110 protein-coding genes, 3 tRNA genes and 1 other RNA gene (2 of these 114 cut by a window edge) are annotated in these 110,897 nt (G+C 71.3%); 40 read left to right on the top strand and 74 right to left on the bottom strand.

Annotated features, from left to right (window positions below; translation table 11 throughout):
- The 5 genes in view from ACOJV9_RS08340 to argC are tightly spaced (at most 11 nt apart) and all read right to left on the bottom strand, a layout consistent with a single transcriptional unit that may run on beyond the window.
- Window positions 1-584: the beginning of an acetylornithine transaminase gene (locus ACOJV9_RS08340; protein WP_420184725.1), read on the bottom strand. Its footprint begins 628 nt before the window's first position; only the first 584 of its 1,212 coding nucleotides appear in the window; the start codon lies at window positions 582-584; its stop codon lies off the left edge, out of view.
- Window positions 581-1,465: an acetylglutamate kinase gene (gene argB, locus ACOJV9_RS08335; RefSeq protein WP_420184724.1), complete on the bottom strand. Its 885-nt coding sequence runs from the start codon at window positions 1,463-1,465 to the stop codon at window positions 581-583. Before argB ends, ACOJV9_RS08340 begins: the two co-directional genes overlap by 4 nt.
- Window positions 1,466-1,476: 11 nt before the next feature.
- The gene (argJ, locus tag ACOJV9_RS08330) at window positions 1,477-2,628 is read right to left on the bottom strand and encodes a bifunctional glutamate N-acetyltransferase/amino-acid acetyltransferase ArgJ (RefSeq protein ID WP_420184723.1); all 1,152 of its coding nucleotides are present in this window, start codon (window positions 2,626-2,628) and stop codon (window positions 1,477-1,479) included.
- Window positions 2,625-3,032, bottom strand: a complete 408-nt coding sequence (locus tag ACOJV9_RS08325; protein WP_420184742.1) for an ACT domain-containing protein — start codon at window positions 3,030-3,032, stop codon at window positions 2,625-2,627. The genes argJ and ACOJV9_RS08325 overlap by 4 nt, the downstream gene beginning before the upstream one ends.
- Before the next feature lie 5 nt (window positions 3,033-3,037).
- The gene (gene argC, locus ACOJV9_RS08320; protein ID WP_420184722.1) at window positions 3,038-4,081 is read right to left on the bottom strand and encodes an N-acetyl-gamma-glutamyl-phosphate reductase; all 1,044 of its coding nucleotides are present in this window, start codon (window positions 4,079-4,081) and stop codon (window positions 3,038-3,040) included.
- A 128-nt stretch (window positions 4,082-4,209) separates the two neighbouring features.
- On the opposite strand from argC, the gene ACOJV9_RS08315 reads away from it, so the two are divergent.
- The 3 genes from ACOJV9_RS08315 to ACOJV9_RS08305 are packed head-to-tail and all read left to right on the top strand — an operon-like array spanning window position 4,210 to window position 6,419.
- Window positions 4,210-5,016: a hypothetical protein gene (locus tag ACOJV9_RS08315; RefSeq protein WP_420184721.1), complete on the top strand. Its 807-nt coding sequence runs from the start codon at window positions 4,210-4,212 to the stop codon at window positions 5,014-5,016.
- A 28-nt stretch (window positions 5,017-5,044) separates the two neighbouring features.
- Window positions 5,045-5,782 (top strand): hypothetical protein, encoded by a 738-nt coding sequence (locus tag ACOJV9_RS08310; protein ID WP_420184720.1) that lies wholly within the window; start codon window positions 5,045-5,047, stop codon window positions 5,780-5,782.
- Window position 5,783: 1 nt separating this feature from the next.
- Complete coding sequence (locus ACOJV9_RS08305) at window positions 5,784-6,419, top strand: hypothetical protein (RefSeq protein ID WP_420184719.1); 636 nt, start codon at window positions 5,784-5,786, stop codon at window positions 6,417-6,419.
- A 28-nt stretch (window positions 6,420-6,447) separates the two neighbouring features.
- Here the strand turns inward: ACOJV9_RS08305 and ACOJV9_RS08300 are convergent, their stop codons facing one another.
- The 19 genes from ACOJV9_RS08300 to ACOJV9_RS08210 all read right to left on the bottom strand — a co-directional run bounded on the left by ACOJV9_RS08300 (window position 6,448) and on the right by ACOJV9_RS08210 (window position 28,839).
- Window positions 6,448-7,176 carry an SDR family NAD(P)-dependent oxidoreductase gene (locus ACOJV9_RS08300; RefSeq protein WP_420184718.1) on the bottom strand — a complete coding sequence of 243 codons (729 nt, stop codon included), beginning with the start codon at window positions 7,174-7,176 and terminating at the stop codon, window positions 6,448-6,450.
- Complete coding sequence (pheT, locus tag ACOJV9_RS08295; RefSeq protein WP_420184717.1) at window positions 7,173-9,719, bottom strand: phenylalanine--tRNA ligase subunit beta; 2,547 nt, start codon at window positions 9,717-9,719, stop codon at window positions 7,173-7,175. Before pheT ends, ACOJV9_RS08300 begins: the two co-directional genes overlap by 4 nt.
- Window positions 9,719-10,813 (bottom strand): phenylalanine--tRNA ligase subunit alpha, encoded by a 1,095-nt coding sequence (gene pheS / locus ACOJV9_RS08290; protein ID WP_420184716.1) that lies wholly within the window; start codon window positions 10,811-10,813, stop codon window positions 9,719-9,721. Before pheS ends, pheT begins: the two co-directional genes overlap by 1 nt.
- A gap of 215 nt (window positions 10,814-11,028) precedes the next feature.
- Complete coding sequence (locus ACOJV9_RS08285; protein ID WP_420184741.1) at window positions 11,029-12,210, bottom strand: MFS transporter; 1,182 nt, start codon at window positions 12,208-12,210, stop codon at window positions 11,029-11,031.
- Between the two features lie 107 nt (window positions 12,211-12,317).
- Window positions 12,318-13,406 (bottom strand): PAS domain-containing sensor histidine kinase, encoded by a 1,089-nt coding sequence (locus ACOJV9_RS08280; protein ID WP_420184715.1) that lies wholly within the window; start codon window positions 13,404-13,406, stop codon window positions 12,318-12,320.
- A 32-nt stretch (window positions 13,407-13,438) separates the two neighbouring features.
- The gene (locus ACOJV9_RS08275; protein ID WP_420184714.1) at window positions 13,439-14,233 is read right to left on the bottom strand and encodes a TrmH family RNA methyltransferase; all 795 of its coding nucleotides are present in this window, start codon (window positions 14,231-14,233) and stop codon (window positions 13,439-13,441) included.
- Between the two features lie 49 nt (window positions 14,234-14,282).
- Window positions 14,283-14,672: a 50S ribosomal protein L20 gene (rplT, locus tag ACOJV9_RS08270; RefSeq protein ID WP_420184713.1), complete on the bottom strand. Its 390-nt coding sequence runs from the start codon at window positions 14,670-14,672 to the stop codon at window positions 14,283-14,285.
- A gap of 42 nt (window positions 14,673-14,714) precedes the next feature.
- The gene (gene rpmI / locus ACOJV9_RS08265) at window positions 14,715-14,909 is read right to left on the bottom strand and encodes a 50S ribosomal protein L35 (protein WP_009775194.1); all 195 of its coding nucleotides are present in this window, start codon (window positions 14,907-14,909) and stop codon (window positions 14,715-14,717) included.
- A gap of 62 nt (window positions 14,910-14,971) precedes the next feature.
- Window positions 14,972-15,655 carry a translation initiation factor IF-3 gene (gene infC, locus ACOJV9_RS08260; protein WP_420184712.1) on the bottom strand — a complete coding sequence of 228 codons (684 nt, stop codon included), beginning with the start codon at window positions 15,653-15,655 and terminating at the stop codon, window positions 14,972-14,974.
- A 464-nt stretch (window positions 15,656-16,119) separates the two neighbouring features.
- Window positions 16,120-16,806, bottom strand: coding sequence for an SseB family protein (locus ACOJV9_RS08255; RefSeq protein ID WP_420184711.1), 687 nt, complete (start codon window positions 16,804-16,806; stop codon window positions 16,120-16,122).
- Entirely contained in the window at window positions 16,803-17,537 is a 735-nt protein-coding gene (priA, locus tag ACOJV9_RS08250; protein WP_420184710.1) for a bifunctional 1-(5-phosphoribosyl)-5-((5-phosphoribosylamino)methylideneamino)imidazole-4-carboxamide isomerase/phosphoribosylanthranilate isomerase PriA, read from the bottom strand. The genes ACOJV9_RS08255 and priA overlap by 4 nt, the downstream gene beginning before the upstream one ends.
- A gap of 53 nt (window positions 17,538-17,590) precedes the next feature.
- On the bottom strand, window positions 17,591-18,235 hold the full coding sequence (gene hisH, locus ACOJV9_RS08245; protein ID WP_420184709.1) for an imidazole glycerol phosphate synthase subunit HisH: 645 nt from the start codon (window positions 18,233-18,235) through the stop codon (window positions 17,591-17,593).
- Window positions 18,232-18,858: a hypothetical protein gene (locus ACOJV9_RS08240; protein ID WP_420184708.1), complete on the bottom strand. Its 627-nt coding sequence runs from the start codon at window positions 18,856-18,858 to the stop codon at window positions 18,232-18,234. Before ACOJV9_RS08240 ends, hisH begins: the two co-directional genes overlap by 4 nt.
- A 3-nt stretch (window positions 18,859-18,861) precedes the next feature.
- The gene (gene hisB / locus ACOJV9_RS08235) at window positions 18,862-19,467 is read right to left on the bottom strand and encodes an imidazoleglycerol-phosphate dehydratase HisB (RefSeq protein WP_420184707.1); all 606 of its coding nucleotides are present in this window, start codon (window positions 19,465-19,467) and stop codon (window positions 18,862-18,864) included.
- Entirely contained in the window at window positions 19,464-20,597 is a 1,134-nt protein-coding gene (locus ACOJV9_RS08230) for a histidinol-phosphate transaminase (protein ID WP_420184706.1), read from the bottom strand. The genes hisB and ACOJV9_RS08230 overlap by 4 nt, the downstream gene beginning before the upstream one ends.
- The gene (gene hisD, locus ACOJV9_RS08225) at window positions 20,594-21,901 is read right to left on the bottom strand and encodes a histidinol dehydrogenase (RefSeq protein WP_420184705.1); all 1,308 of its coding nucleotides are present in this window, start codon (window positions 21,899-21,901) and stop codon (window positions 20,594-20,596) included. The genes ACOJV9_RS08230 and hisD overlap by 4 nt, the downstream gene beginning before the upstream one ends.
- 204 nt (window positions 21,902-22,105) lie before the next feature.
- Window positions 22,106-25,108 (bottom strand): bifunctional [glutamine synthetase] adenylyltransferase/[glutamine synthetase]-adenylyl-L-tyrosine phosphorylase, encoded by a 3,003-nt coding sequence (locus ACOJV9_RS08220; RefSeq protein ID WP_420184704.1) that lies wholly within the window; start codon window positions 25,106-25,108, stop codon window positions 22,106-22,108.
- A 10-nt stretch (window positions 25,109-25,118) separates the two neighbouring features.
- Window positions 25,119-26,456 carry a type I glutamate--ammonia ligase gene (gene glnA, locus ACOJV9_RS08215; RefSeq protein ID WP_420184703.1) on the bottom strand — a complete coding sequence of 446 codons (1,338 nt, stop codon included), beginning with the start codon at window positions 26,454-26,456 and terminating at the stop codon, window positions 25,119-25,121.
- A gap of 94 nt (window positions 26,457-26,550) precedes the next feature.
- Window positions 26,551-28,839: an immune inhibitor A domain-containing protein gene (locus ACOJV9_RS08210; RefSeq protein WP_420184702.1), complete on the bottom strand. Its 2,289-nt coding sequence runs from the start codon at window positions 28,837-28,839 to the stop codon at window positions 26,551-26,553.
- Window positions 28,840-28,997: 158 nt separating this feature from the next.
- Here ACOJV9_RS08210 and panB point away from each other — a divergent pair, with 158 nt between their 5' ends.
- Window positions 28,998-29,867 carry a 3-methyl-2-oxobutanoate hydroxymethyltransferase gene (panB, locus tag ACOJV9_RS08205; RefSeq protein WP_420184701.1) on the top strand — a complete coding sequence of 290 codons (870 nt, stop codon included), beginning with the start codon at window positions 28,998-29,000 and terminating at the stop codon, window positions 29,865-29,867.
- Between the two features lie 12 nt (window positions 29,868-29,879).
- Here panB and ACOJV9_RS08200 read toward each other — a convergent pair whose 3' ends face one another.
- Window positions 29,880-30,071 (bottom strand): methionine aminopeptidase, encoded by a 192-nt coding sequence (locus ACOJV9_RS08200; RefSeq protein ID WP_420184700.1) that lies wholly within the window; start codon window positions 30,069-30,071, stop codon window positions 29,880-29,882.
- Between the two features lie 48 nt (window positions 30,072-30,119).
- On the opposite strand from ACOJV9_RS08200, the gene map reads away from it, so the two are divergent.
- Window positions 30,120-30,983, top strand: coding sequence for a type I methionyl aminopeptidase (gene map / locus ACOJV9_RS08195; protein WP_420184699.1), 864 nt, complete (start codon window positions 30,120-30,122; stop codon window positions 30,981-30,983).
- A 22-nt stretch (window positions 30,984-31,005) separates the two neighbouring features.
- A complete protein-coding gene (gene ppgK / locus ACOJV9_RS08190) occupies window positions 31,006-31,776 on the top strand; it encodes a polyphosphate--glucose phosphotransferase (protein WP_420184698.1) in 771 nt (256 codons plus the stop codon).
- An 8-nt stretch (window positions 31,777-31,784) separates the two neighbouring features.
- On the opposite strand, the gene ACOJV9_RS08185 is transcribed toward ppgK, so the two are convergent.
- From ACOJV9_RS08185 to ACOJV9_RS08175, 3 genes are all read right to left on the bottom strand, one after another.
- Window positions 31,785-32,435 (bottom strand): MBL fold metallo-hydrolase, encoded by a 651-nt coding sequence (locus ACOJV9_RS08185; protein ID WP_420184697.1) that lies wholly within the window; start codon window positions 32,433-32,435, stop codon window positions 31,785-31,787.
- A gap of 32 nt (window positions 32,436-32,467) precedes the next feature.
- Window positions 32,468-32,851, bottom strand: an RNA gene (gene rnpB / locus ACOJV9_RS08180) — RNase P RNA component class A.
- A 30-nt stretch (window positions 32,852-32,881) separates the two neighbouring features.
- Window positions 32,882-34,327 (bottom strand): RNB domain-containing ribonuclease, encoded by a 1,446-nt coding sequence (locus ACOJV9_RS08175; RefSeq protein ID WP_420184696.1) that lies wholly within the window; start codon window positions 34,325-34,327, stop codon window positions 32,882-32,884.
- A 41-nt stretch (window positions 34,328-34,368) separates the two neighbouring features.
- On the opposite strand from ACOJV9_RS08175, the gene ACOJV9_RS08170 reads away from it, so the two are divergent.
- Window positions 34,369-35,121, top strand: a complete 753-nt coding sequence (locus ACOJV9_RS08170; RefSeq protein WP_420184695.1) for a YaaA family protein — start codon at window positions 34,369-34,371, stop codon at window positions 35,119-35,121.
- On the opposite strand, the gene ACOJV9_RS08165 is transcribed toward ACOJV9_RS08170, so the two are convergent.
- The 9 genes from ACOJV9_RS08165 to ACOJV9_RS08125 all read right to left on the bottom strand — a co-directional run bounded on the left by ACOJV9_RS08165 (window position 35,112) and on the right by ACOJV9_RS08125 (window position 41,511).
- Entirely contained in the window at window positions 35,112-36,317 is a 1,206-nt protein-coding gene (locus tag ACOJV9_RS08165) for an O-succinylhomoserine sulfhydrylase (RefSeq protein ID WP_420184694.1), read from the bottom strand. The two genes, ACOJV9_RS08170 and ACOJV9_RS08165, sit on opposite strands and share 10 nt — an antisense overlap.
- A complete protein-coding gene (locus tag ACOJV9_RS08160; RefSeq protein ID WP_420184693.1) occupies window positions 36,314-36,724 on the bottom strand; it encodes a rhodanese-like domain-containing protein in 411 nt (136 codons plus the stop codon). The genes ACOJV9_RS08165 and ACOJV9_RS08160 overlap by 4 nt, the downstream gene beginning before the upstream one ends.
- 42 nt (window positions 36,725-36,766) lie before the next feature.
- Window positions 36,767-37,504 (bottom strand): zinc ribbon domain-containing protein, encoded by a 738-nt coding sequence (locus tag ACOJV9_RS08155; RefSeq protein ID WP_420184692.1) that lies wholly within the window; start codon window positions 37,502-37,504, stop codon window positions 36,767-36,769.
- The gene (locus tag ACOJV9_RS08150) at window positions 37,501-38,328 is read right to left on the bottom strand and encodes a Nif3-like dinuclear metal center hexameric protein (RefSeq protein WP_420184691.1); all 828 of its coding nucleotides are present in this window, start codon (window positions 38,326-38,328) and stop codon (window positions 37,501-37,503) included. Before ACOJV9_RS08150 ends, ACOJV9_RS08155 begins: the two co-directional genes overlap by 4 nt.
- 1 nt (window position 38,329) lies before the next feature.
- A tRNA-Val gene (locus ACOJV9_RS08145) sits at window positions 38,330-38,402 on the bottom strand.
- A gap of 47 nt (window positions 38,403-38,449) precedes the next feature.
- Complete coding sequence (locus ACOJV9_RS08140) at window positions 38,450-38,923, bottom strand: peroxiredoxin (protein WP_420184690.1); 474 nt, start codon at window positions 38,921-38,923, stop codon at window positions 38,450-38,452.
- Window positions 38,924-38,949: 26 nt separating this feature from the next.
- Complete coding sequence (locus ACOJV9_RS08135) at window positions 38,950-39,390, bottom strand: DUF3052 domain-containing protein (RefSeq protein ID WP_420184689.1); 441 nt, start codon at window positions 39,388-39,390, stop codon at window positions 38,950-38,952.
- 7 nt (window positions 39,391-39,397) lie between these two features.
- Window positions 39,398-40,990 carry a PH domain-containing protein gene (locus ACOJV9_RS08130; RefSeq protein ID WP_420184688.1) on the bottom strand — a complete coding sequence of 531 codons (1,593 nt, stop codon included), beginning with the start codon at window positions 40,988-40,990 and terminating at the stop codon, window positions 39,398-39,400.
- Window positions 40,987-41,511 carry a PH domain-containing protein gene (locus tag ACOJV9_RS08125; RefSeq protein WP_420184687.1) on the bottom strand — a complete coding sequence of 175 codons (525 nt, stop codon included), beginning with the start codon at window positions 41,509-41,511 and terminating at the stop codon, window positions 40,987-40,989. Before ACOJV9_RS08125 ends, ACOJV9_RS08130 begins: the two co-directional genes overlap by 4 nt.
- Window positions 41,512-41,618: 107 nt before the next feature.
- On the opposite strand from ACOJV9_RS08125, the gene aceE reads away from it, so the two are divergent.
- Entirely contained in the window at window positions 41,619-44,384 is a 2,766-nt protein-coding gene (gene aceE / locus ACOJV9_RS08120; RefSeq protein ID WP_420184686.1) for a pyruvate dehydrogenase (acetyl-transferring), homodimeric type, read from the top strand.
- A 78-nt stretch (window positions 44,385-44,462) separates the two neighbouring features.
- Here aceE and ACOJV9_RS08115 read toward each other — a convergent pair whose 3' ends face one another.
- The 6 genes from ACOJV9_RS08115 to ACOJV9_RS08090 all read right to left on the bottom strand — a co-directional run bounded on the left by ACOJV9_RS08115 (window position 44,463) and on the right by ACOJV9_RS08090 (window position 50,275).
- Window positions 44,463-45,494, bottom strand: coding sequence for a methyltransferase (locus tag ACOJV9_RS08115; protein WP_420184685.1), 1,032 nt, complete (start codon window positions 45,492-45,494; stop codon window positions 44,463-44,465).
- Between the two features lie 113 nt (window positions 45,495-45,607).
- The gene (locus ACOJV9_RS08110; protein WP_420184684.1) at window positions 45,608-46,213 is read right to left on the bottom strand and encodes a response regulator transcription factor; all 606 of its coding nucleotides are present in this window, start codon (window positions 46,211-46,213) and stop codon (window positions 45,608-45,610) included.
- On the bottom strand, window positions 46,210-47,298 hold the full coding sequence (locus ACOJV9_RS08105; protein WP_420184683.1) for a sensor histidine kinase: 1,089 nt from the start codon (window positions 47,296-47,298) through the stop codon (window positions 46,210-46,212). Before ACOJV9_RS08105 ends, ACOJV9_RS08110 begins: the two co-directional genes overlap by 4 nt.
- Complete coding sequence (locus tag ACOJV9_RS08100; protein ID WP_420184682.1) at window positions 47,295-48,119, bottom strand: ABC transporter permease; 825 nt, start codon at window positions 48,117-48,119, stop codon at window positions 47,295-47,297. The genes ACOJV9_RS08105 and ACOJV9_RS08100 overlap by 4 nt, the downstream gene beginning before the upstream one ends.
- Window positions 48,116-49,051, bottom strand: coding sequence for an ABC transporter ATP-binding protein (locus tag ACOJV9_RS08095; protein WP_420184681.1), 936 nt, complete (start codon window positions 49,049-49,051; stop codon window positions 48,116-48,118). The genes ACOJV9_RS08100 and ACOJV9_RS08095 overlap by 4 nt, the downstream gene beginning before the upstream one ends.
- Before the next feature lie 96 nt (window positions 49,052-49,147).
- The gene (locus ACOJV9_RS08090) at window positions 49,148-50,275 is read right to left on the bottom strand and encodes a glycerophosphodiester phosphodiesterase family protein (RefSeq protein ID WP_420184680.1); all 1,128 of its coding nucleotides are present in this window, start codon (window positions 50,273-50,275) and stop codon (window positions 49,148-49,150) included.
- A 134-nt stretch (window positions 50,276-50,409) separates the two neighbouring features.
- Here ACOJV9_RS08090 and argG point away from each other — a divergent pair, with 134 nt between their 5' ends.
- The 8 genes from argG to ACOJV9_RS08050 all read left to right on the top strand — a co-directional run bounded on the left by argG (window position 50,410) and on the right by ACOJV9_RS08050 (window position 58,815).
- Window positions 50,410-51,837 (top strand): argininosuccinate synthase, encoded by a 1,428-nt coding sequence (gene argG, locus ACOJV9_RS08085; RefSeq protein WP_420184679.1) that lies wholly within the window; start codon window positions 50,410-50,412, stop codon window positions 51,835-51,837.
- A 32-nt stretch (window positions 51,838-51,869) separates the two neighbouring features.
- Window positions 51,870-52,139, top strand: coding sequence for a hypothetical protein (locus ACOJV9_RS08080; protein WP_420184678.1), 270 nt, complete (start codon window positions 51,870-51,872; stop codon window positions 52,137-52,139).
- A gap of 73 nt (window positions 52,140-52,212) precedes the next feature.
- Complete coding sequence (locus ACOJV9_RS08075) at window positions 52,213-53,418, top strand: PucR family transcriptional regulator (protein ID WP_420184677.1); 1,206 nt, start codon at window positions 52,213-52,215, stop codon at window positions 53,416-53,418.
- A 78-nt stretch (window positions 53,419-53,496) separates the two neighbouring features.
- On the top strand, window positions 53,497-54,675 hold the full coding sequence (locus ACOJV9_RS08070) for an acyltransferase domain-containing protein (RefSeq protein ID WP_420184676.1): 1,179 nt from the start codon (window positions 53,497-53,499) through the stop codon (window positions 54,673-54,675).
- Window positions 54,676-54,680: 5 nt separating this feature from the next.
- The gene (locus ACOJV9_RS08065; RefSeq protein ID WP_420184675.1) at window positions 54,681-55,682 is read left to right on the top strand and encodes a beta-ketoacyl-ACP synthase III; all 1,002 of its coding nucleotides are present in this window, start codon (window positions 54,681-54,683) and stop codon (window positions 55,680-55,682) included.
- Between the two features lie 89 nt (window positions 55,683-55,771).
- A complete protein-coding gene (locus ACOJV9_RS08060; RefSeq protein ID WP_420184674.1) occupies window positions 55,772-56,020 on the top strand; it encodes an acyl carrier protein in 249 nt (82 codons plus the stop codon).
- A gap of 102 nt (window positions 56,021-56,122) precedes the next feature.
- The gene (gene fabF / locus ACOJV9_RS08055) at window positions 56,123-57,367 is read left to right on the top strand and encodes a beta-ketoacyl-ACP synthase II (RefSeq protein WP_420184673.1); all 1,245 of its coding nucleotides are present in this window, start codon (window positions 56,123-56,125) and stop codon (window positions 57,365-57,367) included.
- Window positions 57,367-58,815 carry an acyl-CoA carboxylase subunit beta gene (locus ACOJV9_RS08050; protein ID WP_420184672.1) on the top strand — a complete coding sequence of 483 codons (1,449 nt, stop codon included), beginning with the start codon at window positions 57,367-57,369 and terminating at the stop codon, window positions 58,813-58,815. The genes fabF and ACOJV9_RS08050 overlap by 1 nt, the downstream gene beginning before the upstream one ends.
- Before the next feature lie 78 nt (window positions 58,816-58,893).
- On the opposite strand, the gene ACOJV9_RS08045 is transcribed toward ACOJV9_RS08050, so the two are convergent.
- Window positions 58,894-59,409 (bottom strand): DUF3145 domain-containing protein, encoded by a 516-nt coding sequence (locus ACOJV9_RS08045; protein WP_420184671.1) that lies wholly within the window; start codon window positions 59,407-59,409, stop codon window positions 58,894-58,896.
- A 365-nt stretch (window positions 59,410-59,774) separates the two neighbouring features.
- Between ACOJV9_RS08045 and ACOJV9_RS08040 the strand changes: the two genes are divergently transcribed.
- Window positions 59,775-60,932 carry a beta propeller repeat protein gene (locus tag ACOJV9_RS08040; protein ID WP_420184670.1) on the top strand — a complete coding sequence of 386 codons (1,158 nt, stop codon included), beginning with the start codon at window positions 59,775-59,777 and terminating at the stop codon, window positions 60,930-60,932.
- Between the two features lie 280 nt (window positions 60,933-61,212).
- Here the strand turns inward: ACOJV9_RS08040 and ACOJV9_RS08035 are convergent.
- Window positions 61,213-61,286 (bottom strand) — tRNA-Ile (locus tag ACOJV9_RS08035).
- A 123-nt stretch (window positions 61,287-61,409) separates the two neighbouring features.
- On the opposite strand from ACOJV9_RS08035, the gene ACOJV9_RS08030 reads away from it, so the two are divergent.
- From ACOJV9_RS08030 to ACOJV9_RS08015, 4 genes are all read left to right on the top strand, one after another.
- On the top strand, window positions 61,410-62,150 hold the full coding sequence (locus ACOJV9_RS08030) for an amino acid ABC transporter ATP-binding protein (RefSeq protein ID WP_420184669.1): 741 nt from the start codon (window positions 61,410-61,412) through the stop codon (window positions 62,148-62,150).
- A gap of 66 nt (window positions 62,151-62,216) precedes the next feature.
- Window positions 62,217-63,071: a glutamate ABC transporter substrate-binding protein gene (locus ACOJV9_RS08025; protein ID WP_420184668.1), complete on the top strand. Its 855-nt coding sequence runs from the start codon at window positions 62,217-62,219 to the stop codon at window positions 63,069-63,071.
- Between the two features lie 92 nt (window positions 63,072-63,163).
- A complete protein-coding gene (locus tag ACOJV9_RS08020) occupies window positions 63,164-63,841 on the top strand; it encodes an amino acid ABC transporter permease (protein ID WP_420184667.1) in 678 nt (225 codons plus the stop codon).
- The gene (locus ACOJV9_RS08015; RefSeq protein WP_420184666.1) at window positions 63,838-64,713 is read left to right on the top strand and encodes an amino acid ABC transporter permease; all 876 of its coding nucleotides are present in this window, start codon (window positions 63,838-63,840) and stop codon (window positions 64,711-64,713) included. The genes ACOJV9_RS08020 and ACOJV9_RS08015 overlap by 4 nt, the downstream gene beginning before the upstream one ends.
- A 149-nt stretch (window positions 64,714-64,862) precedes the next feature.
- On the opposite strand, the gene ACOJV9_RS08010 is transcribed toward ACOJV9_RS08015, so the two are convergent.
- The 4 genes from ACOJV9_RS08010 to ACOJV9_RS07995 form a co-directional block, all read right to left on the bottom strand.
- Window positions 64,863-64,935: transfer RNA gene (locus ACOJV9_RS08010), tRNA-Asn, on the bottom strand.
- 268 nt (window positions 64,936-65,203) lie between these two features.
- The gene (locus ACOJV9_RS08005; RefSeq protein WP_420184665.1) at window positions 65,204-65,740 is read right to left on the bottom strand and encodes a hypothetical protein; all 537 of its coding nucleotides are present in this window, start codon (window positions 65,738-65,740) and stop codon (window positions 65,204-65,206) included.
- Window positions 65,737-67,686: a DNA primase gene (gene dnaG, locus ACOJV9_RS08000; RefSeq protein WP_420184664.1), complete on the bottom strand. Its 1,950-nt coding sequence runs from the start codon at window positions 67,684-67,686 to the stop codon at window positions 65,737-65,739. Before dnaG ends, ACOJV9_RS08005 begins: the two co-directional genes overlap by 4 nt.
- A 104-nt stretch (window positions 67,687-67,790) precedes the next feature.
- Window positions 67,791-69,017, bottom strand: coding sequence for a deoxyguanosinetriphosphate triphosphohydrolase (locus ACOJV9_RS07995; RefSeq protein ID WP_420184663.1), 1,227 nt, complete (start codon window positions 69,015-69,017; stop codon window positions 67,791-67,793).
- 105 nt (window positions 69,018-69,122) lie between these two features.
- On the opposite strand from ACOJV9_RS07995, the gene ACOJV9_RS07990 reads away from it, so the two are divergent.
- A complete protein-coding gene (locus ACOJV9_RS07990; RefSeq protein ID WP_420184662.1) occupies window positions 69,123-69,836 on the top strand; it encodes a hypothetical protein in 714 nt (237 codons plus the stop codon).
- On the opposite strand, the gene ACOJV9_RS07985 is transcribed toward ACOJV9_RS07990, so the two are convergent.
- Window positions 69,833-70,519, bottom strand: a complete 687-nt coding sequence (locus ACOJV9_RS07985; protein ID WP_420184661.1) for a YdeI/OmpD-associated family protein — start codon at window positions 70,517-70,519, stop codon at window positions 69,833-69,835. The genes ACOJV9_RS07990 and ACOJV9_RS07985 overlap by 4 nt on opposite strands.
- 134 nt (window positions 70,520-70,653) lie before the next feature.
- Here ACOJV9_RS07985 and ACOJV9_RS07980 point away from each other — a divergent pair, with 134 nt between their 5' ends.
- A complete protein-coding gene (locus ACOJV9_RS07980) occupies window positions 70,654-71,487 on the top strand; it encodes a glycosyltransferase family protein (protein ID WP_420184660.1) in 834 nt (277 codons plus the stop codon).
- A gap of 33 nt (window positions 71,488-71,520) precedes the next feature.
- On the opposite strand, the gene dusB is transcribed toward ACOJV9_RS07980, so the two are convergent.
- Window positions 71,521-72,732, bottom strand: a complete 1,212-nt coding sequence (gene dusB, locus ACOJV9_RS07975; RefSeq protein ID WP_420184659.1) for a tRNA dihydrouridine synthase DusB — start codon at window positions 72,730-72,732, stop codon at window positions 71,521-71,523.
- Window positions 72,733-72,766: 34 nt separating this feature from the next.
- Here dusB and ACOJV9_RS07970 point away from each other — a divergent pair, with 34 nt between their 5' ends.
- From ACOJV9_RS07970 to ACOJV9_RS07960, 3 genes are all read left to right on the top strand, one after another.
- Window positions 72,767-73,582: a sulfurtransferase gene (locus ACOJV9_RS07970; protein ID WP_420184658.1), complete on the top strand. Its 816-nt coding sequence runs from the start codon at window positions 72,767-72,769 to the stop codon at window positions 73,580-73,582.
- Between the two features lie 99 nt (window positions 73,583-73,681).
- Window positions 73,682-73,942, top strand: coding sequence for a hypothetical protein (locus tag ACOJV9_RS07965; RefSeq protein ID WP_420184657.1), 261 nt, complete (start codon window positions 73,682-73,684; stop codon window positions 73,940-73,942).
- Between the two features lie 100 nt (window positions 73,943-74,042).
- Window positions 74,043-76,763 carry an AAA family ATPase gene (locus tag ACOJV9_RS07960; RefSeq protein ID WP_420184656.1) on the top strand — a complete coding sequence of 907 codons (2,721 nt, stop codon included), beginning with the start codon at window positions 74,043-74,045 and terminating at the stop codon, window positions 76,761-76,763.
- 30 nt (window positions 76,764-76,793) lie between these two features.
- On the opposite strand, the gene ACOJV9_RS07955 is transcribed toward ACOJV9_RS07960, so the two are convergent.
- The 7 genes from ACOJV9_RS07955 to ACOJV9_RS07925 form a co-directional block, all read right to left on the bottom strand.
- Entirely contained in the window at window positions 76,794-78,554 is a 1,761-nt protein-coding gene (locus ACOJV9_RS07955) for a sigma factor-like helix-turn-helix DNA-binding protein (protein WP_420184655.1), read from the bottom strand.
- A 129-nt stretch (window positions 78,555-78,683) separates the two neighbouring features.
- On the bottom strand, window positions 78,684-78,887 hold the full coding sequence (locus ACOJV9_RS07950; RefSeq protein WP_035934215.1) for a cold-shock protein: 204 nt from the start codon (window positions 78,885-78,887) through the stop codon (window positions 78,684-78,686).
- A gap of 152 nt (window positions 78,888-79,039) precedes the next feature.
- Window positions 79,040-79,294, bottom strand: a complete 255-nt coding sequence (locus ACOJV9_RS07945; protein WP_420184654.1) for a hypothetical protein — start codon at window positions 79,292-79,294, stop codon at window positions 79,040-79,042.
- Between the two features lie 296 nt (window positions 79,295-79,590).
- A complete protein-coding gene (locus tag ACOJV9_RS07940; RefSeq protein ID WP_420184653.1) occupies window positions 79,591-80,250 on the bottom strand; it encodes an FMN reductase in 660 nt (219 codons plus the stop codon).
- A 1-nt stretch (window position 80,251) separates the two neighbouring features.
- A complete protein-coding gene (locus tag ACOJV9_RS07935) occupies window positions 80,252-81,343 on the bottom strand; it encodes an LLM class flavin-dependent oxidoreductase (RefSeq protein WP_420184652.1) in 1,092 nt (363 codons plus the stop codon).
- Between the two features lie 131 nt (window positions 81,344-81,474).
- Window positions 81,475-82,362, bottom strand: a complete 888-nt coding sequence (locus tag ACOJV9_RS07930; RefSeq protein ID WP_420184651.1) for a hypothetical protein — start codon at window positions 82,360-82,362, stop codon at window positions 81,475-81,477.
- Between the two features lie 20 nt (window positions 82,363-82,382).
- Entirely contained in the window at window positions 82,383-83,798 is a 1,416-nt protein-coding gene (locus tag ACOJV9_RS07925) for a glycine--tRNA ligase (protein WP_420184650.1), read from the bottom strand.
- A 66-nt stretch (window positions 83,799-83,864) separates the two neighbouring features.
- Between ACOJV9_RS07925 and ACOJV9_RS07920 the strand changes: the two genes are divergently transcribed.
- The 6 genes from ACOJV9_RS07920 to ACOJV9_RS07895 are packed head-to-tail and all read left to right on the top strand — an operon-like array spanning window position 83,865 to window position 87,799.
- Window positions 83,865-84,146, top strand: a complete 282-nt coding sequence (locus tag ACOJV9_RS07920) for a DUF6703 family protein (protein WP_420184649.1) — start codon at window positions 83,865-83,867, stop codon at window positions 84,144-84,146.
- A gap of 53 nt (window positions 84,147-84,199) precedes the next feature.
- Entirely contained in the window at window positions 84,200-85,126 is a 927-nt protein-coding gene (locus ACOJV9_RS07915) for a metal ABC transporter substrate-binding protein (protein ID WP_420184648.1), read from the top strand.
- Window positions 85,123-85,941 carry a metal ABC transporter ATP-binding protein gene (locus tag ACOJV9_RS07910; RefSeq protein WP_420184647.1) on the top strand — a complete coding sequence of 273 codons (819 nt, stop codon included), beginning with the start codon at window positions 85,123-85,125 and terminating at the stop codon, window positions 85,939-85,941. The genes ACOJV9_RS07915 and ACOJV9_RS07910 overlap by 4 nt, the downstream gene beginning before the upstream one ends.
- Window positions 85,934-86,938: a metal ABC transporter permease gene (locus tag ACOJV9_RS07905; protein ID WP_420184646.1), complete on the top strand. Its 1,005-nt coding sequence runs from the start codon at window positions 85,934-85,936 to the stop codon at window positions 86,936-86,938. Before ACOJV9_RS07910 ends, ACOJV9_RS07905 begins: the two co-directional genes overlap by 8 nt.
- Complete coding sequence (locus ACOJV9_RS07900) at window positions 86,935-87,378, top strand: Fur family transcriptional regulator (protein WP_420184645.1); 444 nt, start codon at window positions 86,935-86,937, stop codon at window positions 87,376-87,378. Before ACOJV9_RS07905 ends, ACOJV9_RS07900 begins: the two co-directional genes overlap by 4 nt.
- Window positions 87,379-87,394: 16 nt before the next feature.
- Entirely contained in the window at window positions 87,395-87,799 is a 405-nt protein-coding gene (locus ACOJV9_RS07895; RefSeq protein ID WP_420184644.1) for a hypothetical protein, read from the top strand.
- On the opposite strand, the gene ACOJV9_RS07890 is transcribed toward ACOJV9_RS07895, so the two are convergent.
- Both ACOJV9_RS07890 and recO read right to left on the bottom strand, forming a co-directional pair.
- A complete protein-coding gene (locus ACOJV9_RS07890) occupies window positions 87,774-88,589 on the bottom strand; it encodes an isoprenyl transferase (protein ID WP_420184643.1) in 816 nt (271 codons plus the stop codon). The two genes, ACOJV9_RS07895 and ACOJV9_RS07890, sit on opposite strands and share 26 nt — an antisense overlap.
- Window positions 88,586-89,311, bottom strand: coding sequence for a DNA repair protein RecO (recO, locus tag ACOJV9_RS07885; protein WP_420184642.1), 726 nt, complete (start codon window positions 89,309-89,311; stop codon window positions 88,586-88,588). Before recO ends, ACOJV9_RS07890 begins: the two co-directional genes overlap by 4 nt.
- Window positions 89,312-89,383: 72 nt before the next feature.
- Here recO and ACOJV9_RS07880 point away from each other — a divergent pair, with 72 nt between their 5' ends.
- Window positions 89,384-89,977 carry a hypothetical protein gene (locus ACOJV9_RS07880; protein ID WP_420184641.1) on the top strand — a complete coding sequence of 198 codons (594 nt, stop codon included), beginning with the start codon at window positions 89,384-89,386 and terminating at the stop codon, window positions 89,975-89,977.
- A 625-nt stretch (window positions 89,978-90,602) separates the two neighbouring features.
- On the opposite strand, the gene ACOJV9_RS07875 is transcribed toward ACOJV9_RS07880, so the two are convergent.
- Window positions 90,603-90,923 (bottom strand): hypothetical protein, encoded by a 321-nt coding sequence (locus ACOJV9_RS07875; protein ID WP_420184640.1) that lies wholly within the window; start codon window positions 90,921-90,923, stop codon window positions 90,603-90,605.
- Window positions 90,924-93,054: 2,131 nt separating this feature from the next.
- On the opposite strand from ACOJV9_RS07875, the gene ACOJV9_RS07870 reads away from it, so the two are divergent.
- From ACOJV9_RS07870 to ACOJV9_RS07860, 3 genes are all read left to right on the top strand, one after another.
- Window positions 93,055-93,756, top strand: coding sequence for a hypothetical protein (locus ACOJV9_RS07870; RefSeq protein WP_420184639.1), 702 nt, complete (start codon window positions 93,055-93,057; stop codon window positions 93,754-93,756).
- A 332-nt stretch (window positions 93,757-94,088) separates the two neighbouring features.
- The gene (locus ACOJV9_RS07865) at window positions 94,089-95,000 is read left to right on the top strand and encodes a GNAT family N-acetyltransferase (RefSeq protein ID WP_420184638.1); all 912 of its coding nucleotides are present in this window, start codon (window positions 94,089-94,091) and stop codon (window positions 94,998-95,000) included.
- Window positions 95,001-95,056: 56 nt separating this feature from the next.
- Window positions 95,057-95,680 (top strand): alpha-ketoglutarate-dependent dioxygenase AlkB, encoded by a 624-nt coding sequence (locus tag ACOJV9_RS07860; protein WP_420184637.1) that lies wholly within the window; start codon window positions 95,057-95,059, stop codon window positions 95,678-95,680.
- Between the two features lie 11 nt (window positions 95,681-95,691).
- Here the strand turns inward: ACOJV9_RS07860 and ACOJV9_RS07855 are convergent, their stop codons facing one another.
- Entirely contained in the window at window positions 95,692-96,048 is a 357-nt protein-coding gene (locus ACOJV9_RS07855) for a hypothetical protein (protein WP_420184743.1), read from the bottom strand.
- Between ACOJV9_RS07855 and ACOJV9_RS07850 the strand changes: the two genes are divergently transcribed.
- Both ACOJV9_RS07850 and ACOJV9_RS07845 read left to right on the top strand, forming a co-directional pair.
- Window positions 95,974-96,540, top strand: coding sequence for a MerR family transcriptional regulator (locus tag ACOJV9_RS07850; protein WP_420184740.1), 567 nt, complete (start codon window positions 95,974-95,976; stop codon window positions 96,538-96,540). The genes ACOJV9_RS07855 and ACOJV9_RS07850 overlap by 75 nt on opposite strands.
- Window positions 96,422-96,871: a GyrI-like domain-containing protein gene (locus ACOJV9_RS07845; protein ID WP_420184636.1), complete on the top strand. Its 450-nt coding sequence runs from the start codon at window positions 96,422-96,424 to the stop codon at window positions 96,869-96,871. The genes ACOJV9_RS07850 and ACOJV9_RS07845 overlap by 119 nt, the downstream gene beginning before the upstream one ends.
- On the opposite strand, the gene leuA is transcribed toward ACOJV9_RS07845, so the two are convergent.
- The 11 genes from leuA to ACOJV9_RS07790 form a co-directional block, all read right to left on the bottom strand.
- Window positions 96,864-98,633, bottom strand: coding sequence for a 2-isopropylmalate synthase (gene leuA / locus ACOJV9_RS07840; protein WP_420184635.1), 1,770 nt, complete (start codon window positions 98,631-98,633; stop codon window positions 96,864-96,866). The two genes, ACOJV9_RS07845 and leuA, sit on opposite strands and share 8 nt — an antisense overlap.
- A gap of 189 nt (window positions 98,634-98,822) precedes the next feature.
- The gene (locus ACOJV9_RS07835; RefSeq protein WP_420184634.1) at window positions 98,823-99,842 is read right to left on the bottom strand and encodes a 1-aminocyclopropane-1-carboxylate deaminase; all 1,020 of its coding nucleotides are present in this window, start codon (window positions 99,840-99,842) and stop codon (window positions 98,823-98,825) included.
- A 30-nt stretch (window positions 99,843-99,872) separates the two neighbouring features.
- Window positions 99,873-100,640 carry a dimethylargininase gene (gene ddaH, locus ACOJV9_RS07830; protein WP_420184633.1) on the bottom strand — a complete coding sequence of 256 codons (768 nt, stop codon included), beginning with the start codon at window positions 100,638-100,640 and terminating at the stop codon, window positions 99,873-99,875.
- A 30-nt stretch (window positions 100,641-100,670) separates the two neighbouring features.
- Entirely contained in the window at window positions 100,671-101,414 is a 744-nt protein-coding gene (locus ACOJV9_RS07825) for a hypothetical protein (RefSeq protein ID WP_420184632.1), read from the bottom strand.
- Between the two features lie 56 nt (window positions 101,415-101,470).
- Window positions 101,471-102,505: an aspartate-semialdehyde dehydrogenase gene (locus ACOJV9_RS07820; protein ID WP_420184631.1), complete on the bottom strand. Its 1,035-nt coding sequence runs from the start codon at window positions 102,503-102,505 to the stop codon at window positions 101,471-101,473.
- A gap of 42 nt (window positions 102,506-102,547) precedes the next feature.
- Entirely contained in the window at window positions 102,548-104,398 is a 1,851-nt protein-coding gene (locus tag ACOJV9_RS07815; protein WP_420184739.1) for a BCCT family transporter, read from the bottom strand.
- Window positions 104,399-104,590: 192 nt separating this feature from the next.
- A complete protein-coding gene (gene era, locus ACOJV9_RS07810; RefSeq protein WP_420184630.1) occupies window positions 104,591-105,553 on the bottom strand; it encodes a GTPase Era in 963 nt (320 codons plus the stop codon).
- Entirely contained in the window at window positions 105,546-106,847 is a 1,302-nt protein-coding gene (locus ACOJV9_RS07805) for a hemolysin family protein (RefSeq protein ID WP_420184629.1), read from the bottom strand. The genes era and ACOJV9_RS07805 overlap by 8 nt, the downstream gene beginning before the upstream one ends.
- Before the next feature lie 51 nt (window positions 106,848-106,898).
- Window positions 106,899-107,366, bottom strand: coding sequence for an rRNA maturation RNase YbeY (gene ybeY / locus ACOJV9_RS07800; RefSeq protein WP_420184628.1), 468 nt, complete (start codon window positions 107,364-107,366; stop codon window positions 106,899-106,901).
- Window positions 107,363-108,481 (bottom strand): PhoH family protein, encoded by a 1,119-nt coding sequence (locus ACOJV9_RS07795; RefSeq protein WP_420184627.1) that lies wholly within the window; start codon window positions 108,479-108,481, stop codon window positions 107,363-107,365. Before ACOJV9_RS07795 ends, ybeY begins: the two co-directional genes overlap by 4 nt.
- A gap of 25 nt (window positions 108,482-108,506) precedes the next feature.
- Window positions 108,507-108,854 (bottom strand): HIT domain-containing protein, encoded by a 348-nt coding sequence (locus ACOJV9_RS07790; RefSeq protein WP_420184626.1) that lies wholly within the window; start codon window positions 108,852-108,854, stop codon window positions 108,507-108,509.
- A gap of 60 nt (window positions 108,855-108,914) precedes the next feature.
- Here ACOJV9_RS07790 and ACOJV9_RS07785 point away from each other — a divergent pair, with 60 nt between their 5' ends.
- Window positions 108,915-109,445, top strand: a complete 531-nt coding sequence (locus tag ACOJV9_RS07785; protein WP_420184625.1) for a SigE family RNA polymerase sigma factor — start codon at window positions 108,915-108,917, stop codon at window positions 109,443-109,445.
- Window positions 109,442-110,488 (top strand): Gmad2 immunoglobulin-like domain-containing protein, encoded by a 1,047-nt coding sequence (locus ACOJV9_RS07780; protein WP_420184624.1) that lies wholly within the window; start codon window positions 109,442-109,444, stop codon window positions 110,486-110,488. Before ACOJV9_RS07785 ends, ACOJV9_RS07780 begins: the two co-directional genes overlap by 4 nt.
- Here ACOJV9_RS07780 and ACOJV9_RS07775 read toward each other — a convergent pair whose 3' ends face one another.
- Window positions 110,489-110,897, bottom strand: the 3' portion of a protein-coding gene (locus tag ACOJV9_RS07775) for a 16S rRNA (uracil(1498)-N(3))-methyltransferase (protein ID WP_420184623.1). The gene runs 335 nt beyond the window's last position; only the last 409 of its 744 coding nucleotides appear in the window; its start codon lies off the right edge, out of view — the gene reads right to left on this strand; the stop codon is at window positions 110,489-110,491. It abuts the gene before it with no gap.

The following is a 110,897-nucleotide window of genomic DNA, read 5'->3' as shown; positions in this document are numbered from 1 at the left end:
TGGACCGGCTCGAGGACGACCGCGGCGGTCGAGCTGCCCACGGCGGCGCGCAGGGCCTCGATGTCGTTGAACGGCACGTGGCTCACGCCGTCGAGGAGCGGCGCGAAGGGCTCGCGGTAGGCGGCCTTGTGGGTCAGGGCCAGGGCGCCGGTGGTGCGCCCGTGGAAGGCGCCCTCGGCCGCGACGATGCCGGTCCGACCGGTGCGGCGCGACAGCTTGATCGCGGCCTCGATCGCCTCGGCCCCGGAGTTGGCGAAGAAGACCCCGGACCCTTCCGGAGCCGCGGCGATCGCGAGGATTCGCTCGGCCAGCTCGACCTGCACCCGGGAGGTGAAGAAGTTGGAGATGTGCGCCATCTCGCCCACCTGCTTCGAGACGGCTGCGACGAGGGCCGGGTGGTTGTGGCCGAGGGCGTTGACGGCGATGCCGCCGACGAGGTCGAGGTAGCGCCGGCCGTCGACGTCCCAGACCCAGGCACCCTCCCCCCGCTCGAGGACGAGCTGCGGGGTCCCGAAGACGGGAATGAGGGAGCGTTCGTAGCGGTCCAGCAGGTCCTGCGACGGCGACGTGGCGTGGGTGCTCATGCGTCCTCCTCGATCAGCGTGCCAATGCCTTCGGAGGTGAAGACCTCGAGCAGCAGGGCGTGGGGTTCGCGGCCGTCGATGACGTGCGCCTGGGGCACACCTCCCTCGACGGCCCGGATGCAGGCCTCGAGCTTGGGGATCATCCCGCTGTCCACCGTGCGGAGCAGCTCGCGCGCCCGGCTGAGCGGCAGGGTCGAGAGCAGCGACGACCGGTCCGGCCACGCGGCATACACACCCTCGACGTCGGTGAGGACGACGAGCTTGCGGGCGCCGAGCGCGGACGCGAGGGCTGCGGCGGCGGTGTCGGCGTTGACGTTGAGGACCTGGCCCTCGTGGTCGAGGTCGGGGGCGACGGTGGAGACCACGGGGATGCGGCCCACATCGAGGAGGTCCTGGACCGACTGCGTGTTCACCGCGACGACGTCCCCCACGAGCCCGAGGTCCTCCTCGACGCCGTCGACGACGACGCCCCGACGACGGGCACCGAAGAGGGCGCCGTCCTCGCCCGAGAGGCCGACCGCGATGGGGCCGTGCTGGTTGAGCAGCCCGACGAGCTCACGGCCGACCTGTCCGGTCAGCACCATGCGGACGACGTCCATCACCTCGGGGGTGGTGACGCGCAGCCCACCCCTGAACTCGCTCTCGAGCCCCAGCCGGTCGAGCATCGCCTGGATCTGCGGACCGCCGCCGTGCACGACGACGGGCCGCAGGCCGGCATACCGGAGGAAGGCGACGTCCTGGGCGAAGGCGAGCTTGAGGTCGTCGTCGACCATCGCGTTGCCGCCGTACTTGACGACGACGAGCGCGCCGCGGAACCGCTCGAGCCAGGGCAGTGCCTCGACCAGCGTGCTGGCCTTGGCCCTCGTGGACTCGTCGCTCATGGCCGGCTGCCTCACGAGCTGTACGCCGAGTTCTCGTGGACGTAGTCGTGGGTGAGGTCGTTGGTCCACACGGTGGCGGTGGCCTCGCCGGCGTGGAGGTCGACGACGACGCGCACCTCACGGGGGGCGAGGTCGACGAGCGAGCGGCCCTCGCCGACGGTCGCGCCCCGGCACACCTCGACGCCGTTGATGGCGACGTCCAGCAGCGTGGGGTCGAACGCCGCGCCGGTCGTGCCGACGGCGGCGAGGACCCGGCCCCAGTTGGGGTCCCGCCCGAAGATGGCCGCCTTGAAGAGGTTGCTGCGGGTGACCGACCGCGCCACCTCGACGGCGTCCGCCTCGGTCGCCGCGGACCGCACCTCCACCGCGATCTCGTGGCTCGCACCCTCGGCATCGGCGACGAGCTGGCGGGCGAGGTCGTCACAGACGCCGGCCACGGCGGCGGTGAGGCCGGGCAGGTCCACGGCCACCCCCGAGGCACCTGAGGCCAGCAGCACCACGGTGTCGTTGGTCGACATGCACCCGTCGGAGTCGACCCGGTCGAAGGTGCGCGCCGTGGCGGCCCGAAGAGCCGTGTCGAGGTCTGCCGGCTCGACGACCGCGTCCGTCGTCAGGACGCAGAGCATCGTCGCGAGGCCGGGAGCGAGCATGCCGGCGCCCTTGGCCATCCCGCCGACGGTCCAGCCGTCACCCGCGAGCACGGCCTGCTTGGGCACGGAGTCGGTCGTCATGATGGCGCTCGCGGCGGTCGGCCCGCCGTCGTCGGCCAGGGCGTCGGCGGTGAGCCGGACCCCGGTCTCGATCCGGTCCATGGGCAGGAACTCGCCGATGAGGCCGGTCGAGCAGACGACGACGTCGGTCGCGCTCGCACCGAGCGCCTCGGCCACGAGCTCGGCCGTGCGGTGGGCGTCCTGGAAGCCACGCGCTCCGGTGCAGGCGTTGGCACCGCCGGAGTTGAGGAAGACCGCGTCCGCGCGTGCGTCGGAGACGACCTGGCGTGACCACGTGACCGGCGCCGCCTCGACCCGGTTGCTCGTGAAGACCGCGGCGACGTGGTGGTCGGGACCGTCGTTGACGACGAGGGCGACGTCACTCACTCCGGAGCTCTTGAGGCCCGCAGTCGCGCCCGCGGCGCGGAATCCCTGTGCCGAGGTGACGCTCATGATCCGCTCCGTCCCGTCAGGATCGTCGGGGTGATGATGAGGCCGGCCTTGCGCCACACCGACTCGGCGACCGTGATCTCATCCTGGGGGACGAGGACCCAGTCGGTGTCGTAGGTCGAGAGGGCCAGGACGCTGATCCCGGCGGGGACGAGTGGGGTGAGGATCTCGGCCATGACGCCGACCGCGTCGAAGGCGAGCGGTCCGGCCACCTCGACCGCGCGGAACGGTCCCTCGGTGAGGGTGCCGGAGGGGACGACCTCCTCGAGGCAGACCACGGAGGTCTCCTGCGGCGAGCGGCTCAGTGACGAGAACGGCCCGGGTGTCCAGTCCCACGGGGGCTCCACGCCGGCGTCGAGGCGCGCGATGACGAGGGCCTCCGGATGGGTCATGAGGTGCAGCCGCATGGCGCTCACGGCGCCACCCCCGATCCGAGCAGGCCGGTCGGCTCGGGCAGGCCGACGGCGAGGTTGAGGCACTGGACGGCTGCGCCGGCCGTCCCCTTGGCGAGGTTGTCGACGGCGGCCACGGCCACCACGCGACCGACCCGCTCGTCGAGGGCGACCTGGACCTCGACGTGGTTGCTGCCGATCACGTGCGCGGTGGCCGGCCAGGTGCCGGGCTCGAGCAGGTGCACGAACGGCTCGTCGGCGTATGCCGTGTGCCACGCCTCCCGGACGTCGGCGGCCGTCGTGCCGGGCGCGACCCGTGCGGTGGTCGTGGCGAGGATGCCCCGAGGCATCGGGGCGAGCGTGGGTGTGAACGACACCCGGACCGGGGCGCCCGACGCGGCCGACAGGTTCTGCTCGATCTCGGGGGTGTGCCGATGGGTGCCGCCGACGCCGTAGGGCGACATCGACCCCATGACCTCGGAGCCGAGCAGGTGCGGCTTGAGCGCCTTGCCCGCCCCCGAGGTGCCGGAGGCGGCGACGACGACCACGTCGTCGCCCTCGACGACACCGGCGGCGAGGCCGGGTGCCAGGGCGAGGCTCACGGCGGTGGGATAGCACCCCGGGACCGCGATGCGCTGCGTCCCATGGAGCTGGTCGCGTCCGCGCCCACCTCCGGCCAGCGGCAGCTCGGGCAGGCCGTACGCCCACGACCCGGCATACGGGGTGTCGTAGAAGGTTGTCCACGCGGACTCGCTGCGCAGCCGGAAGTCGGCGCCGCAGTCGATGACGACCGTGTCAGCATCGAGCGACTCCGTGACGGCCGCGGAGTGCCCGTGCGGCAGGGCGAGGATGACGGCATCGTGGCCGGAAAGGGTCTCGGGCGTGGTGTCGAGGAGGACCCGGTCGGCGAGGGCACGCAGGTGGGGGTGGACCGCGCCCAGCCTCGTCCCTGCGCTCCCACCAGCCGTCACGGCACCGATCTCCACCTCGGGGTGCTCGAGCAGCCAGCGCAGGGCCTCGCCCCCGGCGTAGCCGCTGGCACCGGCAACAGCGACTCTCAGCATGTGCATATTCTTGCACAGCGCGGCAACTCTATGCAATCTCGGAGGAGAGGTATCAGGCCCGCTCCCCGGGTGCTCCTCCACGTAGCGACCTCGCACAGGGCAGGGGTCTCGAGCGAGGGAGAACCATCATGTCCGGTGTCAACGAAGCCATGGCGGCCGCGACGCGGCTCAACGAGATCGGCTTCGTCGAGTTCACGACGAAGCTCGTCAGCGACGTGTTCGACACGCTGGTCGCGTCGAACCTGCGTCAGCAGCAGGCGTTCATCGAGCTGCTCCAGGCGACCAGCAGGTCGCTCAAGGACTACGTGAACGAGACCAAGGACGACATCGGGCCGGGCGAGATCATGCAGCTCCTCACGGCACTCGCCCCCCGCAACGCCGACACGCCCGACACGAGCGAGAGCCCGACCGCCGTCATCGAGGGCGGCAAGCTCACCGCGCAACAGATCGAAGCCGTCAACACGTCGGTGGCCGTCACGGACCCGAGCACCGGTGCCGTCATCTCCGACCCGAAGCCGGCCAAGGCCGCCGCGCTGAAGCCCGAGGACATCGACGCCATCCGGGACGCCGTCGCCACGCGCATCGCGGCGAACAAGTACACGCTGCTCAAGGAGATGGTCAAGCTCGGCATGCTTCGCCTCGTCGTCACCGACGGCACGATCGAGAGCGGCCTGAACTTCCACTCCTACGGGTCGGACTTCCTGCGCAACAACTCCAGCCGCTACTCGAGCCAGCAGTTCCAGCTCAAGGCCAACGCGCAGACGGGGAGCATCCTCTCCGCCTGGGTCAAGGCCTCGGCGAGCACGGCCTACACGTCGGTCAACGTCAGCACGAGCAACACCGCCAGCGGGTCCAGCTCCGGGGTCGACGTCACCATCACCGGCGGGGTGAAGATCAACTTCAAGACGGACTACCTGCCGCTCGAGACCCCCTGACCGCCTGCGCCGGAAGGAGTTCCGAGTCATGCCTGACAGCACAGTGTCCGACGTCGGGTTCGCGGAGTTCGTGGCGGTCCTCCTCGTCGAGACCCTCGACTCGATCGTGGCGTCCCACGCCAGCCAGGAGGACCGGCTGCGCGCCCTCGAAGCGGCAGCCGACTTCACCCCGGAGCAGGTCGCCGTCACCTCCATCACCGCCGGCATGGTCGACCTCACCCTCGTCGAGCTCTTCCCGGACGGGCAGGGAGGGACGACCGTGGTCGTCGGCGGCGCGATCCCGTCGGAGGACGTGCTCGCCGAGCTCGAGGCCACTGTTCCCCGGCGTGACGGCGGGCTCACGAGCGGGGACGTCGGGACGATCCGCAACGCCGTCGCGCTCCTGCTCGCCCGTCGCCACCTCGAGTCCGTGCAGCAGGTCCGTCGACGGGGCGTCCCGCGCGTCGTCGTCGACGGTGGCGTCCTGCGGGCCAAGCTCGCCTTCACCACCACTCGTCGAGCGGACACCACGCCGGTCCCCACGCCACGGGCCGGCTCCGCGCTGACGCCGGCGGTGACACGGGACGTGCTCAGCTCCCTCCCGGTCAGCCGCATCACCGACCTCCTCGGTCCTCGCGCCCAGGTGCTGCGCCCGGAGGTGCTCGACGGCATCCGCGACCTGCGCCTGCGGGTCCGCCCGCCGGAGACCGACCCGGAGCCGGGGACGCCCGCCGAGAAGGCCGACGTCTTCGGCGAGATCGAGATCCGCTTCCGGACGGAGCCGTGACGTGGGACCGCAGGAGCTGGCGGCCCTCGTCGCCCGGGAGGCCGACGCGGGTGTCGCCGGAGCCCTGCGGGCCTTCGACTCCGCCGGGGCACTGACCGTCGAGAGGGTCATCGGCCGGATCGGGTCGCGACCCAGCGAGCTCAGCACCGCGTGGGAGGACGTGGTCTGGCAGGCCGAGGTCGTCATGCGCCCCAGCGGGACGGTGCGCGACGCAGCGTCCGGGACCGCGGAGCCCGCCGTGGCGGACGTCCCCGACCTCGTGGGAAGGCTGGCCGTCTCTGCGCTGCGGGGCGTCGGCGAGCGGTGGGCGACACGGCTGGAGGCCCGGGGGGTGCGCACGATCGGGGACCTCGCGTCGACGTCGCCGGCGGCGGTGGCTGCATGGGCTCGCGAGGAGGGCGGGGGGTATGCCGTGCAGCTCGTCGCGAGGGCGCGCGAGTGTGCCGTCGCGTGGCCGCACGTCGACCCGACGGACACCCGGTCGGTGCTGGCGGTCTCGCAGTCCGACCCGGGCGATGCCGCGGGCTGGCCGCCGGGGAGCAGGGCGGGGGCCCTCGCCCTCTGGGCCGCGTGCCTGACGCTCCGCGCCGCCATCGACGACGACGTCCTCGACCGCCTCCCGGTCGTCGTCGACTGAGGGCCGCCCCCACTGGCGCGGGCTCAGCTCAGGTCAGCGGGTCGTCGTCGCCCCAGCACATCAGCCCGAGGGTGCGGTCGAGGTCCCCCAGACCTTGCTGAGCCCGCAGCAGTAGGGACTCAGGCGTGTCGACTCCGGCCCGGACGAGTCGCCCGCTCCACGCATCGAGCCTGCCCGAGGCGAGCGCCAGCAGCAGCGTGGTGACCTCGACCGGTGAGGTCCACTCGGTGCGACCACGGTGCATGACCATCGCCTCGGTCATGTCGGTGCGGACGACTCCGGGTGCGAGGTCGAAGACGAGGGCCGACCGGTCCTCGCCCAGCCCGAGCTGCGACGTGAGCCGCGCCAGGGCGCCCTTGCTGACGTTGTATGCCGTCGCGACGCCCGCGTTGCGGTAGGCGGCGCCGGAGTTGATGTTGACGATCCGACCCGTGCCCGGCGTGAGATGGGGCAGGACCGACCGCGTCATGAGGTAGGGACCGCGCACGTTGACCTCGACCGTCTCCCACCACTCGTCGGGGTCGCTGTCGGCGAGCGGAACCTCCGCGTCGATGACGCCCGCGTTGTTGACGAGCAGGTCGACGTGGCCGTGCCGTGCGACGACGTCCTCCACCCAGGACTCCACCGCCGTGCGGTCGGTCACCGGCGCGACGGATCGCGAACCGCGCTCGACGGCATACCCGGCCTGCTCCAACGCGGCGGCGACGTGCGCGCCGATGCCGCGAGACGCCCCGGTGACGATCGCGACCCGGCTCACCGCTGCACCGCGCCCGTACGACGGGCGGCCGAGGCCACCGCGGAGTCGCGCAGGCCGGACACCTCCTCGGTGGTGAGCGTGCGGTCCGCCCGGAAGGTCAGGTGGTAGGCGAGCGACTTCTGCCCCGGCTGCAGCTGGTCCCCGCGGTAGACGTCGAAGAGCGAGACCGCCTCGAGCGACTCCCCCGCTCCCTCTCGCAGGGCGCCCTCGACCTCGGCGACCGTCACGGAGTCGTCCACGACGAGGGCGACGTCGCTCTGCGCCATCGGGAAGGTCACGAGCGTCGACGCCTGGACGGTCCGCTCGGCCGCACGGATGAGGACGTCGAGGTCCAGCTCACCCGCGACCGAGCGGGCGGGCAGCCCGAGGGCCGTGACCACCTTGGGGTGCAGCTCGCCGACGTGGCCGACCACCGTGCCGTCGGCCAGCTCGACCCGGGCGCAGCGGCCCGGGTGGTACGGCGCGACGGTGTCGGCCACGACGGTCACCCCCACCGAGAGCGCCTCGCCGAGGATCCGGACGAGGTCCACGGCGTCGGTGACGTCCACAGGGCGACCGGGTCCCCACCAGCCGCGACGGTCGCGGTCGCCGGCGAGGGCGAACGCCACGTGCCGCGGCTGCGCGGGGACGGCTGCGCGGATCGCGGCCAGCGTGTCATCGGAGGGGCGCACTCCGACGTCCTCGGTCGGCGCCGGTCGCTGATACCCCCGGCGGTCGACGACGAGTCCGGTCTCGAAGATCCCGACGTCGCGCGCGCCGCGGGCGACGTTGCGACGCAGGGCGTCGACGAGGGTGGCGAGCAGGCGCGTGCGCATGAGCGGCTGCTCGTCGGACAACGGGTTGGCCAGTCGCACCGAGCGTGCGAGCTCGGCATCGAGGTCGAGCCCGAGGGCGGTGTAGCGGTCAGCGCCGACGAAGGGCGCGCTCCAGACCTCGAAGAGCCCCTGGACCGCCAGCACGTCGGCGACGGTGCGGCGCACCCGTTGCGCGTGGGTGAGGCCGGTCCCACCGGGCGGGGTCGGCAGGACCGAGGGGATCCGGTCGTAGCCGTGGATGCGGGCGACCTCCTCGACGAGGTCCGCGGCCGTGGTGAGGTCGGGGCGCCAGGTCGGCGGGACGACCCTGACGACGTCCCCCTCGCGAGCCACGGCGCAGCCGATGGACTCGAGGATCGAGGTGACCTCGTCGGGGGTGTAGTCGACACCGACGATCCGGGAGGGGAAGTCGAGCGGCATCGAGACCGCGTCCGGCACGGCAGGGCCGCCCACGTCGGTGACGTCGGGGTCGGCCACTCCGCCGCCGTGCTCGACGAGCAGGTCGACGGCGAGCTGGGCGGCCGCAGCAGCCAGGGCCGGGTCCACCCCACGTTCGAAGCGTCGCGAGGCCTCCGACGGCAGCCTGTGTCGGCGGGCCGAGCGGGCGATCGTCACCGGCTCGAAGTGGGCAGCCTCGACGAGGACGTCGCGGGTGCCCTCGCCCACCTCGGTCTCCGCCCCACCCATGACACCGGCGATCGCGACGGCTCGCTCCCCGCCCCGGTCGGTGATGAGCAGGTCGCCGGCGTCGAGGGCGCGGTCGGTGCCGTCGAGGGTCGTCAGGCGCTCACCCGCGCGCGCCCGGCGGACGACGACCGGCTCCTCCAGCGTGGCCAGGTCGAAGGCGTGCAGCGGCTGACCGAGCCCGAGCATGACGTAGTTGGTGACGTCGACCGGCAGGGAGATCGGCCGCATGCCCGCTTCGGTCAGGCGAGCGGCCATCCATGACGGGGTCGGCGCCGCGACGTCGATCCCGCGGACCACCCTGGCGACGTAGCGGTCGCAGCCGGGGTTGCCCCTGACCGGGTCGTCGTCGGCCAGCCGGACCGAGAACCCGCCGTCGGTGGGAGCGGGAGCGGCGGCGTCGAGCGCCAGCGCGGGGTCGGTGAAGTCCGCCCCCGTGGCGTGGGAGTACTCCCGTGCCACACCGCGCACGGAGAAGCAGTAGCCACGGTCTGGCGTGACGTTGACCTCGACCGTCTCACGGTCCAGGCCCAGCAGCGGGATGGCGTCCGCTCCCGGCACGAGGGCGTCGAGGACGTCGCCCTGTCCAACGAACTTCCGGCCGAGGACGAGGATCCCGTCGTGGTCGTCACCGATGCCGAGCTCGCGTTCGGAGCAGATCATCCCGGCCGAGACGTGACCGTAGGTCTTGCGGGCGCTGACCTCGAGGCGTCCCTGGGGCGTGGTCAGCACACCGCCGGGCAGGATGACGGCGACGAGGTCGCCGGGTGCGAAGTTGTGGGCTCCGCAGACGACGCCCTGTGGCTCGCCGGTCCCGTTGGCGTCACCGACGTCGACGGTGCACCAGTTGATCGTCTTGCCGTTCTTCTGCGGCTCGGGCTCCATGGTGAGCACGCGGCCCACGACGAGCGGTCCGGTGACCCCACCGGTGTGGAGGCCCTCCTCCTCGAGCCCCACGCGCACGAGGTCTGCTGCGATCTGCTCGCCGGTGGCGTCGTGCGGCACTGCGACGTACTCGCGCAGCCAGTCGATGGGAACGCGCATCAGATCTCCATCCCGAACTGTGCGTCGAAGCGCACGTCACCTTCGATCATGTCCCGCATGTCGCTGACGCCCGTGCGGAACATCAGCGAACGGTCGATCCCCATCCCGAACGCGAACCCCGTGTAGCGCTCGGGGTCGACCCCGCACGCCGTGAGCACGTTGCGGTTGACCATGCCGCAGCCTCCCCACTCGATCCATCCGGTCCCCTTGCAGGTCCGGCAGTCCGGGTCGGCGCCGGCACAGACGAAGCAGCGCAGGTCTACCTCGGCACTCGGCTCGGTGAAGGGGAAGAACGACGGCCGCAGCCGCGTCGTGATGCCGTCACCGAAGAGTTCGGACGCCAGCCGGTCGAGCGTGCCCTTGAGGTGGGCCATGGTGATGCCCTCGTCGACGGCGAGGCCCTCGACCTGGTGGAAGGCGGGCATGTGCGTCGCGTCGAGCTCGTCGGTGCGGAAGACCCGTCCGATGGCCGCGACGTAGACCGGCACGCCCCGGTCGAGGAGCGTGCGCGCCTGCACCGGCGAGGTGTGGGTCCGAAGGACCAGGCCGTCCTCGGGCGGGTCGACGTAGAAGGTGTCCTGCATCTGCCGGGCCGGGTGGTCGGCGTCGAAGTTGAGCGCGTCGAAGTTGAACCACTCCGCCTCGATCTCGGGGCCCTCGGCGATCTCCCAGCCCATCCCGACGAAGAGGTCGGCGATGCGCTGCGACATGAGCTCGATCGGATGACGCCGCCCGAGGGGGCGACGGCCGGTGGGCAGGGTGACGTCGACGGCCTCCTCGGTGAGGATCCGCTCGTCCCGCTCGGTCTCGAGCTCGGCCTGGCGGGCGGCGAACCCCTGGTTCACCCGGCCCCGGGCCTGGCCGACACGCTTGCCGGCCTCCGCCTTGGCGGTCGGAGGCAGGGCGCCGATCTCGCGGTTGGCCAGCGCCAGCGGTGACCGGTCACCGGCGTGCGTCGAGCGCACCGCCTTGAGCTCGTCGAACGACCCGGCCGCGGCGATGTCGGCCAGCGCGGCCGCGACCGCGGCGTCGATGGCCTCCGGGTCGAGCACGGCGACCTCCACGGGGTCGAAGTTCGTGTTCGGTCCTGACATGGTTCTTCACTCTCGTCGCGGGCGCGATTCCGTCGCGCTGCGGGCCTGGGGCGTCGGTGGATTCGTCATGACGCGCCCCCGGGCGAAGCATGGACGTCGGGCGTCCGATCCGTGCGAGGGATCAGGCCTGCCACGTCACCGCACCCGAGGGCACCGTAAATCGGCGCACGGCACGGGGAGTGCGGGGGTCGGAGACGGGCGACATGCGGCCCAGCCTAGCGGGCGGGGGCGCGACGCCGCCGTCGGGTTTGCACGGCGACGGCACCGAGGACGGCCACCGCCAGCCCGACGAGCGCGGGGGCGACGAAGCCCCCACCCGGGCCGACCTCGTCGATGGCCAGCCCGGCGAACGGCGCACCGAGCGCCCCGCCGAGCGTGAGCGCGGACCCGTGCCACCCCATGGCCTCCCCGCGCGCCGACGCCGGGACGATCCGGCTCGCCTGGTCCACGCTCGCGGTGATGGTCGGGGCGCACAGGAGGCCGGCGACGAACCCGAGCGCCGCCAGCGAGATCGTGCCGTGGGCCAGCGCCATGGGCAGCGTGACGAGCGCCAGCGCGCCGAGCAGCCAGAACGTCGAGATGGACCGGCTCAGGCCGCCGTAGACCAGCGCCCCGACGAGCGAGCCCAGCCCCCAGAGCGCGAGCACCACCCCGATCGCGGTCGGCTCGCCGAGCTCACGCATCCGGGCCACGATGCCGAGGTCGGTGCCGGAGAGGACGAAGGTCGCGCTGGCCGCGGCGAGGCAGACCGCGACGAACGGCAACCCGAACCAGTCCGAGACGCCGGGGCGCGGCACATCGTCCTCGGCCTCAACCTCGGAGCGGAGCACGGGGTTCGCCACCCAGAGGGCCGCACCGCCGACCACACCGAGCATCTGCACGGCGAAGAGGACCCACCTCGTGTCCCAGCGCGAGGCCGCCCAGATGGCGGTGGCCGGCCCCACGATGAAGGACAGCTCCACGGCGACGGCGTCCAGAGAGATCGCCGTGCGCCGCTCCGTCGACGGAACGGCGGCGATGACGGCCTGTCGGATGATCGAGAACGTGGGCACGACGAAGAGCCCGGCGACCCCCGCGAGGACGAGCAGCGGGAGGTAGCCCACGAACGGCGCCACGGACCAGCAGAGCAGCGCGACGAGGGTCGAGGGCAGCACCACACGGCGCAGCCCGATCCGGTCGAGCAGGCGCCCGCGCCACGGCCCGCTGACCGCGATGGCCACGGTGGCGACGGCAGCGAGGAGCCCGGCCGCGGCATACGTCCCGCCGAGCGTCGTGACGACGTGCACGGTGAGCAGGACGCCCGCCGAGAAGACGGGGATCCGGACCAGGGTCCCGAGCAGCAGGGCCGACCTGAGGCCGGGGGCGGCGAGGACCACGCGGTAGGGCGCGAGCGACATCGCGGGCACGCAGCACCATCCTCCTCGTCTCCCCCGGGCAGCCCGGTTCCGTCCGAGCGCCCGTGCAGGCTACGCGGCGCCGGCCCGGCGGCCCAACCAGTCCGCCGCTAGGCCGGCTCTCCCGGGAAGAAGACGCGCACGACCGCGCCTCCCGCGGGGGCGTCGTCGATCTCGGCCCAGCCCCCGTGGGCCTCGACGATTCCTTTGACGATGTAGAGGCCGAGGCCGGTGCCACTGCCGCTCGGCCCGTGCCAGAAGCGGCTGAAGACGGCGCGCCGCTGCTCCGCGGGGATGCCGGCACCGTCGTCGCGCACGCTGATGAGCACCCCGCGGCCGGTCGGTCCCTCGTGGATGCTCGCGGAGAGGTCGACCTTGCCGCTGCCGTGTCGCACGGCGTTGTCGACGAGGTTGGCAAGCACCTGGTCGAGACGGTCGGCGTCGGCATAGATCTCGTCGGCGTCGTCGTCGACGGCGATGGTGAAGTCGCCCTCGTCGCGGTCGGAGGCCACGGCGCGGTCGACGTGGCGCCGCAGGATCTCCCGCACCGAGAGCGGAACCTCGTGGATCCGCAGCCGTCCCGCGTCGATGCGCGAGACGTCGAGCAGGTCGGTGATGAGACGGGTCAACCGGTCGGCGTCCGCGTCGACGGCGGCGAGCATGGTGAGCCGCTGCTCCTCGGTGAAGAGGTCCCAGCGTCGCAGCAGCGTCGACGAGAAGCCCTTGATCCCGGTGAGCGGTGAGCGCAGCTCGTGGGCGATGGTCGAGATGAGGGCGGCGTGGTCGAGCTCCGTGCGACGCCGGCCCTCGGCGTCGCGCAGGCCGACGACGACGGCGGTCAGCGGGCCGGCCTTGAAGGCCCGCAGGTAGCTGGCGGTGACGAGCAGCTCACGGCCGTCGGGAAGTTGCAGCAGCTTCTCGCGGTGGCCGGTGCGGATACGCAGCCCGCTCCACGGGTCGGCCACGTCCCACCACGACTCTCCGTTGCGCGTCTCGAGTGGCAGGGCCTCGCGCAGGTGCCGGCCCTCCATCTGCGCGGAGGCCGACCCCAGGATCTGCTCGGCCCGTCGGTTCACCGACGCGACGGTGCCGTCGGGTCCGGCCGTGACGAGGCCGTCAGGGAGGAGGTCCGCCGCCGCGAAGGCGGCCGAGACGGGGAACGTGTGGGCGTCGGCATCGAACGTCTGCGAGTCAGCCATGCGCCAATCCCACCACGGTCGGGCCGGTCACGTCAGGAGCGCCGCGTCGCGCCTGCCGAGGTCGCGAGGCAGATCGTGGCGGCCATGGCGAGGTTCAGCGACTCCACCCGCTCGGAGATCGGGACGCGAACGACGTCGCTGCACCGCCCGCGCACCTCCGCCGGGAGCCCCCACGCCTCGTTGCCCAGGACCCAGGCATGCGGACCGCTCACGTCGACGTCGGGCAGGAGCGTCTCGCCGACCCCGTCGGCCGCGAACGTGCGTATGCCGTGTGCCGCCAACGCGTCGAGCGTCACGTCGACATCGAGACCGGTGACGACCGGGAGGTGGAACAGCGAGCCGGCGGTCGAGCGGACGACCTTGGGCGAGTGCACGTCGACGGAGCCGTCGGTGAGAAGGACGGCGTCGGCGCCGAAGGCGTCGGCACCCCGGACGACCGTGCCGGCGTTCCCGGGATCCCGGACGGAGGTGAGCAGCACGACGAGCCGCGGCGACGAGGCGAGCACCTCGTCGAGGGTGGAGGTGCGGGTCTCGACCACCGCGAGGAGCCCCTGGGGCGACTCGGTGTCGGACATCGCCTCGAGCACGGCGTCGTCGGTCTCGTGCACCCGGACGCCTGCCTCGAGGGCGGACTGGACGATCACGTCGTGGCGCTCGAGGGCCACGGAGGTGACGTAGAGGTCGTCGACGCGCTCCGCGGCATACCGGATCGCCTCGCGCACACCCTGCGGGCCGTCGACGACGAACCGACCGGTCCGCTCACGCACCGAGCGCCGGGAGAGCGATCGCACCGACCTGACCCGATCGGATCGGATGTTGGTCAGCACGGCTCTCCCGGCGCTTCACACGGGCGCAGGGGGTGCGCCTCGGGGTGGCTCAGGCGGACGCCTTCTCGGCGACCGGCTGCTGGGCCGGAACGTTCGCCCTGGCGATCTCCACGAGGGCGGCGAAGGCGGCCTCGTCGTTGACCGCGAGCTCGGCGAGCATACGACGGTCGACCTCGATCTCGGCGACCTTCAGGCCCTGGATGAGGCGGTTGTAGGTCATGCCGTTGGCGCGGGCCGCAGCGTTGATGCGCTGGATCCACAGACGACGGAAGTCACCCTTGCGGGCGCGACGGTCGCGGTAGGCATAGCCGAGGGAGTGGGTGACCTGCTCCTTGGCCTTGCGGTAGAGACGGGACCGCTGACCGCGGTAACCGCTCGCGCGCTCGAGGACGACCCGGCGCTTCTTGTGGGCATTGACTGCCCGCTTCACGCGTGCCACGTGAGTACTCCTTGCTGTTCTTGGACGTTCGGGGAACTCGGCTCAGATGCCGAGAAGCTTCTTGACCTTCTTGACGTCGGCCTTGGAAACGAGGACGTCCTTGCTGAGGGCGCGGGCCTTCTGCGGGGTCTTCTCGTGGAACTTGTGGACGTGACCGGCCTGCTCGCGCATGACCTTGCCGGAACCGGTGACGCGGAAGCGCTTCTTGGTCCCGCTGTGGGTCTTGTTCTTCGGCATGGCTGCCGATCTCCTTCGCTGTCGGTGCTGCGGTGGTGCTGTGGAAATCCTTGGGGGCTCGACTACTCGGCCGGAGCGGGCTCGTCGACCTTCTGCGCCTGCTCGACCTGCTCGTTGAGCTCGGCCTCGGCGTCGACCTCACCCGCGGCGTCGTCCTTCTTGCGGCGCTGCTCGGCGCGCGCCTCGGACTTCTTGCGGGTCGGTGCGAGCACCATGATCATGTTGCGGCCGTCCTGCTTGGGCGCGGACTCGACCGTGCCCAGCTCCAGGACGTCCTCGGCAAGGCGCTGGAGGAGGCGGAAGCCCAGCTCGGGGCGCGACTGCTCGCGTCCGCGGAACATGATCGTCACCTTGACCTTGTCGCCGCCCTTGAGGAACCGCTCGACGTGGCCCTTCTTGGTGGCGTAGTCGTGCGGGTCGATCTTGGGTCGGAGCTTGATCTCCTTGATGACCGTGTTGACCTGGTTCTTGCGCGCTTCTCGGGCCTTCATGGCGGCTTCGTACTTGTACTTGCCGAAGTCCATGAGCTTGGCGACCGGCGGCTTGGCCATGGGGGCCACCTCGACCAGGTCGAGGTCCGCCTCCGCGGCGAGGCGCAGGGCATCCTCGACGCGGACGATGCCGACCTGCTCGCCGTTGGGGCCAACCAACCGCACCTCCGGAACCCGGATGCGGTCGTTGATGCGAGGCTCGCTGATGTCGTACTCCTTGAGGTCTGGGACAGGCGATCGTGCTGCTCCGGACATGAGGAGAGGCTCCTCGCGCAGCGCCCGAGAAGCCTCACATCCGTCCACTCGGAGCCCAGGGCATACACGTATGCCGTGGACCGGGTGGAGAAACCCGGCGACCCTGGGGTCGACGCGGGTGGAAGCGAGCTTCACTTGCGCACCATGTCCCGAGGGACACGGCCGGTCAGCGCCCCACGGTAGCAGCCTCACGCCTCGGGACCAATTCGGCGTATGCCGTCCTGTTGGCTCGCCCCTGGCGTTGCTCGGAACGCGCTCAGCGGACCTCCGGACTGCGCGCAGCCTTTCGTAGGTGCGTCACCTCATCATGTCAGCGCGCAGTCCTGCGGTCCGACGCACGTTCCAAGCAACGCAACGGGACTCGTGGTCGGGTGCGGCCTCCGAAGGCGCCTCACGGGGAGGATCGTCAGGATCATGGCCCCTGCGATCCTCCCCGCGAGTGTCGAGCGCAGCGAGTGAGGTGATCAGGTGATGCGGAAGGCGAGGCCGTCGATCCTCGCGCGGAGCTCGCCGTCGGTGGCGAGGCGCTCCCCCACCCGGGTGGCGACGTCCTGCACGGCCGCGGCGTCGAGGCCCTCGGCGAGCTCGAGGCAGACGCCGAGGATGCCCTGGCCGGCTGGCGCGCCCTCCTCGAGGTGGTGGGAACGGATGTCCGGCTCGTCGGCGACGGCGCGGGCGACGCCGGAGGCGACGAAGGGGTCGAGGTGGGCCGGGAGCCACTTCCGCTCCTGGGCGAGGGCCCAGACCATCGAGGGCCGGAGGACGCGGGTGCGTGGGCCGGCCACGTCGACGACGACGACGTCGCACCGTTCGCTCACGGCGGCCTGCGCGGCCCGGGCGGAGGTGACAGGGACGGGGCGGGCGTCGGGGTCCCAGGCGGCCAGCGTCTCGAGGCTGCTGAAGACCGGGAGGGCCCGCTCGCCGTCGGGCGCGACGAGGGTGACGGCGGCCATGTCGGTCTGCGTGTCGACCGTGAGTCCACCCTCGGTGGCCGTCTCGACCGGCTCGGCCACGATGGGCACGAGGAGGCGGGCCTCGCGCAGTGCCGAGAGAAGCGCGGCCGGGTCGGCCTGGTCGAGGGCCGCGGTCAGGACCGGAGGCGCAGAGCCGTCGTCGCCCTCGAAACCGGTGAAGACGAGGTCGCGCGTCACGGGCGTCCGGCGACGTCGAGAGCCTCGGGAAGGGTGAACGCCTTGCGGTAGAGGGCCGAGCCGATGATCGCTCCCTCGACCCCGTCGCCGACCATGCCGCGCAGGGCCTCCAGGTCGGCCAGGGTCGACACCCCGCCCGAGGCGATGACGGGCCTGTCGGTGCGGGCGCAGACGTCGCGCAGCAGCTCGACGTTGGGACCCTTGAGCATGCCGTCCTTGTTGACGTCGGTGACGACGTAGCGGGCACAGCCCTCTCGGTCGAGCCGCTCGAGGGTCTCCCAGAGGTCGCCGCCCTCCTGCGTCCAGCCGCGGGCGGCCAAGGTCGTGCCGCGCACGTCGAGGCCGACGGCCACGCGGTCACCGTGGTCGGCGATCGCCGACGCGGTCCACTCCGGGTTCTCCAGTGCGGCGGTGCCGAGGTTGACCCGTCGGCAGCCGGTGGCGAGCGCCCGCTCCAGCGTCTCGGCGTCCCGGATGCCACCGCTCATCTCGACGTCGATGTCGAGGGCGCCGACGATCGTGGCGAGGAGCTCGGCGTTGTCGCCGCGCCCGAAGGCCGCGTCGAGGTCGACGAGGTGGAGCCACTCGGCGCCCTGCTCCTGCCACCGCATCGCGGCCTCGAGCGGCTCGCCGAACTCGCCCCCCGTCCCGGCGACTCCCTGCACGAGCTGGACGGCACGGCCCCCCGCGACGTCGACGGCGGGCAGGAGCTGGAGACGAGGGGTGGTCATGACACCTTCAGGGTGGTGGGGGCGGGGTGGTCGGGCTGTGTCGCAGAGACGGCTCAGAGCGAGCGGACCCAGTTCTCGAGGAGGTGGAGCCCGGCCTCGCCGGACTTCTCGGGGTGGAACTGCGTCGCCGAGAGGGGTCCGTTCTCGACGGCGGCGACGAAGCGCTCGCCGTGGGTCGCGTGGGTGACCTTGGGTGCGACGACGGCGAACGAGCCCTGCGGCTCGGGCAGGGTCCAGTCGCGGACGGCATACGAGTGGACGAAGTAGAAGCGCTCCGTCTCGACCCCGGCGAAGAGCGTCGACCCGGCCGGTACGTCGACCTCGGTCCAGCCCATGTGCGGGACGACGGGCGCCGACAGGCGCTCGACCGTGCCCGGCCACTCGCCGAGCCCTTCCTCGGTCACGCCGGTGGGCTCGGCCGACGACTCGAAGAGCGCCTGCATGCCGACGCACACCCCGAGCACCGGCCGACCGCCGGCGAGGCGGACGTCGATGATCCGGGGCGCCTCTGCCGCACGCATTCCCCGCACGCAGGCGTGGAAGTTGCCGACGCCGGGCAGGAGCAGCCCGTGCGCGTCCAGGGCGCGCTGGCGGTCAGCCGTGAGCTCGACGGTCGCACCGACGCGCTCCAGCGCCCGGACGGCGCTGTGCACGTTGCCGCTGCCGTGGTCGAGGACGACGACGTGACGCCCGCTCATCGCTCCATCTCCCACCGGTGGGCGTCCTCCTCGGCCACGAGGGCGTCGAAGGCCGCGACGGAGCGGGGACTCGGGTCGACCCGCTCGTGCGACTCGTCCGGTCCCTGACGCAGGAGGTCCTCCCCCGGGAGGCCGAGCAGGCGCATCAGCCCGACGAGGACGTCGACCGGCTCCCCGCGCGTGTCGCCGAAGTGGTCGGTGACCTCGCTCGGTGAGGTCCTCGAGCGGGCGCCGGCCACGTCGACGACGAGCCCGGCGGGCAGCACCGGGAGGTCCGGTGTGCGCCGGACCCCGGAGCCCGGCTCCCACACGAGCCACCGCTGCTCGAGGCGCCACCCACGGGGCTGGACGGTCACGACCGCGCAGCCGTCGATGACGAACAGGCCCACGGTGGGCCGGTGGCGGCCGGGCACGCGCCGGGCGGCGAGGATCTCCAGCCCGATGTCGTAGGGCGGCGCCGAGTGCGCGCGCTGCTCGGCCAGGCAGACGCCCGTCCACCCGGCGAGGGGCACGACCCGCACGGCCGCCAGGCCACGTCGCACCCAGCGCGCCGACGCGGCGGCGCCGCCCCGGACGAGGACGAGCCCGTGCCCGAGGTCGGGGGTCTGGTCAGTGCTGGCCACGGCTCAGAGCGCACCCTTGGCGCTCGGCACCCCGACCACCCGGGGGTCGCGCGCCACCGCCGCGCGCAGGGCGCGGGCGACGGCCTTGAACTGGGCCTCGACGATGTGGTGCGGGTCGCGCCCGGAGAGCACCCGCACGTGCAGGGCGATCCCGGCGTGGAAGGCGAACGACTCGAGGACGTGGCGCGTGAGCGAACCGACGTAGTTGCCGCCGATGACGACGTACTCCTGGCCGGCCGGCTCGCCAGTGTGCACGACGTAGGGGCGGCCCGCGACGTCGACGACGGCCTGCACGAGCGCCTCGTCGAGGGGCACGGTCGCGTCACCGAAGCGGGCGATGCCGCTCTTGTCGCCGAGCGCCTCGCGCAGGGCGTCGCCGAGCACGATCGCGACGTCCTCCACCGTGTGGTGCGCGTCGACGTCGACGTCACCGACGGCCTTGACCCGGAGGTCGACGAGCGAGTGCTTGGCGAGCGACAGCAGCATGTGGTCGTAGAACCGGACGCCGGTGCTCACCTCACCGACCCCGGTGCCGTCGAGGTCGAGGGTCAGCTCGACGCTGCTCTCCGAGGTGGTGCGCGTCACCGTGGCGGTGCGGTTGCTGGTCACGACTGTCCTTCCAGGTGGTCAGGACCCAGGGCGGCGACCGCGTCGAGGAACGCGGTCGTCTCCTCCGGTGTCCCGGCGGTCACTCGAAGATAGTGGGCGATCCCCACGTCCCTGACGAGAACCCCCTCGTCGAGCAGCGCCTGCCACGTGGTGCGGCTGTCGCGCAGCCCGCCGAAGAGGACGAAGTTGGCGTCGCTCGGGACGGGGTCGAGCCCGAGGCCCGTGAGGGTCGCGACGATGCGGTCGCGCTGGGCCTTCACGACGTCGACCGTCGCGAGCATCGTGTCCGAGTGGCGCAGCGCGGCACGAGCGATCGCCTGGGTGGGCGTCGACAGGTGGTAGGGCATGCGCACGAGCCGGAGCGCGTCGACGAGGTCCGGGTCGGCGGCGAGGTAGCCCAGACGACCGCCCGCGAAGGCGAAGGCCTTGCTCATCGTGCGGGTGACGACGAGACGGGGCCGGCCCTCGAGGAGGGTGAGGGCGCTCGGTGTGCCGGGTCGGGCGAACTCCGCGTAGGCCTCGTCGACCACGACGACGGCCCGCGGGGCGGCATCGTGCACGGCGGCGACGATGTCGAGCGTGAGGGCGGTGCCCGTCGGGTTGTTGGGCGAGCACAGGAAGATCACGTGCGGGTCGGCCTGCTCCACCTGGGCCACCGCCGACGCCACCGAGAGGTCGAAGGCCCCGCCACCGCCTCCGGAGTCCGGGTCGACACCGCGCAGCCCGTCGACCCACGTCGTGCCGGTCGTCGCGGCGATGATCGGGTGCATCGAGTAGGCGGGGGTGAACCCGAGCGCGGTGCGCCCCTGCCCGCCGAAGGCCTGCAGCAGGTGCAGGAGGACCTCGTTGGACCCGTTGCCGGCCCAGACCTGCTCCGGGCCCACGGCGGTCCCGCTGCCGGTGAGGTATGCCGCGAGGTCACCCCGCAGGTCCGTGAACTCCCGGTCGGGGTAGCGGTTCAGCCCGTGGGCGACCGCGGCCACGGCGGCGACGATGTCGTCCACGACAGCCGGCGGGACGGCATACGAGTTCTCGTTGGTGTTGAGCGCGACGGGCACGTCGAGCTGGGGCGCGCCGTACGGCGTGCGGCCGCGCAGGTCCTCGCGCAGCAGCTGCTGGATGTCGGTCATGACAGCTCGGGAAGGCGCGCGAGGACGGCCTCGCCGTGCGCGGGGAGGTCCTCCGCGCGGGCCAGGGTCACGACGTGGGCGCCGACCTCGCGCAGGGCGGCCTCGGAGTACTCGACGACGTGGATGCCGCGCAGGAAGGTCTGCACGGACAGGCCGCTCGAGTGCGAGGCGCAGCCACCGGTCGGCAGGACGTGGTTGGACCCGGCGCAGTAGTCACCCAGGCTCACCGGCGACCAGGCACCGACGAAGACCGCTCCCCCGTTGCGCACCCGCGCGGCCACGGCGGGGGCGTCGAGGGTCTGGATCTCGAGGTGCTCGGCGGCGTAGGCGTTGACGACGTCGAGGCCGACGTCCACCGTGTCGACGAGGACGACGGCCGACTGGCGCCCGGTGAGCGCGGTGGTCACCCGCTCCGCGTGCTTGGTGGCGGCGGCGCGGCGCTCCACCGCGGCGGCGACGGCGTCGGCCAGCTCGGGGCTGTCGGTGACGAGGACCGCGGCGGCGAGCGGGTCGTGCTCGGCCTGGCTGACGAGGTCGGAGGCGACGTGCTCGGGGTCGGCGGAGGCGTCGGCGAGGATCGCGATCTCGGTGGGCCCGGCTTCGGCGTCGATGCCGATGAGCCCCTTGAGCAGCCGCTTGGCCGCGGCGACGTAGACGTTGCCGGGGCCGGTGACGAGGTTGACCGGGTCGAGGTCGTCGAGCCCGTGGGCGAACGCGGCGACCGCCTGTGCCCCACCCATGGCCCAGACCTCGTCGACCCCGAGCAGCGCGCAGGCCGCGAGGATCGTCGGGTGGGGCCAGCCGCCGAAGTCCTTCTGGGGCGGGCTCGCCACGGCGAGCGAGCCGACGCCGGCGATGAGGGCCGGCACGACGTTCATGACGACGCTGCTGGGATAGACGGCGACGCCGCCCGGGACGTAGAGGCCGACCCGGTCGACCGGGACCCAGCGCTCGGTGACCGTGCCACCGTCGGCGACCGTGGTGGTCGTCGTCGTGCGGCGCTGCTCCTCGTGGACGACGCGGGCACGCCGGATGGACTCCTCGAGGGCGGCCCGGACGTCCGGGTCGAGGTCGGCGAGCGCTGCGGCGAGGACGTCGGCCGGGACGCGCAAAGAGGTGGGGCGCACGCCGTCGAACCGCTCGGAGGCGTCGAGGACGGCCTCCGCGCCGCGCGCGGCCACGTCGTCACAGATGGGACGGACGGTGGCGACGGCGGCCTCGACGTCGAGCTCGGCTCGCGGCAGGGTCGCGCGCAGCTCCCGGACTCCGGGCGTGCGGCCGCGCAGGTCGAGGACGGGGATCATGCGCCCAGTCTATTTCGCGCGCATGCCGGCCCGTGACCGCGTCCGCCCCTCCATGGCCGCCCCCGCGCCCAGCGCTTCGCCGTCGCGCCGTCGCGCCGTCGCGCCGACTCGCCGACATCTTCCGACCAATAGGTCAGGAACTGCTCGAGCACTTCCTGACCTATTGGTCGAAAGGTGGTCGCACCGGACGGCGAGCGATGGGGCTCAGGCGTCGTAGAAGACGTGCTCGGCGGCGTGCCGCGCCCGGCGGGCCACGCGCCGGTAGCGGTTGGCCAGCTCCTGACCGGACTTCGGTGGCAGCCCCATGATCCGGGCCATCCCGTCGGCGTCGCGGACGTCCGACGGGACGGAGTCCACGGGTCGGCCACGGGCCAGGATCCCGGCGTTGCGCATCGTCGAGGCCAGCCGCCACGCCTCGGCCAGCGCGGCCGCGTCGTCGCGACCGACGAGACCGGCGGCCTCCGCAGCCGCCAGCGCTCCCAGGGTCGAGGTCGTCCGCAGTCCTTCCTGCGCGTGGCCGTGCTGGAGCTGGAGCAGCTGGATGCACCACTCGACGTCGCTGAGCCCGCCGTGGCCCAGCTTGAAGTGGGTCTTGCGGTCGGCTCCGCGCGGGAGGCGCTCGGACTCCATCCGGGCCTTGAGGGTCCGGATCTCGCGGACCTGCCCGGCGTCGAGGCCGGCCTCGGGCCAGCGGACCGGGTCGACCAGCTCGACGAAGGCGGCGCCGAGCTCCTCGTCGCCCGCCACTGGAGCCGCCCGGAGCAGCGCCTGCGCCTCCCAGACGAGGGACCACCGCTCGTAGTAGGCGCGGTAGGAGTCGAGCGAGCGGGTGAGCGGGCCGTTCTTGCCCTCGGGCCGCAGGCCGGCGTCGACCTCGAGGCGTGGGTCGGGCGCGGCCAGCCCGAGGAGCCGGATGAGCTCCTTGACGACCTCGAGGGCCTGCTCCTGGGCGGCCCGGGAGTCCGCACCCTCGACGGGGTCGTGGACGAAGAGCACGTCGGCGTCGCTGCCGAACGCCGACTCGCCACCCCCCAGACGCCCCATGCCGACGACGAGGTGACGGCTGAGCGGCGCGGCTCCGGTCTGCTCCTCGACGCCGGCGAGGACGACCTCGAGGGTGACGTCGATGAGGGCGCCGCTGAGGTCGGCGAGGGCCCGGCCGAGCTCGTCGAGGCTGACGTGCCCGAGCAGCGACGCGACCGCCAGGCGGAAGAGCTCGGAGCGGCGGACCGCGCGTGCCGCGAGCACCGCCGGCTCGGCCGAGTCCTTGCGACGGGCCGCCGCCCGCATCCGGTTCTGCACCTCCTCGCGCGCCCGGGGGCGCAGGCCTCCGGGGTCACCGAGGAACTGCACCGACTCCGGCCCCTGCTCGAGGAGCTCGGCGGCGTAGCGGCTGCGCCCGAGCGTGTGCGCGAGGCGCTCGGCGGCGCTCCCCTCGTCGCGCAGGAGGCGGAGGTACCACGGCGTCGTGCCGAGCTCCTCGCTGATCCGGCGGAACGCGAGCAGTCCGGCGTCCGGGTCCGCCTCGTCGGCGAACCACCCGAGCATGACCGGCAGGAGCTGTCGCTGGATGGCCGCGCGCCGGCTCACCCCGTCGGTGAGGGCCTGCAGGTGGTTGAGAGCCCCCCGGGGGTCGCGGAAGCCGAGGGCGGCGAGCCGCTCTCGCGCAGCCTCCGGCGTGAGCCGCACCTCGTCGGGACCGAGCCTGGCCACCGCGGAGAGCAGCGGCCGGTAGAAGATCCGCTGGTGCAGCCGACGCACCTCGCGCGCGGCGGTGCGCCACTGGGCCACCACCGCGTCCTCGGGGTCGCGCTGGTGGCCCAGCGCGCGCCCGAGGCAGCGCAGGTCCCCCGCGGACGTGGGCATGAGGTGGGTGCGGCGCAGCCGGTGCAGCTGGATGCGGTGCTCGAGCGTGCGCAGGAGCCGGTATGCCGTGTCGAGGGTCTGCGCGTCGTCCCGGCCCACGTAGCCGCCCTGGGAGAGGGCCGCGAGCGCGGTGAGGGTCGTGCCGGAGCGCAGCGAGCGGTCGGAGCGACCGTGCACGAGCTGGAGGAGCTGGACGCTGAACTCGATGTCGCGCAGGCCGCCGGGGCCGAGCTTGAGCTGGCGGTCGGCCTCGCCGTGGGGGACGTTGTCCTCGACGCGGCGCCGCATCGCCTGCACGTCCTCGACGAAGTGCTCACGCGAGGCGGCGGACCAGACGAAGGGTGAGACGGCCTCGACGTAGGCCCGTCCCAGGCCGCGGTCTCCGGCGACCGGGCGGGCCTTGAGCAGGGCCTGGAACTCCCACGTCTTGGCCCAGCGCTCGTAGTACGAGACGTGGGACGCCAGGGTGCGCACGAGCGGCCCGTTCTTGCCCTCGGGCCGCAGGGCGGGGTCGACCTGCCACAGGGAGCCGGTGGCGGTGGCGCTCGAGCAGATCCGGATGAGACGCGTGGCGAGGTCGGTGGCGACCGCCAGGGCCTCGCCCTCGTCCGCGCCCTCCGCGGGCTCGGCGACGAAGATGACGTCGACGTCGCTGAGGTAGTTGAGCTCCCGGCCCCCGGTCTTGCCCATGCCGATGACGGCGAAACGGCACCGGTCGGCCGAGGGGCCGGCGGCGTTGCGGGCGATGACGAGCGCGGCCTCGAGGGCAGCCTCCGCGAGGTCGGCCAGTGCGGCCGCGGTCTCGGGCAGTCGGGCCGCCGGCTCCGGCCGTGAGACGTCGAGCGAGGCGATGCCGAGGAGCTGGCGCCGGTACTCGATGCGCAGGGCGTCCTCGGGTGTCGCCCCGTTCGCCGGGTCGGTGACGGCGCCGGTGAGCAGCTCGACCCGCTCCTCGACCTCGAGCTGGAACGCCTCGACGACGGCGGTCCAGTGCTCCGGCCGCGCGACGAGGTGGTCGCCGAGCGCCGTGGAGGATCCGAGCACCGCGAGCAGCCGGTCGCGGGCACGTCCGGGCTCGCGCAGCGCCGGGACCACGGCCTCGTGCACGTGGGCCCGGGCCGGCGTGCCGACGGCCTCCATGAAGCGCACGAGCGCGAGCAGCGCCTGGTCGGGGTCCGCGACCCTCGCGAGCGCGACGGCGAGCCCGTCGCTCTCCACCCGCACCCGGTCCTTGACCAGGGGTGCGATCACCGGGTCGGCGAGCAGGCCGATGGCGCGTTGCGGCTCGGCGAACCCGAGCCGGGCGAGGTCGCCCGGGACCGAGGGCGTGCGGGCGCTCATCGTGCGCCGGTCACAGGCGCGGGAGGTACCGCTCGAGCTCGAACGCGGTCACCTGACCGCGGTAGTCGGCCCACTCGGACCGCTTGTTGCGGAGGAAGAAGTCGAAGGTGTGCTCGCCGAGCGTCTCGGCGACGAGCTCGCTCTCCTCCATCACCTCGATGGCGTCGCTGAGCGACGCGGGCAGCGGCTTGATGCCCATGGCCTTGCGCTCGGAGTCGGTCAGGCCCCACACGTCGTCCTCGGTCTCGGGCGCGAGCTCGTAGCCCTCCTCGATCCCCTTGAGGCCGGCGGCCAGCAGGACCGAGAAGGCGAGGTAGGGGTTGCACGCCGAGTCGATGGAGCGGACCTCGACGCGGCTGCTCTGCCCCTTGTTGGGCTTGTACATCGGCACCCGCACCATCGCGGAGCGGTTGTTGTGCCCCCACGTCAGGTGGGCGGGGGCCTCGCCGCCGCCCCAGAGCCGCTTGTAGCTGTTGACCCACTGGTTGGTGACGGCGGTGATCTCGGCGCCGTGGTGGAGCAGCCCCGCGATGAACTGTCGGCCGGTCTTCGACAGCGAGTAGGGCGCACCCGCCTCGTAGAAGGCGTTGCTGTCACCGTCGAAGAGCGACATGTGCGTGTGCATCCCGGAGCCCGGGTGCTCCGCGAGCGGCTTGGGCATGAAGGAGGCGTAGATGCCCTGCTCGAGGGCGACCTCCTTGATGACTGTGCGGAAGGTCATGATGTTGTCCGCCGTCGACAGGGCGTCCGCGTAGCGCAGGTCGATCTCGTTCTGCCCCGGTGCACCCTCGTGGTGGCTGAACTCGACGCTGATCCCCATCGACTCGAGCATGGTGATCGCAGCCCGGCGGAAGTCCTGGGCGGACCCGTGCGGCACGTGGTCGAAGTAGCCGGCCTGGTCGATCGGGGTCGGCTGCTCACCCGGCCGGAAGCCCTTCTCGAAGAGGAAGAACTCGATCTCGGGGTGCGTGTAGAACGTGAAGCCCTGGTCGGCCGCCCGGGCCAGCGTGCGCTGGAGGACGTGGCGGGGGTCGGCCATGCTGGGCGCGCCGTCAGGAAGGGTGATGTCGCAGAACATCCGGGCGGTGCCGGGGCTCTCGCCACGCCACGGGAGCACCTGGAAGGTCGCGGGGTCGGGCTTGGCCAGCATGTCGGCCTCGTAGACGCGCGCGAAGCCCTCGATCACCGAACCGTCGAAGCCGATGCCCTCGGCGAAGGCGCCCTCGAGCTCGGCAGGGGCGACCGCCACCGACTTGAGCGCACCCAGCACGTCGGTGAACCAGAGGCGGACGAAGCGGATGTCCCGCTCCTCGATGGTGCGGAGCACGAACTCCTGCTGACGATCCATGGTCGGCATCCTAGGGGGAGACAGGGCGAGGGCCCCGGAGCATCTCGCTCCGGGGCCCTCCCCCTCCTGCGGGCTGACTCAGCTCAGGGCTGCGTCACTTGAACGAGACCTGCACCTGCAGCTGGTTGCCGTCGGCGCTGGACTTGTTGACCTTCATCACCGTGCCGGAGCCGGCGACCTTGACCGAGCTCCACGGGTTCTTGGCGTCCCAGTAGCGGTTCTCGTCCGAGTCGTCGAAGACCGGGATGCCGGCCGAGGACGGGACCGTCGTCGGGACACCGTTGCGGTGGAACGTCACCGCGTCGGTCTTCTCGAGACCGAAGGTGGCATCGAACGGCTGGCGGCGGTTGCCGAGCTTGACTCCGCCGTCGAGGACGACCGGGGCCGGGCGGGCGTCGACCGGGAGGGCCTCGCCGCCACCGGGGTGGGCGGAGGTGTTGTTGTCGGTGAACTCACCGTCGACGTACCAGACGAGCATGCCGTTCTGGTACGGGAAGCGCTCGACCCAGTCCGGCTTGGTGGAGGCCCAGCCGAAGTTGTACGGGCCCGTCTTCAGGGTGGAGTCGTAGCCGTTGTAGTTGCGGTTCTCGGCCAGGTAGAAGTGGCTGACGACCTCGGAGGTGGAGCCGCCCATGCGGGTGAAGCCCTTGGCGGTCCAGCCGTTGGTCCCGGCCTCGACGTCGTCGGTCAGGACGGTGGAGCCGTCGACCGTGACGGCCAGGTCGTCGAGGAACGCGCCCTCGTAGTGCAGACCACCGTCGGTGGCGTAGCGGAAGCGGAACTGCACGTTCTTCCCGGCGTAGGCGCTGAGGTCATAGGACTTCTGCGTCCAGCCGGAGAGGGCCTCGTTGCCCTCGGGGCCGTCGACCTTGGTGCCGACCTCGGTCCAGTTGGCGCCGTCGGTGCTGACCTCGGCGTAGAGGGCGTCGTAGCCCTCCTCGATGTTGTACTGCATCCACGCCGAGACCGACGCCGACGACTTGCCGGTGAGGTCGACCGTGCGGGTGAGCGTGTTCTGCAGGCCGTCGGCCGAGCCGCTCCACCACTCCATGGCACCCGAGCGCGGGGTGTTGTAGGAGGTGGTGACCGTCTTGTCCGGCAGCGTCACCGCGAGGGCCTGGACGTCCGAGCGGCTCGCGGGCCGGTCGGCGGAACCGAGGTTGACCGTCATGTCCTGGCCGTACGGGACGACCTTGTAGTCGAGCCAGCCGAGCTGGAGCTTCTCGAGCGGGCCCATGTAGCCGGGCTTGGTGCCGATCGAGTTGCCACCGTCGTTGAGCCAGGAGCCACCGGACATGAGGGTCCAGAAGCCCGTGCCGTTGTCGCCGCCGGCGGTGTCGTAGTAGTCGGGCAGGCCGAGGTCGTGACCGAACTCGTGCGCGAACACCCCGAGGCCACCGTTCTCCGGCTCGGTGGTGTAGTCGCCGACCCAGATGCTGGACCGGCCGATCCGGGCGCCACCGGACTTGTTGCCGCTCGGGCCGGTCTTGCCGATCTGGTCGGAGTTGACGTACCAGCGGTGCGACCAGATGGCGTCGTCACCGAGGACACCGCCACCGGCCTCCTCGCCCTCTCCGGCGTGGATGGCCTGGAAGTGGTCGATGTAGCCGTCGGGCTCGGCGAAGTTGCCGTCACCATCGGCGTCGTAGCGGTCGACCTTGTCGAACTCCTTGAGCTTGGTGTCGACCTGGGCCGCCGTCATGCCACTGGCGATCTGGGCGTCGTACCACGCGTTGACCGTGTCGGTCACGTAGCTCCAGTAGCCGGCAGCCTCGTTGTCGTTGTCGCCGTAGGTGCGCGCCTCGCCCTTGACCTGCACCCAGTCCGAGACCTCGCCGGTCGTCATGAAGCGGCCGTTGGACTGCTTGAGGTAGAAGTCCTTGAAGGACTCGCCCTCGCCGAACATCATGTCCTCGAAGTGGGCCTGGTCGAAGTCCTCGGTCCAGTAGGTCGAGTTGTCGTCCGTCCTGCTGCCGTCCCAGTTGCGGTCGGGCTCGGGGATCTCGTTGTGCGACATGTCGCTGAACTCGGACAGGATCGTGAACACCGACTCCTCCCGGTTCACCGGGTAGGACACGTAGCGGTCCTTCGTGGCCTTGGTGCCCTTGCCCGCGGCGGGAGTACCCGCGAGCTTGATGACACGCTGACCGCCGCGGATCTCGGTCGTGGCCTCACCCTTGACGAGCTTCTCCACGGCCTCCTTGCGCAGGGCGCGCTGCGCGTCGCCGAGCGGGTTGGGCAGGTCGTCGTGCTTCGTGTTCGAGGCCTTCGGGTCCGAAGCCGGGGGCGCGGCGTCCTTGGCCTGCGCACCCATGGGCGCGAGGCTCACCACCAGCGCGGCCCCGGCCAGTCCGGCCAGGGCGCGAGTGTGTCGTTGTGTCACGGTTCCTCCGAGTGTGATCGCCCGCCCGGGGTCAGGCGCGGCTCATGCAGAGAAACATGTGCACTCCGATTGCACAATGGTTTGTGGGGTTTCTTTTACCTGCCTTTTACCTTCCACGCACGAGGGGCACCGCACGGCGCCTCTGACAGGATCGCCCCATGAGCGAGCAGCCGAGGCCCCCCGCCGAGACGACGAACCCCTACGGCACCGGAGCCCAGACCGCTCCCCAGAAGCGCATCCGGGTGCCCCACCTCCAGAGGATGAAGGAGACGGGCGAGAAGTGGGCGATGCTCACGGCATACGACATGTATGCCGCCGAGATCTTCGACGAGGCCGGCATCCCGTGCCTGCTCGTCGGGGACTCCGCTGGCAACAACGTGTACGGCTTCGAGACGACCGTGCCGGTGACCGTCGACCACCTCGTGCCGCTCTGCCGGGCCGTGACGTCGGCGGCCAGGCACGCGATGGTCGTCGCCGACCTGCCGTTCGGCTCCTACCAGGCGAGCCCGCAGCAGGCCCTCGCCACCGCCACCCGGTTCATGAAGGAAGGGCTCGCCCACGCCGTCAAGCTCGAGGGCGGGCGGGCCATGGTGCCCGAGATCGAGCTGCTCGTTCGCGCCGGCATCCCGGTCATGGGGCACATCGGCTTCACGCCCCAGAGCGAGCACGTGCTCGGCGGCTACCGGGTCCAGGGCCGCGGCGACGGGGCCGACCGCCTCCTCGAGGACGCGATCGCCCTCCAGGACGCCGGGTGCTTCGCCGTCGTCATGGAGATGGTGCCGGCGCCCGCCGCCAAGCGGGTCACGGAGGCGCTGCGCATCCCCACGGTGGGCATCGGGGCCGGGCCCGACTGCGACGCCCAGGTCCTCGTCTGGCAGGACATGGCCGGCCTGCGTGGCGGCCGCGCCCCCCGCTTCGTCAAGAAGTACCTCGACATGAGGACCGACCTCGGCAACGCTGCGCGGGCGTATGCCGGCGAGGTCGCCTCGGGCGCGTTCCCCGCGACCGAGCACAGCTTCGAGGAGTGAGCCGGCCGGCCCTCAGGCCTCGGTCTCGTCCTTGCCCTCCCAGGCGCGGTCCTCGGCGTCCCACTGCTCGGTGTTCGCCCGGGCGGTGTCGAGGGCGGCGCGGGCCTGCTCCTCGCTGTCGTAGGGCCCCATGACGTCGTCGTTGCGGCTGCGGTTCTCGTCGGTCTCGACCTGCTTGGTCGCGATGTTGTACCAGTACGCCACGCTGTCCTCCTCGGACTCCCGAACGGCACTCTGCCTAGACTCCACCGTATGCCGATGACCTACCGAAGTGTCGCTCCGGGCGAGGTGTCCCCGCGACGCGCCGTGACGGCGACCATCGAGCGTCCCGAGTACGTCGACAGGCCGTCACCGGACAAGAACCTCTCCCCGGAGGTCAAGGACGCCGAGACGATCGAGCTGATGCGGGTCGCCGGTCGGATCGCCGCCCGGGCGATGGAGGCCGCGGCGGCCGTCATCGCCCCCGGGGTCACGACCGACGAGATCGACCGGGTCGGCCACGAGTTCCTCCTCGACCACGGCGCCTACCCCTCGACGCTCGGCTACCGCGGGTTCCCGAAGTCGCTCTGCACGTCGGTCAACGAGGTCGTGTGCCACGGCATACCGGACTCCCGGCGTCTCGAGGACGGCGACATCGTCAACATCGACATCACGGCCTACGTCGGCGGGGTGCACGGGGACACCGACGCGACCTACCTCTGCGGGAACGTCGACGAGGAGTCGCGCCTGCTCGTCGAGCGCACGCACGAGGCGATGATGCGCGGCATCAAGGCGGCGGTGCCCGGCCGGCAGGTCAACGTCATCGGCAGGGTCATCGAGAGCTATGCCCGGCGGTTCGGCTACGGCGTGGTGCGCGACTTCACCGGTCACGGGATCGGCCGCTCGTTCCACTCGGGGCTCGTCATCCCCCACTACGACGCGGCGCCGTCCTACGACACCGTCATCGAGCCGGGGATGACGTTCACCATCGAGCCGATGCTCAACCTCGGCACCGAGGCGTGGGAGATGTGGGACGACGACTGGACCGTCGTCACCGCCGACCGACGGCGGTCGGCCCAGTTCGAGCACACGATCCTCATCACCGACACCGGCAACGAGATCCTCACCCTCCCCTGACCCCACGGACGAAGGAGTCCCCATGAGCAAGAAGACCGGCCTGCCCCTCGGCATCGACGTCGGCGGGAGCGGGATCAAGGGCGCGCCGGTCGACCTGGCCAAGGGTGAGTTCGCCGCCAAGCGCAAGCGCATCGTCACCCCGGAGGTGTCCACCCCCGAGGCCGTCGCCGACGTCATCGACCAGATCGTCGACCACTTCGACGACGTGCGGGGCGACTCCCCCATCGGCATCACGATCCCCGGTGTCGTCACCCGCGGCGTGGTCCGCTCGGCGGCCAACATCGACAAGTCGTGGCTCGACTTCGAGGCGGAGACCCTGCTCGAGAAGAAGCTCGGCCACGACATCGTCCTCGTCAACGACGCCGACGCGGCCGGAGTCGCCGAGCTCCACTACGGGGCGGCGAAGGGCCAGAAGGGCCTGGTCATCCTCACGACGCTGGGCACCGGCATCGGCACCGCCCTCATCCACGACGGCGTCCTCATCCCCAACTCCGAGCTGGGGCACCTCGAGCTCGACGGCTTCGACGCGGAGAAGCGTGCGGCCTCCTCGATCAAGGACGTCGAGGGCCTCAGCTACCCCGAGTGGGCCGAGCGCCTCCAGCGCTACTACACCCACCTCGAGAACCTGCTGTGGCCCGACCTGATCGTCGTCGGCGGCGGCGTGTCCAAGGACCACGAGGAGTTCCTGCCGCTGCTGGACCTGCGGACGAAGATCGTGCCGGCGGTGCTCGAGAACAAGGCCGGCATCATCGGCGCAGCGCACCTCGCGCAGGAGTACCACGACTCCCACTGACCCACAGGTCAGTGGCCGAGCTCCACCGCTCCTCGACCGGCGAGGTCGCGCACCTCGGTGTCGGCTCCTCCGAGCGACCGCGCCTGGCCGAGGTAGAGCTCGCGGCCCGACGCGTTGAGCAGGCCATCGTGGATGGGCACCGCGACCGGAGGGTTCAGCCGCCGCAGGAAGCCGGTCATCTCGCGGCTGCGCTGCCACGGCGCGTTGAGCGGGAAGGCGACGACGTCGACGTCCCCCGGCTCCCCCTCGAGGCTGTCGCCGGGGTGGAACAGGCTGGGCTCGCCCCCGGCCCGCAGGACGACGCCGACGTTGGGGATGCGGGCGATGTCGTCGTGGATGAGGGCGTGCACCTCGCCGACGGGCGAGACCGTCACGGCGCCCAGCCTGCTCTCGCCACGGTGGACCTCGGCCTCGATGCCGAGGCCGACGAGGACCTCGGCGCTGCCCGGGTCGGAGAGCACTCGCGCCCCGGGGTTGCCTGCCGTGAGGACGGGTAACCGCTCCCGGTCGAGGTGGTCGGGATGCTGGTGGGTGAGCACCACGGCGGTGAGGTCGCGCACCGCCTCGAAGCCGGGCGTGAAGCCGCCCGGGTCGAGGAGGATGCGCTGGTCGCCGGTCTCGACGAGCAGGCACGCGTGTCCCAGGTGCGTCAGTCGCATGCTCCACCGTATGCCGGCCACCCGGCTGGGTGCGGACGAGTCAGTCATAAGCCGGGTTCTGTCACGTGGCCGGTTGCCCGGGTCACGCTGACGGTCATCCATCTCGGACCGCTGTTGCCAGCGGCCTCCAGCGCCCTACCCGTGTGCTCGGGCGGGCCGCCCTCGAACGCACACTGTCTGGGCTTGCTCCGGGTGGGGTTTACCGAGCCGGCTCCGTCACCGGAGCCGCTGGTGGTCTCTTACACCACCGTTTCACCCTTACCCGAGCCCCGGACCTGAGTCCGGAGTCGGGCGGTCTGTTCTCTGTGGCACTGTCCCGCGGGTCACCCCGGGTGGCTGTTGGCCACCACCCTGCCCTGTGGAGCCCGGACTTTCCTCGACGTGGTTGCCCACGCCGCGACCGTCGGACTGACTCGTCCGCGCCTCCAGCATACGGGCGGGCGAAGTCAGGCGACGACGAACCGCACCTGGCCCGTCGCCACGTCGGCCGACTCGAGCCGGACGGGGACCGAGGAGCCGAGGTCCGCCTCGCCCTTGGCCCGCGCCAGCACCGGGACGTCGAGCAGCTGCACCTCGAGGCCCCGGTCGTCTCGGTCGACGACGACGGCGTCGAAGGTCTCGCCGACGTGGGGCTGGAGGACCGCTGCCTCCACGGCGTCGGCGCACATGCGGTCGGCCGCCCCGGCGCGGCGGTCGGACTCCTTCATGAGATCGGGGACGGAGGGCAACGCCTCCCGCACCCAGCCCGGGACGTCGCGGTCGGCACTGATCGCCTCGCAGACGACGAGCCCGAAGCGGTCGACGAGGCGGCGCAGCGGTGCCGTCACGTGGGCGTAGGCCTCGGCGACCGCCGCGTGCTCGACCTGCTCGGGGACGTCTCCGTCGAACGGCGTGTACCCGGCTCCGCGGAACAGGGCCGTGGCGGCGTGGATCAGCGCGAGGTGCCGGGGGTTCTCGCGGTCGAGCCCGCGCAGGAAGTCGCCGTAGCCCTGCTCGGCCGGCCAGGGGGCGCCCAGCGCCTTGGCCTGTCGCCGAAAGCGTGCGACGGCGTGGTGGTCGGCGTCGGGCATGGTGCGCAGGATGCCGACTCCGGCGTGCAGCATGAGGTCGGCCGCGGCCATCCCCGTGAGCAGGGAGAGCTGGGCGTTCCAGTCCTCGCAGGTGCGCGGTGGGCGCAGGGCGAGCGTGAAGTTCCCGTCGTCGCCGAGGTGGACCTCCTGCTCCGGCATCGGCAGGCTGGCACCTCCGCGCAGCTGCTCCTGGCGAATCCGACGCTCCCCGATCTCGCGCAGCAGGACCCACCGCTCGTCGGTGGTCCCCGCGTCGACCAGCTCCTGGACCCCGGCGTAGTCGAACCGCTCGACCGAGCGGACGAGGGCCCGGTAGACCTCGGCGCTCGTCCCCTCGCCCTGGGCGTCGAGCCGCAGGTCCCAGACGAACGCCGGGCGGACCTCTCCGGGCAGCAGGCTGGCCGCTCCCTCGCTGAGCACGGGCGGGTGCAGCGGGACGCGGACATCGGGGCAGTAGATCGTCTGGCCGCGCCGCCGCGCCTCCGCGTCGATCGCCCCGCCGGGAGCCACGAAGGCGGGCACGTCGGCGATGGCGTAGCGGACGCGGTAGCCGTCACCGTCGCGCTCGAGGCACATCGCCTGGTCGAGGTCCATGGAGGTCGGCGGGTCGAGGGTGATGAAGGGGACGGCGGTCTCGTCGCGCTCCGGCGGCTCCGGCGGCGACTGCGCCAGCCGCTCGGCCTCGGCCTGCACCTCCGGGGGGAACACCTCGCTCGCCTCCACCTCGGCACGGATCGCCGCGAACCGCGCCAGCAGCGTCTCCCGCACGGAGTCGGCGGTCGTGGGGTCGACAAGGGGGAGGCTGATCGCGCGACGGGGCATGCCCGCCAACCTACCCAAGCGCGCACACATAGGGTGTCCGCGTGCTCATCGTGCTGCCCCCGTCGGAGTCGAAGTCGAACCGACGGCGTGGGCGGCCCGCGGACCCGAGCACGTGGTCCTTCCCCGAGCTTGGCCGGACGCGTGAGCGGGTGGCGGCCCACCTGGCCACCGCGAGCGCCTCTCCCTCTGCCACGACGCTGCTCGGCGTCTCACCGGGTCTGGCCGACGAGGTCGCCCGCAACCTGACGCTGGGGAGCGCGCCGGCCACCCCTGCTGCGGACGTCTACACGGGAGTCCTCTACGACGCGCTCGACCTCGCGTCGATGGACGCCGCGGCGCGTCGACGGGCGAACCAGTGGGTCGTCATCGTCTCCGCGCTCCACGGCGCCGTGCGGCTCAGGGACCGGATCACGGCATACCGGTTGTCGATGGACGTGAACCTGCCCGGCCTCGGACCGGTCGCGGCGGCCTGGCGCCCCGTCCTCGGCGACGTGCTCGCACCCGCTGCCGGCCGCGAGGTCGTCGTGGACTGCCGGAGCTCGACGTATGCCGCGGTGTGGACGCCCGCGGGCGACGTCGCCGACCGCTGGGTCCAGGTGCGCGTGCCCGGCGCGAGCCACATGGCCAAGCACACCCGAGGGCTGGTGGCCCGGCACCTCTGCGTCGACGGCCGGCGCGCCCGCACGCCTGAACAGCTCGCCGCGGTCGTCGCCGACGGCTTCGAGGTGGCCCTCACTCCCCCGGTGCGTCGAGGGCGACCCTGGGTGCTCGACGCCGTGGCACGTCAGGCCTGACGGGCACCGGCCAGGGCGGCCTCGACGTCCTCGACGAGGTCCTCGACCGACTCCAGCCCTACGGAGATCCGGACGGTGCCGTCGGTGATGCCGACCGCCGCGCGAGCCTCCTGCGTGAGCCGGCGGTGCGTCGTCGTGGCGGGGTGGGTGACGAGCGACTTGGCATCGCCGAGGTTGTTGGAGATGTCGACCAGCCGAAGCGCGTTCATCAGCAAGAAGGCGACGTCCTTGCCCCCGTCGACCTCGAAGGTCACCACGGTCCCGCCACCACTCATCTGGCGCAGCGCGAGCTCGTGCTGCGGATGGTTCGGGAGCATCGGGTAGACGACCCTCACCACGCCCTCCCGCCCCTGGAGGTGACGAGCCAGGATGAGCGCGTTGTCGGCCATGTGTCGCACGCGCAGTGACATCGTCTCGAGCCCCTTGAGGAGCACCCAGGCGTTGAAGGGGGACATCGACGGGCCGGTGTGCCGCATGAGGTTCTTGACGGGGCCGTCGATGAACTCGGCCGGACCGAGCACCGCGCCACCGAGGACGCGCCCCTGGCCGTCGATGTGCTTGGTGGCCGAGTAGACGACGACGTCGGCGCCGTGCTCGAGGGGACGCGAGAACACGGGGGTGCCGAAGACGTTGTCGACGACCACCACGGCGCCGGCGGCGTGCGCGAGCCGGGAGACGGCCTCGATGTCGACGAGCTCCTGCATCGGGTTGCTCGGGGTCTCGAAGAACACGGCCGCGGTCGGCACGGACAGGGCCTCCTCCCACTGCGCCAGGTCCGGACCGTCGACGAGAACCGTCTCGACCCCGAAGCGGGGGAGGATCTCGTCGACGATGACGAAGCAGGACCCGAAGAGGGCCCGCGACGCGACCACCCTGTCCCCCTGGCCGGCGAGTGCCGCGAGGGCGACCCAGACGGCGGACATGCCCGAGGCGGTCGCGAAGCACGCCTCAGCGCCCTCGAGCAGCCGGAGGCGCTCCTCGAACATGGCGACGGTCGGGTTGCCGTAGCGGCTGTAGATGAACTTCTCGACCTCGTCCTTGAACGCGGCCTCGGCCTGCTCGGCGGACTCGTAGACGAAGCCCGACGTGAGGAACATCGCCTCGCTGGTCTCGTCGAAACCCGTGCGGGACAGCCCTCCTCGCACGGCGAGGGTCTCGGGGCGGAAGGAGCGTCCCGGCTCGTCGAGCGTGCTCACCCCTGCGTCCAGGGCAGGCCCGCGGCCTTCCAGCCACCGACCGTGCGGTGCCCGTCGGGGCCGTGCGGGCCCTCGAAGCCCTCGAGGACGTTGTATGCCGGCCCGAGACCAGCCGCGGTGGCCGCCTCCGCCGCTGCCACCGAGCGCACCCCCGATCGGCAGAGGAAGAAGACCGGCGTGCCCTGCGTGACGCCGGCCGCCCGCAGCTGGTCGACGAACGCCTCGTTGACGCTGCCGTCGGGGTAGCGCTGCCACTCGACGAGCAGCGGCGACCTCCCCGCACCGAGCTGCGGCACACCGACGTAGGCCCACTCGGCGCGGGTGCGCACGTCCACGAGGACGGCACCGTCGGAGGCGGTCACCGCTTCGTACGCCTCGGCGGGGCTGACGTCACCGGCATAGCTCATCGGGCCAGCCTAGGCGCGGGCAGCACGGTGGTCAGGCGTCGTTCAGAGACCGGACTCCGGAGTGCGCACGAGGATCCGCCGGCACTCGTCGCAGCGGATCACCTCGTCCGCCGGGGCGGCCTTGATCCGGCCCAGCTCGACCGGGTTGAGCTCCAGCTGGCACCCGCCGCAGCGACGCTGGCGCAGCGGGGCGGCACCCGTGACGCTGGTCGCGCGGATCTTGTCGTAGAGGGTGACGAGGTCCTCGCCGACGAGCTCCACCAGCCGGTCGCGAGGCGCCACGACGTTGGCGGCGTCAGCATCGAGCTCGGCCAGCCGGTCGTCGCGGGCCGACTCGAGGGTGCTGAGCCGCTCGGTCAGCTCGGCCCGGCCACGCTCCAGCTCGGTGACGTCGTTCTGGATGGACTCGGCGCGCTCCATGACCTCGAGCTCGACCTCCTCGAGCGCCGCCTGGCGGCGGCCGAGCGACTCGAGCTCGTGCTGGATCGCGGTGAGGTCCTTGGCGGTGCCCACGCCCGAGTCGAGACGCTGCTGGTCGCGGGTCGCCCGGTCGCGGACCTGCTGCACGTCCGCGTCGGCCTTGGCCAGCTCGCGCTGGACGTCACCGAGCTCGGTGCGCGAGCGGACCAGCTGGTCGTCGAGCAGGCGGGCCTTGCCCTCGAGGTCCGCGATCTCCGCGTGCTGCGAGAGGGTCTTGCGCGCGTGGTCGATCTGGGAGAGCCGCGTGTCGATGGCCTGGAGGTCGAGCAGCTGGGACTGGCGCGCTGGGTCGGCTTTCACGGCATACCTCCGAGGTTCTCCGCGCCGACCGTGAACGTCCACGGGTCGGTGCGCACTGTGCTGATGTCGATGTCCACCCTAAGTGCAGCGGCGAGGGCGTCTCGCACGGTCGGCAGCCACACCGCCTCGCTCGACCAGTGGCCGGCATCGACGAGGTAGGGAGCAGCGCCTCGGGACTCCTCGCGCGCCTCGAGCGCCGGGTGGTGGCGCAGGTCGGCCGTGACGTAGACGTCGACTCCCGCCGCACGCACGGTCGCGAGCTGGTCGTCCCCCGCCCCGCCGAGGACGGCGACCGACTCGACGACGGCGTCGGCCGGACCCGCGATCCGGAGCCCTCCGGCGGCGGCCGGCAGCGCGGCGTGCAGGGAGGTGGCGAAGTCGCCCAGCGTCATGGGTGTCGCGAGCCGACCCACCCGGCCCAGGGGCTGGTCCTCGACGACGGCCAGCGGTCGGGTGTCGAGAAGTCCGGCGGCGACGGCGAGGGCCTCGCACACACCGGCAGCGGCCACGTCGGCGTTGGTGTGCGCGACGTAGAGGGCGATGTCGCCGACGACCAGCTGGGTCACGCCGGCGCCCTTGGCCGTGGTCGTCGCGACGGAGTGCACGCCACGCAGGAGCAGCGGGTGGTGGGTGATCAGGAGGTCCGTCTGGGTCGACCGGGCCTCGTCGATGACGGCGAGGGTGGGATCGAGGGCGAGCAGCACGCGCTCGACCGGCTGCTCCGGATCGCCGGTGACCAGGCCCACCTGGTCCCAGGACTGGGCGGTCGAGCTCGGGTACAGGCGCTCGAGGACGTCGACGACGTCACGCAGCAGAACGGTCATGTGGGCCCGGCCGGCCTCGAACCGACGACACCCGCGGTGTAAACGCGGTGCTCTACCAACTGAGCTACAGGCCCCGTCGCGGCGGGTGGCCGCGACCGGTCCGCCATTGTGTCAGGACGGGTCAGGCGCGGGCGAGAGCGGCGTGGTAGCCGCTGAAGTCGCGTCGCTCGCCGATCCCGCTGACGAGCGACCAGCGGATCGTCCCCTGCGGGTCGATGAGGAAGGTCCCCCGGCGTGCCACTCCGACGGCCTCGTCGAAGACGCCGTAGGCGCGGGCGACCTCGCCGTGGGGCCAGAAGTCGGACAGGAGCGGGAAGAAGTAGCCGTCACGGTCGGCATAGGCACGCAGGGAGAACATCGCGTCGCAGGAGACGGTGAGGACCTGGACCTCCTCGGTCACGAACCGGCCGAGGTCGTCGCGGATCTCGGTGAGCTCGCCGGTGCAGATCCCCGAGAACGCCCACGGGTAGAAGACGAGAAGGACGTGCTGCCGCCCGAGGTAGTCGGCGAGCGAGACCTCGGCGCCGTTCTGGTCGCGCAAAGTGAAGGCGGGGGCGCGTGTCCCCACGGCGAGCGCGGCCGAGGTGTCCGTCATGACACGCAGTCTGCCGCAGCCTGCTGTCAGCGCCGCGTCCTGGGCGCCACGAGCTTGGTGGCCCGCCAGGCCGGTGACGCGTTGAAGGCGCCGGCGGTGTGCAGACCGGCCGTCGTCGCGGCCTCGTCGATCTCGGCGGGGTCGACGGCGCCCCCGCCCCGGTCCTTCGGGGTGAGCGCCAGGACGAAGCCGGCCTCGCCGAGCACCACGACCAGGTCGACGAGCGCGTCGGTGAGGTCACCGTCGTCGGCACGCCACCAGAGCAGCACCGCGTCGGTCTCTCCGGTGTAGTCCTCGTCCTCGAGGTCCGAACCGATGACGTCCTCGACGGCGAAGCGGAAGTCGTCGTCGACGTCCTCCGCCCAGCCGAACTCCTGCACGATCTGCTCGGCGGCGAACCCGAGGCGTTCGACGCCGGCCGGGCCCTCCGCCCCCGGGTCGGCGGGCGGTGGTGCAGGGGTGTTCACGGTCGGGCTACCTCTCGTCGGTTCGGTCTCGGGGCACTAGTTGACTAGGAACTTCGGGTTCGGTGCAAGCGGTTCGTGAGATTGCCCGGGCCGCGCGCGCCCGGGACGCCTCGTCACGCAGGAGCCTGCTGCCGGTCTCCGCGTCGAGGTGCTCGATGCTGAGGTCGACCGGGCCCGGGGTCGAGACGAGGGTCACGGTCACGAGGTCGAGACGCGCGTCGAGGGGTCCCTGGCTCAGGCGGAGCGACTGGACCCGCGCGTGCGGCATGACGCAGACGCGACGCCACCACCTGCCCGTGCGGAGCATGAGCGAGTGCTCGGACACGGCGAAACCGGACCGATGCCAGCTCAGCGGGTCCAGACGCCGGGCTCGTTCGGAGACCAGGGTCCAGCCTCCGTCGACCCCGTCGCCGAGGGCGGCACGGCGGAGGTCACCCTCGGAGAGGGCGGGGTCGAGGAGGGTGAGCACGGCGAGCGCCTGGTCGAGCGTGCCCACCGGCAGGACCGTCGTCTCGTTGTCGGAGCTGCCCGTCGGGTCCTGGGCGACTCCGGCGACGTTGACCTTGACCCGCCACCAGCCGAACGGCCGCCACCACATCGGCTGCACCATCCCGACCGCCTGGATGCGGTGCAGCGGGATCGTCGTCGTGCGCTTGTCGGTCAGTCCGTGCTGGATCCGGGCGGCGGTGCCGGTGTCGCCGAGGCGGAAGTTGCCGTGCTTGAGGAGCTCGCCCACCCGGTTGACGACGAGACCGAAGACGAGCGGGCCGAGCGCGGGAAGTGCGATGACCGCGCCGGTGAGGACCTCGAGCGAGGACCCCCAGGTCGCCAGGGCGAGCGCCCCGACGAGGAGCCCGACGGCGCCGAGGACGATCGTCCCGCCGTGGAGGATCGTGGCCACGAACAGGCGCGAGTTGGGGACGCGCAGGACCTCACGTCCCTCGTCGTCGCCGCCCGGGCCCGGGAACCGCTGGTGGGAGGCGCCGTCGGCTCCCGCATCGGCACGCGCTGCCTCGTCACGACGCCCGGCGAGGGCCAGGAGCTCCCGCCGCACCTCCTCGGCGCGGCCCGCACCGAGGAAGGCGAGCTTGAGGTGGCTGTCTCCTCCCCCGGCGGACTGGACGATCACCTGGGACAGCCCGGTCAGCTGGGCGAGCAGCGGTCGGCTGATCTCGATGGCCTGGACCCGCTCGAGCGGGACCTGTCGGTGCTCGCGGAACAGCCAGCCCTTGCGGAACTCGATCTGGCCGCCCGCCACCCGGAACTTCGAGAACCTCCACGTGAGCCAGCCGACGAGACCCACGAGGCAGAGGGCCACCAGCACGACGGCGACGGCGACGAGCGAGTGGTCGAAGAGGAAGCCCAGTCCCTCCCGCACGCCCCGGTCGGGCCCGCCGTCCGCGTCGTCCCGGTCCGCGTCGCCGCCACCGAGCCCACGGAAGACGTTGTCCACGAGCTGCGAGCCGGCATACCCCAGCACCGCCAGGCCGACGAGACCTCCCCGCAGGACGGGCGACAACGGGTGGAGGTGCTGCCACTCGTGGAGGGCGAGGTCGCGACGGGCGTGTGCTGGGTGAGGTCCTGACCCGGGCTCGGTCACAGGCCCGCTCGCTGCGCCTCGCCCCGGGCGGCCAGCCGCCCACGCAGGGCCTCGGCCTCCTCGGTGGGGAGCCCGGGCAGGGTGCCGCCGCTCTCCGGTGAGGCCGTGTGGAACTCGCAGGACGCGATCCCGCGCGAGCGCATGAGCGGGCCGGACTCGACGTCGATGTACTGGAGGCGTCCGTAGGGGATGCTCACGAGCGACCGGAAGACGCGTCCCTTGCGGATGACGATCTCGTCGGGCAGCTCGATCCAGGTGATCGCGGAGACCTGCCGGACGACGAGCCAGACACCCCAGGCGAGCAGGACCGCGACGACGACGGCACCTCCCCAGAACCACGGGTTGACGAGCACGCCCAGCACGACGAAGGCGAGAACGAACGGTGCGAGCCACGCGAACAGGGTGATGAGCCGCACCGTGCGCAGCGCCGGGCTCACCGGCCGCCACGGCAGGTCCCCACCGTGCAGGGTGACCGCGTCCGGGTCCACGGGCGTCACGTGGGGGTCGGCGTCCGTCGTCATGGGCACCAGCCTGCCAGCCGACCCGCGTGTGACGACGGCCACTCCCCAGTGACAGGATGGAGCGAGTCGACCTCTCAGGGTCGTGGACGCAAGAGAAGGGAACCGTCGTGACGTTTCGCGAGGAAGCCGGCCCGATCCTCAATGGCCTCCCGAGCAGCCTCACCGACATCGACCCCGAGGAGACCTCGGAGTGGTTGGACTCGCTCGACCAGCTCATCGACGACGGGGGGCGCCAGCGTGCCCGCTACGTCATGCTGCGGCTGCTGGAGCGGGCGCGCGAGAACCAGATCGGTGTCCCCTCCCTGACCGCGACCGACTACGTCAACACCATCGACCAGGAGCAGGAGCCCTGGTTCCCGGGTGACGAGGACGTCGAGCGCCAGTACCGGCGGTGGATCCGTTGGAACGCGGCGGTCATGGTGCACCGTGCCCAGCGCCCCGGGGTGTCGGTCGGCGGCCACATCTCGACGTACGCCTCGGCGGCGACGCTGTACGAAGTGGGCATGAACCACTTCTTCCGTGGGCCCGACCACCCCGGTGGGGGCGACCACATCTTCTACCAGGGCCACGCCTCCCCCGGCATGTACGCCCGCAGCTTCCTCGAGGGCCAGATCGGCGAGACCGACCTCGACGGCTTCCGCCAGGAGAAGAGCCACATCGTCGACGGGCAGATCCGGGCGCTGTCCTCCTACCCGCACCCGCGGATGATGCCGGACTACTGGCAGTTCCCGACGGTGTCGATGGGCATCGGCCCGATGAACGCGATCTACCAGGCGCAGTTCGACAAGTACCTCCACAACCGCGGGATCAAGGACACCTCCGACCAGCGCGTCTGGGCCTTCCTCGGCGACGGCGAGATGGACGAGCCGGAGTCGCGCGGCCTGCTGCAGCTCGCGGCGAACGAGGAGCTCGACAACCTCACCTTCGTCGTCAACTGCAACCTGCAGCGCCTCGACGGGCCGGTGCGGGGCAACGGCAAGATCATCCAGGAGCTCGAGGCCTTCTTCCGCGGCGCCGGGTGGAACGTCGTCAAGGTCATCTGGGGACGCGGCTGGGACCCGCTGCTGGCCGCCGACCGCGACCACGCGCTGCGCCACATCATGAACACGACGACCGACGGGGACTACCAGACGTTCCGCGCCAACGACGGGGCGTACGTCCGCGAGCACTTCTTCGGCCGTGACCCGCGCACCCGCAAGATGGTCGAGGGCCTCACCGACGACCAGATCTGGCACGACCTGCAGCGCGGCGGCCACGACTACCGCAAGGTCTTCGCCGGCTACCAGGCCGCGGTCAACCACACCGGCCAGCCGACCGTGATCCTCGCGCACACCATCAAGGGGTACTCGCTCGGCAGCCACTTCGCCGGGCGCAACGCGACCCACCAGATGAAGAAGATGACCGTCGACGACCTCAAGACCTTCCGCGACGTCCTGCGCCTGCCGATCACCGACAAGCAGATCGACGACAACCCGTACCAGCCGCCGTACTTCCACCCCGGAGAGACCGACCCGACCCTCGAGTACATGCTCGAGCGGCGTCGGGCCCTCGGTGGCTCGATCCCGCAGCGACGCAGCAGGTACACCCAGCTGTCCCTGCCGGGCGACGACGCCTACAAGCAGGTGCGCAAGGGCTCCGGCAAGCAGACGATCGCCACGACGATGGCGTTCGTCCGCCTGCTCAAGGACCTCATGCGCGACAAGGAGTTCGGCAAGCGCGTCGTGCCGATCATCCCGGACGAGGCACGCACGTTCGGCATGGACTCGTTCTTCCCGACCCTGAAGATCTACAACCCGCACGGGCAGAACTACACGCCCGTGGACCACGACCTCATGCTCAGCTACCGCGAGTCGGTCTCGGGCCAGATCCTCCACGCCGGCATCAACGAGGCCGGCTCGGTCGCGGCGTTCACCGCAGCGGGGACGAGCTACTCGACCCACGGCGAGCCGATGATCCCGATCTACGTCTTCTACTCGATGTTCGGGTTCCAGCGCACCGGTGACTCGATCTGGGCGGCGGCCGACCAGCTGACCCGCGGCTTCCTCATCGGCGCCACGGCAGGTCGCACGACCCTCACCGGCGAGGGGACGCAGCACGCCGACGGCCACTCCCCCCTCCTGGCGTCGACCAACCCCGCGGTGCTCGCCTACGACCCGGCGTTCGGCTACGAGATCGGGCACATCATGCGTGACGGTCTGCGGCGCATGTACGGCGACGATCCCGAGAACCTCATCTACTACCTCACCGTCTACAACGAGCCGTACGTCCAGCCTGCCGAGCCGGAGGACGTCGACGCCGAGGGCATCCTGCGCGGCATGTACCTCCTGCAGAAGGCCGAGACGGAGGGCTGGACGCACCAGCCGGCCCGGGCCCAGCTGCTCGCGTCCGGCGTCGGGGTGCCTTGGGCCCTCGAGGCGCAGCGCCTGCTGGCCGACCACTGGGGCGTCGCGGCCGACGTCTGGTCGGTGACGTCATGGGGCGAGCTGCGTCGTGACGGGCTGGCCTGCGACGAGGAGGCCTTCCTCCACCCGGAGAACGAGGCGCGCGTCCCCTACGTCACGCAGCAGCTCAAGGACGCTGCCGGCCCGGTGCTCGCCACCTCGGACTACATGCGGGCGGTTCCCGACCAGATCGCCCAGTACGTGCCGGGCGACTTCCACTCGCTCGGGACCGACGGCTTCGGCTTCGCCGACACGCGTCCGGCGGCTCGTCGCTTCTTCCACGTCGACGGACCCTCGCTCGCCGTGCGCACCCTGCAGGTGCTCGCAGCGCGTGGCGAGGTCGAGGCTGACGTGCCGGGCAAGGCCGCCGACAAGTACGACCTGCTCGACGTGCGCGCGGGCACCAGCGGCAACGAGGGCGGCGACGCCTGACCCGCACACGCCGAGGCACCGACGCAGCAGCCGCGTCCCGGTCGACCGGGACGCGGCTGCTGTGCGTGACGGGAGGACTCAGGGCCGCGAGGCGAGCACGAGCTGGCGGCTGCGGCCCGGCACCAACCTGACGTCGACGAAGCCGGCGCGCGAGAGCAGGGCGGAGTACTCGCCCAGGGTGCGCTCGCGGGCTCCGAAGCTGAGCAGCATCATGAGGTCGAGCAGTCGCAGCTGGGCGCTCTCCGGACCGATCCCGTCGCTCTCGTCCGGGAGCACCGACTCGAGCACGATGACGGACCCACCCGGGGCGCAGGCACGGTGCACCCGCTCCAGGATCGCCGCGCACTGCTCGTCGTCCCAGTCGTGCAGGATGTTGCTGAGCAGGAAGGCGTCGCCCTGCGGCACGCTGACGAAGAAGTCGGACACCTCGGCCCGGCACCGGTCCTCGACCCGGTGCTCCGCGAAGACGGCAGCGGACCCCGCGACCGGCTCGGCCCGGTCCGCCAGCACGCCGTTGAGGTGCGGCACCGCGGCCACGACCTGGGCCAGCAGCCGGCCGGTACCGCCACCGGCATCGACGAGCACCGAGGCGCCGGAGCGCTCCAGCTCCCGGGCCACCAGCGCGGCCGGCTCCTCGTCCTTCGCGCCCCGCGCCATGGCCGCGTCGAACGTCCGGCCGACCTCCTCGTGGGTGCGCAGGTGCTCCCAGAAGGACATCCCGTGGACGTCCTCGAAGACGGGTTGGCCGGTGCGCACGGCCTGAGGCAGTCGCTGCCACGTCTCCAGCGTCCACGGGGCCGGCATCATCATCATCGCGCCCCAGTCCGAACCGGGGACGTCGCTGCGCAGACGCGCACCTGCTTCGGTCACCCGGAAGCACCCGTCCTCGTGGGTCAGCAGCCCCAGCGCGGTCAGCGTCCGGAGCAGCCGGTCGAGGGTCGGGGCGTGCGTGCCGGTGGACGAGGCCACCTCCTCGAGGGTGGCCGGCTCGACGAGGGCGTCCGCGAGGCGGAGCTCGGCCATGGCCCGTGCCGTGAGCGTCCGCCAGGCCCCGCGGATCAGATCGGCGACGAGGCGCTCGGCAGCCTCCGACGACCCTGCTGACGACACCATCGGCTCCTCCGCTCGGTCGGTGACCCGGCCAGCGTGCTCCCCCACCTCGGCCCATGCAAGGCCCCTCGCGAGCAGCGTCCCGGTGCTGGCCGGACTCGTGCTCCGGGGCGTCAGAGCCAGCCGCGGTCGCGGGCGTGGATCGCGGCCTCCGCCCGCGTCGACGTCCCCGTCTTCGCCATCGCGGACGAGAGATAGTTGCGGACGGTCCCCTCGGACAGGTGCACGCCACGGGCCACGACCGAGATCGGGGCGCCGGCGAGCGCGACCCGCAGCACGTCCTGCTCGCGTGGGGTGAGCGGGTTGGCCCCCTCGATGAGGGACTCCGCCGCGAGGGCACCGTCCACCACCCGCTCCCCCGCGTGGACGCGCCGCACCGCGTCGGCGAGCTCCGACGCCGGGGTGTCCTTGACGACGAAGCCCGCGGCGCCGGCCTCGAGCGCGCGACGCACGAAGCCCGGGCGACCGAAGGTCGTCACGATGAGGACTCGGGTCGGGAGTCCGGCCTCCGTGACGGCTCGACAGGCCTCGATGCCGTCGAGCCCGGGCATCTCGACGTCGAGCAGCGCGACGTCCGCGCGGTGGAGCCGAACGAGCTCGAGCACCTCGTCACCACGCCCCGCCTCCGCGACCACCTCGAGGTCCGGCTCGAGTCCGAGGAGCGTGATGATGGCACCGCGCACGAGGGCCTGGTCGTCGGCCACGAGCACCCGGATCACAGGGTGACCTCGAGCCGTGTGCCGGGAGCGGCGTCGCGGACCCTGAGGGAGCCACCCGCGGCGTCGACCCGTTCGCGCACACCGCGCAGCCCGTTGCCCTCGCGCAGCCCGGAGGGACCCCGACCGTCGTCCTCGACGGTGAGCGAGGACGGCCCGAGGAGGACCCGGCACACCGAGGCGCCGCTGTGCCGCACGACGTTGGTGACGGACTCCCGCAGCACCCAGGCGAGGACCACGCGGTGGCGAGGGTCGACGATCGTCAGGTCGTCGGGCATCTTCGCGATGATGCCGGCAAAGGCGAGCATCGCTGCAGCAGAGGCGATCTCGTCGTCAAGGCGGGCTGACCGCAGGCCACCGACGGCGGCCCGCACCTCTGCGAGCGCCTGACGGCTCAACGCACCGACCTCCACGATCTCCCGGCGGGCCCGCTCCGGATCGGTGTCCAGGAGCCGCTCGGCCACGTCCGACTTGAGGCTCATCGCCGTGAGGGTGTGGCCGATGACGTCGTGCACGTCCCGGGCGAGGCGGTCCCGCTCGGCAGCGACCGACAGCTCGGCCGCCAGCTGGTCGTGCACCATGCTCCGGCGCTCGATGGTGCGCACCACGGCGGTGACGACGGCGACGAGCAGGACGATGCCGCTGAGGTACCAGCTGTCAGCCAGCTCCGCCGACTGCGTCGTCAGCCACACGGTCAGGACGAGGACGACGGAGGTGACACCGACGGCGGCCCAGAGCGGCAGTGCGAACATCGACAGGGCGACGAGGTAGGGGCCACCTCCCACGGAGGCGGACCCGACCAGCGCGTGGATCGCGAGGCAGATCGCGACGAGGACCGCGAGGTGGGCGACCCCGCCCCGGACGACCTCACGCTCGTCCCCGGCCCGGCCCAGCGCCCTGAACCCGTGGATGTAGACGACGGCGAACACGGCGAACATCGCGACCGCTCCCGCGACGCGGGGCGCGCTCTCGCCGCTGTCGACCGCGCCGGCGACCGGGAACGCGAGGAAGACCAGCCAGACACCTCCCATGACCCAGCCCCAGCGCTGCCACGGGTGGGGCGAGCCCTGCGGGACGGAGGCGCTCACTGCCGACCACGGCTGCGCCGCACGAGCGCGGTCGCGAGCACCGCGAGGATGACCGTCCACACCGCCACGTTAGCGACCGACATCCAGAGCGGTTCACTGCGCATGGCGCCCGTGGAGTCGACGACCATCCCCTCGGTGAGGGGGTAGCGGGCCAGGGCCACGTAGCCGTAGAGCGGCGTGAACCGCGCGACCTCGAGGAGCAGGCCGCTCAGTGGGAAGAAGATGTTGCCGAGGAAGCCCAGGACGACGAGCGAGCCCGAGGCCGCCGTGACGGCCGCTTCGGAGCGGAACGCCAGCCCGAAGACCAGCCCGTAGAGGGCGAACAGCACGGCCCCCACGACGAGGACGGCCGCGCTGCCCAGCCAGGCCGCCAGGGTCCCCTCGGCACCGGTGAGCAGGCCGAGGACGTAGACGACCGCGATGGGCAGGACGGCGACGACGAGCGCGACGACCGCCTTCGTGGCGACATAGGTGCCGTCCCCGAGCGGGGTGATCCCGAGCTGGCGCCCCCAGCCCTGCATGCGCTCGACCGCGGCCATGCCGCCGATGCCCACCGTCGCGGTGACGGCTCCGTAGGCCGCCATCGAGATCATGACGTAGAGCGCGACGTTGCCGTTGCCGGCGTTCTCCTGCGAGTACCCGGCGCTCGCGCCGAAGAGGACGTACATGAAGGCCGGCAGGCCGACGACGAAGAACATCGTCACGAGGTCTCGGACGACCCGCCAGAGCTCCAGACCCAGGTATGCCGTCCGCCGACCACGCGTGCGCGCCTCGCCGCCCGCGGTCCGGGGCGTCAGGGGTCGTGACGTCGTGGCGCTCATGCCGCGGCCCCGTCCTGCCGGGCGCCGGTGAGGGCGACGAAGGCGGACTCGAGCGAGCCCGTGGTGATCTCGAGGTCGCGTGCGCCCGGGAAGCCGAGCAGGGTGCGGGCGACGCCGTCGGAGTCGGACGAGAGGACCGTGAGCCGGTCGCGGTCCACCCTGACGTCGTGCACGCCGGGAAGCCGGTGGAGCCGTGCGGTGACCTCCGCGGCGCGGTCGGGGTCGACCCGGGCGGCGACCGTGCGACCCGAGGCGCGCGCCCGGATGACGTCGGTGGCTCCGTCGGCCACGACCACACCGTAGGACAGCAGCACGATGCGGTCCGCGAAGTCGTCCGCCTCCTCGAGGTAGTGCGTCGCGAAGAGGACGGTGCGGCCCAGCGCCGCCTCGGCATGCATGGAGGCCCAGAAGGCCCGCCGGGCGGAGACGTCCATCCCCGCGGTGGGCTCGTCGAGGATGAGCAGGTCGGGGTTCGGCAGCAGGGCGAGCGCGAAGCGGAGCCGCTGCTGCTCCCCGCCGGAGCACTTCGAGACCTTCCGGGCCGCCAGACCGGTGAGGTCCGCACGGGTGAGGACTTCGTCGACGGGCGCGTGGGCGGCATACGTGCTGGCGATCATCCGCACGGTCTCGCGGACGGTGAGGTCCCGCAGCAGACCACCGGTCTGGAGGACGGCCGAGACGCGCCCGGCACGGACCGCTTCGCGCGGCGCGCCGCCGAGGACGTCCACCGACCCGGAGGTGGGGGTCGTCAGGCCGAGGACGAGGTCGAGGGTGGTCGTCTTGCCGGCACCGTTCGGTCCGAGGACGGCGACGACCTCACCGCGCCCGATGGTGAGGTCGATGCCGCGCACGGCTCGCACGGGTGTCGCGCCACTCGCGAAGGTCTTCGTCAGGTCGGTGAGCCGTACGGCTGGTGTCTGTGTCGAGGTCATGCCTCCAGCCTCGGCGTCGAGTGGTGCCTCCCGACAGTGCCGGGAGACACCACCTCGGCGTGACATCTGTCAGGACCGCTCCGTCCTGGCCGGGGGTCAACGGGCGAGGAACGCCTCACGGGCCTCGACGCAGATGTCCGGCTGGTCGCAGAAGACGCCGTCGACCCCGACCTCGAAGAAGCGGGTCACCTCGTCGCCCATCCGACCGATCGCCGCGGGGTCGGTGCCGATCCGGTAGTCGACGGGAAGGAACTGGTTCTCCGCGCGGAAGGTCCACGGGGTGACGTCGAGCCCGACCTTGTGGGCCTCGGAGACGAGCGTGGTCGGGGTCCCGAGCGTCCCGTCGGCGCGGCGAGGGATGACCCGGCTCTTCTCGACCCCGAGCCCGTCGATGTCCTTGGCGAGGGCCTTGAGGCTCGCCGGAGCGATGAGGTCGGTGTAGGTGCGAGGGTCACCCTGCGCCTCGAGGTCGTAGGGGGCACCGCTGGCGCTCACGAGGAAGACGAGGTTGGCCTTGTAGCCCAGCTCGTCGTCGAGCCGGACGAGGTTGCTGAGCTCGAAGCTCTGCACCCAGAGCGGGGCGTTGGGGCGGTTGAGCCCGAAGGCCGTCACCGCACGCAGGAGCGACACCTCCGGGTCGAAGCCCGCCTCGTGGAGGAAGGTCGAGTGCTTGATCTCCGGGATCACGCCGATGGTGCGACCGAGCTCGGCGCTGAGCCGCTCGCGCAGGGCGAGCACCTCGTCGAGCGTCGGCACCTCGAACCGTCCGTCGTAGGAGGCGCTCTCGGGACGGACGGCCGGGAGCCGCTCCTCGGCGCGCAGCGTCTTGAGCTCGGCGAGCGTGAAGTCCTCCACCCACCACCCGGTCACGGCCCTGCCGTCGAGCTGCTTGGTGACGCGGCGGTCGGCGAACTCGGGGTGCGCCGCGACGTCGGTCGTCCCGCCGATCTCCGGCTCGTGCCGGTCGACGAGGACACCGTCCCTGGTCATCACGAGGTCCGGCTCGATGTAGTCGGCACCCTGCTCCACCGCGAGCCGGTAGGCCGCGAGCGTGTGCTCCGGGCGGTACCCCGAGGCGCCGCGGTGCGCGTGCACGAGGGGCTCGGCGAAGCTCGCGCGGCCCTTCGAGGACGGGGGCGCGTCGGCCTGCGCCGGGGCGAGGGTCGCGGCTCCGGGCGCCACGAGGCCGAGGGACAGGGTGAGGGTGAGGAGGGTTCGTCTCATGCGACCACCCTGACCCGGCTCGGCGAGTTCCGCGCGGCGAGCAGGTGGCGGGTGGGTGACCTCTGGACGTCGTCCGGGCCACACGGCACACGACTCATTTGTGGTTATGCGCAACTCTGTATAGTCTTGCAGTCGTGTCCAAAGTACTCACCTCCCTGCCCGTCGGCGAGCGCGTCGGCATCGCCTTTTCCGGGGGTCTCGACACCTCCGTCGCCGTCGCCTGGATGCGTGAGCGAGGAGCGGTCCCCTGCACCTACACCGCCGACCTGGGCCAGTACGACGAGCCCGAGATCGACACCGTCCCCGAACGCGCCGGGCAGTACGGCGCCGAGGTCGCGCGCCTCGTCGACTGCCGGAGCGCTCTCGTCGAGGAGGGGCTGTCGGCGCTGGCCTGCGGTGCCTTCCACATCCGCAGCGGTGGCCGGACCTACTTCAACACCACCCCGCTCGGCCGCGCCGTCACCGGCACCCTGCTCGTGCGGGCCATGCAGGCCGACGACGTGTCCATCTGGGGCGACGGCTCGACGTTCAAGGGCAACGACATCGAGCGCTTCTACCGCTACGGCCTGCTGGCCAACCCCGGCCTGCGGATCTACAAGCCGTGGCTCGACGCGGCCTTCGTCAGCGAGCTCGGGGGCCGGCACGAGATGAGCGAGTGGCTCACCGCGCGCGACCTCCCCTACCGCTCGAGCGCCGAGAAGGCCTACTCGACCGACGCCAACATCTGGGGCGCGACCCACGAGGCCAAGACCCTCGAGCACCTCGACGAGTCGATGGAGATCGTCGAGCCGATCATGGGCGTCAAGCACTGGGACCCGTCGGTCGCCATCGAGCAGGAGGACGTGCGGGTCCGCTTCGTCCAGGGACGACCGGTCGCGATCAACGGGGAGGCCCTCGAACCGGTGGCGCTCGTCGACCTCGCCAACACCATCGGCGGGCGGCACGGCCTGGGCATGTCCGACCAGATCGAGAACCGGATCATCGAGGCGAAGTCGCGAGGCATCTACGAGGCCCCCGGCATGGCCCTGTTCCACATCGCCTACGAGCGGCTCCTCAACGCCGTCCACAACGAGGACACGATCGCGAACTACCACGCCGAGGGCCGCCGGCTCGGCCGTCTGCTCTACGAGGGCCGGTGGCTGGACCCGCAGTCGCTCATGCTGCGGGAGGCCATCCAGCGGTGGATCGCCTCGGTCGTCACCGGCGAGGTCACCCTCCGGCTGCGGCGCGGGGACGACTACTCCATCATCGACACCACGGGTGAGCACTTCAGCTACCACCCCGACAAGCTGTCGATGGAGCGGGTCGAGAACGCCGCCTTCGGTCCGCTGGACCGGATCGGCCAGCTCACCATGCGCAACCTCGACATCGCCGACAGCCGCTCCAAGCTCGAGATCTACGCGAGCCAGCCCGTCGACCAAGGGCAGCTGCTCGTCGAGAACGGCACCCTCTTCGGCGACCTCCCCGCCGGCGGCTACGACCGGATCACCGACAACCCGGTCGGCCCGGGCCCCGACGACGACGCCCTCGACCGGGCGGCCATGGAGTTCGGAACCGACTGACGCGAGGACCTCACCTGCGCGATGCTGGGTCCATGGACGGACGCACGGTGGTGGAGCGGCTGGCCGCGGGACTCGGCGTGCTCGGGCTGCTCGCCGTCCTGCCCTTCTACATCTCGTCGGGCCTCGCGGCGCCGTTCTGGGCGATCGTCGTCCTGCTCGTGTTCTGGGCCGCGCTCGTCCTGTGCGCCGTCCGCTGGTTCCGGACGCGACCGTGGCTCGTCCTCGTCCTGCCCCTCGTGGCGGCCGCGGTGTGGTGGGCCAGCATGATGCTCGGTGAGCAGCTGCTCGGCTGGCAGGCCTGACCCGAGCGGCGACAGGAGCAGAACGCGCGGGACATGCCGCAGGTTGTGCACGGCATACAAATAGACTCCCCGCGTGGCCATCACCCGCAACCGCCCCTCGGCGGCGACCCGGCGCCGGTTCGAGCGTGCGGCCGGTGACCTCGGTGCGGCGGCCGTGCAGCAGATGGAGACCCAGCACGAGTGGTACCGCGCGCTGGCCGCCGAGGAGCGGTCGTGGGTCGGGCTCGTGGCGCAGGCGGGCATCCGGTCGTTCATCGAGTGGTTCACCGGCAGCCAGGACCGCAGCCACGTCACGGCCGACGTCTTCGGCACGGCGCCGCGTGAGCTGACCCGCTCGATCAGCCTGGGCCAGACGCTCGACCTCGTCCGGACCGTCGTCGACGTCGTCGAGCGCGAGTCCACCGGGCTCGCCGGGCGTGGTGACGAGGTCAAGGTACGCGAGGCGGTGCTGCGCTACAGCCGCGAGATCGCCTTCTCCGCGGCAGAGGTCTACGCGCACGCCGCCGAGGCGCGTGGAGCGTGGGACGCCCGGCTCGAGGCGCTCGTCGTCGACGCAGTCATCCGCGGCGAGGCGGACGACTCGATGCAGTCGCGAGCCTCCGCGCTCGGGTGGGGCACGACGACCGACGTGTGCGTCATCGTCGGTTCGACGCCAGAACAGGCTCCTGCTCAGGTCGTGGACCGCCTGCACCGGGACGCCAAGCGCCTCGGCGTCGAGGTGCTCGTCGCCATCCACGGGCGCCGGGTCGTGTGCATCACCGGTCAGGTCGAGGACCCCCTGGCGACCGCGTCCGCGCTGGGGGACTGCTTCGGTGACGGTCCGCTCGTCGTCGGACCGGTCGTCCCCCACCTGTATGCCGCGGGGCGCAGTGCCCGCGCCGCGCTGTCCGGGCACGCCGCTGCTCCCGCGTGGCCCAAGTCCGCCCGTCCGGTGCTCAGCGACGACCTCCTCGCCGAGCGCGCGCTGCTCGGTGACCTGCCGGCGCGCGCCATGCTCATCGCCCGCGTCTACGCCCCACTGGCGGCCAGCGGCGGGGGCAACCTGCTCGAGACGGCGGCGGCCTACCTCGACGGTGGGCTGGGGCTCGAGGGCACGGCCCGCGAGCTCTTCGTGCACACCAACACGGTGCGCTACCGGCTGGGGAAGATCGCCGATACCGTCGGCTACGACCTCACCGACCCGCACGACGCCCAGACGGTCCGGCTCGCGCTGGCCTACGGACGGGTAGCCCCCGAGCCGTCCACGCGGGTCGCGCGGGCTCAGCGTTCGACGTTGTAGGAACCCTCCAAACCTGCGCCCCTGAAATCGTCTGGCCCGGAGACGCCGCAGCGGGTCCGTCACGGCGACGCTGAAGGGGTGCTCGTCATCGTGTGCCCTGGACAGGGCTCCCAGACCCCCGGCTTCCTCACCCCCTGGCTCGCCATCCCCGGCGTCCGTGAACGGCTCGGCTGGCTCTCTGCCGTCGCCGGGATGGACCTCGTGCGCCACGGCACCGAGTCCGACGAGGCGACCATCAAGGACACCGCGGTCGCCCAGCCGCTGATCGTGGCCTCCGGGCTGGTGTCCCTGCTCGCGCTCTTCCAGCACCCGGCCGACGGCTTCCGCCTCGTCGGCGCCGGTGCCGGCCACTCCGTGGGTGAGATCACGGCCGCGGCCGCCGGCGGCGTCATCTCCGCCGAGCAGGCCATGGTCTTCGTCCGAGAGCGTGGCCGCGCCATGGCCGAGGCGAGCGCCGTGCAGCCGACCGGCATGAGCGCCGTCATCGGCGGCGACCCCGACGAGGTGTCCGCTGCCATCGCCCGGCACGGCCTGACCCCGGCCAACATCAACGGCGCCGGGCAGGTCGTCGCCGCGGGCACGACGGACCAGCTCGCCGCGTTCGCCGCCGAGCCCCCGGCGAAGGCCCGGGTGATCCCGCTCAAGGTCGCCGGCGCCTTCCACACCGAGCACATGGCTCCGGCCGTCGACGTGCTGTCGCGCTACGCCAAGGCCATGTCCACCCACGACGCCCGCGTCCCCCTCGTCTCGAACCGCGACGGTGCCGTGGTGCACAGCGGCCGCGAGGTGCTGGGCCGCCTCGTCAGCCAGGTGAGCAACCCGGTGCGCTGGGACCTGACGATGGAGACGTTCAAGGAGCTCGGCGTGACCGGCATCATCGAGGTCCCGCCCGCCGGAACCCTCGCCGGTCTGGCCAAGCGTGTCCTCAAGGACGTCGAGATCCTCGCGCTCAGGACCCCGGACGACCTCGAGCAGGCGCACCGGATGGTCAAGGAGCACGCTGTCTCCGCCGGGGTCGCCCAGGACCCGACCTGGCGCCTCGTCATCAGTCCCGCGAAGGGCATGGTCTCCTTCACCCACAGCGAGGTCGGCACGGCCGTCGAGACCGGCGCCGTCGTCGCCACCGTCGGCACCCTGCGCGACACCTACGAGGTCGTCGCCCCGCACGGGGGCCGCGTCGTCGAGTGGCTGGTCGAGGACGGCGACCCCGTCTCGCCCGGCCAGCCCGTTCTCCGTCTGCACCCCCAGGAAGGCTGAGCCGGATGTCCGGACTCATCACCCCCGCCACCGGCGCCGCCCACGCGCGCATCGCCGGCATCGGCGCCTACCGCCCACGCCGCGTCGTCCCCAACTCCGAGATCGTCGAGGCCATCGACTCCTCCGACGAGTGGATCCAGGAGCGGTCGGGCATCAAGACCCGCTACTTCGCCGGTGACGGCGAGAGCGTCATCGACATGTCCGAGGCCGCCGTCAACGGCGCCCTCGAGATGGCCGGCATGGAGGCCGGCGAGATCGACGCCGTCGTCCTCGCCACCGTGACCCATCCATACCAGACCCCGGCGGCCGCCCCGATGCTCGCCGACCGGATGGGCATGGACAAGCCGGTCGCGTTCGACGTCTCCGCGGCCTGTGCCGGCTACTGCCACGGCATCGCCCTCGCCAACGACATGGTCCGCGGCGGCAGCGCCCGCAATGTCGCGGTCGTCGGCGTGGAGCGGCTCTCCGACTTCACCAGCCGCACCGACCGTGGCACGGCCTTCATCTTCGGCGACGGGGCGGGCGCTGCGATCGTCACGGCCGCCGACACTGTGGGCATCGGTCCGACGGTCTGGGGCTCCGAGGGCGACAAGTGGGACGTCATCGCCCAGAACGAGAGCTGGATCGACGTCCACGAGCAGAAGCTCGACTGGCCGACGATCGGCATGCAGGGCCAGCGCGTCTTCCGGTGGGCCGTCTGGAGCATGGCGCCGGTGGCCAAGCGCGCCCTCGAGGTCGCGGGGGTGACCGTCGACCAGCTCGACGCCTTCATCCCCCACCAGGCCAACGTCCGCATCATCGACGCGATGTGCAAGCAGCTCGGCATCCCCGAGCACGTCGCCGTCGCCCGCGACATCGTCGACTCGGCGAACACCTCCGCCGCATCCGTTCCGCTCGCGACCGAGCGCCTGCTGCGCGAGGGCCTCGCCCCCCGCGGCGGCTTGGCGCTGCAGATCGGCTTCGGCGCGGGCCTGTCGTATGCCGCGCAGGTCGTCACCCTCCCCTAGAGACTCCCGCGGTCCACGGGTCATCAAGGGCCACCGCACCACGCACAGGAGGTCCGCACCAGGCGGACCCGAACACGAAGGAGCACACCATGGCTCAGAGCGAGCAGGAGATCCTCGCGGGTCTCGCAGAGATCGTCAACGAGGAGACCGGGCTGGACCCGGAGAGCGTCCAGAGCGACAAGGCGTTCACCGACGACCTCGACATCGACTCGCTGTCGATGATGACCATCGTCGTCAACGCCGAGGAGAAGTTCGGGGTGCGCATCCCGGACGACGAGGTCAAGAACCTCCGCACCGTCGGCGACGCCGTCTCGTTCATCCAGTCCAACCAGGCGTGATCCGACGGCGCCGCCCCACGCACGTGGGGCGGCGCCGGGCTCGGGCCACCTGCGCACGCCACCTGCCGCCACCCACCGTCCTCGTCTAGGAGTCAACGAAACATGAGCACCGAACGTCGCGTCGTCGTCACCGGTCTCGGAGCCACCACCCCTCTCGGCGGGACCATCACCGAGACGTGGGACGCGATCCTCGCCGGCCGGTCCGGCGCGCGCACGCTGACCGAGGACTGGGTCGAGAAGTACGAGCTCCCCGTCACCTTCGCGGCCTCGATCCACACCTCCCCCGAGGAGGTGCTGTCCAAGGTCGAGTGCCGCCGCATGGACCCCAGCGCCCAGTACGCCATGGTCGCCTCCCGCGAGGCCTGGGCCGACGCGGGCTCCCCGGAGGTCGACCCCGAACGCTTCATGGTCGCCATCGGCACCGGCATCGGTGGCGTCCACACCCTGCTCGCGCAGTGGGACAACCTGCGGGAGAAGGGCGTTCGTCGCGTCTTCCCGCTCGCCGTGCCCATGCTCATGCCCAACACGAGCAGCGGCAACGTCTCGCTCGCCCTCGGTGCGCGCGCCGGGGCCCACACCGCCGTGTCGGCCTGCGCCTCCGGCGCCGAGTCGATGGCCCTCGCGGTCGACCAGATCCGCCTCGGACGCGCCGACATCGTCGTGGCCGGTGGCACCGAGGCGGCGGTCCACGCACTCCCCTTCGCCGGCTTCACCCAGATGCAGGCGCTCTCGACGCGCAACGACGACCCCGAGCACGCCTCCCGCCCCTACGACACGGGCCGTGACGGCTTCGTCATGGGTGAGGGCGCGGCCGTCATCGTCCTCGAGTCCGAGGAGCACGCCCGGGCTCGCGGAGCCCGGATCTACGCCGAGCTGGCCGCGTCCGGCATGTCCTCGGACGCGCACCACATCACCGCCCCGGAGCCCGAGGGCGCCGGAGCGAGCCGCGCGATGCGTGAGGCGGTCGAGCGAGCCGGCCTCACCCCGGCCGACATCGTCCACATCAACGCGCACGCCACCTCGACGCCGGTGGGTGACGTCGCCGAGTCCAACGCCATCCGCCGCGCCTTCGGTGACGCGACCGACGGCATGTGCGTCAGCGGGACGAAGTCGATGACCGGCCACCTGCTCGGTGCCGCAGGAGCCCTGGAGGGGCTGTTCACGATCCTCTCCGTGCACCACCGCATCGCTCCCGCCACGATCAACATCGAGGACATGGACCCCGCCATCCACCTCGACGTCGTCCGGGGTGAGCACCGCACGCTGCCCGACGGCGACATCGCCGCGCTCAACAACTCGTTCGGCTTCGGCGGGCACAACGTCGCTCTCACCGTGAAGAGCGTCTGATGACCCGCCAACCCAACGAGGCCTCCGCGTCGGCGTCGACCGCCACGAAGCCGAAGCCCGACAAGGCCAACGACCCCCGCAACCCGAGGCTGCGGCTCGCCGCCTTCTTCGACGAGGGTTCGCTCGAGCTGATCAGCCCCGAGGACGACAGCGGCATGCTCGCCGCCGTCGGCACCTGCCAGGGCACGCCCGTGGCCGCGTTCTGCTCGGACGCGACGATCATGGGTGGTGCCATGGGCGTGGCCGGCTGCAAGGTCGTGCTCACGGCATACGAGCGGGCTCTCGCGGACGGCATACCGGTCGTCGGCATCTGGCACTCCGGGGGCGCCCGGCTGCCCGAGGGGGTCGTCAGCCTGCACGCGGTCGGTGAGGTCTTCGCCATCATGACCCGGGCCTCGGGCAAGATCCCGCAGATCTCGGTGGTCATCGGCGCCGCCGCCGGCGGTGCGGCCTACGGGCCCGCCCTGACCGACATCGTCATCCTCGCCCCGGACGGTCGCATCTTCGTCACCGGACCCGACGTGGTCCGCTCGGTCACCGGCGAGGCCGTGGACGCGCTGCGCCTGGGCGGCCCCGAGCCCCACGGCCGGCGCAGCGGCGTCGTGCACGTCGTCACCGAGTCGACCGAGCAGGCCTACGAGCGCGGGCGCCAGCTGGCCTCGCTGCTCGCCGACCAGGGCACCCTCGACGTCGACGGCGTGGCGGACTTCGACCTCGAGGAGACCTTCCCCGAGTCGGCCAAGCGCGCCTACGACGTGCACCCGGTCGTCGACAACGTCCTCGACAAGGGCGCCGACTCCGTCGAGCTGCACCCCCGGTGGGCGCCCAACATCGTCACCCAGCTGGGGCGCCTCGGCGGCCGCACCGTCGGCGTCATCGCCAACAACCCGATGCGGCTCGGCGGCTGTCTCGACTCTCCGTCCGCCGAGAAGGCCGCGCGGTTCGTGCGGATGTGCGACGCCTTCGGGGTGCCGCTCATCGTCCTCGTCGACGTGCCGGGCTACCTCCCCGGCGTCGGCCAGGAGTGGGACGGCGTGGTGCGCCGCGGCGCCAAGCTCCTCCACGCGTTCGCCGAGGCCACCGTGCCCAGGGTGACCCTCGTGACGCGCAAGACCTACGGAGGTGCCTACATCGCGATGAACTCGCGCTCGCTCGGCGCCACCCGGGTCTTCGCCTGGCCGACGGCGCACGTCGCGGTCATGGGCTCGGTGGCCGCCATCCGGATCCTGCACCGCCGCCGGCTGGCAGAGGTCGACGACGCCGAGCGCGCCGCCGTCGAGCAGCAGCTGGCCGAGGAGCACGACCTCATGTCGGGTGGTCTGGCGCGGGCGGTGGAGATCGGCGTGGTCGACGAGATCGTCGAGCCCAGCGTCACCCGGTCGGCCCTGGCCCGCGCCATCGCCGAGGCACCACAGCGTCGCGGGGACCACGGCAACATCCCACTGTGACCTGACCGGTCGCACCACGCACGAGGCCCGCTCCCCCTGTACGGGAGCGGGCCTCGTGGCGTCGTGTCGCGGCGCCGGTCAGCCGACCTGGTGCAGCCAGCGCACGGGCGCGCCGTCGCCGGCGTAGCGGAACGCCTCGAGCTCATTGTCCCACTCGGTGCCGAGGACCTCCTCGATCATCTCCTCGATGGCGTCGGGAGAGCCCTGAGCCAGCATGAGGATCTCTTTGAGGCGCTCCTCCCCCACGACGGCGTCGCCGCTCGCCGAGGTGGCGGTGTGGTGGATGCCCAAGCTGGGCGTGTGGGACCAGCGTGAGCCGTCGCTGCCCGCGCTCGGGTCCTCGGTGACCTCGTAGCGCATGCCCTGCCACCCGCGCAGCGTGGACGCCAGGCGGGCACCGGTCCCCTGCTCCCCGATCCACGACCACTCGCCCCGCATGAGGCCGGGAGCCGCGGGCTGCGGGGTCCAGTCGATGGTGACGCGCGAGCCCGTGGCGGACTCGAGCGCCCAGGTGATGTGGGGGCACAGCGCTGCCGGGGCCGAGTGGATGAACACCACTCCCCGGGTCGACACACGTCGCGTCGCGACAGACATCCTGGCCTCCTTCACGAACGAGGGACGTCTTCCCCAACGCCGTCGCACGTGGTCCTTCGGAGGGCACCAGATCCTGTATGCCGGTCAGCTCGCTGTGCAGGCGCCTCAGGCGCCGTTGTCAAACGTCCCACGAGAACACTCGTGAACCGTGGGGCTCATCATGCACCATCGGCACCGCAGACACCATGCGGAACACGCCATCGAACCGTGGCGGTCGGATCCGAGAGCCAGCTTCCTGAAGTTCGCGCATCGTATAGTCATTTAGGGCCATTTGCTTGTTCTGAGTTGCCTACGATTTCGCGCGCATTGACTATTGGGTCTGACCCGTTCGGGTCAACCCCTGCGTCTTACGAGGAGCACCCACGATGGGTACCCGCCCCCTGTCCACTCGTCGCCACCTGGTGGCCGCCGCCGCGGCCACGACCCTCGGCCTGGGCTGCCTCGGCGGACTCGCCGCTGTCCCCGCTCAGGCCAAGAAGCCGGCCCCGCCCCCGCCGGTCAGCACCGCCCTCCCCACCTACCCCAGCTCCGTGGTCGGGGTGAGCCCTCAGGCGCTCGAGAAGCCCAACGAATCCGGACGGACCATCCGCAGCCTCACGCTGGACGACGGGAAGTTCTACGTCGGATACGGCGACTACTACATCAACGGCGGGCCGACCAAGGTGAGCACGTTCGACCCGGTCACGCGAGGGTTCAGCGAGACGGGACTGACCGCGCCGACCGAGGAGATCACCACCTTCCGCCGGATCAACGGCAAGCTCTACGCACCATGGACCGACCCGACGGGTTCCGGTGGCACCAACCAAGGCTTCTCGACGAACGCCAGTGGCACCTGGACCAACGAGTTCAAGGCGCCGGCGGTGCACGTCTTCGATGTCGCCAGCCTCACCGGGTCGGACCTGTGGATGGTCGGTTCGGCGAACAACGTCGAGCCGGGCAAGGGCGGCGCGGCCGCCTACCGGTCCACCGACGGGGGGGCGTCCTGGTCTCTGGTTGCCAAGGACACGGCCGGCTCGGGGTCCGAGCGCTACTACTGGGCAGCCGCACTCAACGGCAAGATGTACCTTCAGGCCCAGCACATGGCAGGCGCGCCGCTGCGTGTCTTCGACGGGGCCCGCTGGTCGACCCACAGCGCGACGCCGTGCAGCACGGTCGAGGCGCGAGCGGTCGAGGTGTTCGCCGGCAAGATCCTCTGCACCAACTACAGCTTGGGGGTCGTCGCGTTCGATGGTCGCAACGCAACGACGGTGCTCTCCAAGTACAAGGGAACGGTCCTCGACTTCGACATCCCCGGTGACGGCTACATCTATGCCCTCAGCGCCACCGGAATCTTCCGGAGCGCTGACGGGATGACGTGGACAGGTGTGGCCAAGACACCCGCCGAGGCGGGGTCCATCGGGGTGCACAACGGCACGGTGTATCTCGGTCAGCGCCTGACCGGCACCATCCTCAAGCTCGACGGTCTGAACACCTTGGCGGCACCGGCCACCGTGCGGGTTGCGTCGACCCGGACCATCCAGTAGCCGCCTCGGTCAGGCAAGGGTCAGCTGGCCCTTTCGCATGACGACAGCGGGCCGACTCCTCACTCGGAGTTCGGCCCGCTGTTGGCTGGCCGCCCATCCCCGAATGACGGCATCCGCATCGGACCCAGAACGGCCTTGCCACGCCGTTCAGCCACATACGTCTCCCTCACCAAGGACGTGTTAGGGATCGGCCAAAGCCTGTCAACCATCACCCGGAACACTGTCAGGTATCAGGTGAAGCCCAGGCGTCAGATAACAGGCGAAGTCATACAAACGTCCGTGGGGCGACTCGGGCTTGAACCGAGGACCGACGGATTATGAGTCCGCTGCTCTGACCGACTGAGCTACCGCCCCTGAAGCGCAGCCGATCCTACCTGCGGGCGGCGAGCGGCCGGCATACCCGCCGGACGTTGCAAATGGGTGTCGCATCGGCGCAGTGCCGCGTGCCAGCACACGGGTAGCGGTAGGTTGCGCGTCATGACTGAGCCCCTGGTCGTCCTCAAGGACGTCAACAAGCACTTCAGCGACCTCCACGTCCTCAAGGACATCGACATGGAGATCGGCAAGGGCGAGGTGGTCGTCGTCATCGGCCCGTCCGGGTCCGGCAAGTCGACACTGTGCCGCGCGATCAACCGCCTCGAGACGATCGAGTCCGGCTCGATCACGATCGACGGCAAGAAGCTGCCCGAGGAGGGCAAGGCGCTCGCCCAGCTGCGTGCCGACGTCGGCATGGTGTTCCAGTCCTTCAACCTCTTCGCGCACAAGACGATCCTCGACAACATCACGCTGGGTCCCATCAAGGTGCGCAAGCAGAAGAAGGCGGAGGCCGAGAAGCGCGGCATGGAGCTGCTCGAACGGGTCGGTGTCGCCCAGCAGGCCCAGAAGTTCCCGGCCCAGCTCTCCGGGGGTCAGCAGCAGCGCGTCGCCATCGCCCGCTCCCTGGCGATGAACCCGAAGGTCATGCTCTTCGACGAGCCGACCTCTGCCCTGGACCCCGAGATGATCAACGAGGTCCTCGACGTCATGGTCGGCCTCGCCCGTGACGGCATGACGATGATCGTCGTCACCCACGAGATGGGCTTCGCCCGCAAGGCGGCCAACCGGGTGGTCTTCATGGACGGCGGCCAGATCGTCGAGGAGAACACCCCCGAGCAGTTCTTCACGCACCCCAAGAGCGACCGGGCCAAGGACTTCCTCGGCAAGATCCTCACCCACTGAGGACTTCCGGCTTCACGACCCCACATCACGGCACGCTCGGTGCCGCCACCACAGGAGGAACACCAGATGAATGCACGACGGATCGGCGCGATCGGCGCAGCCGTGGCGCTCGCGATCGGCCTCAGCGCCTGCGGGAGCGACGACGGTGGAGAGACCGGCACCGGCAGCGGTGGCGACAGCACCACCAGCGGCAAGAAGCTGAAGATCGGCATCAAGTTCGACCAGCCCGGGCTCGGCCTGAAGAAGGGCACGGAGGTGTCGGGGTTCGACGTCGACATCGCGAAGTACGTCGCCAAGGAGCTCGGCACGGCCGAGGGTGACATCGAGTGGGTCCAGGCGCCGTCCCCGCAGCGCGAGACGCTGATCTCCACCGGCCAGGTCGACATGATCTTCGCGACCTACTCCATCACCGACGCCCGCAAGGAGAAGGTCACCTTCGCCGGTCCCTACTTCATCGCCGGGCAGGACCTCCTCGTGCGCTCCGACGACGCGAGCATCACCGGTCCGGACGCGCTCACCGGCAAGAAGCTCTGCTCGGTCAAGGGCTCGACGTCTGCGCAGAAGGTCAAGGACAAGTACCCCGGCGTCCAGCTCCAGGAGTTCGCGACCTACTCCGAGTGCCTGCCTGCGCTGGGCACCGGTGGCGTCGACGCGCTGACGACCGACGACACCATCCTCGCCGGCTACGCCGCGCAGGAGGAGTTCAAGGGCAAGTTCAAGGTCGTCGGACAGCCCTTCTCGGAGGAGAAGTACGGCGTCGGTCTCAAGAAGGGTGACGTCGAGACCTGCACCAAGGTCAACGACGCGCTCAAGAAGGCCTTCACGGACGGCGCCTGGCAGAAGGCGATCGACGACAACCTCGGCCCGGCCAACTACAAGCCCGGCCCCGGCAACCCGCCGACTCCGGCTGAGTGCGTCTGACGCTCCACCCGACCCCGCGTATGCCGTCCGCCCACCTCTCGGTGGGCGGGCGGCGTGCGCAGCCCCCTGCCACACCACCTGAAGGGTGACCCATGGGTGAGATCCTGAGGAACTACGACGTCCTCGGCGCCTTCTGGATGACGATCTACCTGGCCTTCTTCTCGGCCATCGGTGCGCTCGTCATCGGCACGATCATGGCGGTCATGCGCGTCTCCCCCATCGGCGTGCTCCGCTGGGCCGGGACGACCTACGTCAACGTCATCCGCAACACCCCCCTGACGCTGATCCTCGTGTTCTGCTCCCTCGGCATCCTCTACATCCTTCAGGTCAGCCTCGCCGACGAGCAGTCGCCGACCTCGATCGTGGACAACAACATCCGCTGGGCGATCGTCGGCCTGGCCGTCTACCACGCGGCCTTCGTCTGCGAGGCCCTCCGGTCCGGCGTCAACACCGTCCCGCTGGGCCAGGCGGAGGCGGCGCGCGCCATCGGGCTGACGTTCTGGCAGAGCCTGACGCAGGTGATCATGCCGCAGGCCTTTCGCGGTGCCATCGCGCCGCTGGGTTCGGTGCTCATCGCCCTCATCAAGAACACGACGGTGGCCTCCATCATCGGCGTGGCCGAGGCCTCCGGCCTCATGAAGGAGATCATGGAGAACGAGACCGCCTCGCTCGGCGTCTTCCTCATCTTCGCCGTCGGCTTCGTCATCCTCACCCTTCCCACGGGTCTGCTCTTCACGTGGATGTCGCAGCGGCTGGCGGTGAAGCGATGAGCACCCAGAACGTCCTCTTCGACGCCCCGGGGCCCAAGGCGCGGGTGCGCCACCTCGTCATGACCGCCGTCGGCGCCGTGTTCGTGCTGGGGATCGCGTTCCTCGTGCTTCGCAAGCTCGACCAGCAGGGTCAGCTCGAGGGCTCACTGTGGAGGCCGCTCGCCACGGCGGACGTGTGGAACGAGTACCTCATCCCCGGCCTGTGGGCGACGATCAAGGCGGCGGCGGTGTCCATCGTCGGCGCCATGGTCTTCGGCCTCCTCTTCGGCACCGGTCGGCTCTCGCACCTCGCGCCGGTCCGCTGGGTCTGTGGGGTGATCGTCGAGTTCTTCCGTGCGGTCCCGGTCCTGCTGATGATGTACTTCGGCTTCTACTTCATCGCGGCTCGCGACCTGTTCGGCGCCGAGAACTACGCGTTCGCCGCGACGGTGATCGCGCTCACGCTCTACAACGGGTCCGTCATCGCCGAGCTCGTCCGCTCCGGGGTCTTCGGCCTGCCCAAGGGGCAGCGCGAAGCCGGGCTCTCCGTCGGACTGACCCGGTCGCAGTCCCTGCGGTCGATCGAGCTGCCGCAGGCCCTCACTGCGATGCTGCCGGCGTTGGTCAGCCAGCTCGTCGTCATCCTCAAGGACAGTGCGCTCGGCTCGGCACTGCCCTACATCGAGCTCCTGTCCCAGGTGAAGAACGTGGGCACCGCCTACGGCAACGTCATCCCGGCCTACATCGTCGGAGCCGTCCTCTTCATCCTGCTCAACTACGGGCTGACGCTCGTGGCCGGCCGGATCGAGCGTCGCATCAACCGCAGAGGCAAGACCGCCGGCGGCACTGCGGCGCTGCCCCTCCCGGGCACCGTCGCCGACGACACGATCTGAGCGTCGCCCACTCCGCACAGGAAGCTCTCACCTTGTTTGACGGCCTCGGTCAGGCGAGGTGGGACCATCCCGCCTCCGGCGGGAAAGTTGAGGAGGCGGCAGCACGAAGGGCCCGGATCCGCACTGGATCCGGGCCCTTCGTGGTCCTGCTCCCCCGGTTGGACTCGAACCAACAACCTGCCGATTAACAGTCGGCTGCTCTGCCAATTGAGCTACAGGGGAATGCGATGCGTTCGTGACGACCGCTTGGCGGCGTGCCGCGGGCGGCGCGCTGCGCAACGATAGCAAAGGGTGTGCGCCTCGGCGAAAACGGCCGCCTCACGTGGTCGATCTCCCCCACGGACGCCGTTCACCGCGTGCGCCAAACGGTTCGCGAACCGCCCTGCCGCTCGCGAACCTGATCGATCCGGTCCACGAATGCTTCAGGGGTTCGCGAACCTCATCGGTCCGCGCCCACACCCCGGGTTCACGGGTCCAAGGCGCCGGAGGGTCAGTCGAGCCCGACCTGCTCGCGCAGCCGGTCCAGCGCCGCCCGGGTCTCCTCGGACACTCCGGGGTCGGACGAGCGCACCCCCTTGCCGAGGATGGTCTGGCTCAGCAGGGCACCGGTCGCGAGCTCCTTGCGCACGACGACGCGCGCCCGACGCTTCGGCCCGAGGTCGACCTCGTCGGCCAGCACGACGCTCGCCTGGACCCGCTCACGCAGCACCTGGGGGAACGTCCCGAGGTCCTCGAGCTCCCACACGGTCGCCGGTGCACGGTCCACCCACTGCACCGTCAACCGGCGCTTCTCGTCGTCCCAGGAGCCGGTGTCGACCATGTGCCATGGCCGGTCGAGGACCACGGAACCGGACTGGACGGCATACACGTGCGTCGTGGTCGCGACCACGTCCGCACCGGAACGGACGTCATGGGCGACGGACAGGACGTCACCGGCACGGTCGCCGAGGACCGAACGCAGCTCGTCCGGGACCTCCGGACCGCGCCGTCCGAGCCCGCCCAACCGGGCGAAGCGCCCCGGCGTCACGAGGTGAGCCGATCGCGCAGGCGGGCACGGTTCATCTCGAGCTCGATGAGCTTGCGGGAGCGCTCACGAAGGGCCTCCTGGTCGGGTTCGGGTGAGTTCTGGAGGCGGCGGATGGCCGCGGTCTCGTCGGCGATCTGGCGGCTGAGGCCGGCGTCGTGCACGCCGATGACGAGCGAGTCGAGGTAGCGCTGCGGCGGCAGGCCGGTCGACGGGTCGACCTTGGTGGGCAGGGGCGCGACCGACAGCTCGGCGAGCAGCCCACGCACCGCGAGCGTCCCCGCCTCGGCCACCGCGGACGTCCACCCGGCCGTCGACAGCTGCGACGCCTTCGACGCGACGGCACGCACCCCGTCGAAGATCGCGGCGTGGGCCGGCGCGGTGAAGGCCACCGACGGGAGCGCGTCGATCGTCTCCGTGCTGAAGCGCGTCGGGTACTGCAGCAGCGCCTGGAGCAGCTGGCGCTCGGTGCGCACGATCGGGTCGTGCAGGTTCGGCGGCGGCAGTGCAGCGGCGAGGTCGTGGTCGCTGGGCTCGGGCACGTCGTCGGTCGAGGCCGGGGTGCGGTCGCCCGGGCGCGCCGGAGCGCCCTCGGACACCTCGCGGGCCTTGATCCGGCCGGCCCGCTGCACCTCGTTGAGGACCTGCTCCACCTCGACCCCGAGCATGCCGGCGACGGTGCGGATGTATTCGGGTCGCAGCGACGAGTCCCGGATGGAGTTGATGATCGGCGCGACCGCCTGCATCGCCTGGACGCGGCCCTCGGCCGTCTCGAGGTCGAAGCGGGTGATCGTCGTGCGGACGGCGAACTCGAACATCGGGACCGCGTCCTCGACGAGCGCCCTGACCGCGTCGTCGCCCTTGGCCAGGCGAAGGTCGCACGGGTCCATGCCGTCGGGGGCGACCGCGACGAACGACTGCGAGGCCCAGCGCTGGTCCTCGCCGAACGCCTTCATCGCGGCCTTCTGCCCGGCAGCGTCACCGTCGAAGGTGAAGATGACCTTGGCGGGGGCGCCGTCGGCCTCGTCGCGCATGATCCGACGCAGGATCTTGATGTGGTCGATGCCGAAGGCCGTGCCGCACGTCGCCACCGCCCCCCGGACTCCGGCGAGGTGCGCGGCCATGACGTCGGTGTAGCCCTCGACGATGACCGCACGCCGCTCGGTCGCGATCGACTTCTTGGCCGCGTCGAGGCCGTAGAGGACGGTCGACTTCTTGTAGATCGGGGTCTCGGACGTGTTGAGGTACTTCGCGGCGATCCGGTCGTCGTCGAGCAGCCGCCGGGCCCCGAAGCCCACCGTGTCGCCGGTGACGTCGCGGATCGGCCAGACCAGCCGCCCGCGGAAGCGGTCGTACAGCCCCCTGCTCCCCCGCCCGGACAGGCCCGCCGTGACCATCTCGTCCTCGCTGAAGCCCTTCTCGCGCAAGTGGCGGGTCAGCTCCTCGCCACCGCGCGGCGCGAAGCCCATGCCGAACTGCTCCGCGACGGCCCGGTTGAAGCCACGGTCGCGCATGAAGTCGCGAGCGGGTCGCGCGTCGGGCCGGTCGACGAGCACCTTCGCGTAGAACTCCTCGGCCACCCGGTGCGCCTCGATGAGCCGCGAGCGCCGGCCGATGCCGCCTCCGTCCTCGCGGCGGCCGCCCTCCTCGTAGCGCAGCTCCATGCCGATCTTGGCCGCCAGTCGCTCGACGGACTCGGCGAAGGTGAGGTGCTCGACCTTCTGCACGAAGGAGATGACGTCGCCACCCTCGCCGCAGCCGAAGCAGTGGTAGGCGCCGACGGTCGGCCGGACCGTGAACGAGGGGGTCTTCTCGTCGTGGAAGGGACACAGGCCCTTGAGCGAGCCGACGCCACCGGGTCGGAGGGTCACGTGGTCACGGACGACGTCCTCGATCGAGGAGCGCTCCTTGACGGCTTGGATGTCGTCGGCGTTGATCCGGCCCGCCACGCGCGCTCCTCCCGTCCTCGTGTGCTCCCGTGTGGATGTTCAGTATGCCGCGCGGCTCCGGTCGGTCCGAGGCCGTGTCCCCATGCGTGGCACCCCGGTGGCCCTCAGCACCAGAGGGCGTGCAGGTGCCGCGCGCGGACGTCGGTGAGCGAGGCGACCTGGTCGACGACCACGCGCAGCGCGGCCTCGTCGGACGGTGCCGTCTCGTGGTCGGCGAGGAGGTCGGCGTCGAGCCGGGACGGGTCCTCGCGGTAGGCGGTGACGAGGTCCGCCACGATGTCGCGCTCCCCCGCCATGAGCTCGACGCGCTCGGCGACGTTCATGACGAAGTGGGCGGCGACCCCCTTGAGGACGGCGCACTCCGCCCGGGTCTGGTCGGGCACGACGAGGTCCGCCTCGAGGCGGACGAGGTCACCCATGCCGTGCCGTTCGCGCGTGGCGAGCTCGACGGCGTGAACGAAGCGGCCGATGAGCCGGGAGGTCATGTCCTTGAGCCCCGCGAGGTCGGCCCGTGTGCCGGCGTATGCCGTGGGAACGGTCCCCGTGGCCAGGATCCGTTCCAGCGCGGCGCCGAGGGCATCGGCCCCGAGGTCGGCCGCGTAGGCCGCCGTCGCGACCTCGAGGACGGCGTCGACCTCGGCGGCGTCCCGCAGGAGCCGCGGGTCCAGCCGCCCGGAGGCGATCGCGTCCTCGACGTCGTGCACCGAGTAGGCGACGTCGTCGGACCAGTCCATGACCTCGGCCTCGAACGCGCGCTGAGCCGGCGGCGCCCCCGACCGGAACCACTCGAACACCGGAAGGTCGTCGGCGTACACCCCGAACTTCGCGGTCACCGTCGGCGCCTCCCCGCGGGCCCACGGGTACTTGGTCGCGGCATCCAGCGAGGCCCGGGTGAGGTTGAGCCCTGCGGGCCGCCCATCCGCCTGGAAGCGCTTGGGTTCGAGCCGGGTGAGGATGCGCAGCGTCTGGGCGTTCCCCTCGAAGCCGCCGATGTCGGCGGCGATGGCGTTGAGCGCCGTCTCGCCGTTGTGGCCGAACGGGGGGTGCCCGAGGTCGTGCGCGAGGCACGCGGTGTCCACGACGTCGGCGTCACAGCCGAGAGCCGCACCGAACTCCCGCCCGATCTGGGCCACCTCGAGGCTGTGGGTGAGCCGGTTGCGGACGAAGTCGTCGCTGCCCGGCTGGAGCACCTGGGTCTTGGCGGACAACCGCCGCAGGGAGGCGGAGTGGACGAGCCGGGCCCGGTCCCGCGCGAAGTCGTCGCGGTCGGCGCGCTTGTGGGCCGGGTCCTCGGCCACCCATCGCTCCCGGTCACGGGCGGTGTACGTCACAAGGGCGACCCTAGAGGGTGGCGGACGACGCATAGGGTGGCACCAGACTTCGAGCGGTGGGAAGAGGTGGCCGTGCGCTGTGTGGTGGCCGGGACGGCCGGCCTGATGGCTTCCCTTCTCCTGCTCGCCGGGTGCACCGACGGCGGCGGCGCCGGTCCGTCCCCGTCGGGGGACGGACCCCGGCCTTCAGCCTCCCCCACGCGTGACCCGGCCGCCGTGGTCACCAGCGCCCGCGAGGCGGCGGCTGCGGCCCGGTCCGTCGTCGTCACCCGGATGACGCAGGACGGTGACGACTGGACCCACGAGGACATCGAGGTGGACTTCACGGCGCCTCCGTCCGCTCGTGTCCTGCACGTGGGCGACGACATCTGGACCCTCGACCTGGTGGAGGGGGTGGGCTACCTCAAGGACCAGGGCGACCGGAAGTCGACGAACCGGTGGAGCCGGCTCAGCGAGGCCGACACCGCGGCATACCTCCGGGACGTCTCGCCGGAGGGGTTGCTCGGTGCGCTCGACGCGGCGACCTCGGTGGCGCGGCCGACGGAGGCGACGGTCCGTGACGTGCCGGCCACCTGCCACGCCTTCGTCCTCGACGCCGCCAGGGCGCTGGCGGCGGAGCAGGCGGACGAGGAGGGATCGCCCGGCACGGCTCCCCCGACCACCGCCAGTGCGCGCCTGTGCCTGGACGGCGGCGGGCGCCCGGTCGAGTCGGTCGTGACGATCGGCGATCGGGTCACGACGTCGGTGTTCTCGCAGTGGGGCTTCGCCGTCGAGGCGATGCCACCTCCCGCGAACCTCGTCGACGAGCCGAGCGGCTAGGCCCGAGCGTCGCCGGCGTCGCCGGCGTCGCCGGCGGCGGCTGCGGCGGCGGCCGCGCGCTCGACCCACCTGGGTGTCGTGCCGTAGCGCTGGCCGGCGATGAGCCGGCCCTGCGCGCAGTCGTCGATGAGCTGGAGCAGCCGCTTCTCACGGGTGTCCTCGCGCTTGGCTGAGACGACCCAGTTCTCGGCGACACGGCGGTACGTCGGCGTTGCTGCCTCCCAGAACGCTGCCGCGGCGGGGTCGGCACGCAGCCGGCCCCGCTGGGCGTCATCGAGCTCACGGCCGGACTCGTAGGCGTAGACGCCGCTGCGCTCGGGTGTGCGCCTCTCGAACGCGGCGGTGCCCGCCGGTCGCATCAGGCCCTCGGCCGTCAACCGCTCGACGTGGGCGATGTTGACCGCACTCCAGATGCTGGACGACTTGCGAGGGGTCCAGCGCTGGCGCCGGGTGTCGTCGTCGATGCGCTGCGAGACGCTGTCGATCCAGCCGAAGCACAGCGCCACGGGCACGGCGTCCTCCCATGTCAGCCCCCGGTCCGCCACGTGCTTCTTGTTCAACCCCATCCACAGCTCCGAGGCCGTCTCGTGGTTCTCCTCGAGCCACGCACGGAACTCCGCAGCGTCGCGGAAGAAGAGCGCCGGACGCTCCTCCGAGCCACCCGGCATACCGATCTGTCGCATGGCCGGCAGTCTGGCAGCCAGGACGGACACCGGGCGATCGCACCAGCCCCCGTCCGTCGACCAGTACCGTTCGACAACGAGTAGCGCTCATCGGCACACCGGTGCGGAGGAGAGTGGCCGAAGGAGGACTGGTCATGAGCGGATCGAGCCCATCCCGTCGCCCGCCGACCCCCACGGGCAGCCGCGGCGTGCTGGTGACGGCGGCCGGCCCGACCATGAGCGGGCTGCTCCATGAGCTCGCCCTGCCGACGTTCCGACGCTACGGCGGTCGCTGGGGGTACGAGGTGCGCGCGGTCGAGCTCCCGGACGACGGCAACGCGGCCGACGGGGCCGCCCGACGCGCCAAGTGGGCCAAGATCGCCGTGCTGCGTCAGGCCCTGGCCGAGTTTCCCCTCGCGCTGTGGCTCGACGCGGACGTCCTGCTCACCCGCGACGACGAGGACATCGCCCAGCACCTCCATCCCGAGCACTTCCAGGCCCTGGCGCTGGAACAGGTGCCGTTCGAGCACCGGGTCAACCCCAACACCGGGGTCTGGTTGATGCGGTCCTGCCCCGAGGCCTTCGGCTTCCTCGATGCCGTCGAGGAGGCCGGACCGCAGCCGGGGCCATGGGCGGACCAGGGCGCGGTCCTCGCGGCCCTCGGCTGGAACCGCGGGGACGAGGACCACCACTGGGCCCGCCCCGGGGCCGGTTCGCGCTTCCTGGACGGGACGAGCTGGCTGCCGCCGGGCTGGAACCAGCCGTTCCTCGACGGGCGCACGAGCGAGACCTGCTACAACTCACCGGCCGAGTCCTATGCGACCAGGCCACGGGTCCCCTTCCCGCATGCGCTCCACTTCATGGGCATGACCGCGCAGGCGCGTGCCGACCAGATGAGGCGTGTGGCCGCGATGCTGCCCGCCTTCTCGGAGCAGCAAGCCGGAGCCATCGCCGGACCGGAGAGCCGGGGACGAACCGCGCCCGAGTGACGGGGCGGTCGACCGAGCACGGTCAGGTCCTGCTCAGCCGCCGGAGACCGAGAGCTCGGCCTGCGCGACCTGGGCGCGCTGGGCGTCGTCGAGCTCGCGCGAGCGCAGCCAGTTCTCGGGCAGGGCCACGACCCGCGGCGAGCCCGCCCGGCCGCGTTGACCCTCGGCCGGCTCACCGGGCCACGGCGCGTCGAGGTCCATGCTCCCGATGAGGTCGTCGAGGGCCTGGAGGCTGTCGACGAGGGCCAGCTGGTTGCGGACCGAGGAGCCCGCCGGGAAGCCCTTGAGGTACCACGCGATGTGCTTGCGGATGTCGCGGCAGCCACGCAGCTCGTCACCGTCGTAGAAGTCGACGAGGTATGCCGCGTGCCGCCGGAGCGTCTGCGTCACCTCGCGCAGCCCGGGCTGGACGCGGGCGGTCGTGCCGGCGAAGGCGGCCGCGAGGTCGGTGAACAGCCACGGCCGGCCGAGGCACCCACGGCCCACGACGACACCGTCGCAGCCGGTCCGCCGCACCATCTCGAGCGCGTCGTCGGCGGACCAGATGTCGCCGTTGCCGAGGACCGGCACCGTCGTCACCGCCTCCTTGAGCCGGGCGATCGCGGACCAGTCGGCCTGTCCCGAGTAGGCCTGCGCCGCGGTGCGGCCGTGCAGCGCGACCGCGGCCGCGCCCTCACCCTCGGCGATGCGTCCCGCCTCGAGGTAGGTCACGTGGTCGGCGTCGATGCCGATCCGCATCTTCACCGTGACCGGCACGTCGTGGGACTGGGCCTCACGGACGACGGCACTGACGATGCCCCGGAAGAGCTCGGTCTTCCACGGCAGTGCCGCTCCCCCGCCCTTGCGGGTCACCTTCGGGACCGGGCAGCCGAAGTTGAGGTCGATGTGGTCGGCGCGGTCCTCGGTGACGAGCATCCGGGCGGCGAGGCCGGCCGTGACCGGGTCGACCGAGTAGAGCTGGACCGAGCGAGGGTGCTCCTCCGGCCCGTGGCTGATGAGCCGCATCGTCTCGGGGCTGCGCTCGACGAGGGCGCGCGAGGTCACCATCTCGTTGACGTAGAGGCTGGTGGCGCCGCTCGCGCCACCGGCCTCGGAGCCGGCCGAACCGTACTCACGGCAGAGCCGGCGAAACGCCCGGTTCGTGATCCCGGCCATCGGCGCGAGCACGACGGGTGACTCGATCGTGTGCCGCCCGATCTGCAGCGGGGGCAGGAGGGGCGTCGAGGTGAGGGCTGCGGCAGTCATGACCGCACGATTCTCCCACTGGTTGACTGGCGCCATGTCCACGCTCCTCACCCCCGCCGAGCTCGGGGCACTCATCGACGCCGGTTCCGTGCGCGTGCTCGACGTCCAGTACACCCTGACCGGCGAGGGTCCTGCCCTGTATGCCGCGGCGCACCTGCCGGGAGCACCGCACCTCGACCTCGACGCCGTCCTCGCCGGCGCACCGGGGCCCGGTGGCCGTCACCCGCTGCCCGAGCCGGCCGTGCTCGAGGCCGGCCTGCGGCGGGTCGGAGTCCGCGACGGCGATGCCGTGGTGGTCTACGACCAGGAGACGTCGTTGGCGGCGGCCCGGGCGTGGTGGGTGCTGCGCTGGGCGGGACTCACGGACGTGCGGGTCCTCGACGGTGGGCTGGCCGCGTGGCGGGCTGCTGGTCTGGTGGCGACCTCCGACGTGCCGGACGTGGACCCGGGTGACGTGAGGGTCGTGCCCGGTTCCCTCCCGGTGCGCGAGGCCGAGGACGCAGCGCGCGTGGCGCGCGACGGCATACTCCTCGACTCCCGTGCGGCAGAACGCTTCCGGGGCGAGACCGAGCCCATCGACGCCGTCGCGGGCCACATCCCCGGTGCACGCAACGCGCCGATGGCGGAACAGCTGGCGAGCGATGGCCGCTTCCGGTCGCCGGAGGAGCTGAGGGACTACTTCGCGCGGCTCGGCGTCGACCAGTCCGGCCCGGTGGGGACGACATGCGGATCCGGCGTCACGGCCGCGCACACAGCGCTGGCCCTGCATCTCGCCGGCATCGAGGCGACGCCCTACATCGGGTCGTGGAGCCACTGGATCACCGACCCCGGCCGGCCGGTCGAGTGCTAGGGAAACCCCGGGTGCCGTGGCCGGCCGTGCTCTCTAGCGTCGGAGTTCCACACAGTCAGACCGTGACCGAGGGGCCACGGCTTCCCGAAAGGCACTCCCATGAACCGTAGGACCGTCAGGACGATCGCCGTCACCCTGAGCACGCTCGGCGTGCTGACGGTCGCTCCCCAGGCCGCCTTCGCGGCCGGACCCCAGCCGCTCCCCGCAGCCGCCTGCAACGACGCCACCGCGCGGGCCTCCGCGAACGCACCCACCAGAACCTCGTCCGAAGCCATCCCGCACGCCGAGCACGCCTACCCGGTCCCGGTCGCCTACTGCCACCACTTCAACCCCACGGCAACGCCGCCCGTTGCACCCTGAGCACGGCCGGTGGTGGGCGGCGCCCCAGGGCGTCGCCCACTTCCGTGCGTGATCGGGGCAAAAGCGAGCGCCGGCTCCGGGGTGTGCCTAGGGTTGAGGCGTGAGTCGAGACGTCATCGGACGTGACGCCGAGCTCGCCCAGCTCCGGGACCTCGTCGCGGACGCGGTGGCCGGGCAGGGGGGTGCGCTGGCGGTGGTCGGTCCCCCGGGGATCGGCAAGTCGTCGCTGCTCGCAGCCGCCACCTCCGACCTGGCTGCCGACCCCACGGTGGACCTCCTCTGCCTGACCGGGGTCGAGGCCGAGCACGACGTCCCCTTCGCGGCGCTCGCGATGCTCGTCGGCCCCGACCCCGAGAAGTACGACGTGCTGACGCCCACCCAGTCGCGTGCCCTGCTCGTGGCGACCGGGGCCACGGACGGCCCACCGCCGGGGCGGATGGTGCTGGGCGGCATCCTGGTCGCCCTGCTCTCCGCTCGCGCCGAACGACGGCCCGTGGTCGTCGTCGTCGACGACCTGCAGTGGGTGGACCGCGCCTCTGCCGAAACGGTCGTGTTCGCCGCGCGACGCCTGGCGGCGGAGCGGGTCGCAGTCATCCTCGGATCGCGGCCTGCTGACGGCTCCGACGACGACGGCCTCGCACCGCTCCTCCGATCGGTGCCGGAGCTGCGGCTGGACGGTCTGCCCCTGGCGCAGTGCCGCCGACTGGTGCCCGAGCTGGCCACGGATGTCGTGACCACCCTGACGGAACGCACCGGCGGCAACCCCCTCGCGATCCTGGAGTCGTCGGCACTGCTCGACGAGGACGTGCGCGCCGGGACCCTCCCGCTCCCCCATCAGCTCCCGCACACGTCGGCCACCGAAAGCTATCGCCACCTTCTCTCGTCCTTGCCGCCTGCGGCACGGGAGGGGTCACGGCTGTTCGCGTATGCCGGTCGCGCGCCCGGTGACCTCGTCGAGGAGGCGTTGGCCAAGCTCTCCATCACCCTGGCGGACCTCGAGCCGTTCGAGCAGACCGGTCTGGGCCGGCTGACCCGGGACGGTGTGCAGTGGCGCCACCCGTTGGTGCGCAGCACCGCCGCGGAGGGCACCGTGGAGCAGGTTCGACGCATCCACGCGGTCCTCGGCGAGTGCTGGGCCTCCGAACCGGGCGGACGCCGACAATGGGCCTGGCACATGGCCGAGTCGGTCTCGGGCCATCACCAGGGGATCGCCGACGCCCTTGCCGACGTGGCCGAGTCGAGCGCCGGTCGCGACGCGTCGCTGGAGGCGGCCGACGCCTGGGAACGTGCCTCGGAGCTGTCCGAGGACTCCGACCGGCGGCAGCGGTGGCTCGGACGGGCTGCCGACGCCGCCTTCCGTGGGGGCGCAGCGATCCGGGCTGCTCGCCTCTACGACGCCGCCCTGGCCGTCACGACGACCGACGTCGACGAGTCGAGAGCCGTCCTGCTACACGAACGGGGCCGCGTCGAGCACGCGCTGGGCCGCCCCTCCCAAGCCTTCTCCCTGCTCATGGAGGCCGCGAGGGCGGGGAGCAAGCAGCAGCGCGTGTGGGCAGCCGCCGAGGCGGTCTTCGCCGGGATGTATGCGCGTCGACCCGACTGGGCCCGGCTCGCGGCGACGACCGCACTCTCGCTGCACGACCCCGATGACGCGGTGCAGCGCTTCCTCGCCCACCATGCCCGGGGAGCGGCTGCCTCCCTGGCCGGCGACCAGCCGGGCGCCGAGGAGGCGCTGCGGCTGGCCCAGGCCGTCCTGAGCGAGGAGCGGTTGCTCGACGACCACCTCGGGCTCCTGCTCTGGGCCGTGAACGCCGACCTGTTCCTGGACCGCGAGCTCCCTGCGCTGCCCACCGAGGTCCAGCAGCACGTGACCCGGCTGCGTGAGAGCGGGGAGCTCATGTGGTCGCCGCGCGTCGTCCGGCTCGCCGCGATCCGTGACCACTCGCGCGGGCTCTGGGACCGGGCGTATGCCGCCTTCGAGGAGGCCACGGAGCTGTCGCGGGTGTCCGGGCAGCGCACCCAGGTCGCCGAAGGGCTCCTGCGGCAGGCTGCCGTCGAGGCGGCCCGCGGCGAGCGCGAGCCGTGCTGGGAGCACACGGAGGAGGCCCGCGAGATCGTGCAGCACCTGGAGGTGCGCTGGCTGGAGGAGGACGCGTGGTCGATCCGTGGCCTGCTGCACCTCTCCCTCGACGAGCCGGAGTCGGCGGTCGAGTGCTACCGGCGCTGCACCGGCCTCGGCCCCGACGGCACGCTCGACCTCGTCGAGGCGTTGGTGCGGGCCGGACGCACGGCCGAGGCCGAGAGGGCCCTGGGCGGCTCGGGCCATCCGAGCCGGGGCCCCCGGTCGGTGGCCGTGGCCCTGCTCGCCGACGACCACGCGGGCGCGCAACGTCTGCTCCAGCACGCCCAGGAGGTCGGTGACGTCTTCGAGGCGGCACGGTGGAGGTTCACCGCCGGGTCGATGCTGCGCCGCTGTGGTGCTCGACGGGAGGCCCGGAAGCACCTCCGCCTCGCCGAGACGGTGTTCGTGGGGCTGCGCGCCACGCCGTGGGTGCTCCGTGTCCAGCAGGAGCTCCGGGCGTCCGGCGCCACCGTGCGGCAGGGCCCCGAGGGGCAGGCCCTCACGGCCGGCGAGCTGCGTGTGGCCGGTCTGGTGGCGCAGGGACGGTCGAACAAGGAGGTCGCGGGCGCGCTGTTCCTCAGCACCAAGACGGTGGAGTTCCACCTCGGCCGTGCCTTCCGCAAGCTGGGGGTGAGCAACAGGACGTCCCTGGCTGCCCGCCTCGCCGAGCAGGGTCATGGTCGGTCGACCGCCTCGTAGAGAGGGCCACTCGAGCCTGCTCGCCGTGCGTCAGGGGGCGATCGCGACTGACGCCGCGGGGCTGCCGAGAACCGGTGGCTCCTGCTGTCGACCCGGAAGGGTGGAGACGCGCAGGAGCGCACCGGTCCGGGCGTTCCACATGAGCAGGTCGGTGATCCTCCACCGGACGAGGATCTCGTCCTTGTAGGCCCAGCCCAGCACCTCGCAGCACCCGACCGCGACCCCCTCGCTGCCGGGTGCCACGAGCAGGCGGGCGCCGGTCAGCTGCCGGGCGTCGAGGGTCAGCACTCCCTGGAACAGGCGCATGGGGCGCTGCCGGTTCAGCTCCAGTGCTGCCGGCTGGCTGAGGAACCCGCCCGTGGCGAGCCGGTCCTCGTCGTTGCTGAACGTGGCTCCCCAGGTGCCGCTGAGCAGGCCGGGACCGGTGCGGCTCGCCGAGCCGGTGCCGCGGTCGTCGTAGCCCTGGATCCGCAGGTCGTCCGCCGTGGCCGTGACCCGGTGCGGTCCGTGGTAGACCGCCTGGCCCAGGCGCCGCACCTGACCGGTGTCCGGTGACACCCGCCACCGGTAGGTCTGTGACCACACGTTGACCTCGCGACCCACCCAGCCGCCCTCATGGAGGTGGCGGTCGGGGACCGTGAAGGACCGGACCGTCGCCGTGAAGGCATCGAGGACGTGCACCTTGCCCGGCTGGAGGAACATGACGTGGCGCCGGTCGTCCGCAATGGCCGTGACCTCGAGCGGATCGGCGGAGGTGCCGCCCTCGTCGAGCGTCGGGACGAGGGGCACGGTGTCGACGAGCACGTAGGGGTTGGCCAGGGTCGGGCGCACGAGCACGGCCCGCAAACCCTGCGCGGTGTGCCGCAGCAGGACCGCCCGCACGGGTGCCCCGCTGCCTCCCACCGCGCTGAGGTCCGGCATCCGGGTGTCGGGCCCGAACGCCAGCACGTCCGGCAGGGCGAGCTGGCCACGCGTGGCGTCGGGGACCCGGGGGAGGTCGGCCAGCTGCCGCGCCGTGGGACCGACCTGTGCGGGGACCCCGAGCACGTCCACCTCGCTCGGGTCCCACTCCGCGCCCACGACCGGCTGCGGAGGCTGCGACGGGCGGAAGGTCGTCGGCCGGTCGCTGCCGTCGGGTCCCCACGGGATGACGACCACCCCCACGACCACCGCCGTGGCGACGGCGAGGGCCGTGGCTCCGGCGCGACGACGTCGCTCCCGGATCGACCGGGCTCCCTCACGGGCGGGCGCGACGAGGTCACGCTCGGTGAGGTGCTCGGCCGCCGCGTCGAGGACTCGCTCGAGGTCGGCGACCCGGGCGCCGGGGGGTGAGGCCCCGACCCCCGGCAGGAGCGCGTCCAGGCGCCGGAGGGCCGCGGACTCGTGTGCTGCGACCCCACGGGTCGACAGGCCGAGGGCTGCAGCCGCGTCGTGCTGGCTGCGACGCTCGACGTGGCGCAGGACGATGACGGCCCGCTGGCGTGGAGCCAGGGCTGCGAGCGCGACCTCGACGGCGCTGCGGGGCCGCTCCGCACTCGGGTCGGACGCGGAGGACCGCCGGCCGGCTCGTGCGGTGAGGGCGCGGTAGAGGACACGTCGGACGAAGGCGTCGAGGTCCTCGTCCCCCAGGGTCCGCCAGCTCACCCAGAGGGTGGTGAACGCCTCCCGGACGAGGCGCTCGGCCCGCTGCTCGTCCCCGCAGACGAGGTAGGCCGCCCTGAGCAGCTCGTGCTGGCGCGCGCGGACGAAGTCGGCGAACTCGTCGTCGACCTCGCGCAGCGGAGCGGTCACCCTGACAGGGTCTCCCACCTCACCGGCATACGCGAGGTCCTGTCGGGAACGCGCCGGGCAGAACGAAGGCCCCCCGACCTCGCGGTCGGGGGGCCTTCGCCGAGATCGGTGTCTCGAAAGTGCTACAGGTCAGAGACCCTTGACCTTCTCAGCCTGCGGACCCTTCGGGCCCTGCGTGACGTCGAACTCGACCTTCTGGCCTTCCTGGAGCTCGCGGTAGCCGCCGCTCTCGATGGCCGAGTAGTGAACGAAGACGTCAGCGCCGCCGCCGTCCTGCTCGATGAAGCCGAAGCCCTTTTCGCTGTTGAACCACTTCACGGTGCCGGTTGCCACTTGGTGTTGCCTATCTGTGTTGCGAGAACTCCCGTGTGGAGAACTCATGCCGCCGATTCTCCGACCCGGTCACACACGCGGAACTGGTAGCGCGAGCGAGTTGGTCGTGTCGGCCACGTAGGACGTGGACTAGAAAGGCAACGAGGATGACGTTAGCAGCACTCGGGCACGGAGTGTTCATCGCGACCGGACCAGCCGCGGCGAGTCGCGCCGACACCGGCAGCGCCGGGGCCGTCAGAGGGGACGACCATCGTGCCGGTGTTGCCGCCGGCGAGCAGGTCGAGGAAGTCTTGCGGTGCGTTGTCCAAGCCCTCGCGCACGGTTTCTTCCCACGTCACCACACCCTCCGCGAGCCACCCCGCCATGAGGTCCGTGAACTCAGCGGCCTTGTCGGAGTAAGCGCCCACGAGGAAACCCTGCAGGCTGAGCTGCTTGCCGAGGGCCAGAGCAAGGTTGCGTGGACCCGGGGTGGGCTCCGTGGCGTTGTCCTGACGTGGGCGGCGAGCACCTCGAGGCGGCCATCTCCTCGATGCGCCCGCACGGACGAATTGCGCTCTGCGGAGCCATCGCCCGTCGCCCTTGGCCAGCCGGGCGGCCTACCGCAGACCGCCGTATGCCGTGAGACCGGTCATCCCGAGCGCGCCGAGGTACGCGGACTCGGGAGCGAGCCCGGCCGTCGGTCGCGACGGACGGACGGGGCAGCTCAGGACGAGGCGCGGTGCAGCAGCTCGCTGAAGTCGGTCACCTCGTCGAAGCGGTCGGTGAACCCGGCCTCTCGCTGCTCCGTCACGGCCGGCAGGAAGCCGCCCCGTCGGGAGTCCGTGCCGCCCGGGGCGGCGAGCATCGCGCTGACCAGCTCGGCTGCGGCCCGGTCGACCCGGCGGTCGAGCCCGGTCGTGCCGAAGTCGTCGGTGGCGGCCATGACGCCCGTCGGGACGACCGACGCGTGCAGGTAGGAGAACAGCGGGCGCATCGCGTGGTCGAGCATGAGCGAGTGCCGCGCCGACCCGCCGGTCGCGGCGACGAGCACGGGCCGGCCGTCGAGCGCCCCCACGTCGAGGTTGTCGAAGAAGGACTTGAACAGGCCGCTGTAGGAACCCGAGAACACCGGTGACACGGCGACGAGGGCGTCGGCGGAGAGCACCTTCTCGATCGCCGTCGTCAGCTCCCCACTGGGGAAGCGGGTGAGCATCTGGTCAGCGATGAGCCGCGCCAGGGGACGGAGCTCGACGACCTCGATCGTCACATCCTCGCCGTGGGCGGTGACGTGACGGTCGACGGCCTCGAGGAGGCGGTCGGCGAGCAGGCGGGTCGAGCTCGGCTCGGACAGGCCGGCGGAGACGGCGACGATGCGGCGGGTCAACTCAGACCTCCACGGTCTCGGGGTGGGCGATGCGCTCGGCGTGGCGCGGAGCGGTTGCGGGGACGTGGGCGGGGCGGCGGGCGTCGGCGATCCGGCGCAGCTCGGGCACGACCTCGCCTCCGAGGATGTCGAGCTGCTCGAGGACCGTCTTCAGCGGCAGGCCCGCGTGGTCCATGAGGAAGAGCTGGCGCTGGTAGTCGCCGACCTGGTCCGCCATGGCGCCGTAGCGCTCGATGACCTGCTGGGGCGAGCCGACGGTCAGCGGCGTCTCGCGCGCGAAGTCCTCGAGCGAGGGGCCGTGCCCGTAGACGGGTGCGTTGTCGAAGTAGGGACGGAACTCGCGCACCGCGTCCTGGCTGTTGGCCCTCATGAACACCTGGCCGCCCAGACCCACGATGGCCTGGTCGTGCTTGCCGTGGCCGTGGTGCTGGTAGCGGCGGCGGTAGAGGTTGACCATCTGCTTGGTGTGCGACATCGGCCAGAAGATGTTGTTGTGGAAGAAGCCGTCGCCGTAGTAGGCCGCCTGCTCGGCGATCTCGGGGCTGCGGATCGAGCCGTGCCAGACGAAGGGCGGCACGCCGTCGAGCGGCCTCGGGGTGGACGTGAAGCCCTGCAGCGGCGTGCGGAACTTGCCCTGCCAGGTCACGGCCTCCTCGGTCCAGAGCCGGCGCAGCAGCGCGTAGTTCTCGACTGCGAGGTCGATGCCGTCGCGGATGTCCTTCCCGAACCACGGGTACACCGGTCCGGTGTTGCCGCGGCCCATGATGAGGTCGACCCGGCCGTCGGCGAGGTGCTGGAGGTAGGCGTAGTCCTCCGCGATCCGCACCGGGTCGTTGGTCGTGATGAGCGTCGTCGAGGTGGAGAGCACGAGGCGCTCGGTCTGCGCGGCCACGTGGGCCAGCAGCACGGCCGGGTTCGCCGGGGCGGCGAACGGCGGGTTGTGGTGCTCCCCCGTCGCGAAGACGTCGAGCCCGACCTCCTCCGCCTTCTTCGCGATGGCGACGGTGGCTTTGATGCGCTCGTTCTCGGTGGGCGCGCGGCCGGTGGTCGGGTCCGTGGTGACGTCCCCGACGGTGAAGATGCCGAACTCCATCTCGCATGCTCCTTGGTTCAAGTAGTTGATGATTCAATCTATCTAACCGAGGGGTGCGGCCGGGCATTCCCTACGTCGCTCACCTGCCGGGGGCTCCGTGACGGGTCGGGGCGTGCCGGAGTCCCGACCCGTCAGGGAAGCCCCGACACGTCGGCCCGCGCGGCGTCGAGGCGCTTCTGGGCGGCGACGACCGCCTTTCGCGCCACCCGTGCCGCGTCCTCTGCGGCCTCCAGCTCGGCCTGGGCCTGCCTCATCTGGGCCTGCGCGGCCTCCACCTCCGCCTCCGCCCGACGCCGGGCCTTCGCCGCGGCCTTGGCGGCCTTGGCCTCCGCCACGGCCCGGGCGAGCTCCTCCGCCGTCAGCTCGTCGTCGTCCTCGTCGTCCTCGTCGTCCTGGCCCTCACCCTCGCGGCGCTCGGCCTCGCCTGCCGCTCCCGAGTCGCCGGACGCTCCGGGTGCCCCGGCGCCACCGGGCAGCACCGACATGATCGACCCGGAGCTCGTCACCCCCACGGCGCCCGAGAGGTCGACCTCCCCGAAGCCGCTGTAGCTGAGCGCCCGCGTCAGCTGGCCTGAGCAGAGTGCCTCCGCGGCGCTCTCGTCGGCCAGGGCCGCGATGGCCGAGGCGCGCACCTCGTCGTGACCGCTCGCGCTGAGGGCGGCGCCTGCCGCCGTGGCCACCTCCGCGACGCGGTCGACGTATGCCGCGACGGTCGCGTCCCGCTCCCCCCTCACCGACCGGAGGGTGCCGGCGTCCAGGCGCGACTGCGCGGCTCGCATCCGAGCTCCGAGGCCGACGAGGTCGCGCACGACCTCCGGGTCCTCGCGCGAGGTGAGGTTCATGGCCCACGCCGTCACCGTGGGCTTGCGCAGCGCGAGCACCTCCTTGGCCGCCGCGGGGCCGGCCGATGACTTCGCGGTCGCGGCCAGCGCCTTGCGGGACGCGACGAACTCCCCCAGCGGGACGGCATACAGACTGGTCGCGGCAGCGGCGACTGCCTCCTCGACCTCGTCAGCCATGGCCGTCCGTCACCGTCGGCTCAGCAGCCGACGAGTCGCTGCGCGAGCCAGCCCTCGACCTGGTCGAGGCCGATGCGCTCCTGCGCCATCGTGTCGCGCTCGCGGATCGTCACCGCCTGGTCCTCCAGGGTGTCGAAGTCGACCGTGATGCAGAACGGCGTGCCGATCTCGTCCTGGCGGCGGTAGCGCTTGCCGATCGCGCCCGCGTCGTCGAAGTCGATGTTCCAGTGGCGGCGCAGGGTGGCGGCGAGGTCGCGGGCCTTGGGCGAGAGGTCGGCGTTGCGGCTCAGCGGCAGCACGGCGGCCTTGACCGGGGCGAGGCGGCGGTCGAGCCGCAGGACGACGCGCTTGTCCACACCGCCCTTGGTGTTGGGCGCCTCGTCCTCGGCATAGGCGTCGACGAGGAAGGTCATGAGCGAGCGCGACAGGCCGGCCGCCGGCTCGATGACGTAGGGGGTGTACTTCTCGCCGGTCGTCTGGTCGAAGAACAGCAGGTCGGTGCCGCTGTGCCTGCTGTGCGTCGACAGGTCGAAGTCGGTCCGGTTGGCGATGCCCTCGAGCTCACCCCACTCGCTGCCGGCGAAGTTGAAGCGGTACTCGATGTCGACGGTGCGCGTCGAGTAGTGGCTCAGCTTCTCCTTCGGGTGCTCGAAGTGGCGCAGGTTGCCGGCGTCGATGCCGAGGTCGACGTACCAGCGGGTGCGCTCATCGATCCAGTACTGGTGCCACTGCTCGTCGTCGCCGGGCTTGACGAAGAACTCCATCTCCATCTGCTCGAACTCCCGCGTGCGGAAGATGAAGTTGCCGGGGGTGATCTCGTTGCGGAAGCTCTTGCCGGTCTGGGCGATGCCGAACGGCGGCTTCTTGCGGGAGGTCTGCATGACGTTGAGGAAGTTGACGAAGATGCCCTGCGCGGTCTCGGGCCGCAGGTAGTGCAGGCCGGACTCGTCGTCGATGACCCCGAGGTTGGTCTTGAGCATCATGTTGAACTCGCGAGCCTCGGTCCACTGCCCCCGCGTGCCGCAGTTAGGGCAGGCGATCTCGGTGAGCTCGATGGTGTCAGGGTCGACCTGGGCGTCGGCGGCGGCGCGCTTGTTCTGCTTGTCCGCGATCGCCTCCTGCATGTGGTCGACGCGGAAGCGCTTGTGGCAGCTGAGGCACTCGGTGAGCGGGTCGGTGAAGGTGCCGACGTGGCCGGAGGCGACCCAGGTCTCGCGCGGGAGGATGATCGAGGAGTCGAGGCCGACGACGTCGTCGCGAGCGATGACCATGGACTTCCACCACTGGCGCCGGATGTTCTCCTTGAGCTCGACGCCAAGGGGCCCGTAGTCCCACGCCGACCGGGTCCCGCCGTAGATCTCGCCGCTGGGGAAGACGAAGCCCCGGCGCTTGCAGAGGTTGACGACGGTATCGACGGTGGAGGTCTCCTTGGGCATGGGCGCAAGGTTACTGTCCACCCCGCAGCGTGGCCGCATCGGTTTGCCCGCGTAGGCTCCTCGCTCGTGCCACCCCTTCGCGAATCCCTCGAGAGCGCCAGCGCCCCCGTCCTGCGCACCATCGCCTCGCTGCCCCGTGCGGTCCCCTTCCTCGCCGTCCTCGTCCTCATGGTCGCCGGCGTGCTGATCCCCGGCTGGGGCTGGGTGCTGCTCGCGCTGGTCACGCTCTTCCTCGTCTGGCTGCTCGTGCTCGGCTGGCCGCGGCTGACCTCGCAGGAACGCCTCATGCGGCTGGCGGTGGTCGCCCTGGCCCTGGCCATCACGATCACGCAGGCCGTCCCGCGCTGACCCGACCGCATCGAGTTTGACAACCATTCTCAACCGAGTTGAGAATGGTTGTCATGAAGCGCTCCTTGGTCGTCGCGACGCTCGCCTCCCTCACGCTCGCCGGCTGCGGCGCGAGCTCCGCCGACACCGGGGCGGCCACCGAGGACACGGTGGGCGTGACCGCCGCCTTCTACCCCCTGGCGTATGCCGTGGAGCGCGTCGGCGGGGACCGCGTCACCGTCTCCAGCCTGACCAAGCCGGGAGCCGAGCCGCACGACGTCGAGCTCACTCCGAAGGACGTCGCGACCCTGGGCCGGTCCGCCGTCGTGGTCTACGAGAAGGGCTTCCAGCCGGCGGTGGACGAGGCCGTGACGCAGGTCGACGCCGAGAAGGTGCTGGACGTCTCCACCTCCGTGGACCTCACCATCGAGGCCACCCACGACGGGCACGAGCACGGGAAGCAGGAGGGCACCGAGGAAGGCATCGACCCCCACTTCTGGCTCGACCCCACCCGCTATGCGTCGGCCGTCGAGGCGATCTCCGACCGGCTCGCGAAGGCCGACCCGGCCGGCGCGACGGCATACGCCGCCAACGCCGACGCGTTCGTCGCCGAGCTGACCGCCCTCGACACGGAGTTCGCGGCAGCGCTGAAGACCTGCACGACCCGGGAGCTCGTCACCGGCCACGCGGCGTTCGCCTACCTCGCCGACCGCTACGACCTGCACCAGGTCGGGATCGCCGGCGTCTCCCCCGACACCGAGCCGAACGCGGCGGCCATGAAGGAGATCATCGAGCACGTGCGCGAGGCAGGGGTGAAGACGGTCTACGCCGAGACGCTCGTGAGCAAGGACCTCACCGAGACGATCGCCAGGGAGACCGGTGCGACCGTGGCCGTGCTCGACCCGATCGAGGGACTCAGCGACGCCTCGGCCGGGAAGAACTACCTTGAGGTCATGCGCTCGAACCTCGCCACCCTCGTCAAGGGCCAGGGCTGCTCGTGACCGACGTCCCTCTCATCTCCCTTCGGTCGGCCTCCTTCGGGTACGCCGACCGTCGGGTCGTCGACGGGGTCACCCTGTCGCAGGGGCGCGGCGAGGTCGTGGCCCTGCTCGGACCCAACGGCTCCGGCAAGACCACCCTCGTCAAGGGGCTGCTCGGGCTGTCGGACCACCTCGGCGGTGACGTCCTGCTGTTCGGCACTCCCCTCGACCGGTTCCGCGACAAGCCGCGCATCGGCTACGTCCCCCAGCGACACTCCCTCTCGACGTCGGTCCGGGCGACCGTGCGCGAGGTCGTCGAGGTCGGCCGGCTCCCCCTGCGCCCCTGGTGGCGACCTGCCGGCTCGGCCGACGCCGCCGCCGTGGACGAGGCCCTGGACGCCGTCGGCCTGCGCGACCGCGAGCGCGAGGACGTCACCGCCCTGAGCGGCGGCCAGCAGCGCCGGGTGCTCATCGCGCGCGCCCTCGCCTCGCAGCCCGACCTCCTCGTCATGGACGAACCGACAGCCGGGGTGGACGCGGCGAACCAGCGGGTCCTCGCGGACGTGCTCGCCGCCCTCGCCACCCGCGGCACGTCGATGCTCATCGTCACCCACGAGCTCGCGGCGCTGCACGACGTCGTCACCCGGATCGTCTGCATGGACGGCGGCCACGTCGACTACGACGGGACCCCGCGCGACTACCTCGCGACCCACCGGGGCCACGAGGCCGGCACCGTCCACCACCACGACGACCCGCCGGCCGTCGAGGGGCGGACCCCCGGCATCGCCGCGATCGTCACAGATCCCCTCGGCCGCCGGGAGGTGCACCATGGGTGACCTGCTCGCCCTCGACTTCATGCGCCAGGCTCTCGTGGCCGCGGTGCTCGTCGGGCTCGCTGCACCGCTCGTCGGGGCCTTCCTCGTCCAGCGGCGCCTCTCGCTCATCGGCGACGGCATCGGCCACGTGGCCCTCGCCGGCGTGGCCGTGGGGATCCTCACCGGCTCGATGCCGGTGCTCACCGCCCTCGTCGCGGCGATCGCGGCCGCGGTGGCGGTCGAGGTGATCCGGGCGACCGGACGCACGAGCGGGGACATGGCACTGGCGGTGATGTTCTACGGAGGCATCGCGCTCGGCGTGGTCCTCATCTCGAAGTCACCCGCGTCCTCCCCCGCCAACCTCACCGGCTATCTCTTCGGCGCCATCCTCACCACGAGCCGGGCCGACATCGTCGTCTTCGCCGCGCTCGCTGTCGTCGTCGTCGCGGTGACGTGGCTGCTGCGCCAACGCTTCTTCGCCGTCGCCAACGACGAGGAGTACGCCCGAGCCGCCGGCATGCCGGTGATGGCCTACAACATCGCGCTGTCGGTGCTCACCGCCGTCACCGTCGTCGTCTCGATGCGGGTCGTGGGGCTCCTGCTCATCACGGCGCTGATGATCATCCCGAACGCCTCGGCGCAGCTGGTCTCGCGGAGCTTCCGCACCAGCCTGCTGTGGGCCTCCCTTCTCGGCGTCCTGTCGAGTGTCGGCGGGGTCGTCGTGTCGTTCTATGCCGAGACCCCCTCGGGCGGCACCATCGTCCTCATCGCCATCGCGACGTTCCTCGTCGTCGGCGCCGTCACCGCCGTCGTCAGCCGCGCCCGGCGCGCCGCTCACGAGCGCGCCGAGCGGCACGAGCACGAGCACGGCCCCGCGTGCGGTCACCCGACGGTGGTCCATCACGACCACCTCGACTACCTGCACGACGGCCACCGGCACGCACCGCACCGGGACCACTACGACGAGCACGACGGGACCGAGCGCCACCGCCCGGAGACCGAGGAGGCCACTCGATGAGCACCCACTCCATCGGCACGGGCGGGGCCGGCGCGTCCGGCGCGTCCGGTGCGTCCGGCGCGACCCGGCGACCCACCCGCCAGCGTGCCGCCCTGGCCGAGCTCATGGCGACGACCTCCGAGTTCCTCTCCGCCCAGGAGCTGCACTCCAAGCTGCAGGCTCAGGGCGCCTCGGTGGGCCTGGCCACGGTCTACCGCAACCTGCAGGCCATGGCCGCCGACGGCGACGTCGACGTGCTGCGCACCGACGACGGCGAGGCGGCCTACCGGTCGTGCTCGACCGACTCCCACCACCACCACCTCGTCTGCCGGGAGTGCGGCCGCACCGTCGAGGTCGAGGGTCCGGCCGTGGAGACGTGGGCGACCGAGGTCGCCCGCCAGCACGGCTTCGCCGACGTCACGCACACCATCGAGCTGTTCGGCACCTGCACGTCCCACTGAGCACCGAGGAGCTGCCATGACCCGGTTCGTCGTCGACGCGCCCACGCTGCTGCACCTCGTCGACGAGGGCCTCACGGTCGACCCGGCTCACCAGCTCGTCGCACCCGGGTCGATCCGCTCGGAGGCGCTCCAGCTTCTGCTCGGCCAGGTGGTGCGCGGTGAACGCGACGAGTCGTCCGTGCGGTCCACGCACGAGCGGATGACCGAGGTGAGGATCCGGCTGCTCGGTGACCGGGTGTCCCGGATGACGTCGTGGACGATCGCGCGGGAGCACGGGTGGGAGACGCTGCGCGACGCGGAGTACCTCGCTGTCGCCCGGCTCCAGGCGGACGCCCTCGTGAGCATCGATCCCGAGCTCGTGTCGAAGGCTGACAGCGTCGTCGCCGTCGCGCCGCTCAGTGCGCTGCTGGGTCCGGGCTGACCGACGGCGCGAGGGCCTGCGCCCCCGGGAGGTCGACCGCTCCGCCGTAGCGGCGGTCGCGGTCGGCGTAGATCTCGATCGCCCGCCACAAATCACGGCGGTCGAAGTCGGGCCACAGCGTGTCGAGGAAGACCATCTCCGCGTAGGCACTCTGCCACAGCAGGAAGTTGCTCGTCCGCTGCTCCCCGGAGGACCGCACGAACAGGTCGACGTCGGGCATGTCCGGCTCGGGCAGGTAGCGAGCCAGCGTGCGGGCGTCGACGCTGCGGGGCTTGAGGCGCCCGCGGGCGACGTCCTCGGCCATGGCCCGGGCGGCGTCGCCGAGCTCGGCCCGGCCGCCGTAGTTGACGCAGAAGTAGAGCGTCAGGCCGGTGTTGTGCTGGGTCAGCTCCTGCGCAACCTCGAGCTCCTTGATGACCGACGACCACAGCCGCGGTCGCCGGCCCACCCACCGCATCCGCACGCCCCACTCGTGGAGCTGGTCGCGGCGCCGGCGGATGACGTCGCGGTTGAAGCCCATGAGGAAGCGGACCTCGTCGGGGCTGCGCTTCCAGTTCTCGGTGGAGAAGGCGTAGGCGGACAGGTGGGTCACCCCGGCCTCGATGGCCCCGGCGACGACGTCGAGCAGGGCTGCCTCCCCGGCCTCGTGGCCCTTGGTCCGCGGGAGCCCGCGTGCGTTGGCCCAGCGCCCGTTGCCGTCCATGACGATCGCGACGTGACCGGGGACCTGCGCGGGCGGAAGGGCCGGGGGCCGCGCGCCGCTGGGGTGGGCGAAGGGGCGGCTCGTCACCGCTCCACCATACGGAGCGAGCGCACCCCGCGTTCGAGGTGCCACTGCAGGAACGCGGTGGTCATTCCGCTGCCCTCGCGGCGGTGCCGGGGGTCCGAGGCGTCGGCGACGAACCAGTCGCCCGCGAGCAGGGCCGCCAGGAGGCGGAGCGTCTCCGGCGCGGGGGCGGAGGAGCCGGGCGGACGGCATACGGAGCAGACGGCGCCACCGGACACGACGTGGAACGCGCGGTGCGGACCCTCCGAACCGCACTTGGCGCAGTCGTGGAAGCTCGGCGCCCAGCCGGCGATCGCGAGCGCGCGCAGGAGGTAGGCGTCGAGGACGAGGTTGGGGTCGTGCTCCTTGCCCGCGAGCGAGCGCAGCGCGCCGGTGACGAGGAGGTACTGCTGGAGCGCCGGCTCGCGCTCCTCGGTGAGCCGGTCGCAGGTCTCGAGCACCGCGTTGGCGGCGGTCCACGCGCCGTAGTCGCGCGACACGACGTCACCCCACGACTCCAGCGTCTCGGCCTGGGTCACGGTGTCGAGGGTGCGCCCCTCGTAGCACTGGAGGTCGACGAGCATCCCCGGCTCCAGCCGCGCACCGAAGCGGGACTTCGTGCGACGCACGCCCTTGCCCACCGTGCGGACCTTGCCCAGGCTGCGGGTGAGCACCGTGATGATCCGGTCCGCCTCACCCAGCTTGTGGGTGCGCAGGACGATCCCCTGATCACGGTAGAGCGGCACCCGACCATTCTCCCCCGCGCCTGCGACAACGCTCGTATGCCGGGCCGCCCGTGGCGCGGATAGCGTGTCGCCGTGACGTCCCGAGACCCCTTCTTCGAGCCCCTGCCCACCGCGGAGACCGAGCCGGGTGGCGAGCGGGCGCTAGGCAATGTGCCGTGGGTGCCACCGCTCAACGTCGTGCCGGTCCTCCTGCCTCTCGCAATCGACGTCGCGACGACCGACGCCGTCGTTCTCCGGCTCGGGCACGCGCAGGTCTACGACCGAGGTGTGCAGCTGCACCTCGAGGGGTGGCTGCACCCGGACGCGTCGTCGCGCGTCGACGGCCCATACGGCCTGCGCAGCGAACCGCGGGTAGGCCTGCTCCTGGGCGACGGGACGAAGGTCGGTGCACGCGCGGACGACGCCATGGCTCCGGAGCTCGGCTCCGTTGCGGGAACGTCCCTCAGCAGGACCGAAGGAGGGTCGAGCGACCTCCGGCTCACCCAGACGTGGTGGGTCCGCCCCGTCCCGACCGAGCCGTTCGAGCTCGTCCTCAGTTGGGCCGACGTGGACGTGCCCGAGACGTTCGTCGCGCTCGACGGCGCAGCCATGGAGGTGGCCAGCCACGGCGCGCGTGAGCTGTGGCCCCTCGCCGACCTCGAGGGGGACTTCGGGTGGTTCGCGTAAGGGGTTGGTGAAGTGGCGGAGCGTCTACCTCGCGATCCGGCGACTTGTGGCAGCGGTGCCGCCCCGGACCACTGAATTGGTTTCAGGTAGTGCCGTTGCCTGAGCACAGCAGCACGCGCACAGGCGGCGGTTAGACGCACCTCGCGAGACAACTGCTTTGAACGAGCGGATCGCGGCGGGTCAATGCGTCGCTGTGTGGGCTCGGACCGCACTCATCGGAGTGCGCAACGCCTCGCCGCAGACCCTACAGATGTAGTCGTTCACCCCGACTCGAGTCAGGCTCTTAAAGGCGTGGTTGGACGGGCAGTCGAGATTCGTGCACCAGTCACTCCTCGCCGCCGTCAGACCTTCCGCCTCCAACTCCGGATCGTCGCCTGGTGCGACGGGTTCAAGTCCGGAGATCACCAGCCCGCCGCAGTCCTCACAAGGCCGGTCGGTCGGTCTCTCATCCGAGGCGAGCACGGTCACAGCGTAATCAAGGACGGTGGGGGAACCGCTACTCGCTCACGTCGCGACACGTTCACCATCGGCGGCATGTGAGGTCGTTGCGCGTCGGCGTCTGGCGGACTCCAACGCATGGGCTTCGGTCGCTTCTTGGCGACCGCGGCAGCAGGGACACGCCATCTCAGCGCACCCACACGTCGTGCGCTCCGGTGGTGCGGAAGCCAGCCGCGAGCCACCGGCCGAGCTCGTCCCCGTGCGCGTAGCCGACAAGCGGTCGACCCGGGTGCAGGACGGCCGCGCACTTGACCATGCCGGCGACATCCTCACCCCGGCGTCCGGCGGTCCAGGCGTTGGAGAGTTCCATCGTGGCGCCTGCCTCGTGGAGCACGGCGCCGCCGATCGGGTCCTTGCTGTCGTACCGGGCGAGGACCGTGAAGCGCGGGTGCCCGAGGAATGCCGGAAGGAGCACGCCCGTGTAGTCGTGCTTCTCGTTCCACCTCATCAGCACGCCAAGGTCGGTGACGACGCCCCACCCATAGGGCAGGCTGGCTGCAGGGGACGGCGCCTCGCGGTACAGCCAGCCAGGGGTACGGCCTCACGGCGCATGTGCGTCCACAGGCGGGCCGCACTCGCTGCGACGTCCTGCCCTGCTGTGAGACGAAGATGCTCCAATGCGATTTGGGCCGGCTCGGGCGGGATGCGACGAAGCTCCTCCACAAGTTCAGCAGGGGTCGTTCGCCCCTCCCGATGTCGGGAGGACACAAGGCGCACCGCTGAATAGAAGTTATGGGAACGACGGAGCCAGTCAACGTAGATCTGCCGCCTAAGCCCTTGCAGACGCTCGCCCGCTTCGCGGCGGTGTCCGGCGGCTTGGATGAAGTAGGAGGTCGTCGCCCCAAGAAGCCCACCAAGAAGAGTGCCAATGCCTTGGGGCAGATCAGTCGGGCGAGGGGTGGCGGGCTTGGAACAGCAAGTACTGGGTCCTCCGACGAGCTTTCCTCAACGCTGCACGCTCGGAGCTGATGCTTGAGGCCTTTGACTGGGATGTGGTCGGCGCCGATAGGAGTCCGACTCGAAGCGACGAAACGGGCTGAGATTTGGGCGGGTGAGGCAATAGGTCGTTCTCTGTACTTGCGGCCGGAGTTGGTGGCTACAGAGGACGCACCACTCTTGTCGTATTGAGTGCTATGGGGTAGCGGGCGGTATGACTCTAATCGGGAGTTCGTCGACCACAACTGAGCCGTCACGACGGTCGATCCCAAACGCAATGCCTCCAAATCGCCCGGTGCGAATGCTTTGGGATCGCCCTCGCCTCTAACCTCAATGGGTGATGGCCCAGCATCATCGTGAAACCGGTAGAGAATCACATCGCCGAGCTCGCTCTCGTCGAAAAGACCACACACCATCCCCTCTTGATGATTGAGGCACCATTGCCTTGCATCGAGGGTTCGTTCGACTAGAAGGATGTGCACCTCGACGGTCTGATCCGGGCCACGAGGGTCAAGCCACACGTGCGAATCAGCCTTTGAGACGGGCCTTTCAGATGTCGCAGCCTCAGGGTGTACGCGTATCGCAGCAATCCGGACCACCCCTGGGCCAAGCTCGCGAGGCCAGTACTGCTCAATGGGGTCAGCGCCCTTTGGCTCACTGCTGCCTGGATGCTGCCGTAGCCAACTAATCTCCCAGCCAAAGAAGAACGCTCGTTGCGATCTGTCTGCCCGCGTGAGATCGGGAGGGTGCACTCTCACTTTGAAGGATCCCTGCATGGTCCGAGGCTTGATGCGTATATCGTTGCCATCCGTCCAGATACGCCAGCTAATCCCATGCTGCCCGCCTGGGCGCCCCACCACAATCCGCAATTCGCTCACGTTAGTAAGTCTGCCAAGGTCTGGGCGCTGCAGGGAGTCTCTGACGCAGGCAGCAACCTTCCCCGGTCGAGACAGGTCAACCAGCGGCCATCTTGTAGATAGACGGGTGGACGCTTCGCACTCAAGGAGGTGCCCTTGCGCTCGAGCTCGAGATGCTTCCTTGCGCTCGGGCACCGCTGCGGTCCACCCGTGGTCGCCCAAGCTTCACCCTGGCCGCGCTGGGTCCACCGGTCGCCTTGAATGCGGCGCTTTGACCCACCCCCCTTTCCAAACTGTCCCCTCGGATCTGCGGCGTACTAGATCGATCTGAACGTCCGACGGTCACGCGTGGGGCTTGGGATCCACTTGTCGGCCGCGAGGGCCTGAGATAGGCGGTGCACCGCGTCAATCATGCGGCCGAGGCTGCGGTGGGAGACGCGGACGGTTGCAGGGCCGGTCGACTCTGATGAGGGCGGCGACGCCACACGGGTCGGTTGGTCAATCTGGCCTGCATGTCGACGTTCGCTGTCGCTCAGCGCAGGTTCCATAACTGCGTGCAAGCTAGCTTGCACGAACGCCCTCGATCCGGCGAGGTGGTACGAAGTGAGCTCGGCCCAAGGTTGTTGATGGTTGGATCGGGACATGAAAATGCCGCGGTTCGAGTCCGAGTACGCAGCTTCAGTGCTGCCGACGTTTCCGGACAGTCCCGCTACGCATGCGGAGTTGGCGGCAAGTGCAGACGCCGAGATCCCATGGACACAGATGTCGGCTCTCTTGGGATCAACCGTGATCAACGCCGTCCAGAGCTTCTACTTGGCGAAGCGGACTCGGCAGTACTTCAGCAACCTACCCGAGGACGACGACAGGCCCGGCCGTGTGATGGCGGACATCGAGCGTCGCCTGATGCGGCAGGCGGTGCTCGACATCGCTGGACTCAACGACGGCGGGCTGGCAAACAAAGATCCCGGGAACAGTCGAACCGCGTCACTGCCCACAGCACATGGCCGGATGAAGCAGCGTCTTGTCTCTGCACAGGCTCCATCTGCTGACCTGACTCGGCTGGAGGCTCTGCGGGCGGACATAGATGCTGATCACCACATGCCGCTCAAGTACGTGCGCCATCTCCGTAACAAGTGGGCGGGGCACCCGTCGTTAGATCGGCATTTCGACACATGGGCCGAGACGGACAAGACTCTGTATGTTCCGGTAGTGGAGGCGGCCTTGGTGCGTCTGGTGAACAACGCGAGTGACACCGCTGAGTTCGTCTCCTTGGTTCCAGCCCTACAGGACTTCGACCAGCCTTCGGCGGCACCTAGCGCTGACGGTTCGATGCCCTTGGAGATCCGGCTGAGCAGCGTCCTGGTCTGGGCTGCGATGATGCGCCACTCGGCCGGAGAGAATATTCGATCTCTCCGAGCCCAGCTCACCGGGTCGACGATGCTCGATCGCCTAGCCAACACGGAGGCCTACAAAGGCGAGCGCTACTAAGGGGCGTGCCCAGCGAGTCTTGGCTAGGGCCGTGGCAGCCAATACCTCGAGCCGCGGGAGCCGATCGCCTTCAGGGCCACAGCGGGACCGGCGTCCGCGACTGGCCGAGGGTCGAGAACATGCCGCGTGCCGGGCACAACGCATGGCACGTTCTCGACCCTCTCGACGGCTAGCCCCTTCTGGGCGAAGTGACTCACCACTTCGATTGTGCCTGAACTGTTCGCTATACCGGCCGACCACCTCGACTACAGCTGAACTACCCGAGTGTCAGCTGACGGTTGATGCACCGCAATTCACGTGCGCGGCGGGACCCTCACCGGCATGCTGGTGCCATGAGCTCAGCCAACACCGCTCTCCCCCAAGGGCTCCACGCTCGTCCCTGCAGCCCGGCGGACGCGGCGTCCGTGTTCGCGGTCTTCGCCGCCGCCGAGCAGCACGACACCGGCGAGGTCTCGGTCGAGCTCGAGGACATCGAGGGTGACTGGCAGCGGCCCAGCTTCTCGCTGGAGCGCGACAGCATTGCCATCCTCGACGGTGAGGTCATGGTCGCGGCGGCCGAGGTATACAAGGGGCGCCGCGCCGAGGCCACCGTGCACCCCGACCACCGTGGTCGCGGGATCGGGACCTGGCTCGTCGAGTGGGCGCGCGAGGCGTCGGCACGCAATGGCGGCACCATCGTCGGCCAGACCGTGCCGGCCGGCGGGGAGGCGGAGGGTTTCTTCCGACAGCTCGGCTACGAGCGCGGGTGGACCTCATGGGTCCTCGAGGTTCCGGAGGGCGCCGAGATCACGCCGCAGCCGCTGCCCGAGGGTTACGGGCTGCGCGACTACGTCCCCGGCGACGACGACCAGGTGACCTACCGGCTCGTCGAGGACGCCTTCAACGAGTGGCCGGAGCGGCAGCCCTCGTCGTTCGAGGACTGGGCCGCCAACGTGATCCGGCGTCCCGGCTTCGAGCCGTGGCAGGTTCGGCTCGCCACCGACCCCGACGGCATCCCGGTCGGGATGGCCTTCGTCGTCAAGGCCGGCGACTTCGGCTACGTGGCCCAGCTCGCCGTGCGCCGCGACCAGCGCGGCCGAGGTCTCGCCCGGGCCCTGCTCGTCGACGCCTTCGAGCGCGCCCGCGCCCACGGTGCCGTCCGCAGCGAACTGTCCACCGACTCCCGCACCGGCGCCCTGGGCCTCTACGAGAAGGTCGGGATGGTCGTGACGAAGACCTACCACCACTGGCAGACGAACCTCTGAGCGAGCGAGCGACCAAGGGACTAGAACAGGCGTTCGAACTGCGCTATCGTCGGTGCATGGACGCGGTCCTGCAGCACTCGCTCTTCGACACCGGTGACACCATCGCGCTCGGCCCGCTGGCGCCGAGCCGCACGGTGCTGTCGCGAGGCGCGTGGGTCGACTACCAGCCGAGCTGGCTGACCGGCGCCGACCTGCTCTTCGACGCCCTGCACCAGGACGTGCCGTGGAAGGCCGAGCGCCGCGAGATGTACGAACGCGTCGTCGACGTCCCGAGGCTGCTCAAGTTCTACGAGGAGGGCGAGCCGCTCCCCCACCCGACGCTGCTCGAGGCCCGCAACCTGCTGTCACAGCGGTATGCCGGCGAGCTGGGTGAGCCCTTCGTCTCCGCCGGGATGTGCCTCTACCGCGACGGCCGCGACTCCGTCGCGTGGCACGGCGACCGCATCGGCCGCGCCAAGGACCTCGACACGATGGTGGCGATCCTGTCGGTGGGGTCCGCACGCTCCCTCATGCTCCGCCCACGAGGCGGTGGCTCGTCGATCGGCTTCTCGCTCGGGCACGGCGACCTCGTCGTCATGGGCGGGTCGTGCCAGCGCACCTGGGATCACGCGATCCCCAAGACGAGCAAGCCCGTCGGTCCACGCATCTCGATCCAGTTCCGCCCCTGCGGCATCCGCTGACGCCGGGAGCATCAACGGATGGTCAGCTCGCTGATGAGGTCGCCGTCGAGCGTGAACCGGTAGGTGAGGTCGGCGACGTTGCCGGGGAAGTCGCCCTCGATCCGGTTGACCGCCTCCCAGTGGGTCTCGTCGGTCCGCCCAGCTGTGAGGAGCTCGGTCGTGTAGGTGAACTCGCTCCCGGCGCCCTGGAGGAAGCGCAGCACCTCGCGCTCACCGGCATACGTCTCGTCCTGGTCGACGACGACGGCGTGCCCGGCCAAGGTTCGGGCGGCGGCTTCGATCTCCCGGGCGGCATGGGCGGCGAGGAACGTCCGGATCGTGGAAGGCAGCTCGGAGGGGTGAACGGGGGTCGTGATGCTGTCGGTCATGCGGTCAGCGTGGCCCCTCCCCCGGGCGCAGGGTCAAGGACTGGACCCTCCTCCGGGGGGCTCACCCACCTCAGCGTGCGCACGCTGCGGCGCTATCACGAGGCCGGGCTGCTCGTCCCCGCCGACATCGACGACGACACCGGCTACCGCTACTACGCCGCCGACCAGATCCCCACCGCCCAGGTCATCCATCGGTTGCGGGACCTCGATGTCCCTCTCGCGGTGGTCCGGCGCATCCTCGCGACCCCGGAGCCGGGCACTCCGTCCCGGATCGTCGCCGACCACCTCCACCACCTCGAGGCCGAGCTCGATCGCACGCGTGCCGCCGTGCGGTCGCTTCGACGGCTGCTCGCTCCCGAGCCCGCGGGTGCGCGTGGAGGTGCGGTCCCTGGCGTCGCTGACGGTCGCCGCGGTCGAGGACGACGTGGACCTCGACGACGTCCTCGGCTGGCATGCCGGTGCCATGGCGGAGCTCGACACGACCCTCACTGATCCGCTCGGCCCGCCCGGCGGCGTCTACGACAACGTCCTCTTCGAGAGGGGCAGGGGGCACGTGCTCGTCCACCGGGCCTGCGCCGAACCGCCGAGTCGAGGTCGCGTCCACCCCGTCGAGCTGCCCGCCGTGGAGCTCGCCGTGGCCACCCACGTGGGCGGCCACGACGACATCGACGTCACCTACGGCGAGGTGGGGGCGTGGGTCGTCACCAACGCCCTCGCCGTGGCCGGGCCCGTTCGCGAGACCTACCTCGTCGGCCCGCGCGACACCCCCGATCCGTCGCAGTGGCGCACCGAGATCGGCTGGCCGGTCTTCGCCGTCAGCTGACGGCGATGGACGGTCGGCCCTCCACCACCGCGGCGTCGCGCTCGGCCCGGTTGACCGCGGACATGACCGCCCGCAGCGAGGCCTTGACGATCGACTCGTGCAGCCCGACTCCCCAGAGGACGCGCTCGCCCACCGCACACTCGACATAGGCCGCGGCCCGCGCGTCGCCACCGGCGGAGAGCGCGTGCTCGGCGTAGTCGAGAACCCGGACGTCGACGCCGATGCTGCCCAGGGCCTCGATGAACGCGGCGATCGGCCCGTTGCCCCGACCGAAGAGCTCGACCTCCTCACCGTGGTCGAGCACCGTCGCCTCGATGACGTCGATGCCGTCCTCGGCGCCGCTGATCGTCGAGCGCACCGGTGTGAAGCGACCCCAGCGGTCCTCGGGCGCGTCCGCGTGGAGGTACTCGTCGGAGAACATCTGCCAGATCTCGGCAGCGGTGAGCTCGCCACCCTCGGCGTCGGTGCGCTTCTGCACGACACCGCTGAACTCCACCTGGAGCCGGCGCGGCAGGTCGAGCCCGTGCTCGGCCTTGAGCAGGTAGGAGACCCCACCCTTACCGGACTGGCTGTTGACGCGGACGACCGCCTCGTAGGACCGACCGATGTCGTGCGGGTCGATCGGCAGGTAGGGCACGCCCCAGTCGAGCTCGTCGATCCCCTTGCCCGCGGCCTTGCCGCGGCGCTCCATGTCGTCGATGCCCTTCTTGATCGCGTCCTGGTGCGAACCGGAGAAGGCGGTGTACACGAGGTCACCGCCCCACGGGTGCCGCTCGTGAACCGGCAGCTGGTTGCAGTACTCGACCGTGCGCCGGATCTCGGCCATGTCGGAGAAGTCGACCTGCGGGTCGATGCCCTGGCTGTAGAGGTTCATGCCCAGCGTGACCAGGCAGACGTTGCCGGTGCGCTCACCGTTGCCGAAGAGGCAGCCCTCGATGCGGTCGGCGCCGGCGAGGTAGCCCAGCTCGGCCGCCGCCACGCCCTCGCCGCGGTCGTTGTGCGGGTGCAGGCTCACGACGATGGACTCACGCCGGTCGAGGTGGCGCACCATCCACTCGATCGAGTCGGCGTAGACGTTCGGCGTGGCCATCTCGACGGTCGCGGGCAGGTTGATGATCATCTTGTGGTCCGGCGTCGGGTCGATGACGCCGATGACCTCGTTGCAGACCCGGACGGCGAACTCGAGCTCGGTTCCGGTGTAGGACTCGGGCGAGTACTCGTAGTAGACGTCGGTCTCGGGCACGGTCTCCTCGAGCTTGCGGCACAGCCGCGCTCCCTGAAGAGCGATGTCGATGATGCCCTCCTGGGGCAGGTCGAACACGACCCGCCGCTGCAGCACCGACGTGGAGTTGTAGAAGTGCACGATCGCCTGCTTGCTCCCGCGGATGGCGTCGAAGGTCCGCTCGACGAGGTGGTCGCGGCACTGGGTGAGCACCTGGATCGTCACGTCGTCGGGGATGTGCCCACCGTCGATGAGCTCGCGGCAGAAGTCGAAGTCGGTCTGGCTCGCGCTGGGGAAGCCGACCTCGATCTCCTTGTAGCCCATCTTGACGAGCAGCTTGAACATCCGCATCTTGCGCTCGGAGTCCATCGGGTCGATGAGCGCCTGGTTGCCGTCGCGCAGGTCGACGGCGCACCACCGCGGCGCCTTGGTCATCACCTGGTCGGGCCAGGTGCGGTCGGGCAGGTGGACCTCGATCTGGTCCTGGAACGGCAGGTACTTCCTCGTCGGCATCCCGGAGGACTGCTGGGGGTGGATCATCGTCTCAACTCACTACTCGTCGGTGCTCAGCCAGGGCACAGCCAGCCGCGACGAGGAGGGCCGATTCAGGCCTCGCCGCGGCAGAGAAGGAGGAGACGGTGCTGCACGCATTCGAGTATGCCGGGTGCGCGCCGATCCGTCGACGTCACCGACCGTGCGGCCCAGCATGCGGACCGGATGGACGGTGGGTCAGTCGAAGATGCCCGGGTAGGCGTTGAGGGCAGGCTGTCCGCCGAGGTGGGCGTAGAGCACCGTCGAGTCCGTGGGGATGTCGCCGGAGGTGACGAGGTCGACGAGCCCGGCCATGGACTTCCCCTCGTACACCGGGTCGAGGATCATCCCCTCGAGCCGGCCGCTGAGCCGGATGGCGTCGACGGTCGACTGCACGGGGATGCCGTAGAGGTCCCCCGCCCAGCCCTCGAGCAGGGTGATCTCGTCGTCACGCAGGTCCCGCTGCAGGCCGATGAGCTGAGCCGTGTGCCGCGCGATGCGCGCCACCTGGGCCCGGGTCTTCTCGAGGGTCGCGGACGCGTCGATCCCGATCACCCGACGACGGCGACCGCCGGCATCCTCGAGCGCGGCGAACCCGGCGACCATCCCGGCGTGCGTGGAGCCGGTGACGGTGCAGACGACGATGGTGTCGAAGAAGACGCCGAGCTCCCGCTCCTGCTGCTCGACCTCGTAGGCCCAGTTGGCGAACCCCAGTCCGCCGAGGGGGTGCTCGGAGCCGCCTGCCGGGATGCCGTAGGGCCGGCCACCCGCCGCCTCCACCTCACGCATCGCCTCCTCCCAGGAGCTGCGGATGCCGATGTCGAAGCCGCTCGGGTCGAGGCGGGCGTCAGCACCCATAATCCGCGACAGCAGGATGTTGCCGACCCTGTCGTTGCCCGGGTCGTCCCAGTCGACCCACTTCTCCTGGACGAGGCGGCACTTCAGGCCGAGGTGGGCGGCCACGGCCGCGACCTGTCGGGTGTGGTTGGACTGGTAGCCACCGATCGAGACCAGCGTGTCGGCGCCCTGAGCCAGCGCGTCAGGGACGATGTACTCGAGCTTGCGGGTCTTGTTGCCCCCGAAGGCGAGCCCGCTGTTGCAGTCCTCGCGTTTGGCCCAGACCTCCGCCCCGCCGAGGTGCTGGTTGAGCCGCCGCAGCGGGTGGACCGGGCTCGGCCCGAAGGTCAGCGGGTGACGCTCGAAGTCGTGGATGCTCATGCGGTCTCCTCGGTGCTGCGGATCGGGTGCTCAGCCGCGGCAGCGGACCGAGAGGCAGGTGACACAGCCCTCCAACTTCTCGAACTCGCTGATGTCGACGGTGACGACGTCGTGGCCACGACCCCGCAGGAGGTCCACCGTCCGTGGTGCGCTGGCCGCCATGAGCAACGTCGTGTCGTCGAGCAGGACGACGTGGGCGCCGCCCTCCTCGGGCATGCCCTCGTAGGCGGGGAAGGCGCCCGGCCAGTCCACGACCGGGTCCCACCCGATGACCGTGCCGTCGGGCAGGGCCGTCACGGCGGACTTCAGGTGCAGGGCTCGCTCCACGGTGACGGCCTGCGTGCGCAGGCCGACCTCACGCAGGTGGGCTCCGAGCTGCGCGATGCCCGCACCGTTGGTGCGTCCACCCAGCCCGACGTATGCCGTCCCGCCCACCTTGAGGACGTCCCCACCGTCGAGCGTGCCCGGGTCGGTGATGCGGACCACCCGGTAGCCCAGGTCGCGCACGACACCCTCGACGCCCGCCACCTCCGGCTTGCGCTCTGCCGCACCGGGATTGGTGAGCACCGCCACGTCGCCGGCGACGACGACCGCGTCCTCGACGAAGACGGCGTCGGGGCAGTCGTCGGCCGGTGGGACCTCGATCGTCTCCCAGCCCGCGGACCGCAGGCACGCGGCATACGCGTCCCACTGTTGGCGCGCGAGGTCGAGGTCGATCGCGGACTTCTCGAGGTGGGTCACGAGGCCGTCGGCGAGACGGGGACCCGGGCGTCGGACGAGGGCGGTGCGGCGGCTCACGCGTCCGACCCTACGTCGAGTCCGTGCCGCTCACCGGGGCGGTGTGGGGATGTCGAACCTCGCGCCGTGGTCGGTGAAGTCTCTCAGCGACTCGGTCGTGACACCGTCGATGGACAGGGTGGCGGCGTGGTGGACCGGCGTCCAGTCCTCGCGCACCCACAGGGCTGCGCGGGTGGTCGTGGCCCCCTGGGCGACGAAGGGAGCGGTGCAGTCGAGCCGGACGAGGCGCGCAGGCTGCGACCCGTCGTGCAGCGTCAGGGTCTGGCGACCCGGTGCGACCTTCCACGTGGAGCAGTCCCCGACTCCCTGGGCCAGCCCGGGCGGCGAGAAGACCGCTGCCGCGAACTCCCCGGCCGCCGCCACGAGCGCCTCGTCCTCGATGTCGGAGTTGAGGACCCCGGTGACCCACTGCCCGTCGACCAACGACGACGCGACCCCGTCCTGCACCACCACGACGCCGCCGACGGCCTCCGTCTGCATCCGCGGCGACGGTACGAGCTCGACGTCGGCCTCCATGTCGGGCGGCCCGTTGGTCCAGGCCCGCACGGAGCGGTGCGCCTGAAGCGCCTGACCCCAGCACCTCGACACGGCCGCGCCCGGGAGAACCGTCCCCCCGGTCAGGCTCAACGGACTGCACGAGCCCGGCACTGCGTAGGCCGGCACCTCCGGTTCCGTCGCGCCTGCACCACCCGACGCACCGGGTGCCGACGTGCTCGGCGACGAGCCCTCGCCGCCGGCGCTCGAGCAGGCGGGCAGCAGGCCGAGGAGCAGCACGGCAACGACTGTGACAGGCCGCCACCGGTCGCGCAGGGGACGGCAGGGCCCCGCGCTCAACGGCGCTTGAGCAGTTCCTCGGCGACCTGCACCGCGTTGAGCGCCGCACCCTTGCGAAGGTTGTCGCCCACGACGAAGAGGGTCAGGCCCTTGCCCTCAGGTGCCGCCTGGTCCGCCCGGACGCGGCCGACGAAGACCTCGTCGCGTCCGGCGGCGTCGAGCGGGTTGGGGACGTCGACGACGACAACTCCGGGAGCCTTGCCGAGCAACTCGAGCGCGCGCTCCGGCGAGATGTCGTCGGCGAACTCCGCGTGCACCGCCAGCGAGTGGCCGGTGAAGACCGGGACCCGCACGCAGGTGCCCGAGACCCGCAGGTCCGGGACGTGCAGGATCTTGCGGGACTCGTGCCGCAGCTTCTGCTCCTCGTCGGTCTCCAGCGAACCGTCGTCGACCAGCGAGCCGGCGAGGGGGATGACGTTGAAGCCCACCGGGACGGCATACACGTTCGGCTGGGGAAGCGAGACCGCGCGGCCGTCGAGCGCCAGGGCGGTGGGGTCCCCGGCGGCGTACCCGCCTCGCAGCTGGGTGTCGAGCTCCTGCACTCCCTTGCCGCCCGAGCCGGAGACCGCTTGGTACGAGGCGACCCGCAGCGCGACGAGACCGGCGACGTCGTGCAGCGGCTTGAGGGCCGGCATGGCCGCCATCGTCGTGCAGTTCGGGTTGGCGACGATCCCCTTCGGGATCGAGTCGAGGTCGTCCGGGTTGACCTCCGCGACGACGAGGGGGACGTCGGGGTCACGCCGCCAGGCGGACGAGTTGTCGACGACGACGGCTCCGGCCTCGGCCACCCGCGGCGCCCACTCCTTCGACGTGGAGCCACCGTTGGAGAAGAGCGCCAGGTCCAGGCCGGAGAAGTCGGCGGTCGCCGTGTCCTCGACCGTGACGTCCGTGTCCCGCCACGGCAGGGTGCTGCCCGCCGAACGCGCCGACGCGAAGTAGCGCATCTCCTCGACGGGAAAGCCCCGCTGCTCGAGAAGGGCGCGCATGACATTGCCGACCTGACCGGTCGCACCGAAGACACCGACTCGCATGGCCCCAGTCTAGGAGCACGGCGAGCCGGTGCGTCCGGGCGTTCAGCGGGTGGGCGCCGACCCGGCCACCACGTCCTCGGTCCCGGTTCCCGGGTCGTCGGATGCCGCCTCGGGTTCGGTCGTCGACGACGTCCCGGTCGAGACGAGGTCACCCACGCCCTCCCCCGGTGCGGCCTGCTCGAAGGCCAGCGTGAAGTCGTCGCCGTGTTCGGTGACTCCCGCCACCACCGCCTGCTCGACGGCTGCGACGGCATACGCCCGCCGGACGACGAGCGGGTCGCTCGACAGGTCCTTCACGAGCGAGACCGCGAGTCCCACCATGACGAGGAGGAAGGGCAGCGCCGCGACGATGGTGATGTTCTGCAGGCCGGAGAGGGCATCGGCACCACCGACGAGAAGCATGACGGCGGCGACGGCCCCCGTGGCCGCGCCCCAGAAGATGACCGTCGGCCGGCTCGGCACCAGCGTGCCGCGCTCGGACAGCGTCCCCATGACGATCGAGGCGGCGTCGGCCCCGGACACGAAGAAGATGGCGACGAGGAGCATGACGAGCACCGAGGTCACGGTCGCCAGCGGCATCGTCTCGAGCATGCCGAAAAGGGTCGCCTCGGGCGTCTCGGAGCCGGCCAGGTCGGTGCCGCCGCGCTGGGTGGCGATGCCCGCCCCACCGAAGATCGCGAACCACACGAGGGAGACCAGGCTCGGGACGAGCAGCACCCCGGTGACGAACTGGCGGATGGTGCGGCCGCGCGAGATCCGAGCGATGAACATGCCGACGAACGGGGTCCACGAGACCCACCAGGCCCAGTAGAAGATCGTCCAGCCCGAGAGCCAGGTCTGCATCGCGTCGCCACCCGCGGCGTCGGTGCGCGCCGACATCATCGCGAGGTTTTGGAAGTAGCTGCCCACGGCCGTCGGCACCAGGTTGAGGATGAAGACGGTCGGCCCGACGACGAAGACGAAGAGCGCGAGGACGACTGCGAGCACCATGTTGGTGTTCGAGAGCCACTGGATGCCCTTGGAGACACCGGAGACGGCCGACACGACGAAGCACAGGGTGAGCACGGTGATGATGGCGACGAGGACGCCGTTGCCGGTGCGGTCGAGGCCGGCGACGATCTCCAGGCCGGAGCCGATCTGCAGGGCGCCGAGGCCGAGCGACGCGGCCGACCCGAAGAGGGTCGCGAAGATCGCCAGGATGTCGATGACGCGCCCGGCCGGGCCGTTGGCGCGACGCTCCCCCAGCAACGGCGCGAAGGCCGAGCTGATGAGCAGCGAGCGGCCACGGCGGAAGACGCCGTAGGCGACGGCGAGGCCGACGACCGCGTAGATCGCCCACGGGTGCAGGGTCCAGTGGAAGAGCGTCGTGGCCATCGCGTTCTGGACGGCCTGGGGGTTCCCCGCCTCGCCGGTTCCCGGCGGGGGCGCCACGAAGTGGGCGACCGGCTCGGAGACGCCATAGAACATCAGGCCGATGCCCATGCCGGCGGAGAACATCATCGCGATCCACGAGACCGTGCGGAACTCCGGCTGCTCGTCGTCACGTCCGAGCGTGATGCGGCCGAACTTGCCGGCCGCCAGCCAGATGACGAAGACGACGAAGCCCGAGGCCACGAGCGAGAACAGCCAGCCCATGTTGTGGACCACCCAGTCGAGCCCGGAGGACGACGCCGTCCCCAGCGTCTCGGTGCTCACGAAGCCCCAGACGACGAAGCCGATCGCGATCGCGGCGGTGACCCCGAACACGACCGTGTCCAGCTTCTGGGGCTCCGCGGCGCGGTGCTCCTCGACCTCGTGGTCGAGCGCGGGGTGGGGGGTCTCGTCGTGCAGCGCTCCCTCGAGGACCTCTCGTTCGCCGGTGGCGTCCACGGGCGCCGTCGGCCCGGTCTTCATCAGTTCTGTGGTCACGGGTGTGTCGGCGCGGACGCCGCTCCTTCGTTGTTCTCGTCAGTCACGTGTGCGGCTCGTATGCCGTCTGCTCAGGTCGGTTGCAGCGGCCCACCCTGCCGACCATCGCCGCAGAACTCAACTCGGGAGCCGTCGACGACGACGCGACCCCGGCCACGTGCCACGTGGGACGAGAGGTCAGAAACCCAGTCGTTGCAGCTGTTTCGGGTCGCGCTGCCAGTCCTTGGCGACCTTGACGTGGAGGTCGAGGTGGATGCGCTGGCCGAGCAGCTTCTCGATGCCCTCGCGCGCCGTCGCGCCGACCTCGCGCAGCCGCGAGCCGCCACGACCGATGACGATGGCCTTCTGCGACGAGCGCTCGACGAAGACGTTGACGCGCACGTCCATGAGCGGCTTGCCGGCCGGGCGGTCCTCGCGCGGGACCATCTCCTCGACCACGACCGCGAGCGAGTGCGGCAGCTCGTCGCGCACTCCCTCCAGGGCCGCCTCGCGGACGAGCTCGGCGATCATGACCGTCATCGGCTCGTCGGTGAGGACGTCGTCGGGGTAGAGGGGGCCGGGCGAGGTGGGCAGGTGCTTCGCGAGGACCTGGCCGACGATGTCCACCTGGTCGCCGCGGGTCGCCGAGCAGGGCACGATCTCGGCCCACTCCCCCAGCTGATCGATGGCGATGAGGTGCTCGGCCAGACGCTGGCGATCGACCTTGTCCGACTTCGTCGCCAAGGCGATGACCGGCGTCCGTCTGGCCTGGCGGAGCTCGACGAGCTCGCGGGCGATGAACTGGTCACCGGGACCGATCCGCTGGTCGGAGGGCAGGCAGAAGCCGACGACGTCGACGTTGAGGAGCGTCTCGCGCACGAGGTCGTTGAGGCGCTCACCGAGCAGGGTCCTCGGCTTGTGCAGGCCCGGGGTGTCGACGAGGACGAGCTGGCTCGTCGGGGCGTTGACGATGCCGCGGATCGTGTGCCGCGTCGTCTGCGGCTTGCTCGACGTGATCGCGACCTTCTCGCCGACGAGGGCGTTGGTCAGCGTCGACTTGCCCGCGTTGGGGCGGCCGATGAGGCAGGCGAAGCCCGCGCGGTAGGGAGGCTCCTCGGCACCGTCGGCGGAGCGGGGACCAGCGGTGTCGTTCTCACTCATGGGCACTCCCGGACTCGGCTGGCTCCATCATGGCGTGGTCGTCGGCGACGATCCGTTCGATGATGACGGTGGCGATGCGGTGGCGTCGTCCCGCCATCCGTTCGGCGGTGAGGCGGAGCCCGGCGACCTCGCACGTGGAGCCGAGGATCGGCACCCGCCCGATCGTCTTGCCGATGAGCCCGCCGACGGTGTCGACCTCGTCCTCCTCGATCGTCACGCCGAGGTGGTCGGCGAGGTCGTCGATGTCCATCGTGGCATCGACCCGCCACCGGCCGTCGCCGAGCTCCTCGAGGTCGGGGGTCTCGCGGTCGTACTCGTCGGCGATCTCACCGACGATCTCCTCGATGATGTCCTCGATGGTCACGAGGCCCGCCGTGCCGCCCCACTCGTCGATGACGAGGGCGAAGTGGATCTGGTCGCGTTGCATCTCGCGCAGCAGCGCGTCGACGGGCTTGGACTCGGGGATGAAGGGCATCGGCCGCATGAGCTCCGACACCGGCACCGTGGCGACCTTCGGGTCGGCGGTGAGGCGCCGCACGACGTCCTTGAAGTACAGCAGCCCCAGGACGTCGTCGGAGTCGTCGCCGGTGACGGGGATGCGCGAGTAGCCGCTGCGCAGAAAGAGGTTCATGGCCTGCCGGGCGACGCGGTTCCCGTCGATCGTCACCATGTCGGTGCGGGGCACCATGACCTCGCGGGCCAGCGTGTCACCGAGCTCGAAGACCGAGTGGATCATCTGGCGCTCGCCGGCCTCGATGAGCGAGGACTCACCCGCCATGTCGACGAGGTCACGCAGCTCGGACTCGCTGTCGAAGGGGCCGTCACGGAAGCCGCGCCCCGGTGTCACCGCGTTGGCGAAGAGCACGAGCAGCCGGGACAGCGGCCCGAGCACCCGCCGCAGCCAGAGTGCGACCGGGGCCGCGACGAGCGAGATGGTGGTGGCGTTCTGCCCGCCGAGGGTCCGTGGTGAGACCCCGACGAGCGCGAAGGAGACGACGGCCATGATCCCGATGGCGACGAGGAGGGGCTTCCACGTGCCGTCGACGCCGCGGTAGACGGCGGTGGTGACGAGCACCGCGGTCGTCATCTCGGCGATGACCCGCACGAACGAGACGACCGACAGGTATGCCGCGCTGTCGCCGACGACCGTGAGCAGGGCCCGCGAGCCGGGCCGGCCGTCGTCGTGCAGCTCCTGCGCGCGCACGCGCGACATGCGCTGGAGGGCGGCCTCGGCCGCGGACAGCCCGAACGCGAGCGCGAGACCGATGATGCTGAGGACGACGAGCCTGGTCATGCCGCCCCCGCCCGGGCTCCCGGCACCGAGGTGGCACCGGGACTGGCTGGGTCAGGCACCGTGCCGGCCCCTCGTCGCGAGGAAGGTGAGCAGCAGCTGGCGCTGCAGCTCGAACATCTCCTTCTCCTCGTCGGGCTCGGCGTGGTCGTAGCCGAGGAGGTGCAGCAGGCCGTGCGTCGTGAGCAGCAGCAGCTCCTCCTCCGTGGCATGTCCGGCCGTGGCGGCCTGCTTGGCGGCGACGCTGGGGCACAGGACGATGTCGCCGAGGACACCCTCCTCGGGGAGGTCCTCGTCACGTCCCGGTCGGAGCTCGTCCATCGGGAAGCTCATGACGTCGGTGGGTCCCGGCAGGTCCATCCACTGCACGTGCAGGGTCTCCATGGCGTCCTCGTCGACGAGGCGCAGGCACAGGTCGGCCTGGGGGTGGACCTTCATCTCGGCCATGACGTAGCGGGCGCAGGCCACGAGCTCGAGCTCGTCGAGCGCGAACTCCGTCTCGTTGAGGACGTCGATGCTCACGCGTCACCGTCGGCAGCCGGAGCGTCGTCGGCAGCCGTGACACTGCTCGCCGGACGCTCACGGCGGACGGTGCGGGTGCGGGTGCGAGTGGCGCCCGAGCCCGGGCCCTCACCCTGCAACGCGTCCCAGCGTCCGTAGGCGTCGACGATCTCGCCGACGAGCCGGTGCCGCACGACGTCCTGGGCGGTCAGCTCGGCGAAGTGGACGTCCTCGAGCGAGGACAGGATCTCGCGCACGACGCGCAGCCCGCTCTGGGTCCCACCCGGGAGGTCGACCTGGGTGACGTCGCCGGTGACGACCATCCGCGAGCCGAAGCCCAGCCGGGTGAGGAACATCTTCATCTGCTCGGGCGTGGTGTTCTGGGCCTCGTCGAGGATGACGAAGGAGTCATTGATCGACCTCCCTCGCATGAACGCCAGGGGAGCGACCTCGATCGTGCCGGCCGCCATGAGCCGGGGGATGGAGTCGGGGTCGACCATGTCGTGCAGGGCGTCGTACAACGGTCGCAGGTAGGGGTCGATCTTGTCGTTGAGGGTGCCGGGCAGGAAGCCGAGCCGCTCCCCGGCCTCGACGGCCGGCCGGGTGAGGATGATCCGGTTGACCTGCTTGGCCTGGAGCGCGGCGACGGCCTTGGCCATCGCGAGGTAGGTCTTGCCCGTGCCCGCAGGACCGATGCCGAAGGTGATGGTGTGCTCGTCGATCGCGTCGACGTAGCGCTTCTGCCCCAACGTCTTCGGACGGATGGTCCGGCCCCGCGACGACACGATGTTCATCGTCAGGACGTCGGCCGGGCGCTCGAGCGTCTGGGCCCGCATCATCCCGATGGAGCGTTCGACGGAGTCACGGTTGAGGGCCTGTCCACCGTCGATGACGGCGAGCAGCTCGTCGAGAAGCCGCTCGACGAGGACGACCTCGGCGCTCGGGCCCGAGATGTGGAACTCGTTGCCGCGCACGTGGATCACCGTCAGGGGGAACTGGCGCTCGATCGTGCGGAGCAGCTCGTCGCGCGGACCCAGCAGGGACACCATCGACACCTCCGCCGGGATGGTGACGGTGTGGACCGGGGTGCGCGTCGACGTCGGGTCGGACGAGGGCGTATGGGGTGCGTCTGTCATGTTGCGGCCCAGTCTACGGTTCGCCTCAGCCCGGTGGCCATTTCATGGGCCGGCCCCCGAGCATGTGCAGATGGGCGTGGAAGACGCTCTGCCCGGCACCGGCGCCGGTGTTGAACACGAGCCGGTAGTCCCCGCCCAGCTCCTCCCGCTCCGCCACGGTCCGGGCGAGGAGCACCACGTCGGCGAGCTCCTCTGGGGACGCGGCCGCCAGCTCCGCGGCGTCGGCGACGTGTCGACGCGGGACGACGAGCACGTGCGTGGGCGCCTGCGGGTCGATGTCGCGGAAGGCGAGGCTGTGGGTGGTCTCCCCTGCGACCTGGGGCTCGATCTCGCCCGAGACGAAGCGGCAGAAGAGGCAGTCGGTGGAGGACATGTCCCCGACAGTAAACCGAACGCCCACGCTGGGCGTCCTCCAGACGTGACAATGGCAGCCGTGGGCCCACGACGAGGCGCAGCCTCACGCGTCGCCGCCGACGACGGCGTGTCGAGCCTCTATGCCGTCCACTGGCAGCCGATGGTGCGGCTCGCGTGGCTGTTCGTCCACGACGACCTGCTCGCCGAGGAGATCGCCCAGGACGCCTTCGTCGCCCTGCACCGCAGGTGGGACGACGTGCAGGAGGGGCGCGGGGCGGCATACCTCCGGCAGAGCGTCGTCAACGGGGCACGGTCCGCGCTGCGGCACCACAAGGTCGAGCAGCGCTACCTGGACTCCGCGACGCGCGGCGGCCACCTGCGCGTCGCGAGCGCGGAGGACGCGGCCCTGGCTTCGGTGGGCTCGGCCGAACTCTTCGCCCGGCTCCAGCACCTGCCGCCCCGTCAACGGGAGGTCCTCGTGCTCCGCTACTACCTCGACCTCAGCGAGGCGCAGATCGCCGACGCCCTCGGCATCGCCGCAGGGTCGGTCAAGGCCCACGCGCACCGCGGCCTTGCCGCCCTGCGGAACCAGATGGAGGCCAGGACATGACGACGGACCTCGACTTCTCCGACACCGAGCGCGCGCTCCGGGAGGCGCTGTCCGAGCGAGCCCGGCAGGTGCACCCGTCCTCGCGGCTGGACGCCATCCTGCGCGAGGCGTCCGCGCCGGAACGGGCCGAGGGCCGTCACCGCGGCCTCGCCCTGGTCGCGGTGGCCGCCGCTGCGGCCGTCGTCGCGGGAGCGGTCTGGGGGTCCCGTCCGGACACCGACGACGCGACCCTGCCCGCCGGCCCCCCGTCAGTCACGGCGAGCGCCACACCCCAGCCGTCCGGTTCGCCCTCCCCGTCCGGGTCGGACCCGGCCCGGCCGCCGGCGTCGTCGGTCGCCCTGGCGGTCTACCGGGTCGGCACGAACGGCGGGGACGAGGACCGGCCCGTCCTGGTGCGCGAGTTCTGGGAGGCCGTTCTCGACCCCAGGGACCCCGCCTCGGCCAAGGTCCGGGCCGCCGTCGGTGAGTCACTGCGCCGCTCGGAGCTCTGGCGTGGGGCCACGGTCGAGGACGCCGGGGTGACCTCGGGGCGCATCACGATGGAGCTGTCGGACAGTGGCCCGGACGCCGCCACCGCCGAGGCCGCCCGCCTCGAGGTGGCTGCCCTGGTCTGGACCGCGCAGGCGGCGGTCGGTCGGGGCGACGTCCCGGTGAGGATCACCACCGACGACGGGGGACGGCTGCTGGGGCACGTGTCCGGCGACACGGCCTTCACCCGTGCCGCGACCCCTCCGGAGGCGGTGGCCGACCTGTGGATCGACGAGCCGTCCCCCGGCGCCGCCCTGCCGACCGGCCGGACGGTGACCGTGCGTGGGCAGGCGGTGGCCTTCGAGGCGACCGTCGAATGGGAGCTGAGACGCGGGACGACGACCCTGCGCGACGGGTTCACCACGGCGGACGCCGGTGCACCTCGACGCGGGACCTTCACCGTCGACCTCGGGCGCCTGGAGCCGGGGACGTGGACCTTCCGCGCCTTCACGACCTCGGCCGAGGACGGTCAGGCGGTCGTCGCCGAGCGGCTCGTCACCTTCACCGTGATGTGATCAGCGCCAGCGCCCGGCGGCGCTGAGGACCGCGAGGGCGGCCGGTCCCGCGCTGGAGGACCGGAGCACGGTGTCCCCGAGTCGCACGACCTCTGCTCCCGCTGCGCGGAAGGCCTCCAGCTCGTCGGGCGCGATGCCCCCCTCCGGGCCGACGACGACGAGCACGTCGCCCTCCTGCGGCAGCTCCCGACCGGCCAGGGGCAGGTCGGCGTCCTCGTGCAGGACGTAGGCCGTCGCTCCTGCCCGTACGCGCGCGACCACGTCGGCGGTCGTCGCGGCCGCGGCGAGCACCGGGCGTCGCGGACGTCGCGACTGTTTGGTCGCGGCCACGAGGACGGCATCCCACTTGGCCCACGCCTTGGCCCCTCGGTCGCCGCGCCACTGCACGATGCTGCGGCCGGCCTGCCAC

The organism is Knoellia terrae, from assembly GCF_048606435.1.
GTDB lineage: Bacteria > Actinomycetota > Actinomycetes > Actinomycetales > Dermatophilaceae > Knoellia > Knoellia terrae.
Note: the sequence above shows the minus strand (reverse complement) of the source record. Positions and strands in the feature narration are given on the sequence as shown.

Excerpts from the sequence above, each read along its gene's own strand:
- ACOJV9_RS08310 (WP_420184720.1), top strand. The coding sequence starts at position 5,045 with ATGCCTGACAGCACAGTGTCCGACGTCGGGTTCGCGGAGTTCGTGGCG.
- ACOJV9_RS07855 (WP_420184743.1), bottom strand. The coding sequence starts at position 96,048 with ATGACCGACAGCATCACGACCCCCGTTCACCCCTCCGAGCTGCCTTCC.
- ACOJV9_RS08280 (WP_420184715.1), bottom strand. The coding sequence starts at position 13,406 with ATGGCTGACTCGCAGACGTTCGATGCCGACGCCCACACGTTCCCCGTC.
- ACOJV9_RS08325 (WP_420184742.1), bottom strand. The coding sequence starts at position 3,032 with ATGCGGCTGCACCTCATGACCCATCCGGAGGCCCTCGTCATCGCGCGC.
- pheT (WP_420184717.1), bottom strand. The coding sequence starts at position 9,719 with ATGCGCGTTCCCATCGACTGGCTGCGCGAGTACGTCGCAGTGCCGCAC.
- ACOJV9_RS08160 (WP_420184693.1), bottom strand. The coding sequence starts at position 36,724 with ATGAGCTATGCCGGTGACGTCAGCCCCGCCGAGGCGTACGAAGCGGTG.
- ACOJV9_RS08285 (WP_420184741.1), bottom strand. The coding sequence starts at position 12,210 with ATGTCGCTCGCGCCCTACCGCGTGGTCCTCGCCGCCCCCGGCCTCAGG.
- ACOJV9_RS08140 (WP_420184690.1), bottom strand. The coding sequence starts at position 38,923 with ATGACGGACACCTCGGCCGCGCTCGCCGTGGGGACACGCGCCCCCGCC.
- panB (WP_420184701.1), top strand. The coding sequence starts at position 28,998 with ATGAGCGAGCAGCCGAGGCCCCCCGCCGAGACGACGAACCCCTACGGC.
- ACOJV9_RS08230 (WP_420184706.1), bottom strand. The coding sequence starts at position 20,597 with ATGACCGACATCCAGCAGCTGCTGCGCGAGGACCTGCGCGGCCGCACG.
- ACOJV9_RS07980 (WP_420184660.1), top strand. The coding sequence starts at position 70,654 with ATGAGCGGATCGAGCCCATCCCGTCGCCCGCCGACCCCCACGGGCAGC.
- priA (WP_420184710.1), bottom strand. The coding sequence starts at position 17,537 with ATGACCACCCCTCGTCTCCAGCTCCTGCCCGCCGTCGACGTCGCGGGG.
- ACOJV9_RS07850 (WP_420184740.1), top strand. The coding sequence starts at position 95,974 with ATGGGCGGCGAGGAACGTCCGGATCGTGGAAGGCAGCTCGGAGGGGTG.
- ACOJV9_RS07970 (WP_420184658.1), top strand. The coding sequence starts at position 72,767 with ATGTCCACGCTCCTCACCCCCGCCGAGCTCGGGGCACTCATCGACGCC.
- ACOJV9_RS07895 (WP_420184644.1), top strand. The coding sequence starts at position 87,395 with ATGACCCGGTTCGTCGTCGACGCGCCCACGCTGCTGCACCTCGTCGAC.
- hisH (WP_420184709.1), bottom strand. The coding sequence starts at position 18,235 with ATGAGCGGGCGTCACGTCGTCGTCCTCGACCACGGCAGCGGCAACGTG.
- ACOJV9_RS07930 (WP_420184651.1), bottom strand. The coding sequence starts at position 82,362 with ATGGCTGACGAGGTCGAGGAGGCAGTCGCCGCTGCCGCGACCAGTCTG.
- ACOJV9_RS08125 (WP_420184687.1), bottom strand. The coding sequence starts at position 41,511 with ATGACGACGGACGCCGACCCCCACGTGACGCCCGTGGACCCGGACGCG.
- ppgK (WP_420184698.1), top strand. The coding sequence starts at position 31,006 with ATGAGCAAGAAGACCGGCCTGCCCCTCGGCATCGACGTCGGCGGGAGC.
- ACOJV9_RS07875 (WP_420184640.1), bottom strand. The coding sequence starts at position 90,923 with ATGAGGTGGAACGAGAAGCACGACTACACGGGCGTGCTCCTTCCGGCA.
- ACOJV9_RS08045 (WP_420184671.1), bottom strand. The coding sequence starts at position 59,409 with ATGTCTGTCGCGACGCGACGTGTGTCGACCCGGGGAGTGGTGTTCATC.
- leuA (WP_420184635.1), bottom strand. The coding sequence starts at position 98,633 with ATGATCCACCCCCAGCAGTCCTCCGGGATGCCGACGAGGAAGTACCTG.
- pheS (WP_420184716.1), bottom strand. The coding sequence starts at position 10,813 with ATGTCAGGACCGAACACGAACTTCGACCCCGTGGAGGTCGCCGTGCTC.
- argC (WP_420184722.1), bottom strand. The coding sequence starts at position 4,081 with ATGCTGAGAGTCGCTGTTGCCGGTGCCAGCGGCTACGCCGGGGGCGAG.
- ACOJV9_RS08030 (WP_420184669.1), top strand. The coding sequence starts at position 61,410 with ATGACTGAGCCCCTGGTCGTCCTCAAGGACGTCAACAAGCACTTCAGC.
- ACOJV9_RS08050 (WP_420184672.1), top strand. The coding sequence starts at position 57,367 with ATGACCCGCCAACCCAACGAGGCCTCCGCGTCGGCGTCGACCGCCACG.
- argB (WP_420184724.1), bottom strand. The coding sequence starts at position 1,465 with ATGAGCGACGAGTCCACGAGGGCCAAGGCCAGCACGCTGGTCGAGGCA.
- ACOJV9_RS08220 (WP_420184704.1), bottom strand. The coding sequence starts at position 25,108 with ATGAGCGCCCGCACGCCCTCGGTCCCGGGCGACCTCGCCCGGCTCGGG.
- ACOJV9_RS07860 (WP_420184637.1), top strand. The coding sequence starts at position 95,057 with ATGGACGCGGTCCTGCAGCACTCGCTCTTCGACACCGGTGACACCATC.
- glnA (WP_420184703.1), bottom strand. The coding sequence starts at position 26,456 with ATGGATCGTCAGCAGGAGTTCGTGCTCCGCACCATCGAGGAGCGGGAC.
- ACOJV9_RS07900 (WP_420184645.1), top strand. The coding sequence starts at position 86,935 with ATGAGCACCCACTCCATCGGCACGGGCGGGGCCGGCGCGTCCGGCGCG.
- era (WP_420184630.1), bottom strand. The coding sequence starts at position 105,553 with ATGAGTGAGAACGACACCGCTGGTCCCCGCTCCGCCGACGGTGCCGAG.
- ACOJV9_RS07805 (WP_420184629.1), bottom strand. The coding sequence starts at position 106,847 with ATGACCAGGCTCGTCGTCCTCAGCATCATCGGTCTCGCGCTCGCGTTC.
- ACOJV9_RS08015 (WP_420184666.1), top strand. The coding sequence starts at position 63,838 with ATGAGCACCCAGAACGTCCTCTTCGACGCCCCGGGGCCCAAGGCGCGG.
- ACOJV9_RS07985 (WP_420184661.1), bottom strand. The coding sequence starts at position 70,519 with ATGCGACAGATCGGTATGCCGGGTGGCTCGGAGGAGCGTCCGGCGCTC.
- ACOJV9_RS07915 (WP_420184648.1), top strand. The coding sequence starts at position 84,200 with ATGAAGCGCTCCTTGGTCGTCGCGACGCTCGCCTCCCTCACGCTCGCC.
- ACOJV9_RS07965 (WP_420184657.1), top strand. The coding sequence starts at position 73,682 with ATGAACCGTAGGACCGTCAGGACGATCGCCGTCACCCTGAGCACGCTC.
- ACOJV9_RS07990 (WP_420184662.1), top strand. The coding sequence starts at position 69,123 with ATGGCTTCCCTTCTCCTGCTCGCCGGGTGCACCGACGGCGGCGGCGCC.
- dusB (WP_420184659.1), bottom strand. The coding sequence starts at position 72,732 with ATGACTGCCGCAGCCCTCACCTCGACGCCCCTCCTGCCCCCGCTGCAG.
- ACOJV9_RS08315 (WP_420184721.1), top strand. The coding sequence starts at position 4,210 with ATGTCCGGTGTCAACGAAGCCATGGCGGCCGCGACGCGGCTCAACGAG.
- ACOJV9_RS08100 (WP_420184682.1), bottom strand. The coding sequence starts at position 48,119 with ATGAGCGCCACGACGTCACGACCCCTGACGCCCCGGACCGCGGGCGGC.
- ACOJV9_RS08060 (WP_420184674.1), top strand. The coding sequence starts at position 55,772 with ATGGCTCAGAGCGAGCAGGAGATCCTCGCGGGTCTCGCAGAGATCGTC.
- ACOJV9_RS07780 (WP_420184624.1), top strand. The coding sequence starts at position 109,442 with ATGACGACGGACCTCGACTTCTCCGACACCGAGCGCGCGCTCCGGGAG.
- ACOJV9_RS07790 (WP_420184626.1), bottom strand. The coding sequence starts at position 108,854 with ATGTCCTCCACCGACTGCCTCTTCTGCCGCTTCGTCTCGGGCGAGATC.
- ACOJV9_RS07865 (WP_420184638.1), top strand. The coding sequence starts at position 94,089 with ATGAGCTCAGCCAACACCGCTCTCCCCCAAGGGCTCCACGCTCGTCCC.
- ACOJV9_RS07815 (WP_420184739.1), bottom strand. The coding sequence starts at position 104,398 with ATGAAGACCGGGCCGACGGCGCCCGTGGACGCCACCGGCGAACGAGAG.
- ACOJV9_RS08065 (WP_420184675.1), top strand. The coding sequence starts at position 54,681 with ATGTCCGGACTCATCACCCCCGCCACCGGCGCCGCCCACGCGCGCATC.
- rpmI (WP_009775194.1), bottom strand. The coding sequence starts at position 14,909 with ATGCCGAAGAACAAGACCCACAGCGGGACCAAGAAGCGCTTCCGCGTC.
- ACOJV9_RS08150 (WP_420184691.1), bottom strand. The coding sequence starts at position 38,328 with ATGACCGTTCTGCTGCGTGACGTCGTCGACGTCCTCGAGCGCCTGTAC.
- ACOJV9_RS08080 (WP_420184678.1), top strand. The coding sequence starts at position 51,870 with ATGGACGGACGCACGGTGGTGGAGCGGCTGGCCGCGGGACTCGGCGTG.
- ACOJV9_RS08175 (WP_420184696.1), bottom strand. The coding sequence starts at position 34,327 with ATGCCCCGTCGCGCGATCAGCCTCCCCCTTGTCGACCCCACGACCGCC.
- ACOJV9_RS07835 (WP_420184634.1), bottom strand. The coding sequence starts at position 99,842 with ATGAGCATCCACGACTTCGAGCGTCACCCGCTGACCTTCGGGCCGAGC.
- ACOJV9_RS08040 (WP_420184670.1), top strand. The coding sequence starts at position 59,775 with ATGGGTACCCGCCCCCTGTCCACTCGTCGCCACCTGGTGGCCGCCGCC.
- ACOJV9_RS08095 (WP_420184681.1), bottom strand. The coding sequence starts at position 49,051 with ATGACCTCGACACAGACACCAGCCGTACGGCTCACCGACCTGACGAAG.
- ACOJV9_RS08025 (WP_420184668.1), top strand. The coding sequence starts at position 62,217 with ATGAATGCACGACGGATCGGCGCGATCGGCGCAGCCGTGGCGCTCGCG.
- ACOJV9_RS08090 (WP_420184680.1), bottom strand. The coding sequence starts at position 50,275 with ATGAGACGAACCCTCCTCACCCTCACCCTGTCCCTCGGCCTCGTGGCG.
- ACOJV9_RS07925 (WP_420184650.1), bottom strand. The coding sequence starts at position 83,798 with ATGCCCAAGGAGACCTCCACCGTCGATACCGTCGTCAACCTCTGCAAG.
- ACOJV9_RS07935 (WP_420184652.1), bottom strand. The coding sequence starts at position 81,343 with ATGGAGTTCGGCATCTTCACCGTCGGGGACGTCACCACGGACCCGACC.
- ACOJV9_RS08020 (WP_420184667.1), top strand. The coding sequence starts at position 63,164 with ATGGGTGAGATCCTGAGGAACTACGACGTCCTCGGCGCCTTCTGGATG.
- map (WP_420184699.1), top strand. The coding sequence starts at position 30,120 with ATGCCGATGACCTACCGAAGTGTCGCTCCGGGCGAGGTGTCCCCGCGA.
- hisD (WP_420184705.1), bottom strand. The coding sequence starts at position 21,901 with ATGATCCCCGTCCTCGACCTGCGCGGCCGCACGCCCGGAGTCCGGGAG.
- argJ (WP_420184723.1), bottom strand. The coding sequence starts at position 2,628 with ATGAGCGTCACCTCGGCACAGGGATTCCGCGCCGCGGGCGCGACTGCG.
- ACOJV9_RS07905 (WP_420184646.1), top strand. The coding sequence starts at position 85,934 with ATGGGTGACCTGCTCGCCCTCGACTTCATGCGCCAGGCTCTCGTGGCC.
- ACOJV9_RS07820 (WP_420184631.1), bottom strand. The coding sequence starts at position 102,505 with ATGCGAGTCGGTGTCTTCGGTGCGACCGGTCAGGTCGGCAATGTCATG.
- ACOJV9_RS07795 (WP_420184627.1), bottom strand. The coding sequence starts at position 108,481 with ATGACAGACGCACCCCATACGCCCTCGTCCGACCCGACGTCGACGCGC.
- fabF (WP_420184673.1), top strand. The coding sequence starts at position 56,123 with ATGAGCACCGAACGTCGCGTCGTCGTCACCGGTCTCGGAGCCACCACC.
- ACOJV9_RS08185 (WP_420184697.1), bottom strand. The coding sequence starts at position 32,435 with ATGCGACTGACGCACCTGGGACACGCGTGCCTGCTCGTCGAGACCGGC.
- infC (WP_420184712.1), bottom strand. The coding sequence starts at position 15,655 with ATGTCCGGAGCAGCACGATCGCCTGTCCCAGACCTCAAGGAGTACGAC.